The organism is Mycobacterium sp. NGS51 (genome assembly GCF_059812525.1).
Window position 1 is genome coordinate 1 of record NZ_JCALCV010000016.1, and the last position, 108,950, is coordinate 108,950.

At 65.4% G+C, this 108,950-nt stretch carries 123 protein-coding genes and 2 tRNA genes (1 of these 125 running past the window's edge); 47 read left to right on the forward strand and 78 right to left on the reverse strand.

The genetic code is table 11. The features are described from left to right. Nucleotides 1-48: 48 nt before the first annotated feature. Nucleotides 49-1,623 (forward strand): HNH endonuclease signature motif containing protein, encoded by a 1,575-nt coding sequence (locus AC5Y5W_RS18515; RefSeq protein ID WP_500014059.1) that lies wholly within the window; start codon nucleotides 49-51, stop codon nucleotides 1,621-1,623. 9 nt (nucleotides 1,624-1,632) lie between these two features. Here AC5Y5W_RS18515 and AC5Y5W_RS18520 read toward each other — a convergent pair whose 3' ends face one another. Next, complete coding sequence (locus tag AC5Y5W_RS18520) at nucleotides 1,633-2,520, reverse strand: SCO6745 family protein (RefSeq protein WP_500014055.1); 888 nt, start codon at nucleotides 2,518-2,520, stop codon at nucleotides 1,633-1,635. A 30-nt stretch (nucleotides 2,521-2,550) separates the two neighbouring features. On the opposite strand from AC5Y5W_RS18520, the gene AC5Y5W_RS18525 reads away from it, so the two are divergent. Next, nucleotides 2,551-3,243, forward strand: a complete 693-nt coding sequence (locus AC5Y5W_RS18525; protein ID WP_500014054.1) for an SIMPL domain-containing protein — start codon at nucleotides 2,551-2,553, stop codon at nucleotides 3,241-3,243. On the opposite strand, the gene hpt is transcribed toward AC5Y5W_RS18525, so the two are convergent. From hpt to dacB, 4 genes are read right to left on the reverse strand one after another with little or no spacing between them, the layout of a single operon-like run. Next, complete coding sequence (gene hpt, locus AC5Y5W_RS18530; RefSeq protein WP_500014053.1) at nucleotides 3,240-3,830, reverse strand: hypoxanthine phosphoribosyltransferase; 591 nt, start codon at nucleotides 3,828-3,830, stop codon at nucleotides 3,240-3,242. The genes AC5Y5W_RS18525 and hpt overlap by 4 nt on opposite strands. A 28-nt stretch (nucleotides 3,831-3,858) precedes the next feature. After that, nucleotides 3,859-4,821, reverse strand: coding sequence for a tRNA lysidine(34) synthetase TilS (tilS, locus tag AC5Y5W_RS18535; protein WP_500014051.1), 963 nt, complete (start codon nucleotides 4,819-4,821; stop codon nucleotides 3,859-3,861). Continuing rightward, nucleotides 4,800-5,852, reverse strand: coding sequence for a zinc-dependent metalloprotease (locus tag AC5Y5W_RS18540; protein ID WP_500014057.1), 1,053 nt, complete (start codon nucleotides 5,850-5,852; stop codon nucleotides 4,800-4,802). The genes tilS and AC5Y5W_RS18540 overlap by 22 nt, the downstream gene beginning before the upstream one ends. Then, a complete protein-coding gene (gene dacB / locus AC5Y5W_RS18545) occupies nucleotides 5,849-7,237 on the reverse strand; it encodes a D-alanyl-D-alanine carboxypeptidase/D-alanyl-D-alanine endopeptidase (protein WP_500014049.1) in 1,389 nt (462 codons plus the stop codon). The genes AC5Y5W_RS18540 and dacB overlap by 4 nt, the downstream gene beginning before the upstream one ends. A 137-nt stretch (nucleotides 7,238-7,374) precedes the next feature. Between dacB and AC5Y5W_RS18550 the strand changes: the two genes are divergently transcribed. After that, nucleotides 7,375-7,863, forward strand: a complete 489-nt coding sequence (locus AC5Y5W_RS18550; RefSeq protein ID WP_500014047.1) for an inorganic diphosphatase — start codon at nucleotides 7,375-7,377, stop codon at nucleotides 7,861-7,863. Nucleotides 7,864-7,961: 98 nt separating this feature from the next. Here AC5Y5W_RS18550 and AC5Y5W_RS18555 read toward each other — a convergent pair whose 3' ends face one another. Genes AC5Y5W_RS18555 through AC5Y5W_RS18575 form a run of 5 tightly spaced genes read right to left on the reverse strand, consistent with a single transcriptional unit; the run spans nucleotide 7,962 to nucleotide 11,247 of the window. Further along, the gene (locus AC5Y5W_RS18555; protein ID WP_499884703.1) at nucleotides 7,962-8,252 is read right to left on the reverse strand and encodes a WXG100 family type VII secretion target; all 291 of its coding nucleotides are present in this window, start codon (nucleotides 8,250-8,252) and stop codon (nucleotides 7,962-7,964) included. Between the two features lie 17 nt (nucleotides 8,253-8,269). Next, nucleotides 8,270-8,563, reverse strand: a complete 294-nt coding sequence (esxG, locus tag AC5Y5W_RS18560) for a type VII secretion system protein EsxG (RefSeq protein WP_499894829.1) — start codon at nucleotides 8,561-8,563, stop codon at nucleotides 8,270-8,272. Between the two features lie 40 nt (nucleotides 8,564-8,603). Then, complete coding sequence (locus AC5Y5W_RS18565) at nucleotides 8,604-10,343, reverse strand: PPE family protein (RefSeq protein ID WP_500013376.1); 1,740 nt, start codon at nucleotides 10,341-10,343, stop codon at nucleotides 8,604-8,606. A gap of 2 nt (nucleotides 10,344-10,345) precedes the next feature. Next, complete coding sequence (locus AC5Y5W_RS18570; RefSeq protein WP_499888905.1) at nucleotides 10,346-10,654, reverse strand: PE family protein; 309 nt, start codon at nucleotides 10,652-10,654, stop codon at nucleotides 10,346-10,348. Between the two features lie 5 nt (nucleotides 10,655-10,659). After that, the gene (locus AC5Y5W_RS18575; protein WP_499888903.1) at nucleotides 10,660-11,247 is read right to left on the reverse strand and encodes a hypothetical protein; all 588 of its coding nucleotides are present in this window, start codon (nucleotides 11,245-11,247) and stop codon (nucleotides 10,660-10,662) included. Nucleotides 11,248-11,310: 63 nt separating this feature from the next. On the opposite strand from AC5Y5W_RS18575, the gene AC5Y5W_RS18580 reads away from it, so the two are divergent. Continuing rightward, a complete protein-coding gene (locus AC5Y5W_RS18580; protein ID WP_500013374.1) occupies nucleotides 11,311-11,742 on the forward strand; it encodes a hypothetical protein in 432 nt (143 codons plus the stop codon). Further along, a complete protein-coding gene (locus AC5Y5W_RS18585) occupies nucleotides 11,739-12,527 on the forward strand; it encodes a hypothetical protein (RefSeq protein WP_500013373.1) in 789 nt (262 codons plus the stop codon). Before AC5Y5W_RS18580 ends, AC5Y5W_RS18585 begins: the two co-directional genes overlap by 4 nt. Nucleotides 12,528-12,594: 67 nt before the next feature. Here AC5Y5W_RS18585 and AC5Y5W_RS18590 read toward each other — a convergent pair whose 3' ends face one another. Beyond that, a complete protein-coding gene (locus tag AC5Y5W_RS18590; RefSeq protein WP_500013372.1) occupies nucleotides 12,595-13,578 on the reverse strand; it encodes a TerC family protein in 984 nt (327 codons plus the stop codon). A gap of 205 nt (nucleotides 13,579-13,783) precedes the next feature. Between AC5Y5W_RS18590 and AC5Y5W_RS18595 the strand changes: the two genes are divergently transcribed. Genes AC5Y5W_RS18595 through AC5Y5W_RS18605 form a run of 3 tightly spaced genes read left to right on the forward strand, consistent with a single transcriptional unit; the run spans nucleotide 13,784 to nucleotide 16,092 of the window. Further along, entirely contained in the window at nucleotides 13,784-15,043 is a 1,260-nt protein-coding gene (locus AC5Y5W_RS18595) for a hypothetical protein (RefSeq protein WP_500013371.1), read from the forward strand. A gap of 24 nt (nucleotides 15,044-15,067) precedes the next feature. Further along, a complete protein-coding gene (gene ppgS / locus AC5Y5W_RS18600) occupies nucleotides 15,068-15,754 on the forward strand; it encodes a polyprenyl-phospho-N-acetylgalactosaminyl synthase PpgS (RefSeq protein WP_500013370.1) in 687 nt (228 codons plus the stop codon). Further along, a complete protein-coding gene (locus tag AC5Y5W_RS18605; RefSeq protein ID WP_500013368.1) occupies nucleotides 15,751-16,092 on the forward strand; it encodes a DUF2304 domain-containing protein in 342 nt (113 codons plus the stop codon). The genes ppgS and AC5Y5W_RS18605 overlap by 4 nt, the downstream gene beginning before the upstream one ends. Here the strand turns inward: AC5Y5W_RS18605 and AC5Y5W_RS18610 are convergent. Further along, the gene (locus AC5Y5W_RS18610) at nucleotides 16,089-17,033 is read right to left on the reverse strand and encodes an NAD-dependent epimerase/dehydratase family protein (RefSeq protein ID WP_500013366.1); all 945 of its coding nucleotides are present in this window, start codon (nucleotides 17,031-17,033) and stop codon (nucleotides 16,089-16,091) included. The genes AC5Y5W_RS18605 and AC5Y5W_RS18610 overlap by 4 nt on opposite strands. Between AC5Y5W_RS18610 and AC5Y5W_RS18615 the strand changes: the two genes are divergently transcribed. After that, on the forward strand, nucleotides 16,999-18,819 hold the full coding sequence (locus tag AC5Y5W_RS18615) for a hypothetical protein (protein WP_500013364.1): 1,821 nt from the start codon (nucleotides 16,999-17,001) through the stop codon (nucleotides 18,817-18,819). The two genes, AC5Y5W_RS18610 and AC5Y5W_RS18615, sit on opposite strands and share 35 nt — an antisense overlap. A gap of 82 nt (nucleotides 18,820-18,901) precedes the next feature. Here AC5Y5W_RS18615 and AC5Y5W_RS18620 read toward each other — a convergent pair. Continuing rightward, nucleotides 18,902-18,974 (reverse strand) — tRNA-Thr (locus tag AC5Y5W_RS18620). A 51-nt stretch (nucleotides 18,975-19,025) separates the two neighbouring features. Further along, nucleotides 19,026-20,231 carry a DNA polymerase III subunit delta' gene (locus tag AC5Y5W_RS18625; protein ID WP_500013362.1) on the reverse strand — a complete coding sequence of 402 codons (1,206 nt, stop codon included), beginning with the start codon at nucleotides 20,229-20,231 and terminating at the stop codon, nucleotides 19,026-19,028. A gap of 75 nt (nucleotides 20,232-20,306) precedes the next feature. Between AC5Y5W_RS18625 and AC5Y5W_RS18630 the strand changes: the two genes are divergently transcribed. Beyond that, nucleotides 20,307-21,926, forward strand: a complete 1,620-nt coding sequence (locus AC5Y5W_RS18630) for an adenylate/guanylate cyclase domain-containing protein (protein ID WP_500013360.1) — start codon at nucleotides 20,307-20,309, stop codon at nucleotides 21,924-21,926. On the opposite strand, the gene topA is transcribed toward AC5Y5W_RS18630, so the two are convergent. From topA to AC5Y5W_RS18645, 3 genes are all read right to left on the reverse strand, one after another. After that, nucleotides 21,923-24,718, reverse strand: a complete 2,796-nt coding sequence (topA, locus tag AC5Y5W_RS18635; protein ID WP_499988723.1) for a type I DNA topoisomerase — start codon at nucleotides 24,716-24,718, stop codon at nucleotides 21,923-21,925. The genes AC5Y5W_RS18630 and topA overlap by 4 nt on opposite strands. Before the next feature lie 186 nt (nucleotides 24,719-24,904). Further along, nucleotides 24,905-25,483: a hypothetical protein gene (locus AC5Y5W_RS18640; protein WP_499988720.1), complete on the reverse strand. Its 579-nt coding sequence runs from the start codon at nucleotides 25,481-25,483 to the stop codon at nucleotides 24,905-24,907. Nucleotides 25,484-25,635: 152 nt separating this feature from the next. Further along, nucleotides 25,636-25,839 (reverse strand): cold-shock protein, encoded by a 204-nt coding sequence (locus tag AC5Y5W_RS18645; RefSeq protein ID WP_003925183.1) that lies wholly within the window; start codon nucleotides 25,837-25,839, stop codon nucleotides 25,636-25,638. A 283-nt stretch (nucleotides 25,840-26,122) separates the two neighbouring features. Here AC5Y5W_RS18645 and AC5Y5W_RS18650 point away from each other — a divergent pair, with 283 nt between their 5' ends. Beyond that, entirely contained in the window at nucleotides 26,123-28,444 is a 2,322-nt protein-coding gene (locus AC5Y5W_RS18650; protein WP_500013359.1) for a DEAD/DEAH box helicase, read from the forward strand. Nucleotides 28,445-28,747: 303 nt separating this feature from the next. Further along, the gene (locus AC5Y5W_RS18655; RefSeq protein ID WP_500013358.1) at nucleotides 28,748-29,779 is read left to right on the forward strand and encodes a PAS domain-containing protein; all 1,032 of its coding nucleotides are present in this window, start codon (nucleotides 28,748-28,750) and stop codon (nucleotides 29,777-29,779) included. Here AC5Y5W_RS18655 and AC5Y5W_RS18660 read toward each other — a convergent pair whose 3' ends face one another. Genes AC5Y5W_RS18660 through ssd form a run of 7 tightly spaced genes read right to left on the reverse strand, consistent with a single transcriptional unit; the run spans nucleotide 29,780 to nucleotide 34,267 of the window. Beyond that, nucleotides 29,780-30,073, reverse strand: coding sequence for an Rv3654c family TadE-like protein (locus AC5Y5W_RS18660; RefSeq protein ID WP_500013356.1), 294 nt, complete (start codon nucleotides 30,071-30,073; stop codon nucleotides 29,780-29,782). A gap of 31 nt (nucleotides 30,074-30,104) precedes the next feature. Then, a complete protein-coding gene (locus AC5Y5W_RS18665; protein WP_500013386.1) occupies nucleotides 30,105-30,392 on the reverse strand; it encodes a TadE family type IV pilus minor pilin in 288 nt (95 codons plus the stop codon). 47 nt (nucleotides 30,393-30,439) lie between these two features. Beyond that, nucleotides 30,440-30,646: a DUF4244 domain-containing protein gene (locus AC5Y5W_RS18670; RefSeq protein ID WP_500013355.1), complete on the reverse strand. Its 207-nt coding sequence runs from the start codon at nucleotides 30,644-30,646 to the stop codon at nucleotides 30,440-30,442. Nucleotides 30,647-30,685: 39 nt separating this feature from the next. Further along, entirely contained in the window at nucleotides 30,686-31,276 is a 591-nt protein-coding gene (locus AC5Y5W_RS18675) for a type II secretion system F family protein (protein ID WP_500013353.1), read from the reverse strand. Beyond that, a complete protein-coding gene (locus tag AC5Y5W_RS18680) occupies nucleotides 31,273-32,064 on the reverse strand; it encodes a type II secretion system F family protein (protein WP_500013352.1) in 792 nt (263 codons plus the stop codon). Before AC5Y5W_RS18680 ends, AC5Y5W_RS18675 begins: the two co-directional genes overlap by 4 nt. Continuing rightward, on the reverse strand, nucleotides 32,061-33,224 hold the full coding sequence (locus AC5Y5W_RS18685) for a TadA family conjugal transfer-associated ATPase (RefSeq protein WP_499988714.1): 1,164 nt from the start codon (nucleotides 33,222-33,224) through the stop codon (nucleotides 32,061-32,063). The genes AC5Y5W_RS18680 and AC5Y5W_RS18685 overlap by 4 nt, the downstream gene beginning before the upstream one ends. Next, entirely contained in the window at nucleotides 33,221-34,267 is a 1,047-nt protein-coding gene (gene ssd, locus AC5Y5W_RS18690; RefSeq protein WP_500013384.1) for a septum site-determining protein Ssd, read from the reverse strand. Before ssd ends, AC5Y5W_RS18685 begins: the two co-directional genes overlap by 4 nt. Before the next feature lie 445 nt (nucleotides 34,268-34,712). Here ssd and AC5Y5W_RS18695 point away from each other — a divergent pair, with 445 nt between their 5' ends. After that, complete coding sequence (locus AC5Y5W_RS18695) at nucleotides 34,713-35,570, forward strand: HAD-IB family hydrolase (protein ID WP_500013351.1); 858 nt, start codon at nucleotides 34,713-34,715, stop codon at nucleotides 35,568-35,570. 431 nt (nucleotides 35,571-36,001) lie between these two features. On the opposite strand, the gene AC5Y5W_RS18700 is transcribed toward AC5Y5W_RS18695, so the two are convergent. The 5 genes from AC5Y5W_RS18700 to AC5Y5W_RS18720 all read right to left on the reverse strand — a co-directional run bounded on the left by AC5Y5W_RS18700 (nucleotide 36,002) and on the right by AC5Y5W_RS18720 (nucleotide 41,775). After that, the gene (locus AC5Y5W_RS18700) at nucleotides 36,002-36,742 is read right to left on the reverse strand and encodes an oxidoreductase (protein ID WP_500013350.1); all 741 of its coding nucleotides are present in this window, start codon (nucleotides 36,740-36,742) and stop codon (nucleotides 36,002-36,004) included. A 64-nt stretch (nucleotides 36,743-36,806) separates the two neighbouring features. Continuing rightward, on the reverse strand, nucleotides 36,807-38,390 hold the full coding sequence (locus AC5Y5W_RS18705) for a dipeptide ABC transporter ATP-binding protein (protein WP_500013348.1): 1,584 nt from the start codon (nucleotides 38,388-38,390) through the stop codon (nucleotides 36,807-36,809). Continuing rightward, nucleotides 38,378-39,256, reverse strand: a complete 879-nt coding sequence (locus tag AC5Y5W_RS18710) for an ABC transporter permease (protein ID WP_500013346.1) — start codon at nucleotides 39,254-39,256, stop codon at nucleotides 38,378-38,380. Before AC5Y5W_RS18710 ends, AC5Y5W_RS18705 begins: the two co-directional genes overlap by 13 nt. Continuing rightward, nucleotides 39,249-40,175: an ABC transporter permease gene (locus AC5Y5W_RS18715; protein WP_500013344.1), complete on the reverse strand. Its 927-nt coding sequence runs from the start codon at nucleotides 40,173-40,175 to the stop codon at nucleotides 39,249-39,251. Before AC5Y5W_RS18715 ends, AC5Y5W_RS18710 begins: the two co-directional genes overlap by 8 nt. 1 nt (nucleotide 40,176) lies before the next feature. After that, nucleotides 40,177-41,775, reverse strand: a complete 1,599-nt coding sequence (locus tag AC5Y5W_RS18720) for a peptide ABC transporter substrate-binding protein (protein ID WP_500013343.1) — start codon at nucleotides 41,773-41,775, stop codon at nucleotides 40,177-40,179. Nucleotides 41,776-41,829: 54 nt separating this feature from the next. Here AC5Y5W_RS18720 and acs point away from each other — a divergent pair, with 54 nt between their 5' ends. Then, the gene (gene acs, locus AC5Y5W_RS18725; protein ID WP_500013342.1) at nucleotides 41,830-43,788 is read left to right on the forward strand and encodes an acetate--CoA ligase; all 1,959 of its coding nucleotides are present in this window, start codon (nucleotides 41,830-41,832) and stop codon (nucleotides 43,786-43,788) included. Between the two features lie 57 nt (nucleotides 43,789-43,845). Here the strand turns inward: acs and AC5Y5W_RS18730 are convergent, their stop codons facing one another. Further along, the gene (locus AC5Y5W_RS18730) at nucleotides 43,846-44,568 is read right to left on the reverse strand and encodes a chymotrypsin family serine protease (RefSeq protein WP_500022436.1); all 723 of its coding nucleotides are present in this window, start codon (nucleotides 44,566-44,568) and stop codon (nucleotides 43,846-43,848) included. Nucleotides 44,569-44,727: 159 nt separating this feature from the next. Between AC5Y5W_RS18730 and AC5Y5W_RS18735 the strand changes: the two genes are divergently transcribed. Both AC5Y5W_RS18735 and AC5Y5W_RS18740 read left to right on the forward strand, forming a co-directional pair. Then, complete coding sequence (locus tag AC5Y5W_RS18735; protein ID WP_500022437.1) at nucleotides 44,728-45,267, forward strand: phage holin family protein; 540 nt, start codon at nucleotides 44,728-44,730, stop codon at nucleotides 45,265-45,267. Next, the gene (locus AC5Y5W_RS18740; RefSeq protein ID WP_500022438.1) at nucleotides 45,268-46,233 is read left to right on the forward strand and encodes an alpha/beta fold hydrolase; all 966 of its coding nucleotides are present in this window, start codon (nucleotides 45,268-45,270) and stop codon (nucleotides 46,231-46,233) included. Here AC5Y5W_RS18740 and marP read toward each other — a convergent pair. Genes marP through nth form a run of 4 tightly spaced genes read right to left on the reverse strand, consistent with a single transcriptional unit; the run spans nucleotide 46,226 to nucleotide 49,600 of the window. Next, the gene (gene marP, locus AC5Y5W_RS18745; RefSeq protein ID WP_500022512.1) at nucleotides 46,226-47,416 is read right to left on the reverse strand and encodes an acid resistance serine protease MarP; all 1,191 of its coding nucleotides are present in this window, start codon (nucleotides 47,414-47,416) and stop codon (nucleotides 46,226-46,228) included. The two genes, AC5Y5W_RS18740 and marP, sit on opposite strands and share 8 nt — an antisense overlap. Then, the gene (locus AC5Y5W_RS18750; protein WP_500022513.1) at nucleotides 47,416-48,258 is read right to left on the reverse strand and encodes an NUDIX hydrolase; all 843 of its coding nucleotides are present in this window, start codon (nucleotides 48,256-48,258) and stop codon (nucleotides 47,416-47,418) included. Before AC5Y5W_RS18750 ends, marP begins: the two co-directional genes overlap by 1 nt. Then, the gene (locus AC5Y5W_RS18755) at nucleotides 48,258-48,896 is read right to left on the reverse strand and encodes a TlpA family protein disulfide reductase (RefSeq protein ID WP_500022439.1); all 639 of its coding nucleotides are present in this window, start codon (nucleotides 48,894-48,896) and stop codon (nucleotides 48,258-48,260) included. The genes AC5Y5W_RS18750 and AC5Y5W_RS18755 overlap by 1 nt, the downstream gene beginning before the upstream one ends. Nucleotides 48,897-48,919: 23 nt before the next feature. Beyond that, nucleotides 48,920-49,600, reverse strand: coding sequence for an endonuclease III (gene nth, locus AC5Y5W_RS18760; protein ID WP_500022514.1), 681 nt, complete (start codon nucleotides 49,598-49,600; stop codon nucleotides 48,920-48,922). Nucleotides 49,601-49,822: 222 nt separating this feature from the next. On the opposite strand from nth, the gene AC5Y5W_RS18765 reads away from it, so the two are divergent. Together AC5Y5W_RS18765 and crp are read left to right on the forward strand one after the other, a co-directional pair. Next, a complete protein-coding gene (locus AC5Y5W_RS18765; protein WP_500022515.1) occupies nucleotides 49,823-50,125 on the forward strand; it encodes a hypothetical protein in 303 nt (100 codons plus the stop codon). 126 nt (nucleotides 50,126-50,251) lie between these two features. Continuing rightward, nucleotides 50,252-50,926 carry a cAMP-activated global transcriptional regulator CRP gene (gene crp / locus AC5Y5W_RS18770; RefSeq protein ID WP_036362963.1) on the forward strand — a complete coding sequence of 225 codons (675 nt, stop codon included), beginning with the start codon at nucleotides 50,252-50,254 and terminating at the stop codon, nucleotides 50,924-50,926. Between the two features lie 57 nt (nucleotides 50,927-50,983). On the opposite strand, the gene AC5Y5W_RS18775 is transcribed toward crp, so the two are convergent. Genes AC5Y5W_RS18775 through sp36 form a run of 3 tightly spaced genes read right to left on the reverse strand, consistent with a single transcriptional unit; the run spans nucleotide 50,984 to nucleotide 52,375 of the window. Next, nucleotides 50,984-51,802, reverse strand: a complete 819-nt coding sequence (locus tag AC5Y5W_RS18775; RefSeq protein ID WP_500022440.1) for an MBL fold metallo-hydrolase — start codon at nucleotides 51,800-51,802, stop codon at nucleotides 50,984-50,986. After that, nucleotides 51,762-52,217, reverse strand: a complete 456-nt coding sequence (locus AC5Y5W_RS18780) for a RidA family protein (protein ID WP_500022441.1) — start codon at nucleotides 52,215-52,217, stop codon at nucleotides 51,762-51,764. The genes AC5Y5W_RS18775 and AC5Y5W_RS18780 overlap by 41 nt, the downstream gene beginning before the upstream one ends. Beyond that, nucleotides 52,214-52,375: a Sp36 family protein gene (gene sp36, locus AC5Y5W_RS18785; protein WP_099539648.1), complete on the reverse strand. Its 162-nt coding sequence runs from the start codon at nucleotides 52,373-52,375 to the stop codon at nucleotides 52,214-52,216. Before sp36 ends, AC5Y5W_RS18780 begins: the two co-directional genes overlap by 4 nt. Nucleotides 52,376-52,422: 47 nt before the next feature. Between sp36 and bagA the strand changes: the two genes are divergently transcribed. Beyond that, entirely contained in the window at nucleotides 52,423-53,448 is a 1,026-nt protein-coding gene (gene bagA, locus AC5Y5W_RS18790) for an ATPase BagA (RefSeq protein WP_500022442.1), read from the forward strand. Then, on the forward strand, nucleotides 53,445-54,578 hold the full coding sequence (gene bagB / locus AC5Y5W_RS18795; protein ID WP_500022443.1) for an ATPase BagB: 1,134 nt from the start codon (nucleotides 53,445-53,447) through the stop codon (nucleotides 54,576-54,578). Before bagA ends, bagB begins: the two co-directional genes overlap by 4 nt. Before the next feature lie 43 nt (nucleotides 54,579-54,621). Here bagB and AC5Y5W_RS18800 read toward each other — a convergent pair whose 3' ends face one another. Continuing rightward, on the reverse strand, nucleotides 54,622-54,975 hold the full coding sequence (locus AC5Y5W_RS18800) for a WhiB family transcriptional regulator (protein WP_499891537.1): 354 nt from the start codon (nucleotides 54,973-54,975) through the stop codon (nucleotides 54,622-54,624). 333 nt (nucleotides 54,976-55,308) lie between these two features. Between AC5Y5W_RS18800 and ponA2 the strand changes: the two genes are divergently transcribed. The 4 genes from ponA2 (at nucleotide 55,309) to AC5Y5W_RS18820 (ending at nucleotide 60,339) form a co-directional block, all read left to right on the forward strand. Next, the gene (gene ponA2, locus AC5Y5W_RS18805; RefSeq protein WP_500022444.1) at nucleotides 55,309-57,744 is read left to right on the forward strand and encodes a transglycosylase/D,D-transpeptidase PonA2; all 2,436 of its coding nucleotides are present in this window, start codon (nucleotides 55,309-55,311) and stop codon (nucleotides 57,742-57,744) included. A 98-nt stretch (nucleotides 57,745-57,842) separates the two neighbouring features. Next, on the forward strand, nucleotides 57,843-58,802 hold the full coding sequence (locus tag AC5Y5W_RS18810) for a metallophosphoesterase (protein WP_500022445.1): 960 nt from the start codon (nucleotides 57,843-57,845) through the stop codon (nucleotides 58,800-58,802). Next, nucleotides 58,799-59,920 carry an L-cysteine desulfhydrase Cds1 gene (gene cds1 / locus AC5Y5W_RS18815; protein ID WP_500022446.1) on the forward strand — a complete coding sequence of 374 codons (1,122 nt, stop codon included), beginning with the start codon at nucleotides 58,799-58,801 and terminating at the stop codon, nucleotides 59,918-59,920. The genes AC5Y5W_RS18810 and cds1 overlap by 4 nt, the downstream gene beginning before the upstream one ends. A gap of 345 nt (nucleotides 59,921-60,265) precedes the next feature. Further along, a tRNA-Pro gene (locus tag AC5Y5W_RS18820) sits at nucleotides 60,266-60,339 on the forward strand. Nucleotides 60,340-60,436: 97 nt separating this feature from the next. Here the strand turns inward: AC5Y5W_RS18820 and AC5Y5W_RS18825 are convergent. Continuing rightward, nucleotides 60,437-61,525, reverse strand: a complete 1,089-nt coding sequence (locus tag AC5Y5W_RS18825; protein WP_500022447.1) for a tyrosine-type recombinase/integrase — start codon at nucleotides 61,523-61,525, stop codon at nucleotides 60,437-60,439. A 100-nt stretch (nucleotides 61,526-61,625) separates the two neighbouring features. Continuing rightward, nucleotides 61,626-62,153, reverse strand: a complete 528-nt coding sequence (locus AC5Y5W_RS18830; protein WP_500022448.1) for a helix-turn-helix domain-containing protein — start codon at nucleotides 62,151-62,153, stop codon at nucleotides 61,626-61,628. A 106-nt stretch (nucleotides 62,154-62,259) separates the two neighbouring features. Between AC5Y5W_RS18830 and AC5Y5W_RS18835 the strand changes: the two genes are divergently transcribed. From AC5Y5W_RS18835 to AC5Y5W_RS18865, 7 genes are all read left to right on the forward strand, one after another. After that, nucleotides 62,260-62,493: a helix-turn-helix transcriptional regulator gene (locus tag AC5Y5W_RS18835; protein ID WP_500022449.1), complete on the forward strand. Its 234-nt coding sequence runs from the start codon at nucleotides 62,260-62,262 to the stop codon at nucleotides 62,491-62,493. A gap of 1 nt (nucleotide 62,494) precedes the next feature. After that, nucleotides 62,495-62,827, forward strand: coding sequence for a hypothetical protein (locus AC5Y5W_RS18840; RefSeq protein WP_500022450.1), 333 nt, complete (start codon nucleotides 62,495-62,497; stop codon nucleotides 62,825-62,827). A gap of 144 nt (nucleotides 62,828-62,971) precedes the next feature. After that, complete coding sequence (locus tag AC5Y5W_RS18845; RefSeq protein WP_500022451.1) at nucleotides 62,972-63,463, forward strand: hypothetical protein; 492 nt, start codon at nucleotides 62,972-62,974, stop codon at nucleotides 63,461-63,463. A 99-nt stretch (nucleotides 63,464-63,562) separates the two neighbouring features. Further along, nucleotides 63,563-63,784 carry a hypothetical protein gene (locus AC5Y5W_RS18850; protein WP_500022452.1) on the forward strand — a complete coding sequence of 74 codons (222 nt, stop codon included), beginning with the start codon at nucleotides 63,563-63,565 and terminating at the stop codon, nucleotides 63,782-63,784. Between the two features lie 86 nt (nucleotides 63,785-63,870). After that, nucleotides 63,871-64,155, forward strand: a complete 285-nt coding sequence (locus AC5Y5W_RS18855; protein WP_500022453.1) for a glutaredoxin domain-containing protein — start codon at nucleotides 63,871-63,873, stop codon at nucleotides 64,153-64,155. Next, nucleotides 64,152-64,601 (forward strand): hypothetical protein, encoded by a 450-nt coding sequence (locus tag AC5Y5W_RS18860; RefSeq protein ID WP_500022454.1) that lies wholly within the window; start codon nucleotides 64,152-64,154, stop codon nucleotides 64,599-64,601. The genes AC5Y5W_RS18855 and AC5Y5W_RS18860 overlap by 4 nt, the downstream gene beginning before the upstream one ends. Then, nucleotides 64,598-64,930 (forward strand): hypothetical protein, encoded by a 333-nt coding sequence (locus AC5Y5W_RS18865; protein ID WP_500022455.1) that lies wholly within the window; start codon nucleotides 64,598-64,600, stop codon nucleotides 64,928-64,930. The genes AC5Y5W_RS18860 and AC5Y5W_RS18865 overlap by 4 nt, the downstream gene beginning before the upstream one ends. 23 nt (nucleotides 64,931-64,953) lie before the next feature. Here the strand turns inward: AC5Y5W_RS18865 and AC5Y5W_RS18870 are convergent, their stop codons facing one another. The 17 genes from AC5Y5W_RS18870 to AC5Y5W_RS18950 all read right to left on the reverse strand — a co-directional run bounded on the left by AC5Y5W_RS18870 (nucleotide 64,954) and on the right by AC5Y5W_RS18950 (nucleotide 80,484). Next, nucleotides 64,954-65,439, reverse strand: coding sequence for a hypothetical protein (locus AC5Y5W_RS18870; protein WP_500022456.1), 486 nt, complete (start codon nucleotides 65,437-65,439; stop codon nucleotides 64,954-64,956). Between the two features lie 9 nt (nucleotides 65,440-65,448). Next, nucleotides 65,449-65,871 (reverse strand): hypothetical protein, encoded by a 423-nt coding sequence (locus AC5Y5W_RS18875; RefSeq protein WP_500022457.1) that lies wholly within the window; start codon nucleotides 65,869-65,871, stop codon nucleotides 65,449-65,451. Beyond that, the gene (locus tag AC5Y5W_RS18880) at nucleotides 65,868-66,650 is read right to left on the reverse strand and encodes a hypothetical protein (protein WP_500022458.1); all 783 of its coding nucleotides are present in this window, start codon (nucleotides 66,648-66,650) and stop codon (nucleotides 65,868-65,870) included. Before AC5Y5W_RS18880 ends, AC5Y5W_RS18875 begins: the two co-directional genes overlap by 4 nt. After that, nucleotides 66,650-68,902 carry a type IV secretory system conjugative DNA transfer family protein gene (locus tag AC5Y5W_RS18885; RefSeq protein WP_500022459.1) on the reverse strand — a complete coding sequence of 751 codons (2,253 nt, stop codon included), beginning with the start codon at nucleotides 68,900-68,902 and terminating at the stop codon, nucleotides 66,650-66,652. Before AC5Y5W_RS18885 ends, AC5Y5W_RS18880 begins: the two co-directional genes overlap by 1 nt. Nucleotides 68,903-68,904: 2 nt before the next feature. Further along, nucleotides 68,905-69,306, reverse strand: a complete 402-nt coding sequence (locus AC5Y5W_RS18890) for a GNAT family protein (protein WP_500022460.1) — start codon at nucleotides 69,304-69,306, stop codon at nucleotides 68,905-68,907. Nucleotides 69,307-69,311: 5 nt separating this feature from the next. Then, a complete protein-coding gene (locus tag AC5Y5W_RS18895) occupies nucleotides 69,312-69,944 on the reverse strand; it encodes a hypothetical protein (protein WP_500022461.1) in 633 nt (210 codons plus the stop codon). Between the two features lie 136 nt (nucleotides 69,945-70,080). Then, nucleotides 70,081-70,536 (reverse strand): hypothetical protein, encoded by a 456-nt coding sequence (locus tag AC5Y5W_RS18900; protein WP_500022462.1) that lies wholly within the window; start codon nucleotides 70,534-70,536, stop codon nucleotides 70,081-70,083. Beyond that, nucleotides 70,533-71,330 (reverse strand): hypothetical protein, encoded by a 798-nt coding sequence (locus tag AC5Y5W_RS18905; RefSeq protein ID WP_500022463.1) that lies wholly within the window; start codon nucleotides 71,328-71,330, stop codon nucleotides 70,533-70,535. Before AC5Y5W_RS18905 ends, AC5Y5W_RS18900 begins: the two co-directional genes overlap by 4 nt. Next, nucleotides 71,327-71,647 (reverse strand): hypothetical protein, encoded by a 321-nt coding sequence (locus AC5Y5W_RS18910; RefSeq protein WP_500022464.1) that lies wholly within the window; start codon nucleotides 71,645-71,647, stop codon nucleotides 71,327-71,329. Before AC5Y5W_RS18910 ends, AC5Y5W_RS18905 begins: the two co-directional genes overlap by 4 nt. Nucleotides 71,648-72,369: 722 nt before the next feature. Beyond that, a complete protein-coding gene (locus AC5Y5W_RS18915) occupies nucleotides 72,370-73,437 on the reverse strand; it encodes a DUF2637 domain-containing protein (RefSeq protein ID WP_500022465.1) in 1,068 nt (355 codons plus the stop codon). Continuing rightward, entirely contained in the window at nucleotides 73,434-73,643 is a 210-nt protein-coding gene (locus AC5Y5W_RS18920) for a hypothetical protein (protein ID WP_500022466.1), read from the reverse strand. The genes AC5Y5W_RS18915 and AC5Y5W_RS18920 overlap by 4 nt, the downstream gene beginning before the upstream one ends. 29 nt (nucleotides 73,644-73,672) lie before the next feature. Beyond that, nucleotides 73,673-73,879: a hypothetical protein gene (locus AC5Y5W_RS18925; RefSeq protein WP_500022467.1), complete on the reverse strand. Its 207-nt coding sequence runs from the start codon at nucleotides 73,877-73,879 to the stop codon at nucleotides 73,673-73,675. A 120-nt stretch (nucleotides 73,880-73,999) separates the two neighbouring features. Beyond that, nucleotides 74,000-74,221, reverse strand: a complete 222-nt coding sequence (locus AC5Y5W_RS18930) for a hypothetical protein (protein WP_500022468.1) — start codon at nucleotides 74,219-74,221, stop codon at nucleotides 74,000-74,002. A gap of 1 nt (nucleotide 74,222) precedes the next feature. Further along, nucleotides 74,223-76,961: a bifunctional DNA primase/polymerase gene (locus AC5Y5W_RS18935; RefSeq protein WP_500022469.1), complete on the reverse strand. Its 2,739-nt coding sequence runs from the start codon at nucleotides 76,959-76,961 to the stop codon at nucleotides 74,223-74,225. A 4-nt stretch (nucleotides 76,962-76,965) separates the two neighbouring features. Then, nucleotides 76,966-78,873, reverse strand: coding sequence for a DNA polymerase (locus tag AC5Y5W_RS18940; protein WP_500022470.1), 1,908 nt, complete (start codon nucleotides 78,871-78,873; stop codon nucleotides 76,966-76,968). Between the two features lie 264 nt (nucleotides 78,874-79,137). Next, entirely contained in the window at nucleotides 79,138-79,377 is a 240-nt protein-coding gene (locus tag AC5Y5W_RS18945) for a hypothetical protein (protein WP_500022471.1), read from the reverse strand. 909 nt (nucleotides 79,378-80,286) lie between these two features. After that, nucleotides 80,287-80,484 (reverse strand): hypothetical protein, encoded by a 198-nt coding sequence (locus AC5Y5W_RS18950; protein WP_500022472.1) that lies wholly within the window; start codon nucleotides 80,482-80,484, stop codon nucleotides 80,287-80,289. 117 nt (nucleotides 80,485-80,601) lie between these two features. Between AC5Y5W_RS18950 and AC5Y5W_RS18955 the strand changes: the two genes are divergently transcribed. Beyond that, nucleotides 80,602-81,993, forward strand: a complete 1,392-nt coding sequence (locus AC5Y5W_RS18955; protein ID WP_500022473.1) for an LPO_1073/Vpar_1526 family protein — start codon at nucleotides 80,602-80,604, stop codon at nucleotides 81,991-81,993. A 37-nt stretch (nucleotides 81,994-82,030) separates the two neighbouring features. On the opposite strand, the gene AC5Y5W_RS18960 is transcribed toward AC5Y5W_RS18955, so the two are convergent. After that, nucleotides 82,031-82,801, reverse strand: coding sequence for a KpnI family restriction enzyme N-terminal domain-containing protein (locus tag AC5Y5W_RS18960; RefSeq protein ID WP_500022474.1), 771 nt, complete (start codon nucleotides 82,799-82,801; stop codon nucleotides 82,031-82,033). Nucleotides 82,802-82,959: 158 nt separating this feature from the next. On the opposite strand from AC5Y5W_RS18960, the gene AC5Y5W_RS18965 reads away from it, so the two are divergent. Continuing rightward, nucleotides 82,960-83,913, forward strand: coding sequence for a DNA cytosine methyltransferase (locus tag AC5Y5W_RS18965; RefSeq protein WP_500022516.1), 954 nt, complete (start codon nucleotides 82,960-82,962; stop codon nucleotides 83,911-83,913). Further along, nucleotides 83,910-84,770: an NgoMIV family type II restriction endonuclease gene (locus AC5Y5W_RS18970; RefSeq protein WP_500022475.1), complete on the forward strand. Its 861-nt coding sequence runs from the start codon at nucleotides 83,910-83,912 to the stop codon at nucleotides 84,768-84,770. Before AC5Y5W_RS18965 ends, AC5Y5W_RS18970 begins: the two co-directional genes overlap by 4 nt. On the opposite strand, the gene AC5Y5W_RS18975 is transcribed toward AC5Y5W_RS18970, so the two are convergent. From AC5Y5W_RS18975 to AC5Y5W_RS18995, 5 genes are all read right to left on the reverse strand, one after another. Further along, the gene (locus tag AC5Y5W_RS18975) at nucleotides 84,739-85,194 is read right to left on the reverse strand and encodes a very short patch repair endonuclease (protein WP_500022476.1); all 456 of its coding nucleotides are present in this window, start codon (nucleotides 85,192-85,194) and stop codon (nucleotides 84,739-84,741) included. The genes AC5Y5W_RS18970 and AC5Y5W_RS18975 overlap by 32 nt on opposite strands. 30 nt (nucleotides 85,195-85,224) lie before the next feature. Continuing rightward, nucleotides 85,225-85,410: a hypothetical protein gene (locus AC5Y5W_RS18980; RefSeq protein ID WP_500022477.1), complete on the reverse strand. Its 186-nt coding sequence runs from the start codon at nucleotides 85,408-85,410 to the stop codon at nucleotides 85,225-85,227. Nucleotides 85,411-85,606: 196 nt separating this feature from the next. Continuing rightward, the gene (locus AC5Y5W_RS18985) at nucleotides 85,607-85,765 is read right to left on the reverse strand and encodes a hypothetical protein (RefSeq protein ID WP_500022478.1); all 159 of its coding nucleotides are present in this window, start codon (nucleotides 85,763-85,765) and stop codon (nucleotides 85,607-85,609) included. Further along, nucleotides 85,762-86,085: a hypothetical protein gene (locus tag AC5Y5W_RS18990; protein ID WP_500022479.1), complete on the reverse strand. Its 324-nt coding sequence runs from the start codon at nucleotides 86,083-86,085 to the stop codon at nucleotides 85,762-85,764. The genes AC5Y5W_RS18985 and AC5Y5W_RS18990 overlap by 4 nt, the downstream gene beginning before the upstream one ends. Before the next feature lie 86 nt (nucleotides 86,086-86,171). After that, on the reverse strand, nucleotides 86,172-86,411 hold the full coding sequence (locus tag AC5Y5W_RS18995; RefSeq protein ID WP_500022480.1) for a hypothetical protein: 240 nt from the start codon (nucleotides 86,409-86,411) through the stop codon (nucleotides 86,172-86,174). Between the two features lie 236 nt (nucleotides 86,412-86,647). On the opposite strand from AC5Y5W_RS18995, the gene AC5Y5W_RS19000 reads away from it, so the two are divergent. From AC5Y5W_RS19000 to AC5Y5W_RS19020, 5 genes are all read left to right on the forward strand, one after another. After that, entirely contained in the window at nucleotides 86,648-86,887 is a 240-nt protein-coding gene (locus AC5Y5W_RS19000; protein WP_500022481.1) for a hypothetical protein, read from the forward strand. Then, nucleotides 86,884-87,333 (forward strand): hypothetical protein, encoded by a 450-nt coding sequence (locus tag AC5Y5W_RS19005; RefSeq protein ID WP_500022482.1) that lies wholly within the window; start codon nucleotides 86,884-86,886, stop codon nucleotides 87,331-87,333. Before AC5Y5W_RS19000 ends, AC5Y5W_RS19005 begins: the two co-directional genes overlap by 4 nt. Before the next feature lie 20 nt (nucleotides 87,334-87,353). Then, on the forward strand, nucleotides 87,354-87,578 hold the full coding sequence (locus tag AC5Y5W_RS19010; RefSeq protein ID WP_500022483.1) for a hypothetical protein: 225 nt from the start codon (nucleotides 87,354-87,356) through the stop codon (nucleotides 87,576-87,578). 848 nt (nucleotides 87,579-88,426) lie between these two features. Next, complete coding sequence (locus tag AC5Y5W_RS19015; protein ID WP_500022484.1) at nucleotides 88,427-88,573, forward strand: hypothetical protein; 147 nt, start codon at nucleotides 88,427-88,429, stop codon at nucleotides 88,571-88,573. 328 nt (nucleotides 88,574-88,901) lie between these two features. Further along, nucleotides 88,902-89,585, forward strand: a complete 684-nt coding sequence (locus AC5Y5W_RS19020) for a neutral zinc metallopeptidase (protein ID WP_500022485.1) — start codon at nucleotides 88,902-88,904, stop codon at nucleotides 89,583-89,585. A gap of 102 nt (nucleotides 89,586-89,687) precedes the next feature. Here AC5Y5W_RS19020 and AC5Y5W_RS19025 read toward each other — a convergent pair whose 3' ends face one another. The 3 genes from AC5Y5W_RS19025 to AC5Y5W_RS19035 all read right to left on the reverse strand — a co-directional run bounded on the left by AC5Y5W_RS19025 (nucleotide 89,688) and on the right by AC5Y5W_RS19035 (nucleotide 92,091). Continuing rightward, entirely contained in the window at nucleotides 89,688-90,743 is a 1,056-nt protein-coding gene (locus AC5Y5W_RS19025; RefSeq protein WP_500022486.1) for a hypothetical protein, read from the reverse strand. Between the two features lie 227 nt (nucleotides 90,744-90,970). Next, nucleotides 90,971-91,534, reverse strand: coding sequence for a recombinase family protein (locus AC5Y5W_RS19030; RefSeq protein WP_500022487.1), 564 nt, complete (start codon nucleotides 91,532-91,534; stop codon nucleotides 90,971-90,973). Nucleotides 91,535-91,692: 158 nt separating this feature from the next. After that, nucleotides 91,693-92,091 (reverse strand): DUF3846 domain-containing protein, encoded by a 399-nt coding sequence (locus AC5Y5W_RS19035; protein ID WP_500022488.1) that lies wholly within the window; start codon nucleotides 92,089-92,091, stop codon nucleotides 91,693-91,695. Nucleotides 92,092-92,234: 143 nt separating this feature from the next. Here AC5Y5W_RS19035 and AC5Y5W_RS19040 point away from each other — a divergent pair, with 143 nt between their 5' ends. Continuing rightward, the gene (locus tag AC5Y5W_RS19040) at nucleotides 92,235-92,579 is read left to right on the forward strand and encodes a VOC family protein (protein WP_500022489.1); all 345 of its coding nucleotides are present in this window, start codon (nucleotides 92,235-92,237) and stop codon (nucleotides 92,577-92,579) included. 5 nt (nucleotides 92,580-92,584) lie between these two features. Here the strand turns inward: AC5Y5W_RS19040 and AC5Y5W_RS19045 are convergent, their stop codons facing one another. Further along, nucleotides 92,585-93,214: a chymotrypsin family serine protease gene (locus AC5Y5W_RS19045; protein WP_500022490.1), complete on the reverse strand. Its 630-nt coding sequence runs from the start codon at nucleotides 93,212-93,214 to the stop codon at nucleotides 92,585-92,587. Nucleotides 93,215-93,498: 284 nt separating this feature from the next. On the opposite strand from AC5Y5W_RS19045, the gene AC5Y5W_RS19050 reads away from it, so the two are divergent. The 4 genes from AC5Y5W_RS19050 to AC5Y5W_RS19065 all read left to right on the forward strand — a co-directional run bounded on the left by AC5Y5W_RS19050 (nucleotide 93,499) and on the right by AC5Y5W_RS19065 (nucleotide 95,853). Further along, a complete protein-coding gene (locus AC5Y5W_RS19050; RefSeq protein WP_500022491.1) occupies nucleotides 93,499-93,807 on the forward strand; it encodes a hypothetical protein in 309 nt (102 codons plus the stop codon). Next, nucleotides 93,804-95,000 carry a hypothetical protein gene (locus AC5Y5W_RS19055; RefSeq protein WP_500022492.1) on the forward strand — a complete coding sequence of 399 codons (1,197 nt, stop codon included), beginning with the start codon at nucleotides 93,804-93,806 and terminating at the stop codon, nucleotides 94,998-95,000. The genes AC5Y5W_RS19050 and AC5Y5W_RS19055 overlap by 4 nt, the downstream gene beginning before the upstream one ends. Before the next feature lie 107 nt (nucleotides 95,001-95,107). Continuing rightward, complete coding sequence (locus AC5Y5W_RS19060) at nucleotides 95,108-95,455, forward strand: hypothetical protein (protein WP_500022493.1); 348 nt, start codon at nucleotides 95,108-95,110, stop codon at nucleotides 95,453-95,455. Then, nucleotides 95,452-95,853, forward strand: a complete 402-nt coding sequence (locus AC5Y5W_RS19065; protein WP_500022494.1) for a hypothetical protein — start codon at nucleotides 95,452-95,454, stop codon at nucleotides 95,851-95,853. Before AC5Y5W_RS19060 ends, AC5Y5W_RS19065 begins: the two co-directional genes overlap by 4 nt. 62 nt (nucleotides 95,854-95,915) lie before the next feature. On the opposite strand, the gene AC5Y5W_RS19070 is transcribed toward AC5Y5W_RS19065, so the two are convergent. From AC5Y5W_RS19070 to AC5Y5W_RS19080, 3 genes are read right to left on the reverse strand one after another with little or no spacing between them, the layout of a single operon-like run. Continuing rightward, complete coding sequence (locus AC5Y5W_RS19070) at nucleotides 95,916-96,350, reverse strand: hypothetical protein (RefSeq protein WP_500022495.1); 435 nt, start codon at nucleotides 96,348-96,350, stop codon at nucleotides 95,916-95,918. After that, nucleotides 96,340-96,669 carry a hypothetical protein gene (locus tag AC5Y5W_RS19075; RefSeq protein WP_500022496.1) on the reverse strand — a complete coding sequence of 110 codons (330 nt, stop codon included), beginning with the start codon at nucleotides 96,667-96,669 and terminating at the stop codon, nucleotides 96,340-96,342. Before AC5Y5W_RS19075 ends, AC5Y5W_RS19070 begins: the two co-directional genes overlap by 11 nt. Next, nucleotides 96,666-96,857, reverse strand: coding sequence for a hypothetical protein (locus AC5Y5W_RS19080; RefSeq protein ID WP_500022497.1), 192 nt, complete (start codon nucleotides 96,855-96,857; stop codon nucleotides 96,666-96,668). The genes AC5Y5W_RS19075 and AC5Y5W_RS19080 overlap by 4 nt, the downstream gene beginning before the upstream one ends. A 364-nt stretch (nucleotides 96,858-97,221) precedes the next feature. Between AC5Y5W_RS19080 and AC5Y5W_RS19085 the strand changes: the two genes are divergently transcribed. Together AC5Y5W_RS19085 and AC5Y5W_RS19090 are read left to right on the forward strand one after the other, a co-directional pair. Continuing rightward, complete coding sequence (locus AC5Y5W_RS19085; RefSeq protein ID WP_500022498.1) at nucleotides 97,222-99,015, forward strand: thiamine pyrophosphate-requiring protein; 1,794 nt, start codon at nucleotides 97,222-97,224, stop codon at nucleotides 99,013-99,015. Between the two features lie 131 nt (nucleotides 99,016-99,146). Next, the gene (locus AC5Y5W_RS19090) at nucleotides 99,147-100,520 is read left to right on the forward strand and encodes an HNH endonuclease signature motif containing protein (protein WP_500022499.1); all 1,374 of its coding nucleotides are present in this window, start codon (nucleotides 99,147-99,149) and stop codon (nucleotides 100,518-100,520) included. Nucleotides 100,521-100,527: 7 nt separating this feature from the next. On the opposite strand, the gene AC5Y5W_RS19095 is transcribed toward AC5Y5W_RS19090, so the two are convergent. Continuing rightward, nucleotides 100,528-102,348: a glycoside hydrolase family 15 protein gene (locus AC5Y5W_RS19095; protein WP_500022500.1), complete on the reverse strand. Its 1,821-nt coding sequence runs from the start codon at nucleotides 102,346-102,348 to the stop codon at nucleotides 100,528-100,530. Further along, entirely contained in the window at nucleotides 102,348-103,394 is a 1,047-nt protein-coding gene (locus AC5Y5W_RS19100) for a glucose 1-dehydrogenase (RefSeq protein ID WP_500022501.1), read from the reverse strand. The genes AC5Y5W_RS19095 and AC5Y5W_RS19100 overlap by 1 nt, the downstream gene beginning before the upstream one ends. Nucleotides 103,395-103,555: 161 nt before the next feature. On the opposite strand from AC5Y5W_RS19100, the gene AC5Y5W_RS19105 reads away from it, so the two are divergent. Continuing rightward, nucleotides 103,556-104,515: an iron-containing redox enzyme family protein gene (locus tag AC5Y5W_RS19105; RefSeq protein ID WP_500022517.1), complete on the forward strand. Its 960-nt coding sequence runs from the start codon at nucleotides 103,556-103,558 to the stop codon at nucleotides 104,513-104,515. Here AC5Y5W_RS19105 and AC5Y5W_RS19110 read toward each other — a convergent pair. The 6 genes from AC5Y5W_RS19110 to AC5Y5W_RS19135 form a co-directional block, all read right to left on the reverse strand. Further along, the gene (locus AC5Y5W_RS19110; protein WP_500022502.1) at nucleotides 104,495-104,710 is read right to left on the reverse strand and encodes a CDGSH iron-sulfur domain-containing protein; all 216 of its coding nucleotides are present in this window, start codon (nucleotides 104,708-104,710) and stop codon (nucleotides 104,495-104,497) included. The genes AC5Y5W_RS19105 and AC5Y5W_RS19110 overlap by 21 nt on opposite strands. Beyond that, nucleotides 104,707-105,405, reverse strand: a complete 699-nt coding sequence (locus AC5Y5W_RS19115) for a HemK2/MTQ2 family protein methyltransferase (RefSeq protein ID WP_500022503.1) — start codon at nucleotides 105,403-105,405, stop codon at nucleotides 104,707-104,709. Before AC5Y5W_RS19115 ends, AC5Y5W_RS19110 begins: the two co-directional genes overlap by 4 nt. A gap of 82 nt (nucleotides 105,406-105,487) precedes the next feature. Further along, nucleotides 105,488-106,048, reverse strand: a complete 561-nt coding sequence (locus tag AC5Y5W_RS19120) for a type 1 glutamine amidotransferase domain-containing protein (RefSeq protein ID WP_500022504.1) — start codon at nucleotides 106,046-106,048, stop codon at nucleotides 105,488-105,490. Between the two features lie 20 nt (nucleotides 106,049-106,068). Next, entirely contained in the window at nucleotides 106,069-107,238 is a 1,170-nt protein-coding gene (locus AC5Y5W_RS19125; protein WP_500022505.1) for a zinc-dependent alcohol dehydrogenase, read from the reverse strand. Continuing rightward, complete coding sequence (locus AC5Y5W_RS19130; RefSeq protein WP_500022506.1) at nucleotides 107,235-108,167, reverse strand: SRPBCC family protein; 933 nt, start codon at nucleotides 108,165-108,167, stop codon at nucleotides 107,235-107,237. Before AC5Y5W_RS19130 ends, AC5Y5W_RS19125 begins: the two co-directional genes overlap by 4 nt. Then, a protein-coding gene (locus tag AC5Y5W_RS19135; RefSeq protein ID WP_500022507.1) for an LLM class F420-dependent oxidoreductase crosses the window boundary here: on the reverse strand, nucleotides 108,160-108,950 show its 3' portion. It continues 214 nt past the right edge of the window; only the last 791 of its 1,005 coding nucleotides appear in the window; the start codon falls outside the window, past its right edge — the gene reads right to left on this strand; the stop codon is at nucleotides 108,160-108,162. Before AC5Y5W_RS19135 ends, AC5Y5W_RS19130 begins: the two co-directional genes overlap by 8 nt.

Genomic DNA, 108,950 nt, shown 5'->3' on the forward strand with positions numbered 1-108,950 from the left:
ACGCTTACGGACCCGCTGATAGCGGCAGGTATCGGTGACCCCGCGGCAATGCCCGATCTGGATCCGTCACGGCTGGTGGCCGCCGTGGAGTCGTCGTATCGGCTGGAGTCGATACTGGTGGCGCGGCGCCTAGCGGCGGTGGCGGCGCTGCTGCGACGTCGAGTCGCCGCGAGCGAACGGGCCGAGTCGGCGCACGGATATGCGGTGATCGACGGGTTCGAACAGACGACTGCAGAGGTGGCGGCGGCGATGAACCTGTCGCCGGCGGGGGCGTCCTACCTCGTGTCGTATGCCGAGGCGCTGGACGTCCGGTTATCAAAAGTGGCCGCTCTTCTTGCTGAAGGGCGCACCGATTGGCGCACAGTGCGATTGATCATCAGTCGCACCGACCTGATCACCGACGAAGGGGTGATAACGAAACTGGACGAGTCGCTGGCCGAGCGCATCGGTAAATGGCACAGCTGGTCGAAGCAGCGCATCGTCAATGCCGTCGACGCCGCGGTGCGAAGTGCCGATCCCGACGCCGCTCGTGAGCGCCGCACCAGAGCAGAAGATGACCGCTATATCGGGATCACCGCCCAGGACAACGGGATGGCCGAAATTTATGGCACCGTTGCCGCCACGACGGCCACCGCGTTTGACCGGCGGTTGTCGCAGTTGGCCAAGCAGGTGTGCCCGGACGATCCGCGCACGTTGGATCAACGTCGCGCCGACGCACTGGCGGCGCTATCCGAAGGCCGCCAGTTAGCCTGTGGCTGCGGACAACCGGAATGCCCCAGCAGAGTCTGTATTGATCGCGATCCAGGCGGGGTGCAGGTGATCGTCAATGTGGTGGCCGGCGAGGAGACTGTCAACGGCGAAAGCGACAAGCCCGGCTATCTGGACGGCTACGGCGTCATCGACGCCGAGCAAGTGCGCGAGCTCGCCGCGGACGCATCGCTGCGGCTGGCTGATCTCCAGGCCAGTGCCGCCGAGGCGCTGCGATACCAGCCCTCAGCCGCGCTCGAACGTGCCATCCGGTGCCGGGACCTCACCTGTCGCTTTCCCGGCTGCCATCGCCGGGCGACGCACTGCGACATCGACCACACCGTTCCGTTCAACCACGCCAACCCGGCGGGGGGCGGACTGACGGTGGCGTCCAACCTCAAATGCCTTTGCCGACAACATCATCGGCTGAAAACATTCGGCAACTGGCAGGACAAACAACTGGCTGATGGCACGGTGATCTGGACATCGCCCACCGGACAGACCTACCGGACAAGTCCGGCCGGTGCTGATCTATTCCCCCAACCTCGCGCGCCAGCGTGTGCGGCACCAACCCCGAGTAGACGTAACAGAGCAAAACAACGAAGCACCCGAATCATGCAGGCGCGCAAGCATAACCGCGAGCAGCGGCCCGTCAACGAGGCTCGTCGCCGCCTCGACGAAGCGCGTGCGAAGGAGATCGCTCAGCGAAGGTTCCGAAACCACATGCGTGACATGTTGTTTCTCTTCAAGGGCAAACCGAGCACCAGCCCGTTCTGTACATGGGTCAACGATCCGCGCGAACCCGAAGAGCTGCCGCCGGATTGGACGCCCGATGAACCTGAACTGGGACCCCTCCCCGACGACCCACCGTTCTGAGCCGCTTGATCACCGGTTTGTCTGCGCAGCAAGGTCTTGCGGCCCGGCAGGCGGGTATCCGCCCGCCGTTTGCAGCTGTCGTGACCACGCGCCGACGAAGTTGACCAACTCGTCGAGGCCGTCGCCCAACGCAGTGGTGATCGGCGCGCACCCGTCGTCGGTGGCCACCTCGATACCCTCCCGGGCCGTCCGCCCGGCGTCGGTGAGCGCGCCATCGCGGATCAGCCCGCGTGATTGCAGCCGGTCCTCGGCCGCAGCGAGGTCTTCGTCGGTCCAAGCCCTCGTTCGAATATAGCTGCGCAATGGCAACCCCCAGTAGAGCTCGGTGATCAAGCCGATCTCTACCGCATCGAAACCGGCAGTGGTCCAAGCGTTCACGTGGACATCGCCGCGGAACTCACGCAGCTCGTCGGCGAGGCGCCAGGCATCACCGAGCGCTTCACCGGGCAGACCCCGCGCGACGAGACCCGCAAAGAGCGGCTTGCCCGCCAATGGCAACTGTTCGGTGGCCCGTCGGAGTAGCTCCAACGCACGGTCGAGGCCGTCCGGGTGGGCGCCGAGCACACGGTGCAGCTGGCGTATCGCGCCGTCGGTTCGTGCCGTGCAGATCGTTGGGGCGTCCGTCAGTGTCCACCCGTGAGCGACCGCCGGCACCACGACCGCTGGATTGAAAACCGCGAAGGCTGCAGCGATCACCTCACCGGGCACCTGTCCCAGCACCGAGCCGCGACTGCACAAGTAGGCCGGGCCGTCGGGCATCGCGACCTCGCCTGTCTTCGCCGGACTGGGCCCGAACCCGAGTGCCTCATAGTTGCCGTGGCATTCCGGGGAGAAATACACCTGACCCGAGAAGGGTTCGATCGCGATGGCGAGCGCTCTCGCCGGGGTGACGGTCATGTGTGGCAATCCTCGCATAGGGTGCCAGTCATGCTGCGTCTCGTATTCGCATTGGGGCTCGTCGCGGTCGCGCTGTCGGCATGCGATCGCAGCCCCGGCCCGGTCGGGGACAATCCGCGTCAGGTGACGGTCATTGGCGCCGGCCACATCCAAGGGGTCCCGGACACGCTCACTGCCGATGTCGGCATCGAGTTCATCGCGCCGGACGTCACCGCGGCGATGGACCAGACCAACGACCGTCAACAGGCAGTCATCAATGCAGTCACCGACGCGGGGGTCGACGCCAAGGACATCAGCACCACCAACGTCAGCGTGCAGCCGCAGTACGGCGGCAGCACCGACAACATCACCGGCTACCGCGCCGGCAACTCGATCCGGGTCAAGATCCGCAAGCTGGACACGGCATCGCACGTGCTGGCCGTCATCGTCGACACCGGCGGCGACGCGACCCGGATCAACTCGGTGAGCTACTCCATCGAGGACGACTCACAGCTCGTCAAGGACGCACGGGCGCGGGCATTCCAGGACGCCAAGGACCGCGCCGGCCAATACGCGCAGCTCTCCGGACTCAGCCTGGGCAAGGTGATCTCGATCTCGGAGGCATCAGGTGCGCCGCCCACGCCGACGCCGATGCCACGAGCGCCGATGGCGGCCGAAGTACCACTGCAGCCCGGCCGGCAGACGGTCAGCTTCTCGGTGACCGCAGTCTGGGAGCTGGGCTAGTCCTGGTAGATCCGCGGATCGAGTGTGCCGATGTAGGACAGGTCACGGTACCGCTCGTCGTAGTCCAGTCCGTATCCCACGACAAACTCGTTGGGAATGTCGAAGCCCACGTATGCGATTTCGACGTTTGCGCGCACGGCGTCTGGCTTGCGCAGCAGCGTGCATACCCGCAGCGACCGTGGCCGCCGGGTGGCCAGGTTGCGCCGCAGCCACGACAACGTCAGGCCGGAGTCGACGACGTCCTCGACGATCAGCACGTCACGATCGTTGATGTCACGGTCGAGATCCTTGAGGATGCGCACCACTCCCGACGACGACGTCGACGACCCGTAAGAGCTGACCGCCATGAATTCGAACTGGGTCGGCAGTGGAATCGCACGCGCCAGGTCGGTGACGAACATGACGGCACCCTTGAGCACCGTGATCAGTAGCAGGTCCTGGCGCTCGCCGCCGGCCACGTCGCGGTAGTCGTCGCCGATCTGCGCCCCGAGCTCGGCGGTGCGGGTCTGGATCTGTTCCCCGGTGAGCAACACCGACTTGATGTCGCCCGGGTACAGCTCGGCCGAGTCGCCTGTCACCACCACCACAGCCTAACGGGAGCCCGGCTGCGACCCGCTAAACCGGCTCCTGTTGCAGGCTCAGCACTCCACCGCGGCGGCCGGCGACCAGCCGTTGACCGCGTAGCGTCGAACCGACCGCCACCCCGCCCTGGCCTCGCCAGGCAGTGACCAGTGTGTCCACCCCGCGGATCTGCTTGTCGGTCAATCCGATTGCTCCGCCGGCCAGTAGCCAGCTGCGAATGACTCCGCGGCGAATCGGGTCGGGCAACGCCGTCAACGCCTTCGCGTCCAGACCCTCGCCTTCCGTCGACGTGGCCAGCGCCTGCACGATCAACGCGTCGATCAGCTCGGTGTCCTCACGCAACGCCGTCGCAGTGCGTGCCAGCGCTTCGGCCACACCCCCGCCAAGCACCTCCTCCAGCAGCGGCAGCACCTCGTGCCGCAGACGTGTCCGGGTGAATCGACGGTCGGAATTGTGCGGGTCCTGCCACGCCGACAGCCCTAGTTGACCGCACGCGGCGTGTGTCAGGCGCCGCCGCACCCCCAGTAGGGGCCGACACCAGGGCGGGTCGTGCGCCCGCATTCCAGCGATCGAACGAGCACCCGAACCGCGACCCAACCCCAGCAGCACGGTTTCGGCTTGATCGTCGAGGGTGTGGCCCAGCAGCACCGCACAATCACCGCGGGCGGCATCCAGCGCAAGGTAGCGTGCGCTGCGCGCTGCCGCTTCCGGCCCACCGTCGCCCGTCACCTGTACGGAAAGCACCTTGGCCTCAACGCATCCCGCCTCGAGCGCTTGAGCGCGGGCAGCGGCGGCCACTTCAGCGGAACCGGTCTGCAGGCCGTGGTCGACGATGAGCGCGGTGGTCGGTAGCACGTCAGCGGCAACAGCGGTGAGCGCCAAGGAATCCGGGCCACCGGAAAGCGCCACACACCAGCGCTCGGTATCTGCGAGGTAGGTCTTGGCTAACGCCGCGACTGCCGCGTACAGCTCGCCTACAGCACCCGATCGATCCATCGCCCAGGGTCTTCGATCTCGGTCGGCAGCGGCATCGTCTCGGGGCCGGTCCAGATCGTGTTGAACCGCTCCATCCCCACCCGGCCCACCACATGATCGACAAAGGCCTTGCCCCGGGTGTACTGACTGATCTTGGCGTCGATGCCGAGCAACGCACGCAAAAGCCGTTGCAGCGGGGGCTGTTTGCGGTGTCGGCGGTCGTCGAACCGGCTCCGGATCGTCGCCACGGACGGCACCACCACCGGTCCGACCGCGTCCATCACGTGATCGGCGTGGCCCTCCAGCACAGTGACGAGCATCAACAGTTGATCCAAGGCCTGGCGCTGCGGCTCAGACTGCACCGCCCGCATCAGTCCCAGCACACCCGAAGCGTGGGCATCAGAACCGCCGTCCGACGATTCGCCGCGGCCGCGAACGAGGTCGGCGAGCCGTGCCACAATTTGGCCGACGTCGTCGCTGCTTTCTTGGGTGAGCACGCCAAGCGCCTGGGCCATGTAGCCCGATAGCCAGGGGTTGGCAGTGAACTGCACTCGATGGGTGACTTCGTGCAGGCATACCCACAGCCGGAAATCGGCCGGTTCCACGCGCAATTGGCGCTCGACCGCGAGCACGTTGGGATACACCAACAGTAGGCAACCGGTGTCACCGACGAATGGGTCGAACTGGCCGAGGATGGCGGATGCTGCGAACGCCAACACGGCACCGGTCTGCGCGCCGGCGACCCGGCCGGTGACGAACCCTCGCGGTTTGTCGGTTCCGCCCGTCATGATCCGCATCGACTCGGCCGCCGCCCGGACCCACGCAGGGCGGTCCACAATCCGGGCCTCGGGCACTACGTCGCTGGTCTGCAGACCGGTCACGTCTCGCACCGGAGGTTCGGCCGCCTTGGCAGCACCGGTCAGATCGTCGATGACCTGGCGACGGGTGTAGTCGGTGGCGGGCGGGCCCGGGCGCGAAAGCCGTTCGCCGACGGTGGCCGCGAACTGCCAATCCACGGCGCGCCCGACAGTCAGCTCCGGTGAGGTAGTCACGCCGCGCATCCACATGACCATAGGGCGGCGGCCAGGGTGTCGATCGCAATGCGACCGGTCGGGCCGGCCTCGTTGGAGATCAGGGCGAACGTCAGCACGCGTCCGCTCCTGTCGGTGATCACTCCGGCCAGGGCATTGGTGGCGGTCAGTGAGCCCGTTTTGGCGCGCAGCCAGCCGGCCGCCGGGCCGGGTCTGAAGGTGGGATCCAGGAAACGGTCGGCCAGCGTGCCGCTGCCACCGGCGATCGGCAACACATCCAGCAACGGCCGCAGCCCGGGTTGGTCGGGGCCGGCAGCGGCCTGTACGACGGCGTCAAGGGCTTTGGCCGTTAGCCGGTCGTCGACCGACAACCCGCTGGAATCCTGCAACGACGCCCCGGCGATGTCGATATGCGCGGTTCTCAGTCGATTGGTCACGGCATCCACCGCGCCGGCGAAGCTGAGTGGCCGGTGCAGGGCTGCCGCGACTTCGCGGCCGATGCATTCGGCCATCACGTTGTCGGAGGCGTTCATCATCTCGTACAGCCGTGGGATCAGCGGCGCCGACTGCACGGCGGCCAGCTGCTGTGCGCCGGCCGGTGCCGGGTGGGCGGCGATCGTCACCTTTGCCGGGTCGACCCCGAGCGCGACGGCCAGCGCATGGCCCGCGTCCAGCGCCGGGCTGTGAGACCGGCTCGAGTCAGTGGTCGCCGGTTGCACGCGTCCGGCGTCGAGCATCACCGACTCGATCGGGGCGACATCACCGCCTTCGATGTCGCCGGGATCCCAGCCCGGTGCCACTTTCGGGCCGCTGAACATCGAGGTGTCGACCTGCACTGCTGTCGGTGTCACGCCGCTGCGGCGGACCTGATCGGCCAGATCACTGATGCGGGCCGCACCGTGATACCACGTCTCCTGGCCGGGCGGCACCGCCGAGAGTGTCGGATCGCCGCCGCCGACCAGTATCACGACCCCCGGCTGGCCGGCCGCGACCACCCGGGTGGTGACCCGGGCCGCACGGTCCAGCGAGAGCAGCGCGGCCGCGGCGGTAAGCGTTTTGTTGGTCGACGCCGGTTGCAACGGCAGACTGTCCTGCTGCTGCCAAAGTTCCTTGGCGGTGATCGCGTCGGTGACCCGGCCGCCCAGCCGCCCCAGATTCGGGTCGGCCAATGCCGCTGCCAGCGCAGCGGACAGCCCCCCGGCGGTGGGCATCGCGGCGGTATCGGCCACCGGCACCACACCCGGTTGCGCGGTCACCGCCGATGGCGGCGGCGGGATGCGGGCACCACTGGCGCCGCGACCGCTCGCGGTGAACAACGCGGCTGCCGCCACCACGAGGGCAACTACGGCCAACACGGCCGCCCCCACGATCAGGTGGGTGGATCGCCGCCACTGTGTGGGACGCATGACTCTCCTGACTCTTCCGGTCCCATTCTGCCCAACCGCTCGCAGACCGACCGGGCCCGATCGGGTCTGGGCGCGCTGCATTAGGGTTACTCCGACGTCAGCCGACGACCAGTTGACCCCACGAAGGAGCCAAGCCGGTGCAATTCGACGTGATTATCGAGATCCCGAAGGGCCAGCGAAACAAATACGAGGTCGATCACGAGACGGGTCGGATTCGGCTGGACCGCTACCTCTACACCTCGATGGCGTACCCGACTGATTACGGCTTCATCGACGACACCCTCGGCGAGGACGGCGACCCGCTCGATGCGATGGTCTTGCTACCCGAGCCGCTGTTTCCCGGTGTATTGGTGGAAGCCCGGCCGGTGGGGATGTTCCGGATGACCGACGAAGCCGGCGGCGACGACAAAGTGCTGTGTGTCCCCGCGAAGGACCATCGGTGGGATCAAATCAACGACATCGAGGACGTCCCCGCCTTCGAGTTAGACGCCATCAAGCACTTCTTCTCGCAGTACAAGGCGCTAGAGCCGGGCAAGTTCGTCAAGACGGCCGACTGGGTTGGGCGCGACGAGGCTGAAGCTGAGGTGCAGCGCTCGATCGAGCGGTTCAAGGCCAGCGGGCACTAGTGGCGATCGCAAGCGCGGCGAAGCCGGGGGCAGCGGGTCGCCACCGGCACTAGTGGCGATCGCCGCCGGCAGTTGAAGTCAGGCAACGAAAGCCGTTGTCAGCCGCCCCATTTGGCGGCTTCGGCTTGGTCGCGGGCCAGCATGGCCATGGTGTTGGTCTCATGGGTGCCCGCCATCGCGTGATAGGCCCGCACCAACTCTTCCATCGCCTGATTCCACTGCGCCTGCCACGCCTGATAGGTCATCCCGGTATCACCTTGCCAAGCACCCGACAACGCGGCCTGCTCACTGGAGATATCGGCACCCAACCCCTGCATGGTCGCCGCATAGGAGGCCATATCCCCGGCATGCGCCAACATCGCCGGGTAGTTGTACATAATCTGCGACATTGCGTTACCCCTTCGCCTCAGAACCCGCTATAACCACTGGCAGCAGCCGCATCAGCAGCCACATAAGTGCCCGCGGCATCACCCAAATTGGCCTGCGCGATATCCAACAACGCATTCACCTTGGCCGCCACCTCCACAAACCGGGCATGGGAAGCCTGAAACGCCGCCGAAGACTCCCCGACATGAAACGCCTGCGCCGAGAGCGCCTCCTGCTCAGCCTGCCCAATCGTGGAGCGCATCAACCCCGCCTTCGCCGCAAACGCCGACTGCGACGCCACCAACTGCGGAATATGGGCATCCAACAAACTCATCGTCTTTCCTTTCTCCGACTATCGATTACCGACACATCGCTTAGTTGTTCCAGGGTGTCTCCCCTCCGAGGTCCTCGCCCCAGCTTTCCGGCAGCATCGGCACACTGGGACCACCACCGAACTCGTCACCGGCCAACGTGGCCAGCCCCGCTGCCTGCGCGCCCGACTTTGGCAGGGTTCCAGTGAACCCGAGTGGTCCGCTACTTCGATCGGAAGGCACCGGCCGATCCGTCAGCGGTGTGCCAGGCTCAGCGGCACTGTCGTCGGCGTCGAGGTATTCGTAGCGGTGCTTGCGGTCGATGACCGACCCGCGCCGTCGGCGCGCCCGCTCCTGCTGCCCGCGGACCGCCGTAGCGGCTGCCACAGCCGCGGCGCCCTGGGCTGTCGGCTCCTTGGCCTTGGACTGACTGGACAGCGTGGCTTCACGCTTGAGACCGGCCAGACCCACCATGTAACCGAAACCCTCCGCACCCGTCACCGGGATGGGTGGGACGGGCGGAGCCGCGGGCGACGCCGCGACGGTAGCCGTGGCCGGCGCCGTTGCCGTCGGAGTCGCCGGCGCCACCGAGCTCGTCGGAACCGCTGCGGACGGCGCCCCGGTCATGGGCACCGCCGCCGGCGTGGGCAGAGCCAACGCTGCCGGTTGCGGCAGCGGCGCGGCAGCGGATACCGGGGCCTGCGCCAGGCCGGCCAGAGCCCCGAGCCCGACCAGACTTCCCACCGAGCCCAGGTTAGTGATCGCCATGCTCATACCCACCGAAACCAACAGCGGCAGTTCCTGGATCAGGAACCGCAACGTGCGCAGTGTCCAGTTGACGATCCGATAGACCTGCCACGCGATGAAGTAGCTAATGAAATCCGGTCTGGCCCAATTCGTCGGATCCAGAAGGTACTGAATAGCTTTCAGGTTGCCGTTGAAAAAGTTGCCGATGTTCTGCAAATACTGCATCGGGGTCCAGTTGGGCTGCCCCTGGCCGGGGATTTGCTCCCCGTCCGGGCCGAAGAGCATCTGCCAAATCTCGCCAGGCGTGGGCAGTTGAAACGACCCGGTGCCGCCGCCACCACCACCGCCGCCGCCACCGCCGCCACCGCCTCCCCCGCCGCCGGCTCCTGCGCCGCTCCCGGCACCCGCACCGCTACCGGCCCCAGCACCAGAACCGCTTCCCGCACCAGCGCCGGCGCCACTACCGGCACCAGCACCGCTTCCCGCGCCGGCGCCAGCACCACTTCCCGCTCCCGCACCGCTACCCGCGCCAGCACCGGCACCGCTACCCGCGCCCTTGGAGCCTTGGACCGCTTGGGTGGTGGCCTGATAGGTGCTCATCGTGGTGGCCGCCTGAGTCCACATGCGCGCATAGTCGGCCTCGTTGAGCGCAATCGGAATCGTGTTGATCCCAAAGAAATTCGTCGCCACCAACACCCCGTGAATGGCATGGTTGGCGGCCAGTTCCGGCAGCGTCGGCATCGCCGCCAACGCCGCCGTGTAGGCGCCCGCAACCGTCTCGTGCTGGGCGGCAGCCTCGGCGCTCAGCGTGCTCGCCAAGCCCAACCACGCCAGATACGGCATATGCGCGGCCACGTACTGCTCGGCCGTCGGACCTTCCCACACCGCCTGCGCACCGGTCAGTACCGCCGTCAACTCCGTTGCTGCGGCCTGATATTCGGTGCTCAACGCCGTCCAGGTGCCCGCTGCCGCGAGTAGCGGCCCCGGCCCGGGACCGCTACTCAGCAGCGTCGAATGCACCTCGGGCGGTAATGCCATCCACACCGGCGCGGTCATCCTCAGCTGCCCGCACCGAGATACGTCGAGGCCGCCGCGGCGTCACCGACCGTGTAGTTGGTGCCGGCCAGGCCCACGCCGGTCCCGGCACGACCCAACACCTCGACACCTTTGGCCGCCGCCGCGGTATGTTGGCTGCCCTGCGCACTGAAAACCGCCGCGGCCTGTAGCGACACCGGATCAGCTGCCGGCGGTACCACCATCGAGACCACCGGACCCGCGCCCGCGTGCGCAGCCGCCAGCTGTGCGGTGATCGCCTCAACCGCAGCACTTGTCGCGGCCAGCCCCTCGGGAACAACTCGCAACGTCACGACACTTACTCCTTCCGACGGATCCCGCCCGCCATCTCCATGCCAAACACCATGGCTAACGCCAGCACCCCGGCTATCAGCCCGAAAATCAGATGAAACGCCACTCGCTCGGCCATCCCGACAGTGCCGAAGGCGAATACTTGCCCGCGACCAAGCAGTGCGAAGACCGAACCCGCCAGCGCAACCAGGTGGATCGGGGCGGCGCTCAGCGCCAATAACCACCGCTGTCGACGCACTGCGGGCACAGTGGCCACGACGTACAACAGGACCGCGGCGGCGACATACCGTCCGCCATGCCAGGGGCCCCCCGGCGCATCCATGACCGACGTCGCCAACGTCGAAGCCGCCCCGACCGCGATGACCGTCTCACGGCTGCTGGTCACCAAGGCGACCATGACCAGCAGGGTCAGCCAGACCAGTCCGCGGTGCCCGGGCAGTCCGAGCGGAACCCGGACGTCGCGGTAGGCAACGATCAGAGCGACGGCAAGCAGAGGAAATGCGACCTCCCGGGCCAGTACCAGGCTGTGAGCGGATTGCCCTACCACACCGATCAGCGCACGAGAGGCCGAACCGGCACCCGCATACAACCGCACGTGCGGATACTACCTGGATTACGGTCCTTGAATACGCCGTATCGAGCCTCATAGGGTGAGAACATGCGGTCCTTCACCGCGCGGCTGTCCGCGGCGGCCCTGACGGCGGTGGTCTTAGGTACCGGGCTCGGTGCATGCGGCAGATCCGCAAGCGACGATGCGCTCGTCGTTCAAGAACAAAGCCGAATTCTCGCCCGCTTCACGCTGCCGCAGTTGAACGGCCTCCCGCAGGTCGAGATCACGACGCCGCAGTCACGCGGCGCGCAGACCCAGACAGGCCCCGCCGTGCGGTCAATTCTGCAGGCGGCCCGCGCCGCCGACGTCACCATGGTGCGCGTCGAAGGGCGCGACCCGGCCCAGACACTGACCGCCGCCGAGCTCACCGGAGAAGTCATCTTGAACGTCACCAAACGCGGCACCCTGAAGCTCACCGGCGCCCAGCTCGATCGCGCCCGGTGGGTTCGCGACGTCACCAGCTTGGTGGTCAACCCGTGACGACCGCTGCCGCGCTGGCCGGTGTGGATCTACTCGTCGGCATCGACGACACCGACAACGACTGGAGTCCGGGCACAGGTCGCCGGGCCCGGGCGCTGCTGCGCGACCTGGCATCGGCGGGGCTCGGCACTCCGGCGGGCGCCACCCGGCACCAGCTGCTTCTGGATGACCGAATCCCCTACACCTCGCACAATTCCAGCGCCTGTCTGGCGTGGCGCAGCCCCGACGGCGATCCGGACGCGGTGCGAACCGAAATCATCGAACTCGCCGCACGGTTCCTGGAACGGGTCTGCCCACCCGACGCCGACCCGGGGCTGGCAGTGGCCATTCCTGGGGAGCTCACTGACACGGCATCGCAGCTGGTGGAATTCGGACAACGAGCCAAACGAGAGGTGTTGCGCCCCAGCCAAGCTCGCGATCTCGCCGCCGCCACCGGCGTGCACTTATCTGGCCACGGCGGCACCCGGGACGGAGTGCTCGGCGCGCTGGCGGCGGTTGGTCTGCACCTGTCCGGCAACGACGGGTTGTTCATCACCTTGCCGGGAATCGAAGAGTTACCACACCAAGCCACCATCGAAGCGGTGCAATCGCTTGCTCCCATCGATCTCGCCCGCGACGGCATGCATCGCCAACCCGAGTCGGGTGAGGTCATCGAGTTGGGTGACTGGGTACGCCCAGTGCTGCTCGACGGCCGGGCCGTGCTACTGCTGGAGCCGCCGCGCCAACAGTCGAACGGGGATCGGATGTGGCGAACCGCGCCGCGCGCCGTCGTCAAACAGTACTGAGCGTCGGTCGAGCCGCTCGACCGCGAGCTGAGCAAGATCGGTGTAGCAGTCGACCGCCGAAGGTTTACTACCCGCTGGGATTGCTAGCTACACCGACAACGCGGGTCTTGTAGAGGCTGGCCACTGCGGTGACGACGAGCGTGAAGACGATGACCGCCAGGCTGACCAAGGCCGGGATCGCCGGCAGATTGACATGTTGACCCCCGTTGATGAACGGCACCTCGTTTTTCCGCAACGCATGCCACACCAGCTTCACCCCGATGAACAGCAAAACGGCGGAAAGTCCCCGCGACAGATAGACCAACCGTTCCAACAGACCACCGAGCAGGAAGTACAACTGTCGCAGGCCCATCAACGCAAAAATATTGGCGGCCAACACCAAATAGGGCTGGCGGGTCAGCCCGTAGATGGCGGGGATGGAGTCGACGGCGAAGATCAGGTCGGTGGTACCGAGCGCCAGGATTACCAGAAACATCGGGGTCATCAAACGCGTCGAGCCGTCTTTGACATAGAGCTTGAGGCCATCCCAGCTGTCGGTGGTCTGCAAGTGACTGCGGGCAAAACGGACAACGGCATTGTCCGCATCGCCGTCATTGTCGAGGCCGCGAGCCAGCTTGAAGCCGGTGTACACCAGGAATGCGCCGAACAGATAGAACACCCATGAGAATTGCTGAATGGCAACTGCGCCAAGCGCAATGAAGACGCCACGAAAGAGCAGCGCAATCACGATGCCGACAAACAGGGCTTCTTGCTGGTACATCTTGGGCACGTTGAAGCTCGCCATGATGACCATGAAAATGAACAGATTGTCGATGGAGAGGCTGTACTCGGTCAGCCATCCGGCAAAAAACTCCAGCCCGCGCTCTCCGCCGTGAGCCCACCACACCCAGGCCCCAAAGATTGCCGCCAGCCCGATATAGATCGACAGCGCGATCGCGCATTCGCGCGTCGTTGGTTCGTGGGGTCGGCGGGCGATCACCACGACGTCGAACAACAGCACCGCCATCGTCACACCGAGGGTGACGATCCATTCGAGCGCGGAGACGTGCAATGAGAACTCCGGTCAGCAGCAGTGGTCCGCGGCTCAGGTCGTCGGTTGGCGAACGACGTGATGGTGACACCGCGGCAAAGGAACACTCCTTTTGTCTTCAGTCTGTCAGCTCAGGGTTGCGAACTGATGGCCAGAGCGTGATCGGCCGTAGGTATTTTCGAACCGTGCTCTCACCGGAGGTCCACCCCCGACGACTGTCGTCGTTGTGACCGAGGTCGGCGGCACCGCAGCGGCCACCGGGCCGATCGCACGCAGCAGCGTCGCCCGGGTCGGCGCCGCGACTGCACTGACCGCCCTGTGCGGTTATGCGGTGATCTACCTGGCCGCCCGCGACTTGGCTCCGGCGGGCTTCTCGGTGTTCGCCGTGTTCTGGGGTGCGTTCGGGCTGGTCAGCGGGGCCGCCAATGGTCTGCTACAGGAAGCTACCCGCGAGGTGCGCTCCGCCCGCTATGCCGGTCCCATCGCCATGCCGCGCGGCACCGACACCCATCCACTTCGGGTGGCGGCGCTGGTCGGGGCCGTCGCGGCGGCGGCCATCGCCGGCAGTTCACCGCTGTGGAGCTCACAGGTGTTCGTCGACGCGCGCTGGCTTTCGGTGGGGCTGCTCAGTGTCGGGCTGGCCGGGTTCTGCCTGCATGCCACGCTGCTGGGCACGCTCGCCGGCGCTGACCGCTGGACCCAATACGGGGCGCTGATGGTGACCGATGCGGTGATTCGGGTGGCGGTCGCAGTGGCGACCTTCGTGGTCAGCTGGGGTCTGGTGGGGTATTTGTGGGCCACGGTCGCGGGCGCGGTGGCGTGGCTGATCATGCTGATTGTCTCGCCGACGACGCGGGCCGCGGCCCGGCTGCTGACCCGCGGGGGCGCTGCCACATTTCTGCGCGGTGCCGCCCACTCGATCACCGCGGCGGGCGCCAGCGCGATTCTGGTGATGGGTTTTCCCGTGTTACTCAAGGCCACCTCCACTGAGCTGGGTGCTGCGGGTGGCGTGGTGATCTTGGCCGTCACGCTGACCCGGGCGCCGTTGCTGGTGCCGCTCAACGCGATGCAGGGCAACCTGATCGCGCATTTCGTCGATGAGCGCACCCAGCGGCTGCGGGCACTGATCGCGCCGGCGATGCTGATCGGTGGAATCGGCGCAATCGGCGTGCTGGCCGCGGGTCTGGTCGGCCCGTGGATTCTGCGGGCGGCGTTCGGACCCGATTACGACGCCGGCAGCGCGCTCCTGGCCTGGTTGACAGCCGCGGCGGTGGCGATCGCCCTGCTGACGCTCACCGGTGCGGCCGCCGTCGCGGCGGCGCTGCATCGGGCGTATGCGCTGGGTTGGGTGGGCGCGACGCTGGCGGCGACGTTGTTGCTGCTGTTGCCGCTGCCGCTGGAGACCCGCACCATTGTGGGCCTGATGTGCGGGCCGCTGGTGGGTATCGGGGTGCATCTGGCCGCGCTAGCGCGTCCCGTCGGCTGATCTGGGGTAACTTGTGGACTCGAAATGGGTTATCCCGATGTGTGGATCGTCGTTCCCGCCTTCAACGAAGCCACCGTCATCGGCGAGGTCGTCGCCGATGTCCGCTCGGTCTTCGATCACGTCGTCTGCGTGGACGACGGCAGCCACGACGGCACCGGTGAAAAGGCGTTGCGGGCCGGGGCTCACCTGGTACGCCACCCGGTGAACCTGGGCCAGGGCGCGGCCATCCAGACCGGTGTCGAATACGCCCGCGGCCAAGCCGGCGCGCAGGTCTTCGTGACATTCGACGGCGACGGTCAGCATCGCATCAAAGACGTCGTGACGATGGTCGAGAGACTGGGCCGCGGCGACGTCGACATTGTGATCGGAACCCGGTTCGGGCCAGGGGTCAGCCGGCCACCGTTGCTCAAGCGCATCGTGCTGCGCACCGCCGTGTGGCTGAGCCCGCGCGGCCGGCGTCTGGGCCTGACCGACACCAACAACGGCCTTCGGGTGTTCAACAAGACCGTTGCCGACGGCTTGGACATCACGATGAGCGGAATGAGTCACGCCACCGAGTTCGTCATGTTGATCAGCGAAAACCATTGGCGGGTAACCGAAGAGCCGGTCGAGGTGCTCTACACCGACTACTCCAAGTCCAAGGGGCAGCCACTGCTGAACGGCGTGAACATCATCTTCGACGGATTTCTGCGAGGAAGGACGCCGCGGTGAACTGGATCCAGCTGCTGCTGATCTTTTCGATCATTGCCTTGCTGATCTATCTGTTGCGCTCCCGGCGCAGCGCGCAGTCGCGGGCCTGGGTCAAGGTGGGCTACGTACTGTTCGTCTTCGCCGCCGGCTACGCGATTTTGCGGCCCAACGACACCACGGTGGTGGCGCACTGGCTGGGGGTGGCCCGCGGTGCCGACCTGATGCTGTACGGGTTGATCATCGCGTTCGTTTTCACGACGTTGAGCGCATACCTGCGGTTCAAGGACCTCGAACTGCGCTACACCCGACTGGCTCGCGCCATCGCGCTGGAGGGCGCACAGCTACCCGACCAGCGCTAGCCGGTGTGCAGCCTCCGAAAGTACTCCACGGTGCGGCGCACACCGTCGTCCAACTGAACCTGCGGGTGCCAGTCGAAAACGCGCTTCGCCAAACCGATATCGAGACACGACCGCTTGAGGTCACCCAGCCGAGGTGGATGAAACTCTGGATCGTCGGGTGCGCCGACGGCGGCCGCCACCGCTGAATGTAGTTGGCGGTCGGAGGTTTCCACGCCGGTGCCGATGTTGAACCGCTGTCCACCGCCTGCGAGGCCGGCGGCCCTGACGAACGCCTCCACAACATCGTCGACGTACACGTAGTCACGGGTGTTGCTGCCGTCACCGAATACCTTGGTGGGCTTACCGGCCAGCAGCGCCTGCGCGAAGATCGCCACCACACCAGCCTCGCCGTGCGGATCCTGGCGCGGGCCATAGACATTGGCCGGTGCGATATGCGAGCACTCCAGGCCGTAGAGATGCCGGAACGTATTGAGGTAGATCTCTCCGGCCACCTTGCCCGCGGCATACGGTGACGCCGGATCGGTCGGTACCGTCTCAGCGGTCGGATACGTCGGCGGAATGCCGTAAATGGAGCCGCCCGACGAGGTATGCACAACCTTGCGCACCCCCGCACAGCGTGCCGCCTCGGCCAGCCGGACCGTGCCGACGACATTGACTTCGGTGTCGAACTGCGGGTCGGCCACCGAGTGCCGCACGTCGATCTGAGCGGCCAGGTGAAACACCACCTCCGGCCGGTGCTCCTCGAGAATCGCGTGCAGGTCCGCGGTGACGATATCCGCCTCGACGAAGACGAACTCGGACGTATCGGCCAGATGCTCGAGGTTGGTCGCGCGACCGCTGGCGAAGTTGTCCAGGCCCACCACTGTGTGCTGATCGGCGATCAAACGGTCGACTAGCGTCGACCCGATGAAACCGGCTGCCCCGGTGACCAGTGCGTGCACCGGCCCACCATACCGACGGGCTTCCCGGGTCGCCGCGGTCGCCGTCGCGCTGGTCGCGGTGCAACTGGTGATACGGGGTGTAGTGGCGTTTCGGGGCTACTTCTATTGGGACGACCTGATCCTGGTCGGCCGGGCCGGCACCCACAACCTGCTGTCGGCGGGCTACCTGTTCGACGACCACGACGGCCACGTCATGCCCGCCGCGTATTTGGTTGCCGGCGCCGTCACCCGGCTGGCGCCGCTGAACTGGGCCGGGCCCGCGATCAGCCTGGTGGTGTTGCAACTGCTGGCCTCGCTGGCGTTGTTGCGGGCGCTGCACGTGATTCTGGGGTGGCGGCCGGTGCTGCTGATCCCGCTGACGTTCGCGCTGTTCACACCGCTGGGCCTGCCTGGTTTCGCCTGGTGGGCCGCGGCGCTGAATTCGCTGCCGATGCTGGCGGCGCTGGCCTGGGTGTGCGGCGACGCGATCTTGCTGGTGCGCACCGGCAACCAGCGCTACGCGGTGACCGGTGCGCTGGTTTACCTCGGCGGCCTGCTGTTTTTCGAGAAGGCCGCGGTGATCCCGTTCGTCGCGTTCGCGGTCACCGCGCTGCTGTGCTACGTGCAGGGTGATCGAGGCGCGCTGAGCACGGTGTGGCGCGCCGGCGTTCGGTTGTGGACCGCGTCGTTGGCGCTGACCGCCGCCTGGATCGTGGTCTACCTGATCGTGGTGGACCAGCAGCGGTGGAGCACCGACCTGGCGATGACGTGGGACTTGCTGCGTCGCTCGGTGTCGCACGGCATCGTGCCCGGGCTGGCCGGCGGGCCGTGGGCCTGGGACCGCTGGGCGCCGGCCTCGCCGTGGGCCGTTCCGCCGCCGACTGTGCGAATACTCGGCTGGCTGGTGCTGGCCGCGGTGCTGGCGATCACGCTGATCCGCAAACGCCACATTGCACCGGTGTGGCTGACCGCGGCCGCATACGTCGTGGCCTGCCAGGTGCCGATCTATCTCATGCGCTCGTCGCGGTTCACCGCGCTGGAATTGGCCCAGACCTTGCGGTATTTCCCCGACCTGGTCGTCGTGCTGGCGCTGCTGGCCGCGGTCGGGTTCTGCGCGCCGAACCGCACGTCATCGCGGTGGCTGGACGCGTCGACGCCCCGCACCCTGGTGACGACGGGGTTGGCCGTGCTGTTCGTTGCCAGCAGCTGGTATTCGACCGCGACGTTTATGACCTCGTGGCGGGACAACCCCGCGCAGCCCTACCTGCAGAACGCGCGTCGGGGTTTGGCCTCCGCTCATGCGTCCTCGGCTGCGCCGCTACTGGACCAGGAAGTCGACCCGCTGGTGCTGCAACGGGTGGCCTGGCCGGAGAACCTGGCCAGCCACATGTTCGCGCTGCTGTCGGATCGACCGGAATTCGCCACGGCCACAACACAACTGCGAGCATTGGATAGCTCCGGGCGAATGGTCGACGCGCGGGTGGCCTGGATCCGCACGATCGCGCCGGGCCCGGCGCCGCAGTGCGGGTACTTCGTGCAGCCCGACCACCCGGTGACGCTTCCGCTCGACGGCCCGCTGTTGCCGGCGGACTGGACCGCCGAGATCAACTACCTGGCCAACAGCGACGGCTCGATGACGATGTCGCTCTCGGAGGGGCCGCACGTCAAGGTTCCGGTCCGTCCCGGGCTCAACCGCGTCTACGTACGGCTGCCCGGCGCCGGCAATGCGATCGCTGTGCGAGCCGACACCGCAGCACTGGCGGTGTGCATCGCGGCCGGGCCGGTCGGCTATGTGGTGCCGCGGTAACCCTTTGGCTCGCGAGCGTGCGCAGCCCCGAGGATTACTGCGGCGTGTCGACCGGGGACACGCACGTTCGGCGAAAATGCGGAGCCACCTAGGAGAATCGAACTCCTGACCTGCTCATTACGAGTGAGCCGCTCTGCCGACTGAGCTAAGGTGGCGTACCCTGCCGGGCGGCACGAGTCTACGGCAGGCCGGCTGGCCTGCCCAAGTCAGCGCAGGGCCTGACCGATGGTCGCGACCATGGCGTCGACGGCGAATTTGGGCTTGACGTTGATCGCGAGCGCTTCGCGACACTCCAGCACCGCTTCGATGCAGCGCAGCAGCTGCTCGGACGGCGCGTGCGCGGCCATCGCGCTTACCCGCTCGGCCATGTCCGGATGGTTCGCCCGCACCTCGCCGGCCCCGGCGGCCACCAACAGCGCATCGCGGAAGTAGGTCGCCAGGTCGATCAGCGCCCGGTCCAGCGCATCCCGCGACGCCCGCGTCTGCCGCGACTTCTGCCGTCGCTCAAGCTCTTTGATCGCGCCAGTCGCTCCACGCAGCGCACCAGCGGTCCCTTTGCCGGTGCCGCCGGCGCCCAGTGCGGTTCGAAGTTCTTCAGCTTCAGCCTCGTCACGTTCGGCGGTCAGCACCTTTGCTTCGGCCTCGGCCGCGGCCACCAGTTCCTCCGCGGCGGCGTAAGCCCGCGACGGCGTGGCCGCGTCGCGGGCCAAACTCAGCGCCCGCTGCCGGCGCTCACGCGCGTCGGGGTCGATGGCCAACCGCCGTGCCCGGCCGACGTGTCCGCCGCTGACCGACGCCGCCCAGCCCGCCGTGTCGGCCGCCAGCCCGTCGCTGTCGACCAGCACCTGGGCGATCGCAGCCGCCGATGGAGTCACCAGCGCAATATGCCGGCATCGCGACCGCAGCGTGACCGCGATGTCCTCGGGGTCCACCGAGGGTGCGCACAACACGAACACCGTCGACGGCGGTGGCTCCTCGACAACTTTGAGCAGGGCGTTGGCCGCGCCTTCGGTGAGCCGGTCGGCGTCCTCGATCAACACGATCTGCCAGCGCCCGGTGCTGGGCCGCCGCGAGGCAACCTGCACGATGGCCCGCATGTCGTCCACACCGATGGACAACCCTTCGGGGATGACCCGGCGCACGTCGGCGTGGGTCCCTGCCATCGTCGTCGTGCACGCACGACACTGCCCGCAGCCGGGCAACTCCGCAGCGGTGCACTGCAACGCCGCCGCGAAACACAACGCCGCGACCGAGCGACCAGAACCAGGTGGACCAGTGATCAGCCAGGCGTGTGTCATCGCGCCTTCAAGAGTGGCGCTGTGAGCCGAATCACCGCGGGCCGCTTGCGCAGCGGCGACCAGCTCCGCTTCCACCGACTCTTGGCCCACCAGCCGCGCAAATACACCGGACATCACGGGCAACAGTAGTGGTCAGTGCTGACACAGTGATCCTGCCGGCGGCCGCACACCGGCGTTTTTCGCTATTTTTTGGTCCCCACCGACCGATACGGTGGGCTGGTGAGCACCGCGACCGCACTGCCTGGGCGGATCAGTGGATTCCTCCAGTGGGTGGTGCGCACCCCGTGGCCGGTGTTCTTGTTGAGCGTTCTGCAGGCCGACATCATCGGCGCCTTGCTCGTGTTCGGCTTCCTGCGCTACGGATTGCCGCCCGAAGACCGCATCCAACTGCAGGACCTGCCGGGCGTCAACCTCGCGTCGTTCGCGGCGGCGCTGGTGGTGTTGTTCGGGTGCGGGTCAATGCTGAGCTTCCGGTTGCTGGTGCCGGTGTTCCGCTGGCAGCGCCGCGACGGCCTGCTCGCGGACACCGACCCCGCAGCCACCGAGGTGGCCCGCAGCCGGGCGCTGCGGATGCCGTTCTACCGCACGCTGATCACCCTGGGCTACTGGTCGATCGGCGGCACGGTCTTCATCATCGCCAGCTGGCGCGAAACCAGTCACCTGGCGCCGGTGGTGGGTGTCGCCGTGGCTCTGGGCGCCGCGGCCACCGCGATCATCGGCTACCTGCAGTCCGAGCGGGTACTGCGACCGGTGGCGGTCGCCGCACTGCGCGGCGGGCTGCCGGAAAACATCCGAGCATCGGGTGTCATCGGGCGACAGATGCTGGCCTGGACACTGTCCACCGCGGTGCCGCTACTGGCGATCGTGCTGGCGGTGGTGGCCGACAAGGCGTCGTTTTTGCACGCGCCGCCGGAAAAGCTGTTCAACCCGATCCTGTTGCTGGCGTTGGCGGCGCTGGGGATTGGGTTATTCGGCACGCTGCTGGTCGCCATGTCGATCGCCGATCCACTACGTCAGCTGCGCTGGGCGCTCGGCGAGGTGCAGCGCGGTAATTACAACGCGCACATGCAGATCTACGACGCCAGCGAGTTGGGCCTGCTGCAGGCCGGCTTCAACGACATGGTGCGCGACTTGGCTGAACGGCAACGACTGCGTGACCTGTTCGGCCGCTATGTGGGCGAAGACGTGGCACGGCGCGCGCTGGAGCGCGGCACCGAATTAGGTGGCCAGGAGCGCGATGTCGCGGTGTTGTTCGTGGACATGGTCGGCTCGACTCAGCTCGCGGCGACGCGACCGCCCGCCGAGGTGGTCAGCCTGCTCAACGAGTTCTTCCGGGTGGTGGTCGACACCGTGGGCCGGCACGGCGGTTTCGTCAACAAATTCCAGGGCGACGCCGCGCTGGCGATCTTCGGCGCGCCCATCGAACACCCGGACTCGTCGGGTGGCGCGCTGGCGGCCGCGCGTGAGCTGCACGACGAACTCCTGCCGGTGCTGGGCACTTTGGAGTTCGGCATCGGCGTCTCGGCCGGCCGTGCCATCGCCGGCCATATCGGCGCGCAGGCGAGGTTCGAATACACGGTGATCGGCGACCCGGTCAACGAGGCCGCGCGGTTGACCGAGTTGGCCAAGCTCGAGGAGGGCCACGTGCTGGCCTCGGCGATCGCGGTCAGCGGCGCCCTCGACGCGGAAGCCCTGTGCTGGGACGTTGGCGAAGTTGTCTCGCTGCGCGGCCGCTCCGCGCCCACTCAGCTGGCCCGGCCGTTGAATCTCGCTGCACCCGAAGAGGTTTCCAGCGGGGTCGGCAGCTAGCCGCGCTTGGCGGTTTTCTTCTTTGCCGGCGCCTTGCGGGCACCTCGCTTGGTGGTCCGCTTGACCGGGCCGCGCGCTCGCCGGTCGGCCAGCAGTTCGGCGGCACGGTCGTCGGTGATCGACAACACGTCATCGCCTTTGCGCAGACTCGCGTTGGTCTCGCCGTCGGTGACGTACGGCCCGAACCGGCCGTCCTTGATAACCATCGGCTTGCCGGACGCCGGATCGGTGCCCAGCTCACGCAGCGGCGGCGCGGCAGCGCCTTGGCGGCCGCGGCGTTTGGGCTCGGCGTAGATCTTCAGCGCTTCGTCGAGCGTAATCTCGAAGATCTGGTCCTCGGTGGCCAGCGAGCGAGAATCGGTGCCGCGCTTCAGATATGGACCATAGCGTCCGTTCTGCGCGGTGATCTCCTCACCGGATTGGGGATCCACACCGACTACCCGGGGCAGCGACAGCAGCTTCAGCGCATCGTCGAGCGTGACGGTCTGCAAATTCATGCTCCGCAGCAGCGAACCGGTGCGGGGCTTGGGGCCGGTGGGCTTTTTGCCCTTCTTGGCCGGCGCGCCATCGTCGTCATCCGGTGGTGGGGGAAGAATCTCGGTGACGTAGGGGCCGTAGCGACCGTCTTTGGCGACGATCTCGTGACCGGTCTGCGGATCCACCCCAAGTGGCCGGCCCTCTTGCGGTGTGGCGAAAAGCTCCTCGGCCACGTCGAGAGTCAACTCGTCGGGCGTGAGCGTGTCGTTGAGGTTGGCCCGCTGCGGAGCGGGTTCGCCGTCGTCACCGGCCACCATGCGCTCCAGATAGGGCCCGTTCTTGCCGACCCGCACGTAGATGGGGCGTCCCTGTGCATCATCGAACACCTTGATGGAGTTGACTTCTCGGGCATCGATGCCCTCCAAGTTGACACCGACAAGCTTCTTCAGGCCGCCAGAGCGGGCCACCGAGTCGGGCACACCGTGGTCACCACCGAAGTAGAAGTGGCTGAGCCAGGTGGTGCGGCTCTCGTTGCCGGATGCAATCGCGTCGAGCTCGTCTTCCATCGCCGCGGTGAAACCGTAATCGACCAAACGGCCGAAATGCTGTTCCAACAAACCGATCACGGCGAACGCCACCCACGACGGCACCAGGGCGCTGCCCTTCTTGTACACGTAGCCGCGGTCCTGAATGGTTTTGATGATCGAGGAGTACGTCGACGGACGGCCGATACCCAGCTCTTCGAGCGCCTTGACCAGTGACGCCTCGGTGTAGCGGGCGGGCGGGTTGGTGGCGTGGCCGTCGGGGGTCAGCTCGGTGGCGTCGACCCGTTGCCCCTCGCTCAGCTGCGGCAGCCGGCGCTCGGCGTCGTCGGCCTCACCGCCGGCCAGCTCGTCGACGGTTTCCACATAGGCCTTGAGGAAGCCCGGGAAGGTCAGAGTGCGTCCGCTGGCCGAGAACACCACCTGCTGCTCACCCGAGGCACCGGCGATCCGCAGGCTCAGCGTGGTGCCGCGAGCATCGGCCATCTGCGAGGCGACCGTGCGCTGCCAGATCAGCTCGTAGAGCCGGAACTCATCATCACCGACGCCGTCACGGCGCACCGCGTCCGGCGTCGCGAACGTCTCACCGGCCGGCCGGATCGCCTCGTGGGCTTCCTGGGCGTTTTTCACCTTGCGGGTGTACTGGCGCGGCGAGGGGTAGACGTACTCCTCGCCGTAGAGCTGACGGGCCTGAGTGCGCGCGGCGTTGATCGCCGACTCCGAGAGCGTCGTGGAGTCGGTGCGCATATAAGTGATGTAGCCGTTCTCGTAGAGTCGCTGCGCGATGCGCATCGTGCGTTCCGAGGAGAACCGCAGCTTGCGCCCAGCCTCCTGCTGCAGCGTCGACGTCATGAACGGTGGGTACGGCTTGCGGGTGTAGGGCTTTTCCTCTACCGACGCCACCGACAGCTGCGAGCCGCGCAACCCGTCGGCCAGCACACCGGCACGGGCTTCGTCGAGCACTATGACCTCATCGGGCTTACGTACGGCGCCCAGCGAGTCGAAGTCCCGGCCGGTGGCCACCCGCAGGCCGTCGACACTGGTCAGCCGGGCGCTGAAGGTGGGCGGAGAGGCTTTGGGGTCGGAGACGCTGGCGTCCAGTTCGGCGACCACGTCCCAGTAGGCGGCGCTGCGAAACGCCATCCGCTCGCGTTCGCGCGCCACGATGATGCGGGTGGCCACCGACTGCACCCGGCCCGCGGACAGTTTGGGCGCGACCTTCTTCCACAACACCGGGCTGACTTCATACCCGTACAGCCGGTCCAGGATGCGCCGGGTCTCCTGGGCGTCGACCAGATCGATGTCCAGGTCGCGGGGGTGTTCGGCGGCGGCACGGATCGCCGGTTCGGTGATCTCGTGGAAAACCATCCGCTTGACCGGGATGTTGGGTTTCAGAGTCTCCAGCAGATGCCAGGCGATGGCTTCGCCTTCACGGTCACCATCAGTGGCCAGATAGAGTTCGTCGACGTTCTTGAGCAGGCCCTTGAGCTCGCTGACCGTGCTCTTCTTCTCGGGACTGATGATGTAGAGCGGTTCGAAGTCAGCGTCGACGTTGACCCCGAGCCGCGCCCACGGCTCCGATTTGTATTTCGCGGGGACATCGGCGGCATTGCGCGGCAGGTCGCGGATGTGCCCTCGCGACGACTCGACAACGTAGTTGGAGCCCAGGTAGCCGGCCAATTTGCGCGCCTTGGTCGGCGACTCGACGATAACGAGTCGCCGCGCGCTGCCATTTCCCCTGTTTAACGGGGTGCCGCTGTCGCCGTTAGCCAACTGCGCTTACGCTCACTCTCTTTTTGGCCCTGGGCCCTTTTTCCGCTCCCGAGCCGGTTCCGCCCCTCAAATCGGCCGGTACCGGCATCGTCGCCGGTCTCCCCCGAGCCTGTGGACAACTGACAATGTGACACCCGGAACGAGCCGACGCAAACTGACCCCCCTAAATAGCCCTCCCGATCGCTGCTAAACCCGCGGCCAGCTTGCCTTGGCCTCGACAGCATCGGGTGGTTCTCCCACATTTTCTACCAGGCGCGATAGCCGGCGTCGGCCGCTGATCCGCAGGGCGGGGCGATTGCCTCGCGTACCGATCAAGGTGGGCGCGATCCCGACCCGCATCAACGCCGACGCCAGCGGCGAATGTGTGTCGGGGGCATGCGGGTCGAGTCCCAGCAGATAACGATCGGCCTCCGGGCTGCCCGCCGCCAGCGTCCAGGCCCGCAGCTCCCGCGGTCCGGGCAGCCACAGCGGAGGCACCGTTTTGACCGCGCCGCGGGTCCACTCCGCGGCGATCGCACGCAGCCGTGCGTCCACCGCGGTGCGCACCAGCGGGGTGTCCTCCTCGGTCCGGGTGAGCTGCGACGCCAAGCCGGCGCCGTCGATCATCTCGGCCAGCGCCTCGGCGCGCCAGAGGTCATCGACGACCACCGACAGCCGGGCGCCGCTCCCGACACTCACTATCTGTCCGGGCGCTGCCAACAGCCCAGTGAGATCGGTGACCGCGGGCGGCACCGACTCAGCGGAAAAGAAGGACAGCTGGCTCACGTCACCGACAGTAGGTCACGCCCCGCAATGTCCGTCCTGCATACGACGAGCGTGGCGCTCGCGTCGTATTCGGGCGCCGCCACCCTAGACAACCGAAACCCCCCGGCCGGCCCCGTTGGAGGGCGAGCGCGGGGGGTTTGGTCAGGAGTTGCTCAGATGGAGCGGACGCCGGTGGCCTGGGGACCCTTGGGGCTCTGGCCAACCTCGAACTCGACTCGCTGGTTCTCCTCAAGGGTGCGGAAGCCCGAACCCTGAATCTCCGTGTAGTGGACAAACACGTCGGCCGAACCGTCCTCGGGGGCGATGAAGCCAAACCCCTTCTCCGCGTTGAACCACTTCACAGTTCCCTGTGGCATTTCTCGATCTTTCCTTTACTACTCGGGTGCGGTGCACCGCCTTCCGGCGCCCCGGGCCCGCTGTGACCGCCATACCTCGCGGAGTTGCCGGAACTTCACCCGAGCTAAAACCTCGCAGGAACCGCGGCCGCAACGTCGATCCTGCGAAAGTTTGACACGAACACAGAAGCTGCGACCGTGCATTAGTCAATCACGTTCGTCGCGTCCGCGACAGCCTCCGGTGATCAATTGAGCAACAAGTCGGTGAACAATTCAGAGGGAAACCGGCTTGAAGAGGTGCGCAGTGGTGACATTCGGCAGTGAATTACTTGCCGTTGCGGTGGCCGGCGCCGACCCGGGCGAGAACCCGCTGCGGCATGTCGCCGAACTGCCGCCGCGCGAAGGCCGGCCGTATGCCTGGCCCCAGTGGGCCGAACCGGAAGTGGTGCGCGCATTCACCGACCGCGGCATCAGCGCGCCGTGGTCACACCAATTCGAGGCCGCCGAGTTCGCCCACGCCGGTCGCCACGTTGTGGTCAGCACCGGCACCGCGTCGGGAAAATCACTGGCCTATCAACTTCCGATTCTCAATGCGCTGGCAACCGACCGACATGCCCGGGTGCTGTACCTGTCGCCGACCAAAGCGCTAGGCCACGACCAGTTGCGCACCGCGCATGCCCTCACCGCGGCCATCCCGCAGCTGCACGACGTCGCGCCCACCGCCTATGACGGCGACAGCCCGGTGGAGGTGCGGCGCTTCGCGCGGGAGCGTTCTCGATGGTTGTTCTCCAACCCAGACATGGTGCACCTGGCCATGCTGCGCAACCATGCCCGGTGGGCGGTGTTTCTGCGCCGCCTTCGCTATCTGGTGGTCGATGAATGTCATTACTACCGGGGTGTTTTCGGTTCGAATGTGGCGATGGTGCTGCGCCGGCTGTTGCGGCTGTGCGACCGCTATTCGGGCGCACCGACCGTGATTTTCGCCAGCGCGACGACGGCATCGCCCGGCACGACGGCCGCTGAGCTCATCGGCCGGCCGGTGGCCGAAGTCACCGAAGACGGCTCGCCGCAGGGCGCACGCACGGTGGCGTTGTGGGAGCCGGCCTTGCGCGCCGATCTCGTCGGCGAGAACGGCGCCCCGGTGCGGCGGTCCGCCGGCGCCGAGGCGGCGCGATTGATGGCCGATCTGATCGCTGAAGGCGCGCGCACCCTGACCTTTGTCCGGTCACGCCGCGGCGCGGAATTGACGGCGATGGCCGCCCGCGCCCGGCTGGACGACATCGCTCCCGAACTGGCCGAGAAGGTGGCCTCCTACCGCGCGGGTTATCTGCCCGAGGACCGTAGCGCACTGGAGCACGCGCTGGCCGACGGGCAACTGCGCGGCCTGGCCACCACCAATGCACTGGAGCTGGGCGTGGATATCGCCGGGCTGGACGCTGTGGTGCTGGCCGGCTTTCCCGGGACGGTCACCTCGTTTTGGCAGCAGGCCGGCAGGTCCGGACGACGCGGTCAGGGCGCGCTGATCGTGCTGGTCGCCCGCGACGATCCACTGGACACCTATCTGGTCCACCACCCCGCGGCGCTCTTGGACAAGCCGATCGAGCGTGTCGTGATCGATCCGGCCAACCCCTACCTTCTCGGGCCTCAACTACTCTGTGCGGCAACCGAGTTGCCACTCGAGGATGCCGAGATCCGGGCGTTGAGCGCCGAAGCGCTCGCCGGCAAGCTGGCTGACGACGGGCTGCTGCGACGGCGGTCGGGCAAGTACTATCCGGCGCCGGGCGTCGACCCGCATCCGGCCGTGGACATCCGCGGGCCGACGGGCGGCCAGATCGTGATCGTCGAGGCCGAAACCGGACGGTTGCTGGGCACCGCGGGTGTCGGCCAGGCCCCCGCCTCGGTACACCCGGGAGCGGTATACCTCCACCAAGGCGAGACGTATGTGGTCGATTCGCTCGACTTCGAGGAGGGCATGGCATTCGTCCATGCCGCCGATCCCGGATACACCACATTCGCACGGGAACTCACCGACATCGCCGTCACGGGGACAGGCGAACGGGCGGCGTTCGGTCCGGTCACGCTGGGGCTGGTCCCGGTCACGGTCACCAGTCGGGTCGTCGGCTATCTGCGTCGCCGACTGTCCGGGGAGGTAATCGATTTCGTCGAACTGGAAATGCCGACACAAACCTTGAGCACGACTGCCGCGATGTACACGATCACGCCGGACGCGTTGGATCGCAACGGGATCGACGCGTTACAGCTCCCCGGATCGCTGCATGCCGCCGAGCACGCGGCGATCGGCTTGCTGCCGCTGGTGGCCAGCTGCGATCGCGGCGACATCGGCGGTCTGTCGACCGCGGTTGGCCCCGAGTCCGACCGGCTGCCCAGCGTATTCGTCTACGACGGCTATCCCGGCGGGGCCGGGTTCGCCGAGCGTGGATTCCGCCAGGCCAGCGCGTGGCTGGGCGCCACCGCCGCGGCTATCGAAGCGTGCGAATGCACGCGGGGATGCCCGTCGTGCGTGCAGTCGCCGAAATGCGGCAGCGGTAACCAACCGCTGGACAAGGCGGGTGCTGTGCGGGTGTTGCGCTTGGTGCTTGCTGAGGTGGCTGACGGTTCATCCTGAGGCATGGCTGACGACCGACCCCTCGACGGTCGACCTCCACACTTCGTCGCGCGAAAGCGCTTCCTCGCTGCTGAAGAAGGCGGGCGTGCCGAATCGTGACGAGCGGCGCAACGAACGGCCGGACTACGCGAGCCGTTCTCATGCCCAAGGGGCGCAGCAGCAAAATAACCCGGCTGCTTACTCGCGTGCAAGTTATTGACCAACATCGCGAGCGCACATGCGTTTTGACAGAAGTCAAGTCAGGACTACACCGGTGGCACCAAAACGAGCTAACGCGTCGTTACTCGTCGGTAAAGTGTGGTCATGGCCCACGACTGGCTGCTGGTGGAGACGCTGGGCAAAGAACCAGCCGTGGTCGCGCTCGGCCGTCAGCAGCGCAATCTCGTCCCGGTCACTGCGTTTCTGCGACGCAATCCCCACCTTGCCGCAATCCGGTCGGCGATCGCCGAGTCGATGAAGACCGGCCAAAGCCTGGTCAGCATTACGCCCAAGAGCGACAGGGTAATCCGGACCGAGCCGGTGTTGATGTCGGACGGCCGGATGCATGGCGTGCATGTCTGGAGTGGACCGGCCACCGTCGAACCGCCCGAGCGGCCGCTGCCGGGTCCGATGAAGTGGGACCTGACCACTGGCGTGGCCGTCGACACGCGTGAGTCGCTGCTTAACAGCGGCAAAAACCCCGACGTCGAGGAAACGGAAGGCCGCGCGTTTGCCGAGAACTGGCCATCGCGCAGCATCAAACACAACGAAAGCAAGGTGCTCGCGCTCGCCATCAAAGCCGAACCCAACCAGACGCTGTGGTCTACCTGGGACGGCACCGACTGGCAGGGCAACCCGATCAGGGTGAGTTTCGTCGCGCGCAGCGCACTAGAGCCCGGACCGGACGGCCGCGACCATCTGATCGGGCGCGGGATGAATTGGCGCGCCGACCCGGCCGCTCCGGTGGATCCACCCGACCGGCTGGCACAACGGATTCTGCGCGGACTGGCTCAGCCGGGAGTACACCGGGCGCTGGTCGATCTCAACAACTGGACGCTACTCAAATGGCTCGACGAGCCGTGCCCGTTCTACGACTGGCGGCGCAGCGCACGAAATGCGCCGCGGGTACATCCCGCCGACGAGCCAAAGTTGGCAGCGATGACCGCCGAATTCGCCGACGGCGCCACGACCATGGTGTTGCGGATGCCCGGCTACGGCGACACCTGGGTGCCGGTACACGTCACCTGCACCCAGGTCGAACTCGATGAGAAGGCTTTCGCCGGACTCATCTCGCTGCGGCTACCCACCGATGCAGAACTCGCCGAAGCAGGCCTGTCCACGACCGACACCGGCTAGCTAGTTTGGGCCGGCGCGGGCGGCGGCGTGCGCCCTGCTCCATCCGCCGAGCGGGACGGCAAGCTCGACCGTGACGACGACGTCCAGGCCGTGCACTGTGCAGTCGATGTCGCTGATCCGCAACTCATGGGCCACCGCGCTCGCCCGCCCGCACGCGGTGTCCGCGCCGGCGGGTAGCCGCGCGGCGCCGGCCAGGGCGGCCAGGTCCGCCGCGGCCTGGGCACGATGCCGCGCCACCACGGCCGAACCCAGATAGGCGCCCCCGCACGTGATACTCAGCAGCACCGCGACCATCGCGGCGGCGGCGACGGTGGCCGAGCCGCGCTCATCGCTGCTCCACTGCCGAGACGCTGGTGGCGCCGATAGCCAGTGCCGGTAGCAGGGGTGAGCGGGCGAAGACCGTCGCGACGATGAACTCGCCGTCGCGGCGCACCTGCACCGCCGCTCCGCCGGGCGCGAGATGCCGCGCGACATCGACCGCCGAGCGCTCGTCGCCGCGCGCGGCGAGCCGGGCAGCCTCCCGAGCCGCGTCCACGCAGCGCACCTGCATCGACACCGCGGTGATACCGGCGACGCAAAGCACCAGCACCGCGACCAGCGTGGCGAGGGCCAGCGCCGCCTCGACGGTGCTGGCGCCGGCGGTTGAGCGGACACGACTGACTACACCTTGGTGTTCAAGGCCCGCCCGATGACGTTGGTGAGCGCCGCGACGATGGAATCGCCGGTGACGACGGTGTACAGGATCGCACCGAATGCCGCCGCTGCGATCGTCCCGATCGCGTACTCGACGGTAGACATACCTGAGTCGTCGGTCGCCAATAGGGTCAACCGCACTTGTAGTCGCCGAAACACGTTGACTCCCCTCATTTTCCCCTTCTCGTTCGCCCGCGATGCGGCTGTTGGAGCTCACAGCAGCCCCGACTGCAGGACGTCACCGGCCAGTCCGGCTACCACCGGGACGATGCCCAGACATACGAATGCCGGCAGGAAGCACATTCCGAGCGGGCCGGCGATCAGCACTGCCGCGCGCTCGGCGGCGGCGGTCGCGGTGTGCGCAGCCTCCTGGCGACACTGGGCGGCCAGGTCCGACATGCCCTCGGCGAGCGCCGCACCAGAGGATGCCGACCGCCGCGCCAATCGCAACAACGCGTCGGTCTGTGCGCCGATCGACCCGGCCGGCATGTCCGGCGGCGCCGACCATGCAACGGTCGGGTCGGCGCCCAGCGTGAGCAGGTCGGCGGCGCGCCGCAACACCCGGGCCAGTGCCGGCGGCGCGGACGGCGCGGTGATCGCCGCGGCGGTGGAGACCGCCATGCCCGAGACCAGACATACCGCCAGCACATCCAAACTCGATGCGACCGCCAACGGGTCGGTTCGGCGCGGCGACAGCCGCGCACCGCGGCGGGTGCAGTCCGTCGCCCCGGCCCGCGCCCGGACCGTCGACGGCGCGACACCACACAGCAGCGCCGCCGCCAAGAGGATCGCCGGCGTCATCATCGCGTCACCCGATCAGTGATGTGGTCTGACCACAGCAGGCCGGCACACGCCAGCGTCACTCCGACCACCAGCAGCCAGCCACCCGCATGGCCGCCCAACAAGAACTTCACCGGCTGCGCTCCGATCAGCTGGCCGAGCAGCACCGAAAGCAGCGGCAAGCCGGCCAGGATGGCCGAGGTGGCGCGAGCCCCGGCCATCGCCGCGGTGACTTGCGCCGAGAACCGCTGCCGCTCGGCGATGTCGCGTTGAGCGGCGCGCATCAGGGTGGACATGGCCAGACCGTGATCAGTGGCCAGCTGCCAACAGGCCGCTATCCGCTCCCACTGCGCAGGCAGTGCCGAGTCCGCCGCCACGCTGCGCAGGCCGGCAACCACGTCGGCGCCCAGCCGGGCGCGTGCCGCCACCGAGCGGCAGCAGGCCGCGACCGTCCCGCCGGTTTCGTCGGCCGCGACGGCGAACGCGCGAACCGGGTGGGCACCGACCCGCAGCTCGCCGACCAACACATCGATCGCGGTGTCCAATGCCCGACTCTCCCGCAGGCCGACGCGGCTGCGGCGGCGACGCCGGTATCGCAGGCCCAGCGTCGCGGCCAACACCGCGGCGGCGAGAACCGTAGTCGGCGCCAGCACCAAGGCGACGGCAGCCGCGGCACACACCCCAGACCACGCGGCCACCGTCCGCGACTTGCGTGAGCGTGCAGGCCCCGGCGCGAGCCGCCGCCGCGGCGACGACGGCGTTACCGAGACCGCCAGCGACAATCCCAACGCGGCGAGTACGGGGCCGGTCACCTCGCTGCCCTGCTCTGCAGCAGCCGACGCAGGTCGGTGGCTGCGTCGGTGAACCCGCGATCGACGTGCCAGACGGTGACCGCGCGAACCTGCCCGTCGGTTCGGCGCAGCACCGCGATTTCGCTGAGCCGGCGGCCTGCGGCACCACCGCGAGCCACATGGACCAGTACCTGGACTGCCGCGGCGAGTTGGCTGTGCAGCGCTCCGCGGTCCAGGCCACCGAGCGCGCCCAATGCTTCCAAGCGGGCCGGCACCTCGCCCGGGCTGTTGGCATGGACGGTGCCGGCGCCGCCGTCATGGCCGGTGTTGAGCGCGGCCAGCAGATCGACCACCTCGGCGCCTCTGACCTCTCCGACCACGATGCGGTCCGGACGCATGCGCAGCGCCTGCCGGACCAGTTGACGCAGCGTCACCTCGCCGACGCCTTCGATGTTGGCGCACCGCGCGACCAGCTTGACCAGGTGCGGGTGCGCGGGCGCCAGCTCGGCGGCATCTTCGACGCACACGATGCGCTCACGGTCCGACACCGCGCCGAGCATCGCCGCCAACAGCGTGGTCTTGCCGGCTCCGGTGCCGCCGGTCACCAGAAACGCCAACCGGGCGGCAATGACTTCACCGAGCAGCGCGGCGGCTTGCGGCGCGATGGCGCCCGCGGCGGTCAGCGCCGCCAGATCCTGAGTGGCGGGGCGCAACACTCGCAACGACAGGCAGGTGCCTCCGTCAGCGATCGGCGGCAACACGGCGTGCAGCCGCACCGCAACGCTCGCGGCGCCCACGCCGGTCAGTTGGCCGTCCACCCACGGTTGCGCGTCATCGAGCCGACGGCCGGCGGCCAACGCCAGCCGTTGCGCCAGACGTCGCACCTCCGCGTCGTCGGCGAACCGGACCGCACTGCGCCGCAATCCGTTGCCGTCGTCGACCCAGACCGCGTCCGGCGCGGTGACCAGCACGTCGGTAGTGCCGTCGGCGCACAACAGCGGCTCGAGGATTCCGGCACCGGTCAACTCCGTCTGCAACATCCGAAGGTTGCTCAGCACCTCGGTGTCGCCGAGCACGCCGCCGGACTCGGCGCGGATCGCGTCGGCCACCGCAGTGGGCCGCAGCGGAGCCGATTCTGCGGCCAGCCGCTCGCGCACCCGGTCGATCAGCGAACCGGTCATGCCGCCCGGGCCTCGCTGTCGGCCGCCGGTAGCACCGCAAGAACTCGACGGGACGCCGTCGCCAGCGCAGATCGCGGACGCAGCCGCAGGCCGCCGTGTTCGAGTTCCGCGGCAAGCCGCGGCTGGGCGCGCATCGACGCCAGCAGGGGCACGCCGGCGATGTCGGCGACCTCGCCGGCCCGCAGCCCGCCGGGCGACGGACCCCGTACCACCAGTCCGATGTTGGGATTGATGCCGGCGAGTACCGGAGCGATCGTCGCGGTCGCCGCACACGCCCGGACGTCGCAGGGGCTGACCACGACGACGAGATCGGCGGCATCCAGTGCTGTTTGCGCGGCGTCGGTCAACCGGCGGGGCAGGTCGCACACGACGGTCGCACCGCCGCGCCGGCCGGCGTCGATGACGGCGTTGACCGCCCCGGCCTCCACGTCGTGGTCGCGCCGGGTGCCCGAGAGCATGCTGATCCCGCGGTGTCGCGGCAGCGCGTCGCGTACCGCCGCCCAATTCAGCCGCCCGCCCTGCAACGTCACGTCCGGCCAGCGCAACCCGGCGGTGTTCTCACCGCCGAGCAGCAGATCGATGCCTCCGCTCCACGGATCGAGATCGAGCAGCAGCGGCTCGGCGGCGGTGTAGGCCAACGCGGCGGCGAACAGCGAGGCACCGGCACCGCCGCAGCCACCAATGACCGCGACAACCCGGCCGTGAGCCTGGCCGCCGCGTACCGATTCGCTGGCGTCGGCGAGCTCGCAGACCAGCTCATCCTCGTGCCCGGGCAGCGTCAGGACGTGCTGGGCGCCGACCCGGACCGCAGCCGCCCAGGTCTCCGGGGTCGGTTCGCTGCCGGTCAGGATGACGACGTGGGGACGCCGCGGCAGCGCGCTTCGGACGCAACGCCGCGCCGCCGCCGCGTCAAGCACGACCGCCGCGGCGGCCGACCACGCTTTGCGGCTCATCGGCGCGCCGTCGCGCGCATGGACCACCCGCACGCCGACTGCGGCGCCGACGCGGTCCACTTCGTCGCGCAGCGTAGGGGTGGCCAACAGCGTCAGAACGCCGGTGACACCAGTTGTCGCAGCCACCCGCTCACGGTGCCCGGCCGCGTCCCTGGGGCGCCAGCGGCAAACCGCGATCTGTGGACAAAGTTGGATCTGTGCGCAAACCGACGGCCGCGGATTTCGAAACCAGACTGCCGCTCGGTGCGAGGAACCCGGCAAAAGGGACGACCCCCGCCAGGGGGGGAGGAGGCGAGGGTCGTCGTGTATCAGCCCCGGGGGGTCGGGCTGATGCACCCTCGGCACAAAGCCGAGTACCGCTTACTATACACACGACAGGGCTCCTGGGCGCAAGATCCGCTTGCAAAAGGAAGCAGGACTTCGAACTAGGCGCCGCGGATTCTGGCCGCTTGTGGCCGCCGATCGCGCCTCGGTTGAGCGGGTGTTTTATCCGCAGTTCTCGCGGCGCGGGCAGACGCCGTCCTATGCTGAGCCGGTGACCGTCCCCGACTCGGCCGCCGATCAGCAAACTTCACCGGAAGTGCGGGACACCTCCGTTCCGCCCGCGCGCACCGCCGCTTTCTTCGACCTCGACAAGACCATCATCGCCAAATCCAGCACCCTGGCGTTCAGTAAACCGTTCTTCAATCAGGGCCTGATCAACCGCCGCGCGGTGCTCAAATCCAGCTACGCCCAGTTCCTATATCTGTTGTCCGGCGCCGACCACGATCAGATGGATCGGATGCGCATCCACCTGACCAACATGTGCACGGGGTGGGACGTCGAGCAGGTCAAGTCGATCGTCAACGAGACCCTGCACGACATCGTGACGCCGCTGGTGTTCGCAGAAGCCGCCGACCTGATTGCCGCCCACAAGTTGTGCGGGCGCGACGTCGTGGTGGTGTCGGCATCCGGCGATGAGTTGGTGGCACCGATCGCCCGCGCGCTGGGAGCCACCCACGCGATGGCCACGCGCATGGTCGTCGAAGACGGCAAGTACAGCGGAGAGATCGGCTTCTACTGCTACGGCGACGGCAAGGTCCAAGCCATTCGTGAGTTGGCCGCCCGCGAGGGGTACGTGCTCGACCACTGCTATGCCTACTCGGATTCGATTACCGACATACCGATGCTGGAAGCCGTCGGGCATCCCAGTGTGGTCAATCCCGACCGTGCCCTGCGCAAGGAGGCGGCGGCCCGCGGATGGCCGGTGCTCAGTTTCTCCCGTCCGGTGTCGCTGCGCGATCGCATCCCGGCACCGTCGGGCGCCGCGGTCGCCACGACGGCCGCGGTGGGGGTCAGCGCGCTGGCCGCCGGAGCAGTCACCTATTCGCTGCTGCGGCGTTTCGCTTGGTAGCCCGCCAGCAAACTGATTGCGATTGCTATTTCAAGTTGTTTCAAAGCTTTACACAATTGACCCTTGCTGTGATACGGGTCACGTAGTACAAAGGAGTCACGGAAGCCCGGTGCGGCCAAGGTCGATCCGGAAGAGAAGGTTCGATCTCCCAATCCGGGCCCCCAGCACGGTTCCCGGCACCCACGCGGAGTCATAGCCGCGATAATGGCAGAAGTGTTGCGGGCCTGCGTAATTGCGAGAAGCGGACGGCTTCGACGGCCCTTTGGGTAGGGCTACAACCGGGCGCCTCGCAAGATCGCCGAGGCCACCCACGCAACCCCGAGGATGCACGCTTGGTAACCGGGTGCCGTGCTAGCGGGCGGTGAGCCGAACATTTCGGATCGCCGCCCGCTTCACATGTTCGACCATTCCCGGCGCTCTCCGCTGGCAATCTACTTGGCAAGCGACTCGGCGATCGATAAGGCCTCCCGCCCACCGTCCTGCATGGCCCGGCAACACAACTTCAGCCAGGCCGCCATCCCTTCGGTGGTGCCTCCGGCGAAGCCGCGCGCGGCGTCGCGATAGTCGGCGGCGCGACGCATCCACGTCACCTCCGGCACGCCCAGCCCGTGCGGATCCAGCCCGGTGGCGATGGCGATCAGCCGCGACACCGCGCGGGCCACCACGCCGTCCGCACTGCCGAACGGCGCCAGCGCCAGCAGCTCGCCGTGCGCGACTGCGGCGACCACCGGAGCCGGCGCCCGGGTGCCGCCGCTGGCCACCTCTGCCAACAGCTCGAGACGCGGCCCGACGTCAGCGCCGGCCCGCGGCCGGCCCAACCGTTCTTCGTCAACCTGATCGGCGGCCGCCAACATGTGCAGCCGCGCCAACGCCTGCAGCGGCGCCCGCCGCCACACCGCCACCAGGTTGGTCTCGCCGCCTTCGAGGGCCTGCGCCACCCGCAGCGCGCCGCCGAACACCGGGTCGCTGGTTGCCGACTCGTCGAGCTGTATGGGCCCACCATCCAAGACCGACGAGGCCCGCGCTGCCCGCAACGCCGCCTCGGCGGCGGTTACCGGCCAGCCCCGCCGGTTGGCCTGATGTCGATGGGCCTGGCCGAGTGCGTCGCGTGCCTGCTCGGCAGCGACGGCGATGCCGGGCAGCTCCATCAGTGGTGCCAGCGGGTCGTTCATAAGCGCCGCTCCTTCTCATCGCTGCGCTCTGCATCGTCGCCGGCGCGTATCACGACCAGTCACCTTAAGCGCCGGGGATCGCCGCCAGCAGCTCACGGGTGTAGTCATGCCGGGGACGGGTGAACAACACTTCGGTGGGCGCGTGCTCCACCACCCGCCCGGCGCGCATCACCACGACCTCGTCGGCGATCTGCCGGATCACCGCCAAATCGTGGCTGATGAACACATAGCTCAGATCGAGTTCGGCCTGCAGCTCGGTGAGCAGATCCAGGATCTGCGCCTGCACGACGACGTCGAGCGCCGACACCGCCTCGTCGCAGACCAGCACCTCAGGGTGCAGCGCCAGCGCCCGGGCAATCGCGACCCGCTGGCGCTGGCCGCCGGACAGCTCGCGCGGTCGCCGGTCCAACAGCGAGGACGGCAACGCCACCTGGTCGGCCAGCTCGCGCACCGCCGCGCGGCGGCCGCGACGATCGCCGATCCGGTGAATCCGCAGTGGTTCCTCGATGGCGCGGAACACCGAGTACATCGGATCCAGACTGCTGTACGGGTTCTGGAACACCGGCTGGACCCGACGGCGAAACGCCAAGGTCGCACGACGGTCCAGTGCGGCGATGTCTTGGCCGTTGAAGGTCACCACACCGGACGTGGGTGGTAGCAGCCCGAGCATCATCCGGGCCAGCGTGGATTTCCCCGATCCCGATTCGCCGGCAATCGCCAGCGTGGACCCGCGTCGCAGCCGAAACGACACATCGTCGACGGCGCGGAATTCCGTCCTGCGCCACGGGGCGCCGTGCGACTGCCGAAAGATTTTGGTCAGTCCGCTGACCACGACCGCATCGTCGCTTCCAGCGTGGCTGTGCTCGACTGGCCGGTGCAACGACGGGGCCGCGGCCACCAGTCGACGGGTGTAGTCATGCTGCGGAGTTTGCAGGACCGTCTGCGCCGCGCCGGCTTCCACAACAAGGCCGCGGTGCATGACGATCAGGTGCTCGGCGCGCTCGGCGGCCAGCGCTAAATCGTGGGTGATCAACAGCACCGCGGTGCCCAATTCACCGGTCAGGCGTTGCAGGTGGTCGAGCACCCGGCGCTGCACGGTGACGTCCAGCGCCGAGGTCGGCTCGTCGGCGATCAGCAGTTGTGGGCGGCCAGCCAGCCCGATCGCGATCAGCGCGCGCTGGCACATGCCGCCCGACAGCTGATGCGGATAACTCCTGGCCTGCGTCACCGGATCCGGCATACCCACCGCTTCGAGCAGCAGTACGGCGTCGCTGTCGTCGACGTCGTTGGCGCGCAGCGCCTCCCGGATCTGGAAGCCCACCTTCCATACCGGGTTCAGGTTGGTCATCGGGTCCTGCGGCACATATCCGATGCCGCTGCCACGGATCGAGCGGATGCGGCGCCGGTCGGCGGCGGTGATGTCGAGACCGTCGAAGACGATGCGGCCTGCGGTGATCCGCCCGCCTCCGGGCAGTAGCCCCAGAATGGCTGCGGCGGTGGTGGACTTTCCTGATCCGGACTCGCCGACGATCGCGACGGTCTGGCCGCGCTGCACCGTCAGATCCACGTCCCGGACCGCCGGAGCATCGTCGTCGAACCTGACTTCCAGGCCCTGCACGCTCAGCAGCGGCGCGGTCATGCTCGCCATGACCGCGAGCCGGGGTCGAGGGCATCCCGCAAGACATCGCCCATCATCATGAACGCCAACACCGTGATCGCCAACGCGCCCGCGGGATAGAACAGGATCGGTGAGCCGGCCCGCAGCCGGGTCTGGTCGATATTGATATCCCCGCCCCACGACACCACCGAAGGCGGCAGCCCGACTCCCAGGTAGGACAGCGTGGCCTCGGTGACGATGAACATTCCCAACGCGATGGTGGCGACCGCGATGACCGGGCCGATGGCGTTGGGCAGCGCGTGGCGCACGAGTATCGCAAACCTGCCCAGCCCCAATGCTTCTGCGGCCACTATGTAGTCGCTGTTCCGCACCGCAATCACGGCACCGCGGGCAATCCGTGCCACCTGCGGCCAACCGAACAAAGCCAGGATCGCGATCACGCTCCACACCGTGCGGTGATGCATCACCTGCATCAGCACGATGGCGGCCAGCAGCAACGGGATTCCGAAGAAGACGTCGGCCACCCGAGAGACCACCGCGTCGAGCCAGCGGCCGTAAAAGCCGGCCAGCGCCCCCAGTGCCCCGCCGATGAAGAACACCCCCGCGGTGGCGCCCAACCCGACGGTGATCGACGCGCGCGCGCCATAGACCGTGCGGGCGTAGATGTCGTGGCCCTGCAGATCGGTGCCGAACCAATGCGCCCCAGACGGCGCCAGCAGGCTCTGGTTCGGATCGGCATAGCCGGGATCGGCGGCGGTGAACAGCGCCGGAAACGCCGCCATGACACCGACGAGCAGAATCAGCGCAGCAGCGAGGAGAAACTTGGGCCGGCTGCGCAGTTCTCGCCAGGTGTCGCGCCAGAAGCCGCTTGCCCCGAGGTCTTCACGGTCAGCCATAGCGGATCCTGGGGTCCAGCGCGGCGTAGAGCAGATCCACCAACAGATTGGTGATCAGATAGATGACCACCAGCACCGTCACGATCGACACCACCGTCGGCGCTTCCTGGCGGGTGACCGCCTGATAGAGCACACCGCCGACACCGTGGATGTTGAAGATGCCCTCGGTGACGATCGCTCCACCCATCAGCGCACCAAGGTCAGCGCCCAGGAATGTCACCACCGGGATCAGTGAATTGCGCAGGATGTGCACCGTCACCACCCGCGGCCGCGACAACCCCTTGGCGGTGGCGGTGCGCACATAATCGGCGTGCGCGTTGGCGGCCACCGCCGAACGGGTCAACCGCACCACGTAGGCGAACGACACCGAACCCAGCACGATGCCGGGCAGCAGCAGTCGACCCAACGTCGCCTGATCACCCACGGTCACCGGCGCGAAGCCCAACCGAACGCCGAACACGAACTGCGCCAAAAAGCCGAGCACGAAAATCGGGACCGCGACGATAACCAGGCTGGCGATCAGCACGCCAGCGTCGAAAACCCCGCCCCGGCGCAACCCGGCGATCACCCCGAACCCGATACCCAGCACCGCCTCGACAGCCAGTGCGATCAGCGCAAGCCGGATGGTTACCGGAAATGCTTGTGCCAGAACGGTGCTGACCGGCAGCCCGGAGTAAGCGCGGCCCAGGTCGCCGCGCAGGATGCCGCCGAGGTAATGCAAATACTGCAGCACGAACGGGTCGTCGAGATGGTATTGGGCGCGCAGCTGCGCGGCCACCGCGGGGCTCAGCGGCCGGTCCCCGCCCAATGCGGCCAGTGGGTCACCGGGCAGCAGGAAAACCATCCCGTAGATCATCAGCGTCGCGCCGAGGAAAACCGGGATCATGGCGGCCACACGACGGGCGATGTACCAACCCATGTCAGGCCTTGACGATGCGTTCGTAGTCGGGCAGACCGTTCCAGGTGAGCGCGACGTTACTGACCGCTGGTGACCTGCCTGCGACGGCGATGGTGTACCACAACGGTACGGTGGGCATGTCGCGCAACAGGATTCGCTGCGCTGCGTTGGTCAGCGCATGGGATTGCGGCAGGGTCGGCGCGGCTTCGGCGTCAGCCATCGCTGTGTCGAACGCCGGGTTGGAATAACCCACGTCGTTGGATCCGGCCGCGGTGACGAACAGCGGCTCGAGGAACTGCAGCATCGACGGATAGTCCCCTTGCCAGCCGGCGCGGAAGGCGGTGGTGATCGTGCGACGCGTGATCTGGGTGCGAAACCCCGCGAAGGTGGGCTGCGGCGCACCGGCGGCGTCGATGCCCAGCACGTTCTTGATGCTGTTGGCCACCGCGTCCACCCACTCCTGATGACCGCCGTCGGCGTTGTAGGCGATTGCGTACTGACCCGTCCACGATGAGATGGCGTCGGCCTGTGACCACAGCCGTCGCGCCCGGTCCGGATCGAAATTCAATGCCTCGCTGCCGTCGATGTTCGGGTCGAATCCAGGCAGCGAACTGGCCGTGAATTCGCGGGCGGGCGAACATGTTCCGGCGAAGAACTGCCGGCAGATCTGCGGACGGTTGATCGCCGCAGACAGCGCGAGCCGGCGCAGCCGGCCCTCCTCTCCGCCGAAATGGGCCAACCGTAGCGGCGTGTCGAGAGCCCGGTTACTTGCCGCCGGCGCGCTGACCGCCCGGTCGCCAAGGTCTTTGCGGTAGACCGGCAGCACACTGGGTGGAATGGTGTCCAGCACATCGAGATTGGCCGACAATAGATCCGCATAGGCGGTGTCGAGATTCGCGTAGAAGACGAAGCGCAGCCCCTTGTTCTGCGGCATGCGGTTGCCGTGGTAGGCGGGGTTGGGCACCAGGTCGAGTTTGACGTTGTGTTGCCAGGCGTATCCCTCGACAAGCTGATAGGGACCGTTGCCGACGGGATGCTGCCCAAAAGCCGCGATGTCGTCGAACGCTGCTTGCGGTAGCGGGTAAAACGGTGAAAACCCAAGCCGCAGTGTGAAGTCGATGGTCGGCGCCTTGAGCCGGACGGTGAATTCGTGGTCGTTGACCACGTGCAGGCCGGACATCGTGGTCGCGGTCGGCGTGTCGGCAGCGACCTCGTCGAAACCTGCGATCGGGCTGAAGAAGCTCTGCTGCAGCTGTGCGTTGGTGGTCAGTGCGCCGTAGTTCCAGGCGTCGACAAAGGAGTGCGCGGTCACCGGAGATCCGTCGGTGAAGGTCCACCCCGGTTTGAGCGTGATGCGGTAGTTGACGTTATCGGTGGTGTCGACCGACTGAGCAACCTCCAATGACGGTGTGCCCTGGGCGTCGTAGGACATCAGGCCGGCGAACAGCCGGTCGATGATGCGCCCGCCGTTGCTGTCGTTGGTGTTGGTCGGGATCAGCGGGTTCTGCGGCTCGCCGGCGTTGACCATCACCACGTCGGTGCGCACCGCGGCCCCGCCGCAGCCGGCGAGCGCCGCCAGCGCGGCGATGGCCATGAAGAGCGCCGTCGCCGCACGAACCATGACGCCGACCCTAGAGCCTGCGGCTGCGGCGCCAACGCGATTAGGCTCTCAGGAGTGACCGAAACGCATGCCGAGGCGCCGTCGTCATACCCGCCGCCGGACGAGTTCGCGGCACACGCGAACGTCGGCGACGACGACTACCGCGAGGCCGAGCAGGACCGGCTGGCGTTCTGGGCCAAGCAGGCCAACCGGCTGTCCTGGGCAACGCCATTCGAGCAGGTGCTGGATTGGTCGGAAGCGCCGTTCGCCAAGTGGTTCGTCGGCGGCCGGCTCAACGTCGCCTACAACTGCCTGGACCGCCACGTCGACGCCGGCCACGGCGACCGGACCGCTATCTACTGGGAAGGCGAACCGGTCGACGAGAGCCGCGAGCTCACTTACGCAGAGCTGCACGCGCAGGTCTGCAAGGCCGCCAACGCGCTCAGCAAGCTGGGCCTGGTCGCCGGCGACCGGGTCGCGATCTACCTGCCGATGATCCCCGAGGCAATCATCGCGATGTTGGCCTGCGCACGGCTGGGCATCATGCACAGCGTCGTGTTCGCCGGGTTCACTGCTAAGGCGCTGGGCGCCCGGATCGCCGACGCCGAAGCCAAGCTGCTAATCACCGCCGACGGCCAGTTCCGGCGCGGCAAGCCGGCACCGCTGAAGGAGGCGGCCGACGAAGCGATCGGCGCCGACAGCCCCGTCGAGCATGTGCTGGTGGTCCGGCGTACCGGGATCGACGTGCCGTGGACCGAAGGTCGGGATCTCTGGTGGCATGACGTCGTCGACTCCGCGGCGGCCGAACATACTCCGGAAGCTTTCGACGCCGAACATCCGCTGTTCTTGCTGTACACCTCGGGCACCACCGGTAAGCCCAAGGGCATCATGCACACCAGCGGAGGGTTCCTCACCCAGACGTCCTACACCCACCACAGCATCTTCGACATCAAGCCCGACACCGACGTGTTCTGGTGCACCGCCGACATCGGCTGGGTCACCGGGCACACCTACAGCGTCTACGGCCCCTTGTCCAACGGCGTCAGCCAGGTCATCTACGAAGGCACACCCGACACACCCACCCAGCACCGCCACTTCGAGGTCATCGAAAAGCGCGGAGTCACCATCTATTACGCCGCACCCACGTTGATCCGCACCTTCATGAAGTGGGGCCGCGAGATTCCCGACGCGCATGACCTGTCCAGCCTGCGGCTGCTGGGATCGGTCGGCGAGCCGATCAACCCCGAAGCCTGGCGTTGGTATCGCACCGTCATCGGCGCCGACCGCACCCCGGTGGTGGACACCTGGTGGCAGACCGAAACCGGCGCCTCGATGATCTCGCCGCTACCCGGTGTGGCCGCAGCCAAACCGGGTTCGGCGATGACACCGCTGCCGGGCATCTCGGCCAAGATCGTCGACGACGACGGCAATGCGCTCACGCCGCCGTCGACAGACGAAGGCGAGCATGTCACTGGCTATTTGGTGATGGACCAGCCGTGGCCGGGCATGCTGCGCGGCATCTGGGGCGATCCGGACCGCTACCGCGAAACCTATTGGTCCAAGTTCGCCAAACAGGGCTGGTACTTCACCGGAGACAGCGCTCGCTATGACCCGGATGGCGCCATCTGGGTGGTGGGTCGCATCGACGACGTGATGAATGTGTCCGGACACCGGATCTCCACCGCCGAGGTGGAGTCGGCGTTGGTCGGCCACTCCGGAGTCGCCGAGGCCGCGGTGGTCGGAGCCACCGACGACACCACCGGGCAAGCGATTTGCGCTTTCGTCGTACTACAGGCCGACCAACCCGAAACCGTCGACGAAAAGATCATCGAGGAGCTGCGCGGCGAGGTGGCGCGGACGATCTCGCCGATCGCCCGGCCACGCGAACTTCACGTGGTGCCCGAGTTGCCGAAAACCCGCAGCGGCAAGATCATGCGCCGGTTGCTGCGCGACATCGCCGAGAAGCGGGAACTCGGAGACACCTCGACGCTGCTCGACCCGGACGTGTTCGACGCGATCCGGGCGGCTAAGTAGCCGCCGCCCGCTGACGATGCAGGCCGGAACGGCCGGAGGAGGAGGCGGGCAAACGGGCTAAGCAGCCGGGCTGGCCGAGACGGGGACGAATCCGGCGCCCGGGCGGCCCTTGGCGGCGAGGTCGGCCAACACAGCGTTGATCGACACCACCGTCGCGGGGGTGTGCAGCGGAATGTATTTGATGACGCAGGTCGGCAGGGCTTCGCTGAAGGCGCCGTGGATCATCCCCACCAGCAGATCGTCGACGACGACCGGTGCGCCCGAGTCACCCGGTTGCCCGCACACCTGCATGACCAGGGTGCCCGGGTCCTGGCCGGGTCCGAAGACGACGCCGCAGGAGTTGCCGGTGGTGCGGCCCTGCTTGCAGGCGATCTGACCGGCGGCCGGATCGGGGCCGATGCCGTTGATCGTGAACCCGCCCAGGTCGGCGACTGGTATCACCTTGGCCGGATCGAACCGGATGACCGCGTAATCGAGAATGTCGTTGCCGGCCACCATGGTGCCCAACGTGCCGCGATTCTGCGCCGCTTCGGCGGCGACCTGGGCGCCCGGACCACCACAGTGCGCGGAGGTGAAACCGATCAGTGCGCCGGTGTTGTCGTTGCCGATGCTGGTCAACGTGCACAGCGAGTCCCCGTCGATGACGATGCCGGCGCCGCCGCCGATCGGCACCCTGTCGTCGGCCACCGCGCTGGCGGCGCGTAGACCGACCAGGCACACCAGGGCGGCAACCGCCGCTACGGTCCCCACACGAAGTAGCCGACAATGCGTTGTCTGCAAAGTGCTACTCCTGTCGCGAATCCGGAAGGGCTGCGTCAGTCTAACGTGGTCGGGGCCGTCCAGCGGCTGTCCTGTCCTGACCATCTCGGTTGCGCTCGTCTGGCACCGGACCGCATGGCAACATGAACCGCGACAACAGCGAACCGGGAGGGACCGTCCGTGAGCAAGCCAGACCGCAAGAAGGCCGGTGGTAACGGCGGCAAGGACGGGGTGCCCAACACCCTCACCACGATTCCGTTGACCGACCCGCATGCGCTGCCCGTCGAGCCGTCAATCGGCGAGCTGGTCAAGGACGCGACAACTCAGATGTCGACGCTGGTACGCGCCGAAGTCGAACTGGCCCGCGCTGAGATCACCCGCGACGTCAAAAAAGGCCTGACCGGCAGCGTCTTCTTCATCTCGGCGCTGGTGGTGCTGTTCTACTCGACCTTCTTTTTCTTCTTCTTCGTCGCCGAACTGCTCGATACCTGGTTATGGCGCTGGGTCGCGTTCCTGATCGTGTTCGGCATCATGGTTATCTTCACCGCCCTGCTGGCGCTGTTCGGTTTTCTGAAAGTCCGCCGCATCCGCGGACCGCAGCAGACCATCGAATCGGTCAAGGAGACCCGCGCCGCTTTCACCCCGGGCCACGACAAATCTGACGGCACGACGGGACAGCTCGCGCCGGGCGGCACCCCTGCCGACCCCTCGGGCTGGTAAATGGCAGCACCGGATCCGTCGGTCACCCGTATCGACGGGCCATGGCGCCATCTGGACGTGCACGCCAACGGGATCCGCTTTCACGTCGTCGAGGCAGTCCCGCCCGAGCGCGATGCGGCCACCCCGCAGACAGCGCGGCCGCTGGTGATCATGTTGCACGGCTTCGGCTCATTCTGGCTGTCCTGGCGTCATCAGTTGCGCGGCTTGACCGGCGTGCGCGCGGTCGCCGTGGATCTGCGGGGCTATGGCGGCAGCGACAAACCGCCCCGAGGCTACGATGGTTGGACGCTTGCCGGCGACACGGCCGGGTTGATCCGCGCGCTCGGGCATTCGTCGGCCACCCTGGTCGGCCACGCCGACGGCGGACTGGTCTGCTGGGCCACCTCGGTGCTGCACTCCCGGCTGGTCCGGGCGATCGCGGTAATCAGCTCACCCCACCCCGCCGCGCTGCGCGCCTCGGCGCTGACCTGCAGAGAGCAAGCTCGCGCGCTGCTGCCGTCGCTGCTGCGTTACCAGGTGCCGATGTGGCCGGAGCGATCGCTGACCCGGCACGACGCCGCCGAGATCGAACACTTGGTGCGCAGCCGCGCCAGCGCCAAATGGACTGCATCCGAAGACTTTTCCGAAACGATCGGCCACCTGCGGCAGGCGATCCAGATCCCGTCGGCGGCGCACTCCGCGCTGGAGTATCAGCGCTGGGCGGTGCGCAGCCAGCTACGCGACGAGGGCCGCCGGTTCATGAGGTCGATGAGCAGAGGCACCAACGTTCCGCTATTGCACGTTCGCGGCGGCACCGACCCCTACGTGCTGGCCGATCCGGTCGAGCGGACCCGGCGCTATGCCCCCCACGGTGGTTACGTAACCATTTCCGGGGCAGGGCATTTCAGCCATGAAGAGGCGCCGCAGGAAGTCAACAGTCACCTGATGGGGTTTCTGCAGCAGGTGTACGGCAGCGGACTCAGCTGACGCAGGAGCCGGTGGCGACCGGGGCGGTGTCGCCGATCTGAGCGAGCTGACTGCTCACCTCTTTGGCGGTCAGCACGAATCCGGTGTCGTTGTCGTCGACCGCCGCCCCGAAGACGACCCCGAGCACTTTGCCGTTCATGTCGATCAGCGGACCGCCCGAATTACCTTGCTCCACAGTGGCTCTGATCGTGTACACCTCGCGGTTGACGTTGGCGTCGCGGTAGATGTCCGGGCCGGACAGCTCGATGATCTCGCGGACCCGGGCCGGGGTCGCCACGAAACCACCCCCGCCGGGGTAGCCCAGAACCACGGCGTCGGTGCCACCCTTGGCCGGGGCACTGGCAAAGGCCAGCGGCCCCGGCGGCAGGTTTGGGACCGCCAGAATAGCGATGTCGACGGTGGGGTCGTAGGACACCACCGTGGCATCGTACGGGTTGCCGCTGACCTCCACTGTGACGTTGTTCGCGCCCGCCACCACGTGGGCATTAGTCATGACCCGATCTGGCGAGAGCACGAATCCACTGCCCTCCAACACCTTCTGGCAGCTGGGCGCGATCGCGCGGATCTTGACCACACTGGGCTCGGTTGCGGCCACCACCGGGTTGCCGGCCAGTGCCGCATCGGGCGTCGGGACCGCGACAACCGGGGTTCGGCCGAACGGCCCCAGCACTTGCGGAAGACCGGAGGTGTCCAGCAGCGACGACAGCCGCTTGGGCACCGTCTGCAGCCAGGGCGGCGCAACCTGGTTGACTTCGGCCAGCACCCGCGAACCACGCACCGCCGCAGCGAGACTGGGCTGCCCCGACGACGACGTCAGCGGAGTCGCCAGCAGCCAGGCTGCGACGAGCACCACAACCAGCTGCACCGCCACGCCGATGATCGAGTCGAAGAAGCGGATGATGCGGCTGCGGATCGCCCCGCGCACCGCCCGGCCCAGCACTACACCGGCGACCTCACCGATGACAACCAGCCCGAGGATCAGGCACAGCGCAGCGAACAGCTTGGCGCGCGGAGCCATGATGTAGCTGACGATGTGCGGCGCCAGCAGCACTCCGGCGACCGCGCCGAGCAGCACTCCGACGAACGACAGCAGTGAGCCCAAAGCGCCTGAGCGCCAACCCGAGATAGCCGCGACAAAGGCGATTGCGAGGACGGCGATGTCGATCCACTGTGACGGGGTCATCATGCACCACCCTCATCGCCGACCAGGGCCATGGCCTCGTCGAGTTCGCGGACGTCGCTGGTGTCCCAGGGCTGCGCCCAGCCGGCGACATCCAGCATCGCGGAGATCACCTGGCCAGTGAAGCCCCACACCAGCATTTCGTTCAACAAGAATGCCGGGCCGGCGAAGCGCCGGTGCAACGCGCTGCGATAGACCATCAGCCGGTTGGCCGGATTGACGAAAGCGCGCACCGGGACTCGCGCAACGATTGCGGTTTCGGCCTCGTCGACCACTGCCACCGGGCCGGGGTCAGGAGAATACGCCAACACCGGGACGACGTGAAAACCCGACGGCGCGATAAACGTTCGTTCCAATGTGGCCAGTGGATGCAGCCGGCCGATGTCGATTCCGGTTTCTTCGTGCGCTTCTCGCAAGGCGGTGGCCACCGGTCCGTCGTCGCCGGGATCGGACGCGCCACCGGGAAACGCTGCTTGGCCCGCATGGTGACGCAATGTGGAGGCCCGCACGGTGACCAACAGGTCGGCTTCGTCGGGGAACCTGCCGGCCGGGCCCGATTGCGGGCCGGAGAACAGCACCAGCACCGCGGCTTCGCGCCCGTCACCGCGCAACACCGCCGTCGCCTTCGCCGCGGTGACCAGCGCAAGGACGTCGGCGGGCAGCCGGCGCCGGAAGGCCTCCGGTACCTCGCCCACGTTGTCGACCAATGGGCGCAGCCAGGGCGGCCCGAGCTCGGGCGTCAGCGGAACCGCAGCGCTCACCGGCGCCTCCCTGGTGTGGTCCAATTGCCCGGCTCGCCCCCTCAAGCGGGGGGACCCCCGCCTCAGGGCGCCAGCCTGGCTCATCATGCATGATCTCCGACCGCAGCCGCGATTTCGTCGGCGGTGGCGAAAGCCCGCGGCAAGCTCTGGGCAACGCTACCGTCCGCGGCCAGCACCACCGTCGCGGGCATCACATTCGGCACCCGCAACGCGGCCGCGATCCGCCGGCGACCGTCCTGCAGAGTCGGCAACCGCACACCCAACTGCGCCAGCCGCAGCAGGGCCGCCGTCTCGTTCTCGTCCTGGTGCACGGTCACGACCGTTACGTCCGGCCCGACCCGTCGCTGGTACTCGGCCATCGCGGGCAGCTCGGCCTTACACGGCTCACACCAATACGCCCACAGGTTCAGCACCACCCGGCGTCCGGCCAGCGCGCGGCCGACATCGACGGCCGAGCCGTCGGCTGCGCATTCCACGGTGACATCACGCAGCGCCGGCGGACCGGCGTTGTCACCGGCGGCCGGACACTGGGGCAGATCGGCGCGTTGCCGCGGCCCGGCCAGCGCCGCGGGGGTGTCGGCGTCGCGGTGCTCGCGGCTCGGGCCGCTCGTCGACGGGGCCGGCGGGGCATCGCGGTGATCACGCAGTTCGGCGACCAGCGCGGCCAGCAGCGCCGCGACCACGACCAGAATCGCGACGGTCCAGCGGGTCCGGGCGGTCATGACGGCGTGGTGGTGTGGCGGGGTTACAACCCGGCCAGCGCCAGCAGATGTTCGGTTTCCGGGCCCTGGACCAAGGGCGCTGCGATCAGCGGGTCGGTCGGACCGGTCCCGAACGAGGGGCAGTCCTTGGCCAGCACACACACACCGCAGGCCGGTTTGCGGGCGTGGCATACCCGGCGGCCGTGGAAGATCACCCGGTGGCTGAGCAGCGTCCACTCGTCGCGCTCGATCAGTTCGCCGACGGCGTGCTCGATTTTCACCGGGTCTTCCTCAGCCGTCCACCGCCACCGCCCGACCAGCCGCTTGAAGTGCGTGTCGACCGTGATGCCGGGGATATCGAAGGCGTTGCCCAGGATGACATTGGCGGTTTTGCGTCCCACCCCGGGCAGGGTGACCAGCTCGGCCATTGTGGCCGGCACCTCGCCGTCGAACCGCTCAACCAGCGCCTGCCCCAGGCCGATCAATGACGAGGTCTTGTTGCGATAGAAGCCGGTCGGACGAATCAGCTCTTCCAGTTCGGTGCGGTCGGCGCGGGCGTAATCGATCGCGGTCTTGTACCGGGCGAACAACGCCGGCGTGGTCAGGTTGACCCGCTTGTCGGTGCTCTGCGCCGAGAGGATGGTGGCCACCGTCAGTTCCAGCGGCGTGGTGAAGTCCAGCTCGCAGTAGACATGCGGAAAGGCTTGGGCCAGTTTGCGGTTCATCCGGCGGGCACGTCGAACCAAACCCAGGGGTGTCTCCGCGGCCCACCGCCGGTCCGAGGCGGCGGCGGGCGGCGCAGCGCCGCGTGCGGGCTTGCCCACTGTCACGTCCGACAGAGTACTTGGGTGAATATCCACTGAATTTTGTGATCCCGATGAGACCTTTGCCGTGTTTACTTGCTCCTTGTGTCGTGGTTGCTAGTGGCCTTCATCCCGGGGTTGCTGATGTTGGCGACCTTCGGCTTGCAACGCCTGGAATCGGGCTTGGTCGACGACACACTTACCGCCCGTGACGTCGCGGAGTTTCTCGAGCAGGCCGACGCCGCCGATATGGGCACGCTGGCCCGCGAAGGCATGCCCGAGGCGCTCGACGGCCTGCACCGCCGGCGCGGTGAGCGCATCGACGATCCGGTGCGCGGGTCCAGCGGCGCCGACTATGCCGTCGCCCCGTCCGCACACGCCGGCCGCCATCGGCATTCCCGGGCGAATCGGCAATTTGAGCCGCCCCGACATGCCAATCGTGTGTAGCGTTGGCACGTCGAGTTAACGGCTGGCCTCTAGACTCATGTCACTAACCGCATAAGTTGGTACAGCGCCAAGGTGCGAGTCGGGCGCTTGCGCGTAACACAGTAATTCGAACAGCTAAGGGGCAACGTGGACGAGATCCTGGCGAGGGCCGGAATCTTCCAGGGGGTCGAACCCAGCGCCGTCGCAGCGCTGACCAAGCAATTGCAGCCCGTCGACTTCCCCCGCGGGCACACCGTTTTCGCGGAAGGGGAGCCGGGCGACCGGCTGTACATCATCGTTGCCGGGAAGGTCAAGATCGGCCGCCGGTCCCCAGACGGCAGGGAGAACTTGCTGACCATCATGGGCCCGTCCGACATGTTCGGAGAGCTTTCGATCTTCGACCCGGGGCCGCGGACCTCCAGCGCGACAACGATCACCGAGGTGCGGGCGGTGTCGATGGACCGCGACGCGCTGCGGGCCTGGATCGCCGATCGTCCCGAAATCGCCGAGCAGTTGCTGCGGGTACTGGCCCGCCGGTTGCGCCGCACCAACAACAACCTCGCTGACCTCATCTTCACCGACGTGCCGGGCCGGGTTGCCAAGCAATTGCTGCAGCTCGCTCAGCGTTTCGGCACTCAGGAAGGTGGCGCAATGCGGGTCACCCACGATCTGACTCAGGAGGAGATCGCCCAGCTGGTCGGCGCGTCGCGGGAGACCGTCAACAAAGCGCTGGCCGATTTCGCCCACCGGGGCTGGATTCGCCTGGAGGGCAAAAGCGTGCTGATCTCCGACTCGGAGCGATTGGCCAGGCGCGCGCGGTGACGTTGAGATTGCCTCCAGGGTCGTGATCTCGACGGATTCACAGCCCTACCCGCAATCTCAACGCCGTAGATAGTCCAGCTGCGCCTGCACGGACCACTCGGCAACATCCCAGAGTTCCTGGTCGACGTCGACGTAGACGTGTTCGACGACCTGACGCAGCGTGGCGTCGTCGCCGAGATCGCGCAGCGCCGCGCGTATTTGCGCCAGTCGCTGCTCCCGGTGGGCGAGATACTCCTCGGCAACCGCCGCCAGGTCAGGCAGATCCGGCCCGTGGCCGGGTAGCACGGTGCGGGCGCCCAGGCCTTGTAGCCTCCGCAGCGAGTCGAGGTAGTCGGCCAGGTTGCCGTCTTCCTTGTCGATGACGGTGGTGCCGCGGCCCAGTACGGTGTCCGCGGTGAGCACCGCGTCCTCGAGGACAAACGACACCGAGTCGGCGGTGTGCCCCGGCGTTGCCAATACCTTGATCGTCACGCCGGCAGCCTCGATCACCTCGCCGTCGGTCAGGTGACCGCCGAGGCCGCGCAGGAATCCGCTGCCGACTGAGCGCACCGTGGCGCCGGTTGCCTCGACCAACTTGTCGATGCCGTCGGTGTGGTCGCCGTGCCGGTGGCTGATCAGGACCAGCGCAACCCGGCCGAGCTCCGCAACACGGCCGATGTGCTCGTCGTCGTCGGGTCCTGGATCGATGACCACCACCTCGTCGCTGCGCGGTCCGCGCAGCACCCAGGTGTTGGTGCCCTCCAACGTCATCTTGCCGGGGTTATCGGCCAACAGCACCGACGCGGTGTCGGTGACCGGCCGCAATTGTCCGTATGCAGGGTGGGTCAACAAGTCGCTACCCGACCTGCACCACCAACTCGACTTCCACCGGCGCATTCAACGGCAGCTCGGAGACCCCGACCGCCGACCGGGCGTGCGCGCCGCGGTCCTCGAACACGTCGCCAAGCAGATCCGACGCGCCGTTGACGACGCCGGGCTGGCCGTTGAACCCCGGCGCGGAGGCGACGAAGCCGACCACCTTGACGACCTGGGTCACCGAGTCGATACCCACCAGTGAATCCACCGCGGCCAACGCGTTGAGTGCGCATACCCGCGCCAGCGCCTTGCCCTCCTCCGGACTGACCTCCGCGCCGACCTTGCCGGTCTGTGTCAGCGTGCCGGCCTGCATCGGCAACTGGCCCGAGGTGTAGACCAGGTTGCCGGTGCGCACCGCCGGAACATAGGAGGCCAGCGGCTTCACTACGTCGGGCAGCTCGATACCCAACTGCCCGAGCCGGGCCGAAGCGCTCACTTCGGGCGTTTCAGGTATGCGACGTGTTGCTCACCGGTCGGTCCCGGGAGCACCGACACCAGCTCCCAGCCGTCGGCGCCCCACTGGTCCAGGATTTGTTTGGTGGCGTGCGTCAGCAGCGGGACGGTCGCGTACTCCCAGGCGGTCGGTTGGGTCATAGCCCGAGCTTATCGGTCAGGTGACAACGCCTGTTGGTTAGCATGCTTTGGTGGCGACCACACCGAGCGGCGGGACTTCCATCGGCTGGCCATCGCGCCTGGAGAAGGCCCGGCTGCATTTCGTGACCGGCAAAGGCGGCACCGGCAAGTCGACAATCGCCGCCGCGCTCGCGCTGACTCTGGCGTCCGGCGGGCGCAAGGTGCTGCTTGTCGAAGTCGAAGGGCGCCAAGGGATTGCGCAACTCTTCGATGTTCCTCCGCTGCCCTACAAGGAACTCAAGATCGCGACCGCCGAGCACGGCGGCCAGGTCAATGCGCTGGCGATAGATATCGAGGCGGCATTCCTGGAATACCTGGACATGTTCTACAACCTCGGGATCGCCGGACGGGCAATGCGACGCATCGGCGCCGTCGAGTTCGCGACGACGATCGCGCCGGGCCTGCGGGACGTGCTGCTGACCGGCAAGATCAAGGAGTCGGTGATCCGCATGAACAAGGGCACCAAGAACCCGGTTTATGACGCGATCGTCGTCGACGCACCGCCGACTGGTCGTATCGCGCGCTTCCTGGACGTCACCAAGGCGGTCTCCGATCTGGCCAAGGGCGGACCCGTGCACTCGCAGGCCGACGGCGTGGTCCGGCTGCTGCACTCCGACCAGACCGCGATCCACCTGGTGACGCTGCTGGAGGCGCTGCCGATGCAGGAAACGATGGAGGCGATAGACGAACTGCAGGAGCTGCAGCTGCCGATCGGCAGTGTGATCGTCAACCGAAACATCGCGGCCTACCTGCAGCCCGACGACCTGGCCAAAGCCGCCGAAGGCGACATCGACGCCGACGCCGTGCGATCCGGATTGGCCACGGCTGGAATCAATCTCAGCGACAGCGACTTCGCCGGCCTGCTGACGGAGACCATCCAACACGCCACCCGGATCACCGCCCGCGCCGCGGCCGCGGAGCAACTCGACGAGTTGCAGGTGCCGCGGCTGGAACTCCCGACGATCGCCGACGGCGTCGACCTCGGCAGTCTTTACGAGCTCTCCGAGACACTTGCCGAGCAAGGAGTTCGATGAGTACCACACCACCGACTTTGGATATGGCCACGATCTTGGCCGACACCGCCAACCGGGTGGTGGTGTGCTGCGGGGCCGGCGGGGTCGGCAAGACCACCACTGCCGCGGCGATGGCGCTGCGCGCCGCCGAGTACGGCCGCACGGTGGTGGTGCTGACCATCGACCCGGCCAAACGACTGGCGCAGGCGTTGGGGATCAATGATCTTGGCAACTCGCCGCAACGCGTACCGCTGGCGCCCGAGGTGCCCGGGCAGCTCTACGCGATGATGCTCGACATGCGCCGCACCTTCGACGAAATGGTGCTGCAGTACTCCGGACCCGAACGGGCGCAAGCGATTTTGGACAACCAGTTCTACCAGACAGTCGCTACTTCGCTCGCCGGCACCCAGGAGTACATGGCGATGGAAAAGCTCGGCCAGTTGTTGAGCCAGGACCGCTGGGACCTGGTCGTGGTCGACACCCCGCCGTCGCGCAATGCGTTGGACTTCTTGGACGCACCGAAACGGTTGGGCAGCTTCATGGATAGCCGACTGTGGCGGTTGCTGCTCGGCCCGGGGCGCGGTATCGGGCGATTGGTCACCGGTGCCGTCGGCCTGGCGATGAAGGCGCTGTCGACCGTCCTGGGCTCTCAGATGCTTTCCGATGCCGCGGGATTCGTGCAGTCGCTGGACGCCACCTTCGGTGGCTTCCGGGAGAAGGCGGACCGTACCTATGCGCTGCTGAAGCGGCGCGGCACCCAGTTCGTGGTGGTGTCGGCGGCCGAACCGGACGCGCTGCGCGAAGCGTCGTTCTTCGTCGATCGGCTGTCCGAGGAGCGCATGCCGCTGGCCGGCCTCATCTTGAACCGGACGCATCCGATGTTGTGTTCGTTGCCGGTGGAGCGGGCCATCGACGGCGCCGAGACACTCGAGAGCGCACCAGAGGGTAACGACGTTGCCCTCGCCACAGCGGTATTGCGCATCCATGCCGACCGCGCGTCGATCTCCAAGCGGGAAATCCGGTTGTTGTCACGATTTACCGGCGCCAACCCCCACGTTGCGATCGTCGGTGTGCCGTCACTGCCGTTCGACGTTTCGGATCTGGAGGCGCTGCGCGCCATCGCCGATCAGATGACGGCGGCAGCAAGCTGACGCGCTAGTTGGCGTCCAAAATCCGGACGTCCAATATCCGGACTTAGCCAGCGCTGCGATGCTTGCGTTGCGCAGCGAAGAAGTCGGCCCACGACACGACGTCCGGGTGCTGCTTGAGGAGCGCCCGCCGCTGGCGTTCGGTCATCCCACCCCAGACGCCGAACTCGACGCGGTTATCCAAGGCATCCGCGCCGCATTCCAGCATGACGGGACAGTGCCGACAGATCACTGCAGCTTTGCGCTGCGCGGCGCCGCGGACGAAAAGCTCGTCCGGGTCGGCGGCCCGGCACAGAGCCTTGGAAACCCAGGCGATCCGTGCCTCGGAATCCGCCCGATAGAGCGACGGTTGACTTGGTACCGTGCTCGTCCTGCGCGCCGTCGTCCGTGTATCCGCCACCAGCGTTCCCCTTCTCGCCGGCCGCCACGACGACGGCCCCCGCTCCTGATACAGATCGTCCTGCGACCTACGCCACACCAAGTCCGTCAGTGTTACCTGTATCTCACTGTCCGTATAAGTTAGGTGGTCAGGTACCAATTGCGCAACAGTCTGATACCGGCTTTTTTGGCACAAGTGTGCCGTCCGATCATGAAAAGCCGATTTGCGCTGGTCGACGGACCCTGAGGGACACCTGAGAGCGGCCTGATAGGGCGCTGAACTGTTACGCCGACGCAACTATTCGCATAGACCACTCCAGATGACACGCGTCGCGGCGCCGCTAGTCTAGTAGCCATGCCAGAGCCCGAGCGACCCCCGACCGCGATGACGGTCGCCAAGCTCGCAGGGTGCTGTCTGCTGGCCGGGGTCCTCGTCGCAGCACTACTATTTCCACTGGTCGGCGGGGTCGGATTGGCGTCCAATCGGGCGTCGGAGGTCGTTGCCAACGGGTCGGCCCAACTGCTCGAGGGAGACGTCCCCGCGGTGACCACGATGGTCGACGTCAAAGGCAACACGATCGCCTGGTTGTATTCGCAACGCCGCTTCGAAGTAACCAGCGACAAGATCGCCAACACCATGAAGCTGGCAATCGTCTCGATCGAGGACAAGCGGTTTGCCGAGCACAACGGCGTGGACTGGCAGGGCACGCTGACGGGGCTGGCCGGCTACGCATCGGGCGACCTCGACACTCGCGGCGGTTCGACGATCGAGCAACAGTATGTGAAGAACTATCAACTGCTGGTGGTCGCGCAGACCGATGCAGAGAAGCGCGCTGCCGTCGAGACGACGCCGGCGCGCAAGCTGCGCGAGATCAGGATGGCGCTCACGCTGGACAAGACCTTCACCAAGTCGGAGATCTTGACCCGCTATCTGAACCTGGTGTCCTTCGGGAACAACGCGTTCGGCGTGCAGGACGCCGCGCAAACCTATTTCGGGGTGAACGCCTCAGAGCTGAACTGGCAACAGGCTGCGCTGTTGGCCGGATTGGTGCAGTCCACCAGCACGCTCAATCCGTATACCAATCCCGATGGCGCGCTGGCCCGGCGGAACTTGGTGTTGGACACCATGATCGAGAACCTGCCCAAAGAAGCTGACGCGTTGCGCGCGGCCAAGGCAGAGCCGTTGGGAATCTTGCCGCAGCCCAACGAGTTACCGCGCGGCTGCATCGCCGCGGGCGATCGAGCGTTCTTCTGTGACTATGTGCAGGCGTATCTGGCCCGGGCCGGGATCAGCAAGGAACAGGTGGCCCGGGGCGGTTATCTGATCCGCACCACGCTGGACCCCGACGTGCAGGCCTCGGTCAAGCAGGGGATCGACGCGTCCGCCAGCCCGGACCTCAACGGAATCGCCAGCGTGATGAGCGTGGTCAAGCCGGGCAAAGACTCCCACCGCGTGCTGGCAATGGGCAGCAACCGCAGATACGGGCTGGACACCGACGCCGGGGAGACCATGCGGCCACAGCCCTTTTCTCTGGTCGGCGACGGCGCCGGGTCGATCTTCAAGGTCTTCACCACTGCTGCCGCGCTCGAAATGGGCATGGGCATCAACATGCAACTGGAGGTGCCGGGCAGCTTTCAGGCCAAGGGCATGGGCAGCGGCGGCGCCAAGGGCTGCCCCAAGGAAACCTGGTGCGTGGTCAACGCCGGCAACTACCGAGGTTCGATGAACGTGACCGACGCGCTGGCGACTTCGCCGAACACCGCGTTCGCCAAGCTGATCCAGCTGGTGGGGGTGCCGCGCACGGTGGATATGGCGGTCAAACTCGGGTTGCGTTCTTACGCTGATCCCGGAACCGCGCGCGACTACGACCCGGACAGCAACGAGAGCCTGGCCGATTTCATCAAGCGGCAGAACATCGGGTCGTTCACCCTGGGCCCGTTCGAGCTCAACGCGCTGGAGCTGTCGAATGTCGCGGCGACGCTCGCCTCCAGCGGCAAGTGGTGCCCGGCCAACCCGATCGACAAGCTGATCGACCGCGATGGCAACGAGGTCGCCGTCACCACCGAAGCCTGCGAGCAGGTGGTGCCCGAGGGCCTGGCCAATACGCTTGCCAATGCGTTGAGCAAGGACTCGCAGGCCGGCGGCACCGCGTCGGGATCGGCGGGCGCCGCGGGCTGGACTCTGCCGATGTCGGGCAAGACCGGCACCACCGAGGCGCACCGGTCGTCGGGCTTTTTGGGCTTCACCAACCAGTACGCGGCGGCCAACTACATCTACGACGACTCGACCTCGCCATCCGACCTGTGCTCGTCTCCGCTCCGTCGCTGCGGCGACGGCAACTTGTACGGCGGCAATGAGCCAGCCCGCACCTGGTTCACTGCGATGAAACCGATCGCCACCAATTTCGGCGACGTGAAGCTGCCGCCGACCGATCCGCGCTACGTCGACGGCGGCCCTGGCTCACGCGTTCCCAGCGTCGTGGGTCTGGACGTCGATGGGGCGCGACAGCGATTGAAGGAAGCCGGTTTCCAGGTCGCCGATCAACCCGCGTCGGTCAACAGCACGGCCAAGTACGGGGAGGTGGTCGGGACTTCGCCGAACGGCCAGACCATCCCGGGCGCCGTGGTCACTATCCAGACCAGTAACGGCGTCCCGCCGGCACCTCCGCCGCCACCCGAAGGTGCGCCGGTGCCGATCGGCTCACAAGTCATCGAGATCCCGGGATTGCCGCCGATCACCATTCCGCTGCTGGCGCCGCCGCCGGGCGAGCCACCGCCGCCGCCGCCGTAGCAGCGGGTCACCACTACGTGGCCGTGGTGGTCGCAAGCGCGGCGAAGCCGGGCGCAGCGGGTCACCACCAACTAGCCGAGCCGCAGTAGGCTTCCGACATGCCTGCTGCTTCGCCTCTCTTGAAAACCACAGGTGCTGTCGCGCTCGGATCGGCCGCCGCCGGGATCGGTTATGCCTCGCTCATCGAGCGCAACGCGTTCGTGCTGCGCGAGCTGACCATGCCGGTGTTGACGCCGGGCTCGTCGCCGCTGCGAGTGCTGCACATCAGCGATCTGCACATGCGGCCGAGCCAGCGCCGCAAGCAAGGGTGGCTGCGCGAGCTGGCCGCCTGGGAGCCTGACCTGGTCGTCAACACCGGCGACAACCTGGCCCACCCCAAAGCGGTGCCCGCGGTGGTGCAAAGCCTGGGCGATCTACTGAGCCTGCCCGGGGTGTTCGTCTTCGGCAGCAACGACTACTTCGGGCCGCGCCCGAAGAACCCGATGAACTATCTGACGAACCCGGGCCATCGCGTGCATGGTCAACCGCTGCCCTGGCAGGATCTGCGGGCGGCGTTCACCGAGCGGGGCTGGTTGGACCTCACCCACAACCGTCGCGAATTCGAGGTGGCGGGGCTGCATATCGCGGCGGCCGGCGTGGACGATCCGCACATCGGCCGCGACCGCTACGAGACGATTGCCGGTCCGGCCAGCCCGGCGGCCAACCTGCGGCTGGGCCTGACCCATTCGCCGGAGCCGCGCGTATTGGACCGCTTCGCCGCCGACGGCTACCAACTGGTGATGGCCGGCCACACCCACGGGGGGCAACTATGCCTGCCGTTCTACGGTGCGCTGGTGACCAATTCGGGTCTGGACCGGTCCCGCGCCAAGGGGGCGTCGCGCTGGGGCGCGAGCATGCGATTGCACGTCTCGGCCGGGATCGGTACGTCGCCGTTTGCGCCGGTGCGGTTCTGCTGCCGGCCCGAGGCAACCTTGCTGACGCTGATCGCGGCACCGACCGGTGGCCACAACTCGCATAGCGACCGAGGCAGGTCGCAGCCCAGCTATTCGGTGCGTTGAGCCAGCCGGCGCGGGTCGCGGCTCACAACCGACCACGCGGCTGGACCGACAATGCGATCCGGCTGATCGAGGCCGACGCGCGGCGCAGCGCCGATACTCACCTGCTGCGGTATCCCCTCCCGGCGGCGTGGTGCGACGACGCCGACGTCGCGCTGTATCTCAAGGACGAGACGACGCATATCACCGGCAGCCTCAAGCATCGGCTGGCGCGGTCGCTGTTCCTCTACGCCCTGTGCAATGGCTGGATCGGCGAGGACACCACGGTGGTGGAGGCATCCTCGGGATCGACAGCGGTGTCAGAGGCCTATTTCGCGGCGCTGCTGGGCCTACCGTTCGTCGCGGTCATGCCCGAATCGACCAGTGCGTCCAAAATTGCATTGATCGAATCACAAGGTGGGCGTTGCCATTTCGTGCAGCGATCAAGTCAGGTATACGCCGAGGCCGAACAGGTGGCCCGAGAGACCGGCGGGCACTATCTGGATCAATTCACCAACGCCGAGCGGGCTACCGACTGGCGCGGCAACAACAACATCGCCGAGTCGATTTATGTCCAGATGCGCGACGAGAAGCATCCGATTCCGGATTGGATCGTGGTCGGGGCGGGCACCGGCGGGACCAGCGCGACCATCGGGCGATACATCCGCTACCGGCGGCATGCCACCGGACTCTGTGTGGTCGACCCGGAGAACTCCGCGTTCTATCCGGCCTACGCCAACGACCACTACGACGTCGTCATCAGCGCGTCGTCGCGCATCGAAGGGATCGGCCGGCCGCGCGTCGAACCGTCGTTTTTGCCCGGAGTGGTCGACCGAATGGTATCGGTGCCCGATGCCGCATCGATTGCGGCGGCGCGCCATGCCAGCGCAGTACTGGGGCGACGGGTGGGCGCCTCGACCGGAACCAACTTGTGGGGGGCGTTCGGACTACTCGCCGAGATGGTCGCCGACGGCCGCTCCGGCTCAGTGGTCACGCTCCTGGCCGACAGCGGAGACCGCTACGCGGACACCTACTTCTGCGATGAATGGGTCAACAGCCAAGAACTCGATCCGACCGCATTCGCCGAGGTGCTGGCCGAGTTCGAACGCACCTGTCGTTGGGAGTCATCCCAGGCCTCTTGAGCCTCGTTCGCCGGAGCGGTCACCAGTAGCCACAACACGCCAAGGGCCAAGAGTCCGCCGAACACCACGGCGCCTAACACCGTCATGATTCTCTCGCTTCCGTTGGACCGAATTGCGCTGATTAGTTTGCTTAACGCTACTGACAGGAAGGCGTATTCCGCCGCATCCTGTGTGGCACGTCGCTTGCGAGTTCGCAATGTGACCTGCACATCACCAACCTGCGACATCCGTCCCGCGCTGTCGACCGCACCAGGGGCGGATCCTCCTCGGATACCCGTCGTTTGCCGCACTCAATCCACTTTGACGAGCGGCCGCGGCGGTGCGATACGCTGTCGTGGCTTCATGCGGGGTGTGGCGCAGCTTGGTAGCGTGCTTCGTTCGGGACGAAGAGGTCGTGGGTTCGAATCCCGCCACCCCGACATCGAGAAACCCGCTTTGACCTGGTTAAACAGGATAGGGCGGGTTTTCTCGTTGAGTGGCAGAGAAGCGCTGAGTGGCAGTGGAGTGGCAGGAGAATCAGTCGGCGGCGTTTCCGGTGCCATTAGCCGCTCGATTCATCGCCTCCACCTCACGGTCGAACGCTGCGGCAACCCCGTCCAGATCAGCAGGAAACAGGTCGCTGTAAGTGTCCAGGGTCAACGCCGCTGACTTGTGACCCAACATGGTCTGCACCGCCTTGACGTTCGCGTTGGCGGAGATGGCGAGTGACGCCGCCGTGTGCCTCAAGTCGTGCGGGGTTGCCTCGGGGAAATCGGCGTGCGGTGTCCCCTCGTCGTCCACCTGGCGCAGGGTCGAGATGGCGTCCTTCCAGGTTCGCTTCCGCCACGAGTTGAGCCGCAGCGTTCCACCCAAGGGTGCCTCGAACACCTGTTGGTCCCGTTTCTTGTCCACACACAGCAGCGACAGGTCATCGACCAGGAACTTGGGGAACGGGACTGACCTCCTCCTCTTCCCCTTGGTCGGCGTCCAGACCAGTTTTCCCTTCACCTCGGTCACCTGCTGGCGCACCTCAACGCGGCGGCGCAAGAAGTCGATGTCACGGACTTCGAGGGCGGCAGCTTCACCGAACCTCAAGCCCGTGTAGCACAAGAACAGCACCAAGATGCGATAGCGAGGGTCGATGGTGTCGGCAAGTTGCCAGACCTGCTCATGGGTGAGGTATGCCCGTGGACGGTGCTCACGCGGCGGCAACTTCACCCCGGACGCGGGATTCTCGACAATCCGCTTGTCCTCAACAGCCAGCGCGAGCACCAGGCGCAGCACCTCGACGGCGTTCTCAATGGTCGTCGGACCAGCACCGTCCTCGGTCATTTCCGTCACCCATGACCGCACCGCTGAGCGCCGCACATCGGACACCGCGACCTTGCGCCACTTCGGGGACACCCAAACGTCCCACGCCGACTCCCGTTTCGCCTGGGTCGAATCCGCCGCGTGCGCCTGCTGGGTCAGCCACTCCTCGTAGACCTGCTCGACGGTGAGCTTCCCCGATTTCGGGTTGACGTAACTGCCCGTTGTGAGCTTGTTCTTGGCGGCGTCGCGGTATGACTCCGCGTCCACCTTGCGCTCGAAGTACTCCCCCGACCTGTCACCGTCCAGTCCGACCACGACAACCCGCCAACGCTTCCCTATTCCATTGCGCGGCTTAGGAGTTCCATCCCTGCGTTTCCAGGTGTCCTCTATATGAGCGCCAGGTTTGCGCCGCTGCTCAGCCATCGCCATCGCCGCCCTTCGACGGGTAAATAGGCACGGACTCCGTGAGGTCGCCGAGCACCTGGCGCAGGACGGGCACCAGCTCGACGGGGACAGTCAACCCGTCAAAGTGTGGTTGGGAGGTTCGCAGCCAGCCAGCGAGGTCTTCGGCGTCATCTATTTGGTGGTCGTCCATCAGCGCCCCGAACTCCCCCGCCTGGACAGCTTCGACGGCATCCAGCACGGCGGAGCCGTACATCCGTAGAGCGTTGTACGCGGTGTCCCTTCTGGACGCGGCACGCTCCACCTGTTCTTCAGGTGTAACAGGGGTCACCTCGCGCAGCAGGTCATCCGTCCTGATACCCAGCACTTTGGCAATATCCCGCAGTTCCGTCGCGCGCACAGGACGGTTACCGAGTTCCATCCGCCCGTAAACGACCGCCGCTATGCCCAGCCGTTCAGCCATCTCTTGTTGTTGGAGTCCACGGGCTGTTCGACGGGCACGGATAACAGCGCCGAGAGCGCGGTCCTGGGGGTCTGCCATGCCGACACCATATCCAATCCGTACAGAACAGACAATCCGTACATCCTATGCTACTGTATGAATCGTACATCTCGACCGATACGTACATAGGGAGGAGAGTGCCACCGTGGCACGAAAGAAGACCGCCGTCGCCGTCGCGGCACCCGAGTACCTGACCTCGACTCAGGTCCGTGAGCGCCTGGGCGTATCGGCTCAGACCTTGAGCTACTGGCGCTCGAAGAACGTGGGACCAGTGAGCATCAAAGTCGGCTCATCGCTGCGCTACCCCACCGACCAGTTCGAGGCATGGCTGGCGCAGCAGGCGAAGCAGACAGCGCGGGGCGAGAAGGTGAGTGCCTGACATGACCACCAAGAACCCGACTATCGCCCAGCTCGTCGCCGAGATGGCTGCCGCCAAGAAGGCGGTCTGGCTCGCGGGCAAGGTCCGTGACGTACACGGACTTGACACCTTGAAGCTGAACCTGATGGTCGATGCGCAATGGCTGACCTACGCGAACGCCGAGTCGGGCGGCGGCAAGGCAGCCGAGCTGCGAAGCGCGGCGAACCGTGCAGGAATCGTCCTCAACGTCAACTGGATTCCTGGCACCAACAACCCCGCCGACGAGTGGACCGTCTCGGGCGGATACCTGAAGTGGCACGACCGTATCGACCACATCGAGGTGGTTCCCGCCTGACCACCGAAGACTTCCCGCCCGTGCCAATCACGGGTTCGGGAACAGGGGACGTGACAGCGGCGTCGCGGACCCAGTAACGAGAAAACCCGCCGTGCAGGGCGGGCTCTCGAACAACAACACAACAACCAGATTCAAGGAGTTTACATGAGCAACATCGAACCACTCGCCAGGTTGGCGAGTGTCGCCTCGTCGCTGAACGCTGCCCGCGCGTTCGCGCTGGTGCACGGCTACACCGGCGCAACCAACCTCCCAGTGTGGGCGGGCGCACGCTTGTGCGACAGCGACGCTGTGGCATCGCACATGCTGGCGCTGGGTGTACGAGGACTGCCGACCCCTGGACGGACTCGTGGACGCGCGGACAACCCGTTCTGGTACATCCACGAAGCGGTGGGCGGACGCAGGAACACCCCTATCCCAGTGACCGAGGCGGAAGCGCTGCGCATGATTCTGGCGCTCAACAACGCCGCTACCGACCATTGCCCTGCACCTGACCTGTTGGCGCTGACGGGCTGGAGTGCATTGAAGGCACAGGGCTACGACGTTCGGGCTGCCGTCCAGTCGCGCAGGGCGTCTACCTACCGCCTGTGGGATGTGCGGGAGAAGTTCCTGTGCCAGTCAATCCGAGTCGCGGCCTAATCGAACGGGTCGGGAACGGGGACGTGACAACGGTGTCATGGACCCCAATACGAGCACGTCAAACACGATGTGCCCCAGAGAATAATCAAGGAGAAAGACATGTTTATTGAAGACCTCATCGACACTGCCACATCTGAACAGGTGGAGACGTGGAACCGACAAGCGCCAGTCGTGCGGGCAGAAATCCTCACTACGGTCAAGGATGTCCTCAACGAAATGCTAGCCGAGCGCAACGCCCTGTACTTCGAGCAGACAGACGAGGGTGTTGCCGCGTTGACCGCAGTTCTGACAAAGGAACTGGGAGAGCGGCTGTTCGACTGAGTCTGGACGCCCGCGCGGTGCAGCCTCAGAAACCGCCGCGCGGGCTGTCCTACCAACAACCCCATCAACAACAGAAGGAGATTGTCATGACCACGTTAGCACCCGCCGTTGCGGAACACTATGCCGTGAACGGGAAACCCGCCGTAACCGTGTTCAGTAAGCCGAACTGCCCGCAGTGCACCTTCACCAAGCGGCACCTGGACAAGCATGGCATCAACGCCCGCATCATCGACGTGTCGGAGTCGCCCGATGCGGCGGAGTTCCTTAAGCGTGAGGGTTTTTCGATGTTGCCAGTAGTTTTCCCAGCCGACAACAACATCGCGCCGTGGGCGGGGTTCCGTCCCAGGCTGATTGAGGGGTTGGTGGCATGACCGTGCCGAGGAGTCGTGGCAAGACGAAAGCTCTGCTAGCTGCCGAGAAGAGGCTGGAGATGGCACTCGATGCCGGTGCATCAGCAGAAAACATCGCTATTCTGCGCCGCCGCGTCACGGAAGCGGGTGGCAACCCCAACAGCGTCGTCCCCGCCGATGCAGGGGATGTGACACAGGACTCCGACGAGCTGACTCCGTTCGCCGACTACGAACCCACTCACGTCGCAGCCGTCGTCGCTGGGGCTGAACCGAGGTGGGTCCACGGTTCGAACGGTGGCTGGTTCATCGCCGCGCGCTGGGACCAGGTGCTCGATGGGCTGGTGTGTCCCGTGCGCCGCGATGGCACTGGAGGCTGGGTGGGCATCGACTCGGTGATGGTGTCCGGTCAGGTATCAGGTCAGTGGGTGGCGGTACTCAAGCCCCTGCCAAAGGGTTTCGCCGCATGAACAACAACAGCCAGGAGAAAACTATGACCGATGTAGCGATGGTAGACAGCTCCATCGACGGTGGACACGGCGGGTTCAACCACGCCGCCGTCGCCCTGCTGACTGGGTATCCACCCAGTGAGGTGCGGCAGTGGATGGACCGAGGTCGGATGCCCGCTGAGGCTGCCCAAGCTGGGCGTAGGCGTGCAAAGGAGGCGATGGCGGCGGCTGGCGTGGAGCTGGACGGACTTTCGGCGCTCGTCTACTTCGCCATGCGGGAGGGTGCGGACCTTCAGCTCGACGGAGAGTGGCTCGTTCGCGGCGGGTGTTACGTCGGACCTGCTATATAGAGCCGCTGTCGCGCTGGATTAGGTCACCCGTGGCGTCGTACGTAGTCAGGTAGTGATAGCTGCTCTTTATTGGAGCCGCGCCACTTGGGCACCGCCCGCTGCACACGGTCCCATCCGAGCTGGTACAGGCGGTTGGCGTACGTCGGGAAGTCGGTGTTCGGGTTCATGTCCTGCTGCCAGAGCGGCAGCGCTTGTTCAGCGGTGCTGGACCACAGTGAGCGGCAAGCGTGTAGGTACGTTGGTAAATCCGTGCAGCAGAGCGCATCACGGCTCCACACTGTGCCCCACCTCTCAAAATCCTTCCAGTTGATTGAGCGCCAGTAGTAGTTAAAGTCGCGGTTGGCGTACGGGTCACGCTGCCAAGCGGTGTAAAGCTGCTGCTGGTACCTGTCCATGTTCCTCAGCGGTGTGCCCGATGCGGCGGGATGCTGGTGTTGTTGCCCGCTCGACGGACCCTCATAGCCCATCGCCGTGTCAATCGCTTTGAGTAGAAACTTCCCGAATCCCATTTTATCCTCCTAACTTTCGTGCTCGTTGTTCTTGCCCAGCCCGATGGCGGCAAGCTGTTCCATCTCTGTCCGTACCTGCTCCAGGTGAATCTGAACGTCCATCGGCAGGTCCAGCTCGGGTTCCAGTTCCAGCAGTGGCAGCAGTGCTCTGCGGTGTGCGAGCCGCATGTCGGCGGTGTTCACGCGGGAGGTGCCACCCCGTGGGTTGGGGATGTCGATGGTCTGGTGCTCGTGCAGGTCCAGGGCTCGGAGCTGACGGACGAACCCGCTGGCTGACACAGCGGCGGCTTGGTCCCAGCCCGCGTACAGCAGTCCGACCACGGCGTGTTCCAGGTCGTAGAACAGTTCCCAGTCCTTCGTCTGTGCCAGCGAAACACGGTCCTGTTCGTGGGAAACGTCCTGGTTCCGTACAGGGGCACTGTTCGCGTTCACGCTGCGTCCCCGTCCCTGTCGGCGTCCTTGTCCACCGCACGTAACAACGACTCGGGATGTGCGTTGAGTTCGTTCCATGCCGCGACGGTGCGCGGGGGCTTGCGTCTCGTGGGGAACACGACGGACTTGTTCTGCCTCGTGGTGGCTTCATCGTCGGCGTACCCCGACAGTACGTTCAAGCGGCGTTGTGTCACGGGAACATCCGTCTCTATACCCACCGCCATCGCCGCCGCCATCGCCAGCGCCACGGTGCTGCGACGGAACGGGTAGGTGTACTGGTTCCCGTTCTCGGAAACCCCATAGAGGGGTCGGATGCCCCATTGTTTCTCGACGGCTTGGTCCAGCACGGACAGGACACCGCGCCCGCGCCCGCCGTGCCCGCTGCCTTCCAGCCACACAAGCAAACTCGGCAGCGGGTACTCGCCTACGGGAATCCTCGCCTTATGCAGGCGGTCCAGCAGCAGGCTCCACACCATTGCGCGGCGGAACGCGGATGGGTCCACCTTCATGTCGTTCCAGATATTTTTGGCTGCCAGCACCAGCGTCGGGCGCACGGTGCCCTGGGTGGTGATTTTCTCGTGAGCACGCTTCGCCAAGTCAGCACTCCTATGCCATGTGCTGTAAGGGGTATGCGCCAACCCCTCGTCGGACGGCTCGGGGATGAACGCCCGCTTCGGGGTCGGGTCATCAGCGGTGACCAGCGCCAGGCTCACGCCGCGCGTCGTTACGTCCACGCCGAATACCAATGGCGTGGCTGGGGTTTTCGTGCTGGTGCTCATCAGAATTCTCCAATCGAGCCGTCGTCGTTAACCTTGTCCGCCAGCGGATTCGGCGAATCTTCACTGTCAATCAGTTCGTTGAGGCGGTCGCGGTCAGGGTTCGGCTTGTCGTACTTCTCTTCCCACAGCCGTCGCATGACCTCTTCCCGCTCCTCGGGTGTCATGCGCTGCGCCTCCTCCTTGGTGGGCATCCAATCGGGGGCGTCGCCAGCGTCCGCCGACTTGGGCTCGGCGGTTGGTGTGGGTGCGGGCGCTTGCTCGGTCGGTGAAACTCGCGGCGGAGATTCCACGTCCTCTTCTCCATGCGCCATGGCGGAACCCCGCCGTGTCGTCATGCTGACCTGCTCCCGCCCCAGCCATTCAGCCGTTCGGTGGTCATACCTCACCATGCTCGGGATTGGGTTACCGTCGCGGTCGTCCAGTGCGACGGTGGGAACTTTCATCAGTTCGGAAACCTTGGCGTCGGTCCACTCGGGTCCGCCAACCTTGATACCGATGCGGGGGTAAAGCCGCTGCATTTGCTCGGCGGCATCCCGCTGCTGCTCCCACACTGCGCGAACTTCTGTGGTGGGCGGGGACACCTCTGGCGGTGCCTCCGTTGCCAGGCTCGTGCTGCCTGGACTGTAGCTGTAGAAGCTCTGGAACTCGGTGATGCGGACGTTCGGCGGATGTGCCTTGTCCACGAAAAGCCCACGCCCACGGTCCTTGCGGGTGATGCGGGAGCCGACTCGCTTCGCCTCGTCCTTCAGGGTGTCGGGGATGAACTTGGTGTCTAGGGTCTTGTCCTCAATCTCGCCGAGGGACACGAGTAGCTGAAAGTTCCCCTGCCACTGATTCGGGATGTTCTCGACATACAAGTCCTGCGACGCCAGCACCAGGTGTGCCTTTAGCTCCCTACCCTTGCGGCTGATTGCGGCGATGGCGTTGAGCCACGGGTCCATCGCGGGCTTCTTGCCGTCCACGAACTCGAAGACATCGTTGCGCATCGACGCGAACTCATCCAACACCAGCAGAATGGGCTCGAAGTCGAACGGGTCGGGGTGACCATCCCGCTTACGCTTCTCCGCCACTGCCTGGCGGCGGACCATCTCGTCATGTACCTCAGCAACCAGCACGATGTGCTGCGCCGCTTCCGATGACCGCATGACCACGCCTGGTGTGTTCTCCAAGGCGGGGTAATCGGACAATTTGCCGTCGCCCAGGTAGACCCTGAACCCAGCCAGCCGTGCTGACTCGATGAGACCGCGTATCCAAACGCTCTTGCCCGACCCTGTACCACCAATGGCGAGAACGTGATACACCTCGCGGATGGATGGGGCGATGACGTTGCCACGCGCATCGACTCCCAGCAACCAACGGAAGTCGCGGTAGCGGCGCTTGGCTTCCTCGACGGACTCCACGGGTTCTGTGACTGGCGGAGCAACCGCCTTCGGGAAAGCGCTTGGTGCGTCATCGAAGTGCAGGACAATGGAACCGTCGTGCCCTGGAACAACTCTCAAGCGTGAGGCATCCACCCCACCCGCGCTGAACGCCGATTTGAGGGCATCCAGCCTCCTACCCGACGCCCACTCAGCGGCGGAGTCACCCGTGCGGTGCGCGAAGCGCAGCACCAGCCCATCCTGGTCAACGGTCACCTCGGAGAGAACGGGAACGGACACCACAATGATGGTCTGGTCCATGGGTCCGTATACGGTCTGACGAGTTTTCTTGTCCGTGTCCCGTGTGGTGATGCCTGCCGCGTGAAGGAGCTGCGCCATGAAGTCGCGGTCAGCCAAACGTGAAAGAATCGGGTAGCGCTTCTTGACTTCATCCACCGCCGCGTCCGCCGCCTTCGCCCACTCCCTGCCATCTGGTGTGCTCAGCAACGTGGGAGATGCTTTCTCGATGAGCGCCTTTTCCCGAACTGGTCGTTGCCCTCGTGTCAGGCGGACCAGTGGACCAGGTTCGGCGTTCTGCTCACCCCATCTGGTGATGGCGGGCGTACGCCAGTGCTTCACCACAAGGGTCTCGCCAGGACCACCTGCCCACTGCGTGATGGGCTGGGAGATGAGACGTTTCACCTCCACCATGAATGGCGCGGCGGCGTCCTTGGCTGCGGCGGCAATCTGCGCCTGCCCCTTCTCGCGGATGGCGGCGACATCGTTCGCCGTCTTCACCCGAACCTGCTGTGCGCCCTGGCGGTCCTTCAGCGCGGCTTGCGCGTTCTGGCGCTTGATTTGCTGGCGTTCCTTGGCTGAGTACTGATATCCCATCGCTATACCCACCTGTTCTGCATCGCTTCGACCCGCTGTTTGACCCGCGCAACCTCCGCCGCGCCCTCCTGCTGGGCTTGTGCGCGGGCAGCGTCAATCTGCTGCTGAATCTCCCAACGGGCTTCGTCAATCTGCCGCTGCTGGTCCATCAACGCCTGGTGATGCGCGCCGTGCTCGGGCACGCGGGAGACGCGGGCATTGCGCATCGCGGGGAGCACCCACTTGAACAAGATGAACACCCCCGCGCCGATTACGACCCACAGCAAGACCGTGCCCAGCAGGTTGCCCGCGCTGCTGCCCGAACTGCTTCCGAAGTCGCCCGACTTCATGCCGTCGAGCATCGACATGGCGATAGCCCACGCGAGGAACAACCCCGCTCCGATTCCGAGCCAGTTGCGTTTCATCGTTATCACCAGTCGTTCCAGTGGGCGGCGGTGGATGTACTGGGCGCGGCTGGGTTGGTCGATGTGAGAGTCGGCTCATCTGAGTGGGCTTGCCGTGCGGTGAGATTGCTGGTCACGCCCACCAGCTCTCGACGCACGATGTGCATATCCCACACAGCGGCGAGCAGGTTGCGAGACCACGCCTCCGACCCATCCGACCCTGCGGAGGCGGCGAGCGAATCGACGTGCGCGACGACCTGCCCAAGCTGTGCGCTCAGTTCATCTTCGCGGCGAATCAGCTCCTCGTCCGACAACCCCGCCAGTGCGGGGTTGAGCGGGACGACAGGTGGCTGGTCATCCACAAGTGCAATCAGTTCCTCATCTAGACGAAAAACCTCGGCTACAGCTTCCGCAGCAGCGTCTAGAGTCGGACGAATGCTCTTGACATGCTTGTACAAGCGCTTGCCGTCACGCCACGTCTGAAGGGGGTTGATAACCCAGCGATTCACCATCTCGTCCACTTCCTCTGTCTCGGCGATGAAGTGGTCCATGTCTCGAAGTACGACGGGGACCGACGCGGCGGCGGAGGCGAAGTTGCGCACATAGGCATCACGGCGGGAAATGGTGGGCAGGTCCAGCCCTGGATAGTGGTAGGTCATCGCTTACTCTCTCGCTTGATCGCAGTTGGTGTTAGAACTCGCGGCGGCACCTCGACTGAGCGCGGAGTGAAGTAGATTTCCTCTACCTCAAGCGGCGGCATGTGTTCACCGAAGTACGGGGACAGGGGCACAGTCATCACCAGTCATTCCATCCGTTGCTCTGGTTACTCTGTTGCTGCGGTTGTTCCTGCGATTCGAAGTCCTCGGGGTAGTCCACTACCTCGCCATGGTTCGCGGGTGTCTGCTTTCCCATCGGCTGCGCCTGAGCTGGACCCTCGGCGGAGTCCACCTGACGAGTTTGCTCGCGTGCTGCCTTGAACTGCTTCACAAACCCGTCCCAAGTCCCCTGCGCCTGCACGAACACGAACCCTGCGTAGGCGAAGGCAACTGCCGACATCGCGCCAAGCGTCTTCTTCACCATCTCGGCGGTGTGCGCGGTATCCGAGGTGACAGGAAGCCCGTCCGTGCCCTTGACCATGGTTGGTGCGCCGCCCAGGACTAGCGAGTAGGCGACGTTCGACGCGATGAACAGCACCACGCCCACCAAGGCGGCGCGCTGCCAGGGCTTTAGTTTCAGCAAATGCTTCCTCACCAGTCATCACCTCCGTCAGGTCGTTCCTGACCTTGGTTCTGGTCGCGCGAAGGTTCATCCGTGGCGGCGTCTGCTGGGGCATACGACCCGCCAGCGTCGGGATGCGCGGGCTCGTGGTTCTCACACCACTGCGGGGGCGTCGGTGCGGCGACGTGTGCAGGTGCTTCGTTCTTCCGTTTCCGCCATCTGGTGAACCCGAACACGCCAGCCCCGATAGCGCCGACAACGAGCGCCATGCCCATCAGGTCAGTCATGCGGCGGTGGTCGCGCTCGGCGGTGTATCCGCTTTCGTACTCCGCCTTGCGCGGGTCTTGTTGGCGGGTCGCGGTGACACCGCCAGTCGGCGCGGTTGCCATCGACGTGCGAGCCGCGTTCATCTCGCACGTGGAACGGGCAATGTGCGAGGTGGTGATGGCGAACTCCATTGAGCGCGACAACGCCTTGGGGTTCGTCCTGTACTTGTTGACCTCCGCTAGCACGTCGTCGGAGCGGTCGTCATACACGCACTGGTCGATGGCGCTGTCCACACCATCGCGGGTTGTCCCGTACAGGGCTTCGCAGATGAGACGCGCTTCGCCGCTCTGCCAGTTCTGCGCGGTCCACTTGCCCACGCAGCCGCCGTCCGCCCGCGCGATGCCGATGCCGACGCCGATGCCCAGACCGCCCAGCACGACGGCGGTGCCGAGGACAGCCGCCAGGCGGCGGGCACGGTGCGAGGTCGGGGCAACAGGCGGCGGCTGCGACGGGCGATAGGGCAGCGGCAGGGAATCCCGCAGGGGTGCACGGGTGGTCATGTCCTGCTCCCGTGTCGATGGTGGCGGATGACGGTCCAGACCAACACGGCGGCGGCGAGCAGCACCAGGGTGGTCAGCCCCGCCGATGCCCAGTCGAAGACCCATTGGGTGTGGGCGGGTGCCAGGTCGCCCAGAACGCCGTGGGCGTATTGAGCCCTTTCATTGAACGTGGGTTCGGGCTGGAATGGCTCGCACAGCTCGGGGGTGCAGCTCCCTGGCGGCAGGGACGTGCCATCGGTGGCGCAAGCGATGCTGGGCGCGAAGTCGCACCAGACACTCGGGTCGGGCACGGGTGTTGGTGTTGGTGTTGGCGACATCGTTCCGTCCTCCTGTTCAGGGGACGGATGCTGAATTCGGGAATCCATCCCTGCTTAATTGCCTTCTTATCTCCCCAATCGCCGCTGAGCAGAATGCGCTTGCGCGTTCTAAGCGGCGGCAGTTGAAGAACTTTTATAAATGTAGCATACGGTTGCAAATGTTGGGAAGCCCTGGCTTAGCAGAATTAGCAATGCGGGTGAAGCGGTCGGGAAAGTGAGTAATGGCAGCTCAGGGCGGTGCTGAATCAGCCGCTAGGTTGTCCGCGTCAGCGTGTCGCGGGATGAATAGGTTGACCTGTTAACGTCACGTTATCGCCATTCTGGCGGGTTCTTGACTTTCTCGGATGGGCGGCAGTCGATGAATTATTAAGTTGACATTATCGGTGTCTGGAATTCAGCGGTGAGCAGCCCGTATGCCGAAAACATGCCATTCACCAGCATTGATAGCGGATTCCGTATCAAGACCCGTATCGACGCCCGTGGCAACACCCGTAGCTGCGTCCGTAGCGTCCGCCGTTGCGGGGTTCGTAGCGCGGGTCGTAGCGACTGGCGACGTTTCGGCAGATGGTTAAAACGCCGAGGTCATCCCTAGTTTCTGGAACAAGAACGTGCCCTGCAACAGGGACGGTTCTCGTGGGTGCTCGTGGTGCCCGTCCGTAGCGCGGGAATCGGGCTGCTTTCGGGGTCAGGTGAAGATAGTCCGTATCGCGGCTCGGGCTGTGTCAGACGGCGGTCTGGATGAGGTGGGGGCGGCGGGCGTCGCGGATTTCCCGCACGGTGCGCTCGCCCATGCCCAGCGCGGCGGCGATGACGGAGACCTTCGCATCGGGAGCATCGAGCTGGCGGAGCACGGCGGCGACGGTCGCGGCGGGCGTGCGTTTACCAGTTCTGGCGAGGATGTCGTGCGCCTCGGTCATGAACGGGTCGTGCCCGTTGTGCTCGGGCATTGGCTGTTCGTGACCACGTTCAATGCCCGTGGTGCGGTCGTTCACGCGCTCGGGCAGTGCCCGTTCGAACTCGGGCAGACGGTCGTTCACGGGCACAGTCGCAGGCTCGGTCATTGCCTGTGCACGTGCGTTGAGCTGCGGTTTCCTTGTCCCATCAGTGCCCGCGTCCGTATTGCCTGGCTCGGGCGTGAACGCGGTCTCGGGCGGGTGTTCGGGCGTAGGAGTGACCGTGTGAACGTCCTTGTGACCGCCCAGGTCGGTCGTGTGCTCGGGCGCTTGGCGGGCAGCCAGTTCCCGTTCACGGCGCTCCTTCGCCGCTTCCCGAGCGGCACGAAGGTCTGCCGCCGAGGCAGGACGGAGGTGGTAGATAGCCAGGGTCGCCAGGGCAATGCCCGCGTCGATTGCCAGAGGGAAAAGGATGGCGAGGAACTTCGGTTGCCCGCTGTCCAGCGCCAAGGTGTACAACCCGTTGAAACTGATAGCGGCGGCGTCCAGAGCAAGGAGCACGGTGGCACCAACAGCAGCGCGGAACGTCCATTTGGCGTTGTCCTTGTCGCGGTGCCCAGCTCCCACTCGGGCAAGAACGGTCACTCCGTGGATGGCGATGAGAGCGACCAAGGGCGGGGTTAACGCGACCGCCAGCCGCACGAGCTTCGGCATTTCAGGCGGGAGCAATGCGTGCCCAGCGTTGCCGAGCAGGGTCATTGCCGTAGCCGACAGAAGCCACTTCCAGAAGAAGCGTCGGGCAACTGCGCGGTCGGCATCCAGCTCCGCCAGGTGCTCATCCAGCTCTCGCTCGATGGCAGCTTCCAACTCGCGTTGGCGCTTGGTCTTGGCGGTCATCGTGCTACTCCAGGAAACAGGTCGTCCAGGGTCACACCGTCGTTGCGGTGGTCGATGAGTTGGTTCAGGCGGTCACGAAGAACCACCTCGGGCACCGACTCGTAAGCAGGCGTGAGTAGGCGGTGCAGCGCCCCGTGTGGGTCGGGTATCGGGTCGAGGGACACGGGCTTCAAGGTGGGCAGCGTCATCGGGCGGTCGAAGTCCATGGGCTCCATACCTCCGTGCCTCTTCCCGCTCATCGCTGCACCTCCCGACGTTTCGGCGTAGCTCGCACACCCACCAGCGACATGGGCAGCGCGACGAACAACAACGCCGCCAGTGCCCACACGGTTACTGCATCTGTGGGCGCGCCGATGACCAGCGCCACGGTGAACATCGCGGACATCACCACGGTCAGTGACAGCAGCACGAGCCATGCGCGGCGGTGTGGTGGCGAACCCATTGCTGTTCCTCTCCTTGTGCCAGCAAAGCCCATCTTGGACGAAAGCACCGACACTGAAAAGTGTTGGCAGGGGACGTGACACGCGGCAGCGGGTCAGGTCGGACACACGTGACAACCCGTTCACGACTCTCTCCCGATACGCGACGGGTCAATATGCACATGACCTTTTTCGATGGTGAGAAGTCCTTGGCGGCACAGATAGTTGAGTGCCTGCGAGATGACGGACGGCGGGTACACGCCATCCCACGCGCTCAATGGCAAGGTTCCGTCCACGGACAAGTCGCGGATGATGACAGCAGCCACGTCGCGCATGGTGGGGTTTGCTGGGCGAGTGGTGGTCATATCACACCGCCTCCGCGATTGCGAGCGTCCGCTTATACCGTGTGCCGTCGAGGTGGATGAGCTTCTGCGTCATCAGATGTTCCAGTGCACGGTCAAGCCAAGGCTTCTTGCCTTCCGCCAGCTTGTTCTGGACTCGTCCGCGAGTGATGCCGTCAGCTCCCGAATCGGTGATGTGCGCCAATGCCAAGGCAGCCGTTTCGTTGACCATGTTCGCGGTGTGCGCGTCAGCAGCCGCCTTGACGTTCGAGAGGTTCGTGCCTTTGTTGGTTGCCGCTGCGTTCTCGACCTTCTTCGCCTCCGCGCACAGCATGGCGAACACGCGGTCGCTGTGCTCCATCACGTACTCCGCCCATACCCACAGGGCGTAGGACACGTGCAGTGTTCCGTGCAGCAAAGCTCCTAGGCAGGCGATGCGAAGGCGGACCTGAACGCGGTGCGATGCTTTCTCGTCCTCCTCGTTCTCAAGGTGGTCGAAGTCCGCGTCCTCGTTGGCGGAGTCGATTTCGTCCAACACCGCCTGGTCGGTGGTGAAGCGGTCGCCTGGGTTGATTACTGGCATGGCACCTGTGGGTGTCACGACAGGCGCAGGAATGTTCGGCTCGTTTAGTCGGCGGTACGGGTCGGTGACGGCGCTGAAGACGCACTTCTGGAGGAACCCGGAATCGTCGTGCTGAATCAGCTCGTCGGCGAACTTCGGTTGCAAGCCTCCCCACAGAAACACGTTGTACTCACCGATTGTTCGGGTGTCGCCGTTGGTGCGAGTCCTATTGCCGACTTGCCGACCCGACCAAGCGTTGTTGAGGGTGGAGATGATGGTGGACGCTTCGTTCTTGGCAGCCCTGAGCATCGTCATCATCTCGTCTTCGTCAATCCACGTCACAGGGTGCGGGAGCATCTCGACGCAGCGGTCATCTCCTTTGCCGACCATGCGGATAAGCAGGTCGGACAGCGCCTGACCCGACCCAAGGGAGGTTGTCGCGTCGAAGTTGAACGGAATCAGTGTGGGCGCGCCGCCTGTCCCACCCGCGACCGCCGCCAGCGCCGAATCCGAGGGTTCCTCCCTGGTCTTCGCTGCTTTGGCGGCAAGCCACGGTGGCGCGTCGATGGTCTGCCAAGGTGTCGCGTCGGGCATCGCCGCGATGGTCTTACCCGTGCCTGAGCGCCCGACAGCGACGACGAAGGTGCTCAGTGGTGTGGCATCCCACAAGCGTAGAGCGACGGGGGCGCGCATCCCACGACGAAGCAGCTCACGGTGCAGGACCGCAACGGGGTGTGCGGATTTCGGACGACGTGAGCGGGCAGCGTGGAAAATTGCTCGTGTCTCGTCGGAGAAGTCGAAAATCTTCCGCAACGCCTCGGGGTCGGAGTGGAAACCCTTCGGATACAGGCTCCTGTCATAGGGGTTGAAGCCCTTTCGACGGAACACTTCGGGGATGTCCTCGTGTACCTCGGAAAGCTGCTCGACGGTCGCCGTCTGGTCCACATCCTCGTCGCTGAGGTCTTGCGCCTGCGTCTGCTTCTCGCCTTCCTCCACGGCTGGTGCGGAAGCAGCAGGGGTGAGGTTGGCTGCTGCCAGAAGTTCCTCGGCGGTGGCGAATCCGATACCGCCCCCGCTGGGAGAGTTGATACCAAGCGCCTTGCAGGCGGTGGATTCGTCGCCATTGTGGTGTGTCCACGCGGCGTACTGAAGCTTGGTCATGGTCTTCTTGCCCGTCTGGTGGGCGTAGGCAGCGATGCCTTCTGGTGGGTTGTCGGTCCAGATGTGGAGCGGACCGTGACCGCTGGCGGTGTCCGTCTCGCGGCAGCCAGGCTCATGAGCGGTGGCGGACTTCGGACTGGCATGGACACCTGGTGCGGTGACTTCGGGGCAGCCGCAGCTCGTGCGGCAGCCTGTGAAATACCAGCCATCTGGTTCCAGAATCTCGCGCCAGTCGGTCGCCGCCGCCCAGGCGTCGATAGCGGTCGGTCCATCGTGGGCACGCTGGGCGGCTTTGGCGGCACGGTCGGCACGTGCCCTAGCCACAACCGCAGCGTCTTGCTCAATCATCTCCAGCAGGGCGGGCGGTGCCTCGTGAACGTCACCGAGCCAGCGGTAGGTGCCCTCTGGGCGCACACTGGGCGGGATGAGTACGTAGTGGTCGCACGGGAACATGCTCCACTCTGATTCACCGCTGCCCATCGAGAAGGTCCGCGCTTCGGCAGGTAGTGCATATCCCTCGGGCAGCATCAGGTAAAAGTGCCCGCCCCCTGGACCGTGTTTCCATGAGCCATCAGGATTCTGAACTCCAGGGCTGGCGACGGTCAGCGAGATGTCGTCGCCCGTGGCTGTGCGATACGCCTGACGGAACAGTTCGGTTCCCGCCGCCCAATCGGTGTCGATGATGAGCATGTCGCGGTCTGGAACAATCGCCAGGTTTGGCGGCTCCCCATATTGTTTCTCGGCGCGTTCGACATACGACGCCAGGCGGTGCGGGTCGGAGGTTGCCATCTGGATACCCGCGCTCGTCTTGGCTTCTGCCCAACGGAGGTTGCCTGCCGCCTTGGCGGCATCCTGCGCGGCGGCGTCATCGTCCTTCTTCTGCTTCGGGGTCCGCATGTCAATGGGAAGCTTGGCGTTGGGCTCCAGAACCACCACGCGAAACCCTGCACGACCGAGGGCGCGCACGTAGTCCTTGAGGTTGGTGCGGTCGCCCGCTGGTCGGGAACCGAGGATGTCGAATCTGCTTGAAGCTCCGAGCATGTCACTACACCTTCATCCATCGCTCAGGCAGAGCGTTCGAGTCTGTTGGCAGAATCAGTTCTTCACAGCGGTCACCGAGACCTCCAGCGGTCAGGAACCGCGCGAGGGAAGAGGTGGAACCGCGCATGATGTGCTCCACATCGGCGGCGGCTTCGGCGGTCACCACCAGCTCGTCGTGAATCGCCAGACGCACATGGTCAGCAAGCCCCTGGCGGTGGATTTCCACGAGAGCGTCAGCAAGCGCGTCGTAGGCGCTGCCCTGGTGGTAGTAGTTTTGAGCGACATAGGCTTTGAATCCGCCACGGTCGTAGTCGCGTGGAATCGGGACGATGCGACCAGCGGCGGTTATCGTGGTGCCGACACGACCCGCAGCGCTGGAGAGTTGGCTCATCCAGTTGCCGATGTCTGGAACACCCGCGAGGACTTGGTTCTTGATACGCGCGGCGCTGTCGTAGTCGGTGCCCAGCTCCGATGCCAACAAATCGACACCCTTTCCGTACAGCAGCCCAAGCAGTACCACCTTGGCGGCTTTGCGTCCCTTGTGGTTTTTGGCGTCAATGTCGGACACGTCGGGCGGGATGAGTCCAGCGGCGCGGGCAACTGGCACGTAGGTATCCGCTCCTGCGAGCACCGCGTGGGCGAGGTCGAGCTGTCCCGAGGTGAACGCGGCGACCATCGGCTCAACGGCAGTCCAGTCGATAGAAACCCACCCGTTTGGGTCATCGGCGAGAACCATCTGGCGCGCCGTGTCTGGGAATTGCTGCACAGGAGGGTCACCCGCGCTCATCCGTCCAGTGGCTCCCGCGCCGAGAATCTTGAACGTGGGATGAACTCGACCATCGAATCGCGCGAAGTCCAGCAACTTGTCCAAGTAGTCGTCGCGGTTTTTCTTGATGTCGGTGTAGGCCAGGTGGGCGGCGACCAGCGGATGAGACGACAAGCGTTCCAACGCTTTCCTGTCCGCACTTGGCTGTCCAGTTTTGGCTGTCCGCTTCCAGTTCGGCGGGAGCGCGCCATCAGCGTCGAGCTTGCGCGCCAGGTGCGGTCCTACGCCAGCCTTCAGCCCCGCAGTCTCCAGCGCCTTCGCGGCGTTAGTCATCGCGCGGGTCTGGGAGTCCACGTAGCGCTCGTAATAGTCCTCATCCAGGACGAACCCGCGAACTGACGAACGCAGCATCACTCGGTTGACGATTTGCTGGCGTTCAACTTCCGCGAGCGCTTCGTCGCGGTCCAGACCAAGCGCGGCGTATGCGTGCCCTTGTGACAGGTGGGTCACGGCGGCTTGGGTGATTGCTGGATTCAGGCGGGCGGTGACGGCGGTGTCGAGCATCGCGGCGGTCAGATAGGTGTGAGAGTCGATGTCCATGTGCAGGAATCCATCAGCGCGGTTGTGATAGCCCGCCGCCTTGAACACATCCTGGATGTCGCCCGTCTCAATGCCGAGATATCGGGATGCCAGGTCGCCCAGCCCACGGCGTTCGTGACCTGGCAGCGCCAGACGCGCGGTGACCAAGGTGCAGGTGACCTTCTCCACCACGCTGATGTCCGCGAGCCCGTCGCCAACCAGCAGCGGGATATCGAACGCAGCGTTCTGCAAAACCAGCGACGGAGCGTGAGCCAATGCGCGGATGATGTGCGGGCGCTGTGCCTCATCGCGAGGGTCCAGGGCGACGACCATATCGGGCGTGCCGATGGTTGCCACCTTGATTTGACGCGCCAACGCGGGCGAGGTGCCGCAGGTCTCGATGTCCAATGCCAGGTACGAGTTACGCGCTAGAAGTTCGTCAACGGCGTCGGATACGTGATTCCGTCCAACGACCAAGCGGATGCCTTGGTGGCGTCTCTCGCCGTCCCAGGCGGGCATTACGGGGGTGCGCGAGTCATAGACCGCGCGCTCGATGGTCGCGGTCATCAGAAGCGCCCCAAAGTGGCTGCGTGGCACTCAGCAGAGCACCACGGGTCGTAGCGCTCAGGGTCGGTGTAGGTCTGGTATGTGCTCCCGCAATTCGCGCAGTTGTCGGTCTGCACGCGGGGGCGGCGACGGCTTGCATGGCGGCGCGAACCGTGCTGAGACGGTGTTAGCATGGGGGACGTTCCTTTCGTTGCTTTTGTCGGCGCGGATGTGAACTCGAAAGCCTCGCGGATACCAGCCGTGGGGCTTTCACACTTTCTCGGGTCAGGCGGGAACCAGGTCGGGTAGCGGCGGCAGCGGTTCCCGAGCCCACAGGCGGTCGGCGTCCTCCGGGCGCACCAGGTAGGTGACCTTGCCGTTGGGTGCCGCCGCCGTGTAGACGGGCAGCCTGCCCGCCGCTATCGCCCCCAGGACGGCGCGGTCGGTGATGCCCTTACGAGCGGCGGCGGAGCCCGTTGTTTCCAGCCCCAGCGGGTGAAGGCGCTTGCGGATGTCTGTACGCATAGCAAACATCGTATACCCGATTTCCACGCTGACTTCGGCACGAAGAAGCGCCCTGTTAACGTCATATAAACACTGGTCAATGGGCTGGCTATCGTGTGGCGAGGGTGCGAGAAAGGGAGCTTCGCAGGTCAGCGCCAGCGAACAGGAGGGGTATACGGCAAACTCCGCGTACCCTGACCCGATGCCCGTAAAAGTGACGAAGGTCACATCGAGGTGCGCAAAACACCGTGGCGTGTTCGCGTGAGGGCTCAGCGTCACCGACCGACCACCAGGAGGTCAGTGCCACGCGATGCTCCAGCAAGCCTATGACCAGCCCTGCGTGCCGTGCCCTGCCGTGGCACGGCTACGTGACCTGACGGCAGCCCGAGAAAGACGCAGCCTTCGCCAGCGGTGAGATTTGCTACATAGCCATTCGCGGCGGGGGTGTAGGTGATGTAGGCGGTGTAGGCGGTTCGCAGAGAAATCTCGTTCCTCGCGTACGTATGTAGTAATAGTTAGATATACTTATTATATATTCTCATCAGGGGTTATATTTTTGGACGCTGTGTTAGTGCACCCTAACTAACACCCGCCGAGTCTCTCCGACGCCGTTTTCCGCCCGAACACCGCCTACACCGCCTACATCACCTACATCCCAGGTCAGACCCTATAGGCGGCACCTACACCCGCGCCTACAGGTGTAGGCGGTGTAGGCGATGGGTGTAGGCGGTCACACACACGGGTTTTGGAGTTTGCTGGAACCCGTTGTGCGCCTGTTTCCCCTCCCCGCAGCCGTGGACAGGAAAACCGCAGGTCAGAATTTTTCTCGCTCACTGACCTGGCCGCGTGAATATTCGCTAGAAAAATCAAACCAGCTGGTCAAAATTTTACGATTATTAGCTGACGCCCGAACGGGGGCAGGCGCTAACGCTAGCCCTCGTCCGAGTACAGGCTCCCCAGCACCTCGGCGCGCTGCGAGTTGTCGATGTCGTCAACAATCATCCGCGCCTGGGTCCGCAGCCGCTCACGGGTCGCGTCATCGGGTTCCTCGCCCGAGTTCTCGTCACGCCACCGCTTCAGCATCAGCTCGAACTGGGCTGAGTAGAGCTGCTCCAAGTACCACGACATCGCTACCTCCCTTGGTCCGTGTGCCTGGCAGCGTTCCACGGCGGTCCGACACGATGCGGGCGTGCGGCTCCGCCTGCTGTCACCGTCCAGTGCGATAGTGAGCAGCGGGAGGCGCGGATGCTCAAGGAACGGCTCAAGTGGTTCGGCACCGTTCTGGTGGGCGGTAGCCTCACCCTCTACCTGACATGGGTGGCGGTTGCTGACCACCTTCCGCACTGGACGCGCTACGGGGTGCTCGCCGCCATCGCCATCGTCGCCGCCGCGACGTTCCCGTACGGCAGGACGGCGGATGGTTCACCGCGTCGCCTGACCACGGTTCGTGTTCGTGGTCGAGGTAACGCCTCGTTCGTCTCGGGTGACCACTCTTCGAGCACGGGCAACATCGTGAGCACAGGCAAGGGCAACGTCACCGTCCACGGGACGCAGCTCACGTACTCCGATGTCCGTCAGATTTCGAGGGACGCCAGCCGCGCGGAAGTCCTGCCAGCAGCCCGCGCGGCGGCGAGCGAGGTTGCCATAGCTGAAATCAACCGCCGCTCGGATGAGTTCACGGACAAGGTGCTGGCTCGCATCAACGAGACCAATCCCGCCTTGTTTGCACGGTGGGACGACCCCAGGCTCCTCGCAGCGCTCGTATCAGCGCAGCGCGGTTACGCGGAAACGGGAGATGAAGACCTCGGTGAAGTTCTCGCAAGCCTGGTTGCGGGTTTAGCGGCGGAACCGATTCGTTCCAGACGCGAAATAATCCTGCGGCAAGCGATACAAGTAGCTCAAAACCTGACAACCGAGCATATCAACGCCCTTGCCGCGATGACGTTCATTACAATGATGAAGCTGACTGGTCCCTTCGACACAGAAGGTCTCATCAAAGCATTCGACACGCTTCTTCGCCCCTACTACGGGCGTCTGCCAGTTGGCGAACTTGACTACCAGTACATGAGTTCCACGGGTGTCTGTTATGCCGACCAGCTCCACCACTTTTCACAAGGGGTATACCAGATTCTTCACGGGAGCTATCTAAACTCGATGTACCCAGCCTTCACATTTGCCGAACTGCGCGAAGATTTCTGGAGCGACAACAATCCGCTGCGTGACGAAAACATGACGCTGTTCGGCGTAATCGCTGCGGACCAAGATGATGTAATACGCCTGCCCGATGGCAAGACCCTGTTCAGCCAGGAAGGGATAGATAGGGCGCAGTTTCGCGTTGAACCCAGCCGAGTCGCCAAAATTCTGGGAAGCCCCGACGATGCCGTGGACACTCTCTCCGAATCAGAGAAGTTATTGCGAGCGATGGTCCGTGAGCGGTCCCTGACTGCCGACCAATTCAAGGAGAAGGTGACGGCTCTGATGCCAGAGCTGGCGGCGTTCCTCGACTACGTTCAGCGCACGGGGGCGCTTCACTACCGTCTGCACCCCGTCGGAGTCATTCTGGCTCAGCACGAAATCGAAACGCGCGCACCAAACCTAGCAGCGGTCATTGACTCGGTGTTCGACGTGACTGCCTGATGCTCACTTGCGTGCTGTGTAACGTCCGCAAGCCAGCTCACTCACCGCTGCCAGTCACACCCTTGAGGTAATCAGCGACCTTCGCCTGTGCGGTCTTGGGGAGACGGCGGATACGCGCGTAGGCAATGTCCGTCTTGCTGCGGTGACGGTGCCCGCTGTTCATCCAAGTCAGCAGCTCCGCCTTGGCGGTAGGTCCGAGCCGCGACACCGACGACATCACCTCAGCCAGTGTCTCAGGGTCAGGCATGGCATCGCCTACGGGCTCGTTGCAGCGGGAGCACTCCGCCTGGAGGTTGTCGGGGCTCGCGTTCGCCAGCCGTGCGCCAGGTACGCGGTGCCCAACGGTGAGGCGGACACAGGAACCTGGTTCGCCCTCGTATTCCTCACCAGCACGTGAACCGCAGACCTGGCAGGTGTTCAGGTCGCGCTCGAACACCAGGCGCATCGTGGCGCGGGAAGGCTTGTCCCGTACCTTGCGCTCCCCGAGCCAGATGCGCTGCCCCTTGGCTTTCAGCACGTACTCGTCTGCTTCCTGCCCGAGCTGGTCCATGTACGAGGAGAACTGCCAGTCCTGTTCCCGCAGGGTCCGCAGTCGGCGGTTGAGGTGCTCGGCACGCCCCGCCTGGTCCACTTCGTCTCCGAGCGCGGCTCGCAGGTCGCGCATTGTGAAGGTGTCCCCGACTTCGAGGTTGTGGTAGAGGTAGGCGGCGAGCTTGGGGGTTCCGCCGAACGTCCGCCTGGTTCCCGGCCAGAAGTCGAGCTTCCACCACTCGACGCCGTTGTACAGCGGGGAGTCGGGGTCCGTCACGGCACTGAGGATTGCACACGGCGGAGGGGACGTGACGGATATCGCCTGCCAGGGTGTGCCGCGAGCCTCTCCCGCCAGCGTTTTATGCCGAAGTAGAGTCAGCGGCGTCAGACCTCATCGGTACGGTGCATGGCGTGACGGAAGGGACGGATGTGGCGCTGACCTCGGTCGAGATTTGCGCAGGCGCAGGAGGGCAGGCGCTCGGTCTGGAGAAGGCGGGATTTACACACCGCGCTGTGGTCGAAATCGACCCGCACGCCTGTGCCACGTTGCGAGCCAACCGACCCGAGTGGAATGTAATCGAGGCTGACCTACATAAATGGAGCCCGTCAGGCTACGAGGGCGTGGACCTGCTCGCTGGTGGCGTTCCATGCCCGCCGTTCTCCAAAGCTGGTCACCAGCTAGGCGCTGACGATGAGCGCGACATGTTCCCACGCGCCCTTGACCTGGTGAAGGCGATTCAGCCGAAAGCTGTGATGCTGGAGAACGTCAGAGGTCTTCTTGACCCAGTGTTCGGTGATTACCGCGACGCTGTGGAAAAGCGTTTGTGCAAACTGGGGTACAAAGCATCCTGGCAGTTGCTCCACGCATCAGACTTCGGGGTTCCGCAGCTTCGCCCCCGCGTCATCATGGTTGCGATACGTAACGGGCTGCGTGAGTTCGAGTTTCCCGAACCAGATGTCACACCCGCCCAGACCGTTGGCGAGGCGCTGAAAGACCTCATGGCGGAAAACGGCTGGGAAGCCGCCGACGAATGGGCACGTAAAGCCAACACCATCGCTCCGACGCTTGTCGGCGGTTCCAAGAAGCATGGTGGTCCTGACCTCGGACCAACCCGTGCCCGCAATGCGTGGCTGGCTCTCGGCGTCGATGGCAAGACGATTGCCGAGGAAGCCCCGCCCCCTGGATACAGTGGGCTGCCGCGTCTGACGGTGAGGATGGCGGCGAGGCTTCAGGGATTCGAAGACGACTGGGAGTTCGTGGGGCGTAAGACCAACGCCTACCGCCAGGTGGGTAATGCGTTTCCGCCGCCTGTGGCTTGCGCAGTGGGGTTGCAGATTCGGAAAGCCATCCGCGCGCCGCGCAAGAAGAGCCTGCGGACAGTTGCATGACATCGGTAATCACCCTGGAGCGCAGGAGATTCCACCAGCGGCTCGTTAAGGACTACACACTGTGCTTGTCGGGTGGGATAGCGTCCAACGCCGACCGAAAGCAGCGGACAAGCAGTGTCATCGCGACGCACATCGCGCAGCGCCTCCACGCTCAAACCGTCGATAAAAAGCTGGACGGTCAGCGGGCGGGGAAGCAGTTCGAGGGAGCGGTCACCGAGTTTCTGGCGAAAGTCTTCCCGCTCCTCCAGACCGTCCGACCAGGTGACTGGACCGTCGAGAATGTCGGCGGGACGCGCTCTGAGTACCAGGTGGCAAGGTACGAGCCGTACGCCCATCTGGCGGACCTCGCTGACGCCATCGAGGAAAACCCCACACTTGCTGCTGTGCTCGGGAACTCCTACGAAATCGGACCTGACATCCTCGTCATCCGCAGCCCCGAACCCGACGAGGTGATTAACAAAGAGCACAGCCTGGTGGACGGGACCAATGGGCGGTACGCGGTGATTCGCAAGGTGAACCAGGACCGAGGGATTGTCCACGCCATCGTGTCCTGCAAATGGACCCTGCGGAGTGACCGCGCGCAAAACGCCCGCTCCGAGGGTCTCAACGTAATCCGTAACCGCAAGGGACGCACACCGCACATCGCGGTGGTCACGGGCGAACCCACGCCGTCGAGGCTGGCGTCACTGGCGCTCGGCACTGGCGACGTGGACATGGTGTATCACTTCGCGCTGCCCGAACTCATCGAGGCGGTGAACCTCTCGGGTAACGATGAGGCAGTGTCCCTGCTGGACATCCTGCTCAGCGGCAAGCGCCTGCGGGACATCACCGACCTGCCACTGGACCTCGCCGTGTAGGAGCCTGCCAGCCGCTCGCGGCGAGGGCATCCGTCACAAGCTGCGCGCAGCCGTCCAGGTCAGCCTTCACGTCCTGGTCCCATACCCGCACAACAGTCCAGCCCTGTTCGCGTAATCGCGAATCGGCGGCACGATCACGCTCCATGTTGCGGGCGATCTTGGTACGCCAGTAGTCCGACGCCGCCTTCTCGGGGTTCCAGTGGTCGGGATGCCCGTGCCAGAACACGCCATCCACGAACACCGCCACTTTCCAGCGGATGAACGCCATGTCGGGGCGTCCTGGGATGTCCTTGCGGTGCAGTCTGTACCCCGTCGCACCTACCTGCCGCAAAGCCGCCCGCAGCGCCAGCTCAGGCTTAGTGTTCTTAGCGCGGATGGCTGCCATATTCCGCGACCGCCCCTCGGGCGACAGGTGATCCGCCACCTGGTAAGTGTGCCTCCCCGCCGCCGAGTGTCACATACGTGGCTGCCGCGCCTCCACCTCGTCGGTAAGCCGATCCAGGTACTCATCGAAGGTGCATTGCGTAGGGTCCAGGTCGCGGTATGCCTTCACGGCTTCCATGCGGAACTCGTGCGGGTCCGAGTAGCGCGCGAAGTCCGCGACGTAGAACCCCGTCATGATCTTGTCCAGATAGGTCATCTCAATCCCCCTGTGATGTGCGGCGACACGGTGCCGCCGCGAACCCATCGTGAATCACATGACCCCGCCGATCACGACAGCGACACGTCGAGGGCGTCACTTTCTGTCGCCACGGCGGTTTGCGCGCCGCCCCGATCAGGAGAGCGGACCAGGGCGGCGTAGCTCAAAAGTAACCCGCAACGTTCGGGTTCGCTATTCACCCCTCGGATGCCGCGTTGGAGTCCCACACCAGGACCGCCATCGCCGCCGACGCCAGCTCCTTACCAGCGTGCAGCATGTCGTCCTCGGTAGGTCCACGACCGTCCCATCGGGCAAGGGCGGTGGACAACTGCTCCACGAGGTTCGCGGGAATCACGGGTTCACCTTCCATTCGTCGGACTCCGCGAGTGGTGTCGTCATCTCGACGCTGTTCTCCCGCAGCAGGTTAGAGGTCAACTGCGCGTTTCGGTGATAGCCGTCCGCGCCTATCCACTCAACTTGAGGGAGCTTCACGCGGTTGTCGAGCCAGTAGCCAGGGTCGGCGTAACGCACGGTGACGGTTTGACGCCTCGTGGTCACGTACTCATACCTGGACGGATGCGTGGAGTGCACCGCCGTCCCTCGCGGCAATGTCAGCTCGTCACCGCTCGTGAACGGGTTCTCGATGAAGGTTCCGCCCGTCGTCATGGCGTCCATTGTCCGTGGGTGGGCGACATCAACGCGAACCCGAGCGCGGGACGTGACGGGGTGAAGCTCCATGCCCGAGCAGCCCTGCTGGCGGTTCAGAACGGGTTCTCCCCAGCCAGGAGCGGACGCACCGAGTCGATTCCGTCAGCGGCGGACAGTAGGGCACGCCCACTCCCGCTCACCAGCATGTAGACGACGTTGGTGTACTGCTGCGTGGAGCTGTCGAGTTTCTCGTCCACTTCGGGATTCCAGACCAGCGCCACCGCCAGCCAAGTGTCATCCCCGATTGTGGCGACCAGCGGCGGGTTGAGCGGGATGGTTGTCGTTTCAGTCATGGACAGCAGCGTGGCACGAAAACAGCGGCAGGACGGCACGCGGCGCGAGTCGGTATGGCGGTCCTGCGTGGGGACAAGGAATGTGCAGGTCAGTCAGTTTGTCGGAGCCGCCGACCTGGCACTCGTGTTGATGTCACGTTAACAGCAAACGTCTAAACGCAGTCAACCAGCACAATTCAACACGCTGGCTATCGTCACTGTATGTTTTCTCATGGTACTGTATAACCATGTCAGCAATGACCGTCGAGGACGAGCGCAGGGCTGAGCTTGCCGCGCGCCTGTCCTTCGCGCATGAACAGGTGGAACAGCATCGCGCCGCCGTTCGTGAGGCGATGAGCCAGCGTGCCGCCCTGGTACGAGACCTGCACGTGTTCCGCGCATATCCATGCAGCCGCATCGCCGCCGACCTCGGCGTGGCTGAGCGCACGGTCTGGAGCTGGCTTTACAGCACAACGACGACAGGAGATAGGAAATGACCGAGGACATCGCCAACGACAACGACACTGCTGTGAATGCTGACGCCTTGGATGAGACGCCGACCCGCAAGCCCTGGGGGAAGGTTGCAGCCGCAGGGGTCGCGGCAGCGCTGGTCCTGGCAGGGGTCTTCCAGGGCGGCTACTGGAGGGGCTTGCTCCAGACCCATCACTTGACCACATCTGCGTGCTGGTCACCCACCGACGACTCCGACGCTTGCGCCATCGAGCAGCAGGCGGGTATCGACCGCCGTGCCGAAGCCGCACGGCTGTCAAGCGTCCTGCGGACAAAAGCTGAGCTGAACTCTCTAGCAAGCACATTCGAGCAGGAGGCGGAGCGCCTGAAGGTTGAAGCCGTTGCGGGAGGCTGGACCCAGCAACAGACATCGGACGAGCACGACAAAATCACCCAAGGCACCGACACCGACGAGGACGAGTGTCTCCCGTGAGCGCAAAGGCGAATAAGGAAATGAAGAACACGACCGTCGCCAAGCTCGCCGCTGGTGCTGCCGCTGTATTAGCCGTGTTCGGCGCGGGATACGGTGCCCGCTCGGTGGAGGTTGACCATCAGCCCGATACCGAGAGCCTGGCTGTGCCGAACGTGTGCACGGACCGTCACGGGCAGGACAAGTTGACGTGCGTCTACGACTGGCATTCCATCGTCCAAGCCGCTGACGCCGCAGCCGCGCAGTAGCACAGGGGATTTGGAGACTGTCATGGGTGAGTTCGGATTCGCCACCGCGAGCACAGGTCACGCAGCAGCGGGAGGAAGCGTTAGCGCAACCGCTGGGACACTTCCGCTGCTCCTTGGTGAGGGACTCGCAATCGCAGCGTTCAACGCACGCATGACGGGGTACCAGACGGTCCTCGCGCGTATTGCGGAGCAGGAGACCGCAGTCCAGGAGTTGTCAGCGACCCAGAACGACGCGGACCTCGCGTTCTCCCGTGTCCCCACTCCTGACGACATCAAATCCCAGTTCGAACGCGCAAGGAAAGCTGTCCGTGCTGGCGGAAGCGGCTCCGAGGAGTTCAAGCATCTCCAGGAGATGAAGGACCAGCGCCGGGCGGGGTACGACGCACACGCACAAACGTCCACACAGACCGAATCCTCGCTCCACGCAATCGAATACCCCGACGTTCCTGGTGGGGGTTCTCCTGGTGGTGCTAGTGACAGCCCTGGTGAGCACTGGGGTGGTGGGGCTGGTGGACTTTCGGAGTGGGAGCGACAGCAGCGCGAGCACAACGGCGACGGCGGTTCGTCGTCGGAGGGAAACACGGGCGGTTCATCCCCTGGTGGAACCGCCCCTTCGGACATTTCCCCGACCACGCACACCTCCTCGGACTTATCCCCGAGCAGCGAACCCGTGACCCGCTTGTCCAGTTCCCCGAACGGTCAGCCGCAGTTCCCGCCCGCCTCGCTGGGTCAGGGTCAAGGTGCCACTGGTCCTGGTGCTGGCGGATTCGGGATGGGACCGACTGGTATGGGGACTGACCCGCTGAAGGACTTGATGAATCGGAACAAGCGGAAGCAGGACGCGAAGGATGCACGGGAAGATGGTCCCGCTGTCCTCGCTGGTCTCGGTGGTGCTGGAGCTGGTGCTCTCGGTGCGGCGGGTATCGCGGGTCTGGACCGTGGACATACCGCGACAGGTGTTCATCCCGCAGGAGCGGTCAACGGCGCGGGCGTGAGTGCCCCGACACAGCTGAGCGGGAGCGGAACTGACCCGAACAATCCCAAGGGCGGCAACAACGCTGGCGCAGGTACAGGTGGTATGGGCGGCGGCGGTGTCATGGGGTCTGGTGCGGGTCTCGCGGGTTCTACACCCGCCAAGCGGAAGACCGAGGACACCCCGACCGCGACCCCTGACCCTAAGCTGATTGGGTACGAGTCGGTACGGGAAGCGGTTCCTGGTGGAATCGCAGGACGCGGAACAGCAGAGGGAGTCAGCTACCAGGACTGGACAGGCGCAAAGCTGGACCACCCCGACGTGATGGACAGGAAGAAAGGGAAGAACACATGACGTTCACCCGTGTTTCCGTACTCGTCGCTGTCGGTCTCGCGGCGGTGTCCATGACCGCGTGCTCGCACACTGTGAATGGTCATGGAGTGATGGAAGTTGGTGTCACGCAGCAGGTTGCAGCGACAGCACATGACACCCCGACCCCCGCCCCGTCTAGCCCTCCTCCGCGAGAGCTGACCCTGGACGAACTGGTACGTGCGGTGAACACCGATGCGACTGAGTACTGGAAGGAAAACAGCGCCTCGTTCCCTGCTATGACGGTGACCAGCAAAGACAGCGCAATCACCACTCCGTGTGGGACCACCCCTGACCCGAGTTTTGTGTGTGACGGGGTGCTGTATTACCGCGCGGACCTCCTGGGACAGCTCCACCGCGCGCACGGGGATGTCGCGGTCACGGAGGTCATCTCGCACGAGGTCGGGCACGCTCTGCTGCACTACACGCACACCGACAAGGTTCCTATGGTCACCCTGGAGACCCGCGCGGACTGCGCGTCGGGTGCGTACACCGCAGAGAAGTTCCGCAACGTGTCAGAGGAACGTGCGCGGGAACTGTTCAGTAAGACCGCGTTGAACGACCCAGACGGCGAGGGAGACGCTGCGTTCACCATCGGCTTCCGCACCCAGCGGCGGGGTCAGGACACGGAGTCCATGTGCACGACCTACGACTACGCTCACTGACCTGAAATCACCTGCGCGAGTATCGCATAGAGTCCGACGACCCGAAGGTTCTCCTCCTCCTCGATAAGCGGTTGTGGGTCGTCGTCCTGCCGTTCCATACGGTCAGGACAGGTATGTCCAGTGACGCTTCACCTGTTCGACACGCTCAATATGGGGCTCAGGAAGGCGACTCCCTGAAGGGGACACGCAGCTTTCGCCTTTACCCGCAACGCATGACGGGCATGGCAGGAGGACAGCCTTCTTCCTGAGTTTCGTGTTCTGGCGATGGCGCTGATATTGCTCGAACCTGCGTCGGTCCTGCTCCAGCTTCCTGGCGTTCTCCCTCTCACGGACCTGGCGGGACATCGCCGCGCGATTCGCTATGCGCTGCTGCTTAGCCCGTTGCTTGGCTTGTTGTTTCTGAAGCTTCTTGAGCTGCTGAGGGGTCATCTGCGGCTCAGGACTGGACTCAGGGGACGGTTTGTACTGCGGGTGCGCTTGCGCTTGCGGCTGTGCTTGTGGTTGGGGCGGGGGGTAAACGTGCGGTGTTGGCTGCTCGACAGTCCTTGGGGCGGCAGATGCTTGATCCCGCCCCTGTGCCCATGCGCTACGAACAGCCACCAAGCGGTCCCGTAGACCAGGACCAGGCACTGCCTGCTGGGGCGCAGACCGTTGGCGCATCTTGGGAAACTTGGGCATCGACGGCATCGACGGCATCGACGGCATCGGTGGGAGCTTGGGCAGCTTCGGCATATGCACCTTGCCGTTCGTGAACACCTTTGCGATTCCCAATCCAACGGTGACCAGAACGAGGACGATGGTCAGCACCAAGAACACGACGGTCTGCGGCGCATCCATTGCGGCGCTGTCACAGCCGCTCGTGTCGTAGCTGTAGCTGGTGAAGGTGGGCGCGCGGCAGTGGTTAGCCGCGTCGGCGGCGACCTTCGCGGTGATGATTCCAGAAACGATGGCTGCTATTCCCGTCCACACCCACAGCGGAGGTACACGACGCCGCTTCGGTGGTTCGGGCTGGAACTGTTGCTGGTACGACGTTGGCGGAGAAGCGAATACCCCGTATTGCGGCTGTCCTTGCGGCAGACCGCTTGGCATGTGCGTGCGCGGCTGCTGAGGCGGAATGTGTTGCCCGCGAATGTGGTCGAAGCCAGGAGGTTGGGTCATCTCTCACCGCACTTTCGCGGCTGAATCACGGCTGGTAGCGGAAGTAGTACCCAGCGCCGTCGCCGCCGACACCGATGCGCCTGCCGCGACCATCAGGGCACCTGCTGTCAGGACAATCTTCTTCATCGTCTCCCCATCTCTCAGGTGCCAGTGTTGATGTGACATTAACAGGTAATGGCATAGCTTCGTGTCGCTACTTGGGAGAAGGGAGACATAGATACCCGCAGCTAGACCCGTGTTTCTGACGTGCCCAACGCTCGGTACAAGGTGCTCCGTCCAACCCCAAGGGTCCGTGCCACGTCGCCAACCCGATGACCCGCTGAGACCAGTGTTCGGGCTTGCGTCAGCTTGTCGTCGCTGACGGCGTTCGGGCGACCAATCCTGACACCTCGTGCCTTCGCCGCCGCCAGCCCCGCTTCGGTTCGTTCACGGATGAGTTCTCGCTCGAACTGCGCCATCGCGCCGAACACGGACAGGACCAGCCTGCCCGACGCCGAACCCGTGTCGATGTTCTCAGTCAACGACCGCAGGTGGACACCGCGCTGCGCCAGGTGCTCGACCAGCTCCAGCAGATTCCGTAGGGAACGAGCGAGACGGTCCAATCGCCACACAACGAGGGTGTCGCCCTCCCGAAGATGTTCAAGGCAGCGGTCCAGCTCGGGGCGGGACGACAGCGAACCGCTCACGCCATGGTCGGTGAAGACACGCTCCACTCCGACGCCAGTGAGCGCATCCAGTTGCAGTTGCGGGTTCTGGTCGGTGGTGCTAACCCGCGCGTATCCGATGAGCATGTCAGGACCGTCCCGCAACCCACCGACAGGGCTGATACGGGAATCCCGTTACGGGACAAGGAAACGGGACACCACCGCCAGGGGCTACGTCGGTAAAACATTCTTGGGCGGCATCGTCCATGAACCCAACGGTTTTCGGACAGTGGAATGGCGACATGTCAGTCCTTCTCAGCCCGAAGCCGTGCCACAAACCCCGCAATCTCAATCTCGTGATGCACCGCCCGCGCCAGGCCCGCGACCCCATTGGGTAGGTCCGCGTCCTCGCATCCGTCCGCGCCGACCACGACCGCATTGCCCAACAGTGGTTGCGAGGCATCAGGGTTCAGTCTTTTCCACAGAGCAGTGGCGACCTCGTTAACAGGAAGGTTCTGCGCGATACCATCCTCGTTGACGTAGAACACCACCCGCTCCCCGTCAGTGGTCGTCCCGTACGCCGCTTCGATGTAGCCGCCCACGATGCGCTGGTACAACTCGAAGTCAGGTTCGATGTTCGAGGGGCGCGGCGCGGCAGGGGAATCGGCGTAGATGACGAGCGCCTGAATGCGGTTGTCGGTCATGGGCTCAGTCCACTCCACAGCGGCGTGAACGCGCAAGGTGACGGTGGGGACGTGACATAGGACTTGCGTAAAGCACTGTGACAGCGATGGTTTCGATAATTGTCCGCTATCGCATGTCACTGACAGCGGGTAATGTCCCTGACATGAACGGCGACACGATTAGGACGCAGCCCATGCTCACGGATGTGACTATCCGTGTTCCTGACCCCGAGTTGGCGGCGGAGTTCTACGTGCTCCTCGGCGGCGACCCTGACCCGTTCGAGCACCTCGTGTGGTTCGGCATGACCGCCGTCCAGCTCTGGAAGGGCGCGCCCGCAAGCCGCGTGGACCTGAGCATCAACGTGCCCGACGTAACCGAGGTGGCTGACCGCCTGGAGCGGAACGGGCACATCGTGCGGTGGAGCCATCCGAACCGTAGCGTTTTCACGACCCGTGACCCCGACGACAACTCGGTGCTCATCAGGTCATGGGAGAACTGGCAGCGCTGAGGCGGCTACTTCCCGACTGGGAGGAAACCTGGACCCCACCTGTCGGAACCCTCGCGTACATATTGAATGAGGGCACGAATCGGGAAGCCGTACAGCCCTTTTGGGTCGTTGTTCCCTATCGTGATTCCGTACAGGGTCGGTCCACGTCCGTACCACGGTGAGCCGCTGTCACCGTGGTCGGCGGCTAGCGTGCTGAACATGACGGAATGTCGTGGGTTCTTGGCGTTTATCGACACCTCGGTGATTCTGCCGTTGGTGCCATGGGTGGTCTCCCCGTACTTGCGTACGGAATCTCCGACAGAAGGGTTGTTGTACTTGGTGAAGAACGCATCGGCGGTGTACGTGCCGCGTGCCAGTTGGATGACTGTGACACCAAGTCCGTCCGTAAGCCTGCGAGTATCGCCCCTATGGGAGACAACCTCACCAATCAGGTTCTTTCTGCGATCGTAGACCCGCTCTCCCAGACGGCTGGCGCAATGCCCCGCCGTTACCGCGAGGCGGTCATGATGGCTGTTGGTGGCGAGAAATCCAAGGCTGCACGACCCGCCGTTCGTGAAAATGGGCATACCAGGAGCGAGACCGACGCTCGCTTCGGCGGTCGGCGGAGCCAGCAGACTGACCAGGACTGCCGTCACAACGCCGACCAGCGCCCGTCTCGCCGCCCGCATCCGCCCGACCTCCCACGTCCAGTGTTGGCGTGACGTTAACAGGGGGTGGGGACACCGAAGCGCGGCAATTCGGGCGCGGGCTACCTGAATGGGTGCTTCAGCTTGCCGTCGCTGAGGCTGACGAAGCAGGTCTGCGCACGGTGTTCTCACCTCAGCCAGAGCCGCTCGTTCGGGCGGTAAGGTCACGTTCGACACCGCCGCATTTGCTAGGCTCACCAGCAAGTTTCTTGCAGGAGGGGTGGTGCAGGCGTATGGCGAAGGTGTTGCAGCTCAATTCCGAGAAAGTGCGCGGGTTTGCCAAGGACATGTACCGCGTATCGGACACGTTGTCGAACATGAGCATCGACTCGGTTCTGCTCAGCGGCTCAGCGGCGTGCCAAGGCACTGCCTTCGTGTCGGGACTGAGCACCCACGCCACCGAACAGCACGGTGAAGTCCAGAAGCTTGCTGAGCACCTGGACGGGTTCGGTAGCGGGATTTTGCACGCCGTTGACGCCATCGAACGCGCCAGCGGAGGTCTGCCGCCGACACCGCCGCCGTCCAGTAACCGCGATCTATGAGCCTGGTCATCTCACAGGTCCGCGACTGGAAGCTTGGCGATCTCACCAACACGGCGGCTGGGCTACGCAGCGGAGCCGACAAGATGAGCGAGGCTGCACTTACTGTCATCAACGGGCTCAAGGGTGTCGAGACCGATTGGCAAGGTGAAGCCAGGGACAAGGCGAAGGTGCTGGGGAAGGACCACTACGAAACACTGCAAGAGAAGGCCCGCCGCTGGAACAAAGCCGCTGGCGTGCTCGATGAAGGCGCTCAACAACTTGGGCTGTTGCGTAACGCCATCCTCGACAGAGTGGATGACCCCGCCAACAAACAGAAGTACGTCATAGCCGATGACGGCAACGTGGAGCTGACGGACGCCTACGCGAAAACCCTCAAGACTGAGGACGCGCAGAGGGTTGCCGAGACCGAGCGTGCGAATATGGAAACGTCGTTGCGGTCGCTGCTTGCGACGGCGGAGCTGTGCGCGCAGCGATACGACGCACAGACCACAGGCGCGTTGAAGGACGCCGACTGGTATGGACCTACGGGCGTCCCCGAACCGACAGCACTGCCTACCGACCCCAAGACCGCCGCCAACAAGAACGGGTCAGGTCCAGACCAGTACCACACCAACCCCCCGAGCAGCGGCTACGACAGAATCCGCCTGCAAGGGACCAAAGGCTGGGCTGAAGGTCTCGTGGAAGCTGGGCGGTCGGCTGGACAGACCTACGCCCCCGAACTGTTGCAGCATTTCCTCGACGGCTCGGGGAAAACGATGACGGTGCCAGTGGACAACATGTTCCACGACATGCCGTGGTTCCAACAATCAGCCCAAGACCAGACACGAGCAACCGTGCAGACCGCGATCAACGCCATGCCCCCTGGATACAAAGGACCAGTTGCGTTCCAAAGTGACTACACCAACCTAAAATCTGACGGCACACCCGCTCGCCCCGACAAATTCAACAATCCTGACTGGTTCGCGGCGATGGGGACATTCAGTTATCAGACCAGTGGCATAGCGACTCCCACCGCCGATGGGCACTACAGCGTGGCGGCGAGAACCAGCGTTTACGACTACTACAACTTCGACACCACCGACCCGCACCCGTGGCCGCAGGTATCCGACCTCAACAACCTGCAACGCGCTGGCTGGGCACAGAACTTTGAAACAGTAGGAACGTCGGGCATCCAGCGAAGCACGTACCCATGAGCACACGCCGACCTCGGAGACCATTCGTATTCGCTGCTGTAGCAGCGGTTCTCGTCTTCCTCAGCTCGGGCTGCGGACCAGGATGGACGGACGAGGGTACCGACATCGTGAGCGAGCTAAAGATCGAGATTCCCAAGTCAGCTACCAACATTGTCGGACACACAGGCAAGGGCGTTGATTTTCTCATGCCCGACGACCAATGGCGCGATTACGTGGCGAAATACTATCCAGATGCGACCCTCACGCCGTTTCCAGCGAACAAGGAGACAGATGGGAGCGTGCCACTGATGTGTGTTCCAGCGTTCCGCGCAGGCGTGAAACTCGTCAAATTGGTCACTGGGGACGATATTCAATATCGAAACACCAAGAGAAAAGTTCACCGCACGGTGATTGTCACCCCTGACTGCGAAACGGGCAAAGCGTACGTTCAGTGGAGTCTCGGCGAACCGAAATGACTACGCCCTCGAAGGCGACATCAACCTGGGTCAAGCTGGTCGTGCCGTTCGTGCTCGGGGTGCTCGCGGCGACGGCGGTGTGGCACACCTTGCCGAGGATGTGGTACGGCTGCGACGTTGAGCGCATGAGTGCGGGGGAAGGGTTCGCTCGGACCTTCGTAATGATGGAGGCGACCTTCGGCGTGTTCGTCGTGACCGCCGTTATGACCCTCATGGCGTTCTGGCTGATGCGGAGCGGTCAGAGGTGGTGGGCTCCCTACGCTGCTGGCGCTGCCGCCGTGGTGGTCGCCGTCATAGTCGTTCTGGTGTCTATCACCGTCGTTCACGACCCGAACCGTCAGACGCCCAACCGCAAGTGTCCCAACGGTCCTCTGCCGTGGTCGCGGTTGCTCGGGTGAGTATCTGTCGTCGGGTGGACACGACAGGGACGTAGATTCCCGCAGGTCATCGGCTACGCCGCTCACAGCCCCAGTTCCGCGTCCCGAGCGCAATCATCGCCGTATTGCTCGATGCCCCGTAGGTACGAGTCCAGCACCACGTTGAGGGTCGAACCTGATGGCATCACCGCCGCCAGGGCAATCGCCAGGTCGGGCAATGAGTCGCGTTCAGCCAGGAACCACCGCATCGACGGCACGACGATGCTGAACCCCGTAGGGTGACCCTCGGTCAAGCTGTGCAGGAACACCATCTCGTCGTCCCCGTCGATGAACTCGTTCGAGCCTTCGAGGGTCGCCCACACGGCGGCTACCAATTCATCGGCACCAGTCAGCACACCAGCGGGGTCGAGCGGGTCGTTGGGGACAGCCGCGTGCAGGTACTCGACCTGGCGGCTATCGGGGGACACCGCGCCGAGCACGGTGCCATCGGGGAGAGCTAATGCGTGGTCACGTGGCATTGACGGGTACCAGCTCCAGCCGCGCCGTGCCCTGCGGGCAGCGCAGCACAGCCCACGGTCGTTGTGCCAGTTGACGATTCACCGCGCGGGTGACGTACGAATACTCAGCAGGCACGATATGCCACAGGTCCAGCGCGGACACTATCGCCTCCAACCCGCAGCGCAGCGTTGGGGACTCTTCGGGGTCCAGGTGAGCACCCTCGGTCGTGACAGGCTCACCGCCACGCGGGGTCCAGGTGACGCGACAGAAAACCTCTTCCGGGTCATATCCATGCGGGTTCGGGACCAGGAACGGGCGAACGTCATATGGCAGGGTCATCGCGTGGACACCCGCCAGAGTTCGCGCCGGGTGTCATCCGTCGAGTAGATGAATGGAAGCACGGAACCATCAACCTTGTGCACATCAATCCTGTAGCTGAACCCGCCAGTGAACTGGTCGGGGTTCTGACTGATGTGCTCTCGCACAAACTCTGCTATCGCCTCGTGCATGTCCTCAGTCGTTGTCATGCCCACCATCGTGCAGGTCGGGTCCGACATCACGCCAGCACGAGGAGGGGACGTGACACGGTGCTGGAGCTGCGGTTCTGGCGATTCGACGTGAGTGGCAGTGGAGTGGCAAGACCCTTAGTATTACTTGGACTCATTGAACGTATTGGTTAGACCAAATTTAGCTATGAGCAGTGCAAATATCTAAAACGTGCATGTTAACCGTTATGGATATAACCGCAGGTGGATGTGCGCAACATTCGTTCGGGACGAAGAGGTCGTGGGTTCGAATCCCGCCACCCCGACTCGTGTGGGTCTAAGTCGACCGCCTCCTGGGTAATCACCCTTCCGTTACCTGCTGCCTAAAACGGGAATGGGGTGTGCGATGGCAGGCGCTTTGGTTGCCGACTTCGTGCTGGAAAGACTGCGCGATTGGGAGATCGAGAAGGTTTTCGCCTACGCGGGCGACGGGATCAACGGTCTGCTCGCGGCCTGGGGTCGCGCCGACAACAAGCCGAAATTCGTACAGGCCCGCCATGAGGAGATGGCCGCGTTCGAGGCGGTCGGCTACGCGAAGTTCTCCGGCCGCCTCGGCGTGTGCGCGGCGACGTCGGGCCCCGGCGCCATCCATCTGCTCAACGGCCTCTACGACGCCAAGCTCGACCGGGTACCGGTACTGGCGATCGTTGGGCAGACCAACCGCAGTGCGATGGGCGGTTCGTATCAGCAAGAAGTCGACCTGATGAGTCTGTACAAGGACGTGGCCAGCGAGTACATCCAGATGGTCACCGTGCCCGAGCAGCTACCCAACGTCTTGGACCGGGCCATCCGCACCGCGGTCACGAAGCGGACGGTGACGGCCGTCATCATCCCCGCCGACGTGCAGGAGCTCGAATACTCACCGCCGACTCACGAATTCAAGATGGTCCCGTCCAGTCTGGGGTTCGAGTGGCCTGACATCGGGCCCTCGAAGGACGGGTTGCAGCAGGCCGCCGAGGTGCTCAACGCCGGCGAGCGCGTCGCCATGCTCGTGGGTTGCGGCGCGAAGGGGGCGGTCGACGAGGTGACCGAACTCGCCGAACTGCTCGGAGCCGGTGTTGCCAAGGCACTGCTGGGCAAGGACGTGCTCTCCGACGAACTGCCCTTTGTGACCGGCTCCATCGGGCTGCTGGGGACGCGTCCGAGTTGGGAGTTGATGCGCGACTGCGACACGCTGCTCACGATCGGGTCGAGCTTCCCCTACACGCAGTTCTTGCCGGGGTATGACCAGGCGCGCGGTGTGCAGATTGACATCGACCCGGCGTTGATCGGTATGCGCTATCCCAACGAGGTGAACCTGGTGGGCGATGCGGCGGCGACCGCGCGCGCGCTGATACCGCTGATCCAGCGCAAGTCCGATCGCTCCTGGCGTGAAACGGTCGAGAAGAACGTGCAGCGTTGGTGGGAAACCATGGAGATGGAAGCCAACGTGTCCGCCGATCCGATCAACCCGATGCGGCTTTTCGCCGAGTTGTCACCCAAGTTGCCCGACAACGCGATCGTCACTGCCGACTCGGGGTCGTCGGCGAATTGGTATGCGCGCCAACTGAAATTCCGCGGCAACATGCGCGGCTCACTATCGGGGAACCTCGCAACGATGGGTCCGGGCGTGCCCTACGGGATCGGCGGCAAGTTCGCCAACCCCGACCGGCCGGTGATCGTGTTCGCCGGTGACGGTGCGATGCAGATGAACGGGATGGCCGAGCTGATCACGATCGCGCACTACTGGGAGGAATGGGCAGATCCCCGCTTGATCGTCACAGTTCTGCACAACAACGACCTCAACCAGGTGACGTGGGAGATGCGGGCGATGTCGGGTGCACCGAAATTCCCTGAGTCCCAGACTATTCCGACAGTGGACTACGCAGGCTTCGCAGCCAGCTTGGGTCTGGCTTCGGCGACCCTGACTGATCCCGATCAGATCGTGCCGGCGTGGGATCAGGCGCTGCGGGCCGATCGCCCGACCGTGCTCGACGTGCATTGTGATCCCAACATCCCGCCGGTGCCGCCGCACGCCACCTTCGACCAGATGAAGGCCGCCGCCACCGCGGTGCTCAAAGGCGACGAGGACACCCTCGGCATGCTCAGGGAGGGCATCAAAGTCAAGGCCCAGGAGTTCATCCCGCGCCGACGCAAATAGCCGGAGTTAAACATGTAGCTGGAACCACGTGTGTCACTTGGGTTTCAGCAATTCATCCACAGTCGGCGCTTTATCCACAGGTGCAGTTGGCGGAGGCGTACTTGTCGGGCGGCGGCGATATTATTTCGAACATGCAAGCGACTAGTCGCGAGGAGATCGTCGGGGTCTTCGACGCTGCCGAGGCTGACATGCGGCTGGCTGTGGACTTGTCGTTTGATGGGTTGACTACTCCAGAGTGTTTGGCGCTGCTGGAACGTTGGGAACGAATCCGTCGGTGCATGTCGGCGGTTGACCACGCGTTGATCAATAAGGTCGCCGAACAGGCCGACGAAACGGAGTTGGGCGGCAAGTTATCGTTTGCGTTGGCCGAGCGGTTGCGTATTACGCGCCCCGAAGCCTCCCGACGCATCGGCGATGCCGCCGATTTGGGGCCGCGCCGCGCGATGACCGGTGAGCCGCTGGCGCCGGTACTGCCGGCCACTGCCGAAGCGCAGCGCGCCGGCGAGATCGGCGACGGTCACGTGCGGGTGATTCGCGGCTTCTACCACCGGCTGCCCGACGCGGTTGACATTGAGACTCGAGAACAGGCCGAAGCGCAACTGGCCCGTCAAGGCAGCCTATTTCGGCCCGACCAACTGGCCAAGCTGGCTGACAGGCTCACCGATTGCGTCAACCCCGACGGCGATTTCACCGACAACGACCGCGCCCGCCGACGCAGTCTGATCATCGGCAAACAAGACGTCGACGGCATGAGCCCGATCACCGGATATTTGACCCCCGAGGCGCGCGCCACCATCGACGCTGTCCTGGCGAAGTTGGCCGCCCCGGGCATGTGCAACCCCGACGACCTGACCCCGTGCGTCGATGGCGCCCCCGCCCAGCAAGCCATCGACAACGACACCCGCAGCACCGGCCAGCGCAACCACGACGCGCTCAATGCCGCCGGACGTGCGCTTTTGGCCTCCGTTGATCTAGGCAAGCACAACGGGCTACCAGCGTCGATCATTGTGTCGACTACCTTGGCCGAGCTCGAAGCGGGTTGCGGCAAAGCGATCACCGGCGGCGGAACCCTGCTGCCAATGAGTGACGTGATTCGGTTGGCCTCCCACGCCCATCATTACCTCGCGATCTTCGACAAGGGCGAGGCGATCGGGCTGTATCACACTAAGCGCCTGGCCAGCGTCGGACAGCGAATTGTGTTGTATGCCAAAGACCGTGGCTGTTCATTCCCCAGCTGCGACGTGCCCGGCTACCTCACTGAAGCCCATCACGTCACCGATTTCGCGCAGTGCCGGGAAACCAACATCGATGATCTCACTTTGTGCTGCGGTCCCCACCACAAACTGGTCACCTCTGGCGGCTGGAAAACCCGCAGACTCAAAAATGGTGACACCGAATGGATCCCACCGCCTCACCTGGACCGCGGCCGACCCAGAACCAATACCTACCATCATCCCGAGCGACTGCTCCGCGACGGCGAAGACGATGATCCGGCGGCGGCGTAGCGATTCCCTAGTGCTGGGGCCGCGGGGCGGTAGTACCCGCTCCCTTGCCGCCGGTCTGCGTCGACGATCCGCTCAGCTGTCGCGCGGTGTTCACCAGCCCGACCATGCTGAACGCCTGCGGGGTGTTGCCGACCAGCCGTTGCGCACCGGTGTCGTATTCCTCGCTGAGCAGCCCGACGTCGTTGCGCAGGTCGAGCAAGCGTTCGAAAAGCTCGCGGGCCTCGTCGCCGCGGCCGATGCCGTGCAGGGCGTCAGCCAGCCAGAAGGTGCACACCAGGAAGGTGCCTTCGGTGCCGGGCAGCCCGTCACCGCCGCCGTCGGCTTCGGGGTCATATCGCATCAGGAATCCGTCACTGGACAGCTCACGCTGCACGGCTTCGACGGTGCCAACAACGCGCGGGTCGGCCCAGGGCAGAAAACCGACCCGGGGTATCAGCAGCAACGCGGAGTCGAGGCCGCGCGAGCCGTAGGACTGCGTGAAGGTTTTGCGGTCGGCGTCGTACCCGTGTTCGCAGACGTCGGCGTGGATGCGGTCCCGCAAGTCGCGCCACGTGTCCAGCGGGCCGTCGAGGCCCTGGGTTTCCACGGTGTGCACGGCGCGGTCGACACCGGCCCAGGCCATCACCTTGGAATGCACGAAATGGCGTCGAGGACCACGTACTTCCCACAGGCTGGAATCCGGTTGGTTCCAATTGCCTTCGAGAAAGTCCAGCAATGCCCGCTGGATATCCCAGGCCTCATCGACCGCCTGCATCCCGGTTTCACGGGCGAGGTGCAGCCCGTCGAGGACCTCGCCGTACACGTCGAGCTGGAACTGTCCAGCGGCCTCGTTGCCGATACGAACCGGCGCGGACTTTTCATATCCGGAAAGCCAGTCCAGCGTGAGTTCGGGCAATCGCCGGGTGCCGTCGATGCTGTACATGATCTGGAGCTTGGCCGGGTCGCCCGCCACCGCGCGGACCAACCAGTCGCGCCACGCCTTGGCCTCGTCGATATACCCGGTGCCGAGCAGCGCCTGCAGAGTGAAGGTGGTGTCCCGCAGCCAGCAGTACCGATAGTCCCAATTTCGCACGCCGCCAAGCGATTCCGGCAACGATGTGGTCGCGGCGGCAGTGATTCCGCCGGTCGGGTCGTAGGTGAGCGCCTTCAGGGTGATCAGAGCACGGCGTACTGCCTCCTCGTACGGCCCGCGGTATGTGCACTGACCGATCCAGTCCTTCCAGTACTCCTCGGTGTCGCGCAGTGCGTGGTCAGCTTGTGCGCGGACAGCTTCCGGAAGGCGGTGCGACGCCGTGTGGGTGAGCACGAACGGCACCCTGTCGCCGGCTGTCACCTCGAATTCGGCGACCGTCGACATGTGCTCGCCCTGCAGGTCGGCGGGCGTGGTCAGGCATAACGTGTCGGGGCCGGCGACGGCGATCAGGCCGTCCTCGCTTCGCCGGATCCAGGGCACCACACTGCCGTAATCGAACCGGATCACCAGATGCATCCGCATCGGCACTCGCCCGGACAGCCCCTCGACGATTCGGACCACATCGGCGGCTTCACCGCGGGGCGGCATGAAATCGGTGACTCGCACCGACCCCTCGTCGGTGTCCCACTCGGTGTCCATGATCAGCGTGTCGTCGCGGTAGGCGCGTCGCGTCGCGGGCCCACCGGAGGCCGGCGCCAACCGCCAGTGACCGGCGGACTCGTCGTGCAGGAGCGCCGCGAAGCAGGAACCGGAGTCGAACCGCGGCAGGCACAACCAGTCGATGCTGCCCTCACGGCTCAGCAGGGCGGCGGTGTGCAGATCGCCGAGCAGGGCGTAGTCCTCAATTCGAGACATCAGAGTTCGATAACCACCTTCACGTCGCCGTCGGCCGGTTGGAATGCGTCGGCAGCCTTCTCCAGCGGCACGCGTCGGGTGACCAGACCTTCCAGCCAGTCGTTGTCGGCGCGGGCCAGCACGTCAGCACCCTGCTGGTAGTGGCGGAGGTTGGCGTTGACCGAGCCGACCACCACGTCGTTCTCCAACACGATGTCACGGTTCACCAGGCCGGCGTCGACGTCAATGTTGTGTCCACCTGACGAGACACCGGTCAGGCAGGTGATCCCGTAGGTTACGGTGTTCATCAGCGCACCGAAGACGATGCTGCCCACACCGGTGGCCTCGATGACGACGTCGGGCCGCAATTGCTTGGCCACCGACTCGATGTCTTCGTGGTGGTAGGTCGCGCCGAGCGATGTGACCAGCTTCGGCTTCGGGCCGTCGGTCACCCGGTCCAGCACGTGCGTGTCCAAACCGCGTTGCACCCCGATCAGCGCCGCCAACAAGCCGATCGGTCCGGCGCCGGTCACCAGCGCCCGTTTCGGTTCGAACCAGCCGCGGCTGCCGATCCGCTCCACCTGCTCCCAGGCCTTGGCCACCACTGTCGTCGGCTCCAACAGCATGCCGACACGTTCCAGCGACGGATCGAGCCGGACGGCGTAATCGGGTTCCACACACCACGCTTGGCTGCCGTAGCCGTCCAGCTCCTTGATGCCCCGCTCGCGGTAACGGCCATTGCGGCACATGTCGAACTCGCCGTGCGCACACGCGCCGCACGGCTCGGGGTCGGGCCGGCGCACTACGCCGACCACCAGATCGCCGGCTGAGAAGCTGCTCGATGCCGGTGCCTCACGCACCCGGCCGAGCGATTCGTGTCCGAGGACCAGGCGCGAGGAGTTCGGCGGTGCCCAGCCGTATTCGCCGGAGACGATCTCTTTGTCGGTGCCGCAGACCCCCATCGCGATGCCGTCGACCAGCAATTCGCCGCCGGCCGGGGTCGGGTCGGGCACGTCGGACACGCTCAGCGAGCCCTTGTGGCCCGGCTGTACGGTCAATGCGCGCATGTCACCTCCTAGTTCGTTGTGCAGCGCAGTACTACCCCCTCAACGGGGCTGTTATGCGACCGCGTCGTTTGGCCGGTGCGCAAATCGGGGTAAACCCCGGCGTGACCCAGGCAGAAGCAGCGGTCGAACCCAGGCTGCCCGCAGCGCATGGACCGCTGTCGATGGCGGTCCGGCGCACTCTCACCGAACCGGCGCCGCGGGACCAGTTGGTCCGCATCGAAGCTTCGGTGCGGGAATCGGATCCCTACGGCCTGGACCTGCAATTGGCGCTGTACATGTGCTACGAGCTGCACTACCGCGGCTTCGCCGGCGTCGACCCGACCTGGGAGTGGAATCCCGGACTGCTGCACCTGCGCGGCCAGTTGGAGCGGACTTTCCTGGCGGCCGTGCAACGAGACGTCGGACCGATCGATCCCGGCCACACCGCGGCGGCCGAAATGGATGCCCTCTCAGTCGAATCCGTCGATGGCAGTGGTCCGTCATACTGGCTGCGCGACAACGGAACCTGGGCGCAGATGTGCGAATACTTCGTGCATCGGTCGCTGTATCACCTCAAAGAGGGCGATCCGCACGCCTGGGCTATTCCGCGTCTTACCGGCCAGGCCAAGGCCTCGTTCGTGGCGGTCGAATTCGATGAGTACGGGGCCGGACAGGGTCCGCGAGTCCATCAACAGTTGTTCGCGAACCTGCTGACCGCCGCAGGCTTGGACTCGACATATCTGGCCTATCTGGACGCGGTTCCGGCCGAATCGCTGGCAGTGGTGAACCTGATGTCGCTGTTCGGTCTGCACCGCCGGTTGCGCGGTGCGGCCATCGGGCATTTCGCGTCGACGGAAATCACCTCTCCGCCGGGTTCGCGCCGACTGGTGGAGGCCCTGCAGCGACTCGGGGCACCCGCGGAGTGTGTGAGGTTCTACAGCGAGCACGTCGAGGCCGACGCGGTGCACGAGCAGGTGGTGCGCATCGACGTGGTCGGCGACTTGGTCGGACGGGAGCCGCAGTTGGACTGCGACGTGGTGTTCGGGATCCGCGCCCACGCGATGGTCGAAGACCGTCTCGGTGACGCCATGGTGGCGGCGTGGAAAGCCGCCCAGAGCTCGCTACGACGACCGCTCGGTTGACGCTGACTGCGTGCGGCGACAGCGTCGGTGGCTGGTGTCGCACAGCGGGTAGTTCTTGCTGCGCCGACAGGTGCAGACGGCCACCATGAACCGGTCGGATTCGACGACATCACCGCCGGGCATCTCGATGCGCACCGGCCCGGCTATCAGCACCGGCCCGTTGGGCACCACCTGTACCCGCGTACAGCCGGTCATGGCTTGTCCGCCCGGATCACCACGAGTTCCTCCGCGCGGCAACCGCGCCGAATGCGGCCGGTGTCTTCTAACCAGCTTGCCCGGGCCGACATCACCGGGCCGAACGGAATCCATTGGGAGGCAATGACTCGAGCATCCAAGCCGGTTGATCGCAACGCCTCGAGCGTCTGGTCGGCGCCCGATAGGCTGGAGTGCACCAGCAGCATGGAGCCGCCGTCGCAGAGCAAACGCGATGCGGACTCACACAGCGGATCCAGTATCAGCCGCCCGTCCACTCCAGCGTTCCACGCCCATTCGGGGCCAGCGCTTTTCGGGATCGCCTCGCGGTCGCCCGTCGGGGGGGTAGCCACATACGGTGGATTGGACATGATCACCTCGAAGGGTGCGCAGTTGAGCGCACCGATCCAAGACCCTTCCCGCACGTCCACATCGACACCGGCATGCACCGCATTTCCTCGCGAACACGCCACAGCGTGGGGACAAATGTCGAATGCCGTCACACTGGCTGCCCCCAATTCGGCAGCGGCGATCGCGATGTAACCACTACCGGTACACAGATCCAGTACACGGCGCCCCGGTACGAGCGCAGTGGCTTCCATGGTGTCGACCAGAAGCTGCGAGTCCTGTTGCGGCGGATACACGCCGTCGGCGGCCAGCGAATCCGTTACGGGCGGCGCCAAGTAAGAAGTGGTCACCTGCGGCCTTTCGACACGTTGCCACGTCGATCGCGGCTGGCGTGACTATGCCCGCAAACCATGCTGTTGAAACCAGGACCGATCAGGCGCCGGTGGGTGCGTGAGCGAATTTTTCGACAATCGTTGAACAGAACGCCGGCAGATCGGACGGCGAACGGCTGGTGATCAGATTCCCATCGACGACGACCTCCTCGTCGACGACATTGGCGCCGGCATTGCGCAGATCGGTGCGAATGCTCTGATACGACGTCAGCGTGCGCCCCTTGGCCACCCCGGCCTCCACCAACGTCCACGGGCCGTGGCAGATTGCCGCGACCGGCTTTCCTGACGTGACGAAGTCCCGCACGAACGAGACCGCCAAATCGTCCATCCGCAGCTTGTCCGGGTTGACGGTGCCGCCGGGCAACACCAGCGCGTCGAAATCCTCGACGGACACATCCTTGACCGCCCGGTCAACGGGAAATGTCCCAGCCGGCTCCAAATCGTGGTTCCGCGCTTCGATTTCGCCGGATTTCAGCGACACTAATTGGGTCTGCGCACCTGCGTCTTCCAGAGCCGCGCGCGGCTGTTCGAGTTCGACCTTTTCTACGCCGTCCGCTGCCAAAAAGGCGACCTTCTTGCCGTGCATTTGGTCATGTGACATAACGGTTCTCCTTCGTCGTCTTAGGGTTTGAGCACGACCTTGGTGCAGTTGTCGCGCTTATGTTTGAAGATCTCGTATCCGTGCGGTGCCTCGTCGAGCGACAGCCGGTGGGTGACCAAGAACGTCGGATCGACCTCGCCGTTGCGGATTCGCTCGAGCAGCGGTCGCATGTACCGCTGCACGTGGCATTGCCCGGTTTTGATGGTCAGCGACCGATTCATGATCGCTCCGATGGGGAACTTGTCCATCAGCCCGCCGTAGACCCCGATGATCGAAATCGTGCCACCGTTACGGCAACTCATCGCCGCTTCCCGCAAGGCATGGGGCCGTTCGGTTTCCACCCGAGCGGCCTGTTTCACTCGGTCATAGGCGTCCACCACGGTGGACCCGTTACGGGCCTCCAAACCGACCGCATCGATGCAGTGGTCCGGACCACGCCCGGCGGTGATGTCTCGGAGCTCTTCGAGCACCGACGTCTCAGCGAAGTTCAGCGGTATCGCACGTACTTCCTCAGCTAGCTCCAACCGATACGGAACCCGGTCAATCGCAATGACTTTCGATGCGCCCAGCAGGTAAGCGCTTGTCATCGCGAACAGTCCTACCGGGCCGGCGCCCCAGACGGCGACCACATCACCCGGCTTGATGTCGCACATCTCGGCACCCATGTAGCCGGTCGGAAAGATATCCGACAAGAACAGCACCTGTTCGTCGGTCAGGTCATCCTCGATCTTCAGCGGGCCCACGTCGGCGAACGGCACCCGCGCGTATTCGGCCTGCCCGCCGGCGAATCCGCCCAGCATGTGCGAGTAGCCGAAAAGTCCGGCAGGTGAGTGGCCCATCAGCTTCTGGGCGATGCCCGCGTTCGGGTTCGAGTTCTCGCACAGCGAGTACAGGTCGCGCTCACACGCCGAGCACGCACCGCATGCAATCGGGAATGGCACCACCACCCGATCGCCCACCGCCAGTTTGGTCACTGCCTTGCCGACTTCGACGACCTCGCCCATGAATTCGTGCCCGAGGATGTCGCCGTGCTTGACGGTCGGAATGTAGCCGTCGTAGATGTGCAAGTCCGAACCGCAGATTGCCGTCGAACTGACGCGCACGATCGCGTCGCGCTCGTTGAGGATCTTCGGATCGGGAACCGACTGGACCTCCACGCTGTTACGTCCGGCCCACACCGTGGCCTTCATCGGTCGGCTCCCTTCGGCTGCCCGCTCTGCTGATGCATTTGCCTGCGCGCGGCAGTACCTTCCGGCGATCCATCCGAACGCATGACCTGTCCGGTCTCCAGGATCTGCTTGAAGCGACGAAGGTCGTCGTTGACTTGTTGGTCCGGCGACTCGCCGAATATGGTTGCCGCCGCCTTGGCCAGCGCACCGCCCGGCAGGCGGTAGCTCATCGTCACCCGTACCTCGGTGTCGGTGCCGCCCGGCGCGGGCGTGAACTCGACGCTGCCACCGTTTTCGATGGCTGAGCCCGGCAGCGACTGCCATGCGATGCGAGTGTCGGGCTCATCGTCGGTGATCTGCGCGTCCCACTGCACCGACTGACCCATGGGCGCGTTGGCCACCCAGTGCGTACGACCGTCTGATCCGGCGGTCACCGACTTCAGGTGAAACATGAATGACGGCAGGTTCTTCAGGTCGCGCCAAAACCGGTAGACATCCGCAGGCGGGCGTCGCACCGTGACCGCTGCCCGCAACGTCTGATGGCGCGGCCCGTTGGCGTGTCGTCCACCACTGTCGCGACTGGTGCGCAGCGCCGCGTAGAGATCGGCAGCACCGATGCCGGCCAGTGCGGCGGCCGCGATCGCGCCCCGCTTCCGCCGCCCCGGCCCCCGATTGGCCACCCCGACACCCAGCAACGCCAGATCCAGGACGTCGCCGGCGACGCGGGTCCATACCAGCTTCTCCGGCCCGAACAGCAGCGCGGCGCCGTGTCCGCATTCACGCAGGCCCAGCGCCCGGATCACCGACCGCGTTCGGTCGGTGTCGTCCACACCAGCGACCGCGGCAACCTGCGCCGGTGCCAGCAATTCACTGAGGCCCAGGACCACACTCGCTCCACCGAGCCCCTTCACCAGCAGAGCGGTGCCGTTCGCAAACGACGGATTAGTCATCACCGTCCCCTTGGTTGGCGGCTGCCCGCAGCGCCTCGAGCAACGGCTCGGCGGCCTCTTTGAAGAACAGGTCTTGTGCCTCGCCACCGATTTGCACCAAAGCGACGTCGGTAAACCCGGATTCCCAGTAGGCCCGCACCGCGTCGACGATCGCGTCGAGGTCCGGCCCGCAGGGAATGCTCTCGGCGACGTCCTCGGGTCGGACGAACTGGGTGGCGGCGGCAAAACCCGCCGTCGTCGGCAGGTTGGAGTTGACATGCCAGCCCCCGCTGAACCAGCGGAACTGCTCGTGGGCGCGCTGCACCGCGGCGTCGCGGTCCGGGTCCCAGCACACCGGTATCTGCCCGACGACCCGGCCGCCACCGGCCATCCCGACGGCCTGGCGCGCGGAGTGCCAGTCACGGACCAGGTCTCCGCTGGGCTGCACCGCGATCAGGTGGTCGGCGAGGGTGGCGAACTTGCCGATCGACCGTTCGCCGGTCATCGCCACCGCGATGCCGATCGGATCGTCGGGCAGATCCCATAGTCGTGCCGAGTCCACCTGGTAGTAGTCCCCGCGCCAATCGACCAACTCGCCGCCGAACAACGCGCGGATGATCTCGATCGCTTCGCCCAGCATGTCCTGGCGCTGCTTGAGCGCCGGCCAGCCCTTTCCGACGACGTGCTCGTTGAGGTTCTCGCCGCTGCCCAGGCCGAGGGTGAAGCGGCCGTCGGCAAGAATCTGCACGGTAGCGGCCTGCTGCGCGACGACCGCCGGGTGGTATCGGATCGTCGGACAGGTCA

Bases quoted from the DNA above. Each gene is read 5' to 3' on its own strand.
- AC5Y5W_RS18515 (WP_500014059.1), top strand. From the start codon at position 49: ATGCCCGATCTGGATCCGTCACGGCTGGTGGCCGCCGTGGAGTCGTCG.
- AC5Y5W_RS18520 (WP_500014055.1), bottom strand. From the start codon at position 2,520: ATGACCGTCACCCCGGCGAGAGCGCTCGCCATCGCGATCGAACCCTTC.
- AC5Y5W_RS18525 (WP_500014054.1), top strand. From the start codon at position 2,551: ATGCTGCGTCTCGTATTCGCATTGGGGCTCGTCGCGGTCGCGCTGTCG.
- tilS (WP_500014051.1), bottom strand. From the start codon at position 4,821: ATGGATCGATCGGGTGCTGTAGGCGAGCTGTACGCGGCAGTCGCGGCG.
- dacB (WP_500014049.1), bottom strand. From the start codon at position 7,237: ATGCGTCCCACACAGTGGCGGCGATCCACCCACCTGATCGTGGGGGCG.
- AC5Y5W_RS18555 (WP_499884703.1), bottom strand. From the start codon at position 8,252: ATGTCGCAGATTATGTACAACTACCCGGCGATGTTGGCGCATGCCGGG.
- esxG (WP_499894829.1), bottom strand. From the start codon at position 8,563: ATGAGTTTGTTGGATGCCCATATTCCGCAGTTGGTGGCGTCGCAGTCG.
- AC5Y5W_RS18565 (WP_500013376.1), bottom strand. From the start codon at position 10,343: ATGACCGCGCCGGTGTGGATGGCATTACCGCCCGAGGTGCATTCGACG.
- AC5Y5W_RS18580 (WP_500013374.1), top strand. From the start codon at position 11,311: ATGCGGTCCTTCACCGCGCGGCTGTCCGCGGCGGCCCTGACGGCGGTG.
- ppgS (WP_500013370.1), top strand. From the start codon at position 15,068: ATGGGTTATCCCGATGTGTGGATCGTCGTTCCCGCCTTCAACGAAGCC.
- AC5Y5W_RS18615 (WP_500013364.1), top strand. From the start codon at position 16,999: ATGAAACCGGCTGCCCCGGTGACCAGTGCGTGCACCGGCCCACCATAC.
- AC5Y5W_RS18625 (WP_500013362.1), bottom strand. From the start codon at position 20,231: ATGTCCGGTGTATTTGCGCGGCTGGTGGGCCAAGAGTCGGTGGAAGCG.
- AC5Y5W_RS18645 (WP_003925183.1), bottom strand. From the start codon at position 25,839: ATGCCACAGGGAACTGTGAAGTGGTTCAACGCGGAGAAGGGGTTTGGC.
- AC5Y5W_RS18655 (WP_500013358.1), top strand. From the start codon at position 28,748: ATGGCCCACGACTGGCTGCTGGTGGAGACGCTGGGCAAAGAACCAGCC.
- AC5Y5W_RS18660 (WP_500013356.1), bottom strand. From the start codon at position 30,073: ATGGTCGCGGTGCTGCTGAGTATCACGTGCGGGGGCGCCTATCTGGGT.
- AC5Y5W_RS18670 (WP_500013355.1), bottom strand. From the start codon at position 30,646: ATGAGGGGAGTCAACGTGTTTCGGCGACTACAAGTGCGGTTGACCCTA.
- AC5Y5W_RS18675 (WP_500013353.1), bottom strand. From the start codon at position 31,276: ATGATGACGCCGGCGATCCTCTTGGCGGCGGCGCTGCTGTGTGGTGTC.
- AC5Y5W_RS18685 (WP_499988714.1), bottom strand. From the start codon at position 33,224: ATGACCGGTTCGCTGATCGACCGGGTGCGCGAGCGGCTGGCCGCAGAA.
- AC5Y5W_RS18700 (WP_500013350.1), bottom strand. From the start codon at position 36,742: ATGAACGACCCGCTGGCACCACTGATGGAGCTGCCCGGCATCGCCGTC.
- AC5Y5W_RS18705 (WP_500013348.1), bottom strand. From the start codon at position 38,390: ATGGCGAGCATGACCGCGCCGCTGCTGAGCGTGCAGGGCCTGGAAGTC.
- AC5Y5W_RS18710 (WP_500013346.1), bottom strand. From the start codon at position 39,256: ATGGCTGACCGTGAAGACCTCGGGGCAAGCGGCTTCTGGCGCGACACC.
- AC5Y5W_RS18715 (WP_500013344.1), bottom strand. From the start codon at position 40,175: ATGGGTTGGTACATCGCCCGTCGTGTGGCCGCCATGATCCCGGTTTTC.
- AC5Y5W_RS18720 (WP_500013343.1), bottom strand. From the start codon at position 41,775: ATGGTTCGTGCGGCGACGGCGCTCTTCATGGCCATCGCCGCGCTGGCG.
- AC5Y5W_RS18740 (WP_500022438.1), top strand. From the start codon at position 45,268: ATGGCAGCACCGGATCCGTCGGTCACCCGTATCGACGGGCCATGGCGC.
- marP (WP_500022512.1), bottom strand. From the start codon at position 47,416: ATGACCCCGTCACAGTGGATCGACATCGCCGTCCTCGCAATCGCCTTT.
- AC5Y5W_RS18750 (WP_500022513.1), bottom strand. From the start codon at position 48,258: ATGAGCCAGGCTGGCGCCCTGAGGCGGGGGTCCCCCCGCTTGAGGGGG.
- AC5Y5W_RS18755 (WP_500022439.1), bottom strand. From the start codon at position 48,896: ATGACCGCCCGGACCCGCTGGACCGTCGCGATTCTGGTCGTGGTCGCG.
- nth (WP_500022514.1), bottom strand. From the start codon at position 49,600: ATGAACCGCAAACTGGCCCAAGCCTTTCCGCATGTCTACTGCGAGCTG.
- AC5Y5W_RS18765 (WP_500022515.1), top strand. From the start codon at position 49,823: ATGTTGGCGACCTTCGGCTTGCAACGCCTGGAATCGGGCTTGGTCGAC.
- AC5Y5W_RS18775 (WP_500022440.1), bottom strand. From the start codon at position 51,802: ATGCGCCGGTGGAAGTCGAGTTGGTGGTGCAGGTCGGGTAGCGACTTG.
- sp36 (WP_099539648.1), bottom strand. From the start codon at position 52,375: ATGACCCAACCGACCGCCTGGGAGTACGCGACCGTCCCGCTGCTGACG.
- bagB (WP_500022443.1), top strand. From the start codon at position 53,445: ATGAGTACCACACCACCGACTTTGGATATGGCCACGATCTTGGCCGAC.
- ponA2 (WP_500022444.1), top strand. From the start codon at position 55,309: ATGCCAGAGCCCGAGCGACCCCCGACCGCGATGACGGTCGCCAAGCTC.
- AC5Y5W_RS18810 (WP_500022445.1), top strand. From the start codon at position 57,843: ATGCCTGCTGCTTCGCCTCTCTTGAAAACCACAGGTGCTGTCGCGCTC.
- AC5Y5W_RS18830 (WP_500022448.1), bottom strand. From the start codon at position 62,153: ATGGCAGACCCCCAGGACCGCGCTCTCGGCGCTGTTATCCGTGCCCGT.
- AC5Y5W_RS18840 (WP_500022450.1), top strand. From the start codon at position 62,495: ATGACCACCAAGAACCCGACTATCGCCCAGCTCGTCGCCGAGATGGCT.
- AC5Y5W_RS18845 (WP_500022451.1), top strand. From the start codon at position 62,972: ATGAGCAACATCGAACCACTCGCCAGGTTGGCGAGTGTCGCCTCGTCG.
- AC5Y5W_RS18850 (WP_500022452.1), top strand. From the start codon at position 63,563: ATGTTTATTGAAGACCTCATCGACACTGCCACATCTGAACAGGTGGAG.
- AC5Y5W_RS18855 (WP_500022453.1), top strand. From the start codon at position 63,871: ATGACCACGTTAGCACCCGCCGTTGCGGAACACTATGCCGTGAACGGG.
- AC5Y5W_RS18860 (WP_500022454.1), top strand. From the start codon at position 64,152: ATGACCGTGCCGAGGAGTCGTGGCAAGACGAAAGCTCTGCTAGCTGCC.
- AC5Y5W_RS18865 (WP_500022455.1), top strand. From the start codon at position 64,598: ATGAACAACAACAGCCAGGAGAAAACTATGACCGATGTAGCGATGGTA.
- AC5Y5W_RS18870 (WP_500022456.1), bottom strand. From the start codon at position 65,439: ATGGGATTCGGGAAGTTTCTACTCAAAGCGATTGACACGGCGATGGGC.
- AC5Y5W_RS18880 (WP_500022458.1), bottom strand. From the start codon at position 66,650: ATGAGCACCAGCACGAAAACCCCAGCCACGCCATTGGTATTCGGCGTG.
- AC5Y5W_RS18885 (WP_500022459.1), bottom strand. From the start codon at position 68,902: ATGGGATATCAGTACTCAGCCAAGGAACGCCAGCAAATCAAGCGCCAG.
- AC5Y5W_RS18890 (WP_500022460.1), bottom strand. From the start codon at position 69,306: ATGAAACGCAACTGGCTCGGAATCGGAGCGGGGTTGTTCCTCGCGTGG.
- AC5Y5W_RS18895 (WP_500022461.1), bottom strand. From the start codon at position 69,944: ATGACCTACCACTATCCAGGGCTGGACCTGCCCACCATTTCCCGCCGT.
- AC5Y5W_RS18905 (WP_500022463.1), bottom strand. From the start codon at position 71,330: ATGACCACCCGTGCACCCCTGCGGGATTCCCTGCCGCTGCCCTATCGC.
- AC5Y5W_RS18910 (WP_500022464.1), bottom strand. From the start codon at position 71,647: ATGTCGCCAACACCAACACCAACACCCGTGCCCGACCCGAGTGTCTGG.
- AC5Y5W_RS18915 (WP_500022465.1), bottom strand. From the start codon at position 73,437: ATGACCGCCAAGACCAAGCGCCAACGCGAGTTGGAAGCTGCCATCGAG.
- AC5Y5W_RS18920 (WP_500022466.1), bottom strand. From the start codon at position 73,643: ATGGACTTCGACCGCCCGATGACGCTGCCCACCTTGAAGCCCGTGTCC.
- AC5Y5W_RS18925 (WP_500022467.1), bottom strand. From the start codon at position 73,879: ATGGGTTCGCCACCACACCGCCGCGCATGGCTCGTGCTGCTGTCACTG.
- AC5Y5W_RS18930 (WP_500022468.1), bottom strand. From the start codon at position 74,221: ATGACCACCACTCGCCCAGCAAACCCCACCATGCGCGACGTGGCTGCT.
- AC5Y5W_RS18935 (WP_500022469.1), bottom strand. From the start codon at position 76,961: ATGCTCGGAGCTTCAAGCAGATTCGACATCCTCGGTTCCCGACCAGCG.
- AC5Y5W_RS18940 (WP_500022470.1), bottom strand. From the start codon at position 78,873: ATGACCGCGACCATCGAGCGCGCGGTCTATGACTCGCGCACCCCCGTA.
- AC5Y5W_RS18945 (WP_500022471.1), bottom strand. From the start codon at position 79,377: ATGCGTACAGACATCCGCAAGCGCCTTCACCCGCTGGGGCTGGAAACA.
- AC5Y5W_RS18950 (WP_500022472.1), bottom strand. From the start codon at position 80,484: ATGTCGTGGTACTTGGAGCAGCTCTACTCAGCCCAGTTCGAGCTGATG.
- AC5Y5W_RS18955 (WP_500022473.1), top strand. From the start codon at position 80,602: ATGCTCAAGGAACGGCTCAAGTGGTTCGGCACCGTTCTGGTGGGCGGT.
- AC5Y5W_RS18970 (WP_500022475.1), top strand. From the start codon at position 83,910: ATGACATCGGTAATCACCCTGGAGCGCAGGAGATTCCACCAGCGGCTC.
- AC5Y5W_RS18980 (WP_500022477.1), bottom strand. From the start codon at position 85,410: ATGACCTATCTGGACAAGATCATGACGGGGTTCTACGTCGCGGACTTC.
- AC5Y5W_RS18990 (WP_500022479.1), bottom strand. From the start codon at position 86,085: ATGGACGCCATGACGACGGGCGGAACCTTCATCGAGAACCCGTTCACG.
- AC5Y5W_RS18995 (WP_500022480.1), bottom strand. From the start codon at position 86,411: ATGACTGAAACGACAACCATCCCGCTCAACCCGCCGCTGGTCGCCACA.
- AC5Y5W_RS19000 (WP_500022481.1), top strand. From the start codon at position 86,648: ATGACCGTCGAGGACGAGCGCAGGGCTGAGCTTGCCGCGCGCCTGTCC.
- AC5Y5W_RS19005 (WP_500022482.1), top strand. From the start codon at position 86,884: ATGACCGAGGACATCGCCAACGACAACGACACTGCTGTGAATGCTGAC.
- AC5Y5W_RS19010 (WP_500022483.1), top strand. From the start codon at position 87,354: ATGAAGAACACGACCGTCGCCAAGCTCGCCGCTGGTGCTGCCGCTGTA.
- AC5Y5W_RS19015 (WP_500022484.1), top strand. From the start codon at position 88,427: ATGCACGGGAAGATGGTCCCGCTGTCCTCGCTGGTCTCGGTGGTGCTG.
- AC5Y5W_RS19020 (WP_500022485.1), top strand. From the start codon at position 88,902: ATGACGTTCACCCGTGTTTCCGTACTCGTCGCTGTCGGTCTCGCGGCG.
- AC5Y5W_RS19025 (WP_500022486.1), bottom strand. From the start codon at position 90,743: ATGACCCAACCTCCTGGCTTCGACCACATTCGCGGGCAACACATTCCG.
- AC5Y5W_RS19030 (WP_500022487.1), bottom strand. From the start codon at position 91,534: ATGCTCATCGGATACGCGCGGGTTAGCACCACCGACCAGAACCCGCAA.
- AC5Y5W_RS19035 (WP_500022488.1), bottom strand. From the start codon at position 92,091: ATGACCGACAACCGCATTCAGGCGCTCGTCATCTACGCCGATTCCCCT.
- AC5Y5W_RS19040 (WP_500022489.1), top strand. From the start codon at position 92,235: ATGAACGGCGACACGATTAGGACGCAGCCCATGCTCACGGATGTGACT.
- AC5Y5W_RS19050 (WP_500022491.1), top strand. From the start codon at position 93,499: ATGGCGAAGGTGTTGCAGCTCAATTCCGAGAAAGTGCGCGGGTTTGCC.
- AC5Y5W_RS19055 (WP_500022492.1), top strand. From the start codon at position 93,804: ATGAGCCTGGTCATCTCACAGGTCCGCGACTGGAAGCTTGGCGATCTC.
- AC5Y5W_RS19065 (WP_500022494.1), top strand. From the start codon at position 95,452: ATGACTACGCCCTCGAAGGCGACATCAACCTGGGTCAAGCTGGTCGTG.
- AC5Y5W_RS19070 (WP_500022495.1), bottom strand. From the start codon at position 96,350: ATGCCACGTGACCACGCATTAGCTCTCCCCGATGGCACCGTGCTCGGC.
- AC5Y5W_RS19075 (WP_500022496.1), bottom strand. From the start codon at position 96,669: ATGACCCTGCCATATGACGTTCGCCCGTTCCTGGTCCCGAACCCGCAT.
- AC5Y5W_RS19080 (WP_500022497.1), bottom strand. From the start codon at position 96,857: ATGACAACGACTGAGGACATGCACGAGGCGATAGCAGAGTTTGTGCGA.
- AC5Y5W_RS19085 (WP_500022498.1), top strand. From the start codon at position 97,222: ATGGCAGGCGCTTTGGTTGCCGACTTCGTGCTGGAAAGACTGCGCGAT.
- AC5Y5W_RS19090 (WP_500022499.1), top strand. From the start codon at position 99,147: ATGCAAGCGACTAGTCGCGAGGAGATCGTCGGGGTCTTCGACGCTGCC.
- AC5Y5W_RS19095 (WP_500022500.1), bottom strand. From the start codon at position 102,348: ATGTCTCGAATTGAGGACTACGCCCTGCTCGGCGATCTGCACACCGCC.
- AC5Y5W_RS19100 (WP_500022501.1), bottom strand. From the start codon at position 103,394: ATGCGCGCATTGACCGTACAGCCGGGCCACAAGGGCTCGCTGAGCGTG.
- AC5Y5W_RS19105 (WP_500022517.1), top strand. From the start codon at position 103,556: ATGGCGGTCCGGCGCACTCTCACCGAACCGGCGCCGCGGGACCAGTTG.
- AC5Y5W_RS19110 (WP_500022502.1), bottom strand. From the start codon at position 104,710: ATGACCGGCTGTACGCGGGTACAGGTGGTGCCCAACGGGCCGGTGCTG.
- AC5Y5W_RS19120 (WP_500022504.1), bottom strand. From the start codon at position 106,048: ATGTCACATGACCAAATGCACGGCAAGAAGGTCGCCTTTTTGGCAGCG.
- AC5Y5W_RS19125 (WP_500022505.1), bottom strand. From the start codon at position 107,238: ATGAAGGCCACGGTGTGGGCCGGACGTAACAGCGTGGAGGTCCAGTCG.
- AC5Y5W_RS19130 (WP_500022506.1), bottom strand. From the start codon at position 108,167: ATGACTAATCCGTCGTTTGCGAACGGCACCGCTCTGCTGGTGAAGGGG.